The organism is Solidesulfovibrio carbinolicus (assembly GCF_004135975.1).
Classification (GTDB): domain Bacteria; phylum Desulfobacterota; class Desulfovibrionia; order Desulfovibrionales; family Desulfovibrionaceae; genus Solidesulfovibrio; species Solidesulfovibrio carbinolicus.
The window spans coordinates 2563400-2674196 of record NZ_CP026538.1 but is presented as its reverse complement, the minus strand read 5'-3'; the positions used below and the strand labels follow the sequence as shown (position 1 = coordinate 2674196).

Genomic DNA, 110797 nt, shown 5'->3' with positions numbered 1-110797 from the left:
GAATCCAACCTGTGGGCCGCGTTTCTGGAGGCGTCATCGACCCGGCGCGAGCTGTGTCCATTTAATATCGTGGACGTTTTCCGCAAGGCCGCAGGCGTGGGCCAGGGGCCGGGACGTTTTGCCCTGCGCCGGCCGGACGCGGCGGCGGCCGAGGAAGCGGCGGCGCTTTTCGCCGGGGCCGGGCCTGGCGACGAGGTGTTGGTCGTGGGGTTCCAGCTCGGGGCCAGCGCGTCGGCCCGGCAGTGGCCGGTGGAGCGTTTTGCCCGGCTGGCGGCACGGCTCCACGAAAAGCGCGGCATTTTGGCCGTGGTCGTGGGCGCGGCCTCGGAAAAACCCCTGGCGGCCCGTTTTCGCGAGATATTCGATGGCCCCTGCCTGGACTTGTCCGGGGCAACCTCGCTGCCGACGCTGGCGGCGGTGGTGGCCCGGCTGGGGCTGCTTGTCACCAACGACACCGGCACGCTCCACCTGGCCGCCGGCCTGGGCGTGCCCAGCGTGACCCTGTTTTTGGCCACGGCCCAGCCCTTCGATACCGGCCCCTATTTGGAGGGCTGTCTGTGTCTGGAGCCGGACATGCCGTGCCATCCCTGCTCGTTTCGTCAGGCTTGCCCCCGCGGCCACGCCTGCCTGGACGCCATTGATCCCGAGGCCGTGGCCGAGGCCGTCCTCGCCTGGGTCCGGGACGGGCGTTTCCCGGCCGGGGTCTATCCCGGCGCCCGGGCCTGGCTGTCCGCGCGGGATGCCGAGGGGTTCATGGACCTCGTTTCGCTCTCCGGCCACGAAACCACTCCCCGGGCCGTGTGGCTGCGTTGTCAGCGGCATGTCCTTCGTCAATTCCTTGACGATGTTCCCCCTGTTCCGCCGGCCAGGCCGCTGCTGCCGCTGCCCGAGGTCGAGCGCCAGGAATTGTCGCGGCTGTTGGCGCAATCCATCGATCTGCTGCGCCTGGTCGAGGGCCAAGCCGGGCTGGCCATGCGCAATCCGGCCATGAAGAAGCGCTTTCTTGCCAGCTACAACCGCCTGGCCGGCCTGTGGTCGGCTTCGCCTTACCTGGCGACCCTGGCCCAGCTGTGGCAACGCCAGGCCCAGGAGGAAGCCGTGGACATCGACGGGCTTGTGGCGCGCATTCGCCGCTACGGAGCCTGCGCGGCGGCTTTTGCGGCCATCCTTCGGGGCTGACTCCTTTTGGCACGGTTGTTGTAAGAAATGGGGCGGGAAGGAAATCCTTACCCTTCGACAACAACTCCAGAGGGAGGCGCGACATGATCAGTGTGGATGGCCGGTCAACCGGCATGGAGATCAAGCAGTTTCACAATCTTGAGGAAATCCTTCTGCGCATCATGGAGACCGACGAGCTTGAAGGCCGGGTCGTCACGGACGTGTTCGTCAACAATGAAAGTTTTTCCGAGATTTACCCGCACCAGGCTGAGGACATCGAGATCGACGAGATCGAATCCGTCGAAGTCCGCAGCATGCCCGTGGCCGACATGGCCCTGGAAATCACCCGGGAGATGAGCAAAGTCGTCCAACTCATGGACCACGGCGCGCGCCGAGTGGCCGAGCTGTTCCGTCAGGCCGACGACGCCGAAGCCCTGGAAGTCTACCAGGACCTCATGGATGTCACCCGCGACTTCCTCAACATGATCGGCGTGCTGCGCGGCGAGGCCCTGAGAACGGCTGATCCCGCCTTCAACGCCGTCGCCGACGAGGTGTCCAACCTGTTTTCCGAAATGCTCGAAGTACTGGAAAACGAAGACTGGATTTTGCTCGCCGACCTGCTGGAATACGAATTCATTCCGGCCATGGCCCGGTTCAAGGGCGTCATCGGCGAACTGCTGACCGGTTTCGAGCGCACCGTGAAGGAATAACGCCATGTCCGACAAGCTTGAATTCCTTGAAGCGGCCCTGGCCACCGGTGAACGCGAACTGCACCATCTTCTGGCCGGCGAAATTGAAGAAGCCGAGCTTTTGGCCAAGGATCGCGGCCGGCTGCTGGAGATGGCCTGGCGCTGCGCCGATCCGGAGAGCATTGGCCTGCTTCGGGACAAGCTGCTCAAGCTTCGCAACCTGCAAGGCCAGCTCACCGTGGAAGCCCGTCGACTCCACGCCGAACTCCAAACCGACCTGCAGCGGGCCAAGCAGGAGAACCAGCGGCTTTCGGGCTACCGCACCACCGTGCGGCCCAATCCCGCCGTGCGACGCTATCTGGACAAAGCCGGCTGAGGCGCCCCTCTGGCATCATGAGCCGGGCCGTCGCGGTCCGGCTTTTTTTTTGCGCGAAGGGCTTGGCCGGCGGACTTGGCCTTTGCACAGGATGCCGAGAGGGGGAGGCGTGTCGAGCAGCCGGGCCTGATGCCGGCCCACCCCAGCCGTGGGGTTGTAAAGCCAGCCGCATTGCCGGTCCCTCGGCAACAGTTCCAGGGCGCGCGCCCCACGATTCAAAAGAACAATTCTGGCGAACAGGCCGCCAAAGGTTTGACGAGCGCGCAAAGTTGTGTTTTATTTCTTTGAAATAATTGAATAAATATCTTGGCAGGCTCTTTGCTAAGAAAAAGCCGGAACAGACAGGAAGGCGGCCGCGAAATGCCCGCCGCAACGTGACGACAAGGAGGACGGCATGCTTTCCCTCTTCACCGGCTCAGACAAGAAAATCCGTGAACGCCATGAAGAACTCAAGAAGGGCGCGCGGCTCAAAAACGCCAAGGAACTCTTTTTCAGCGGCAAGTTTCCGGTGGTAACCACCCCCGGACTTGAAGGCCGCAAGATCCGGCGGGTTCTTGGCCTGGTCAGCGGCCGGGGCTTCGACTCCGAGTGCGCTTTCTATGGCCTCACGGCCAGCGCCCTGGACATCGGGGCCGACGCCATCATCGGCTACCAGGAAAACGTGGCTTTCCATCCCGACGGCTCACGCTATTTTTCCTGCTACGGCACGGCCGTGATCCTCGAAAAGCTGCCCTCGGTCAAAACCGAGGCCAAACCCCAAACCGTCAAGTCGTTCATGCACTGAAATCCGGCAGTCCGCCGGGACGCAAGGAGCCAACCATGAACCGCGCCATCGCCACCCTGCTCGCGGCTTTTGCCGCGCTGGCCCCGCCTGCCCTGGCCGCAGCCCAGGAGTACACCCAGGGGACGAGCTACGTCGAACCCCGGGGCGGCGTCTACGCAACCACCAACCCCAACGTCAACGTGGTCGGCACCTACGGCGGCGCGGCCGGCCATTACGTCGCCGACGGCGTGGCCATTGAGGCCGAGGGCCTGGGCTACGCCGTGGATCAGACCACCAAGACGCCGACGCCGCTCGGCATGGCTTCCAGACAGGAAACCACCAACGCCGCCGGCGTCGCGGCCATGGCCCGCTGGAACTTCGTGCGCACGCCCAAGGGGACGCTTTTCGTCGGCGCGGGCGGCGGCGGCGTTTTCTCCGACAAGGAGCTGCCCTACAACGGGTCCAAGCAGGCCGGAACCGGCCAGGCCGACCTCGGCGCGTCCGTGGCCCTGGGCAAGAACGTCAGCCTCAAGGCTGCCGGACGTTACCAGCACTTGGGCGCGTTTTCCGACAACGGCGTCAACAGCGTCGGCGGCAACATCGGCCTCAAGATCAGCTTTTAGGCCGATCTTCCTTGTCGCCTGGAGCAGAAGAAGGCTTGCCGGGGCGCGGACCGCACCCCGTGTCGATGCCTCAGCCCCGGATGCCGAGCCTGGGAAAGACGAAGCGGACCACCACGAACCAGCCGACGAGCACGGCGCAAAAGATCAGGATATCGTTCATGGCCCGTAGATAACACAGGCCACGCGGCGGCGGAAGGGCCGCCGCGCCTTTTTTGGCCTCCCCACGTTTCTTGCAAGGACGTGCCTATTCTGCTAACAGTTCGGGATAACGAGCAAACAACGGCCGATACAGCCGGAATCCCAACACCTTTCCCAGCGTCAGGACCCAAGCGGAGCCGCCGTGGAATTTGAGCAGCACCTGGCAGCCATCGTGAACACCATGAGTGAGGGGTTGCTCCTTGTCGGGGCCGACGGCGGCATCGTCATGATCAACGAAGCCCTGTCCCGGATGACCGGCTATGCCCGGGACGAGCTCCTGGGCCATGCCTGCAGCGTGCTCGACTGCGACGGCTGCCAGCGCGAGCGCGGCCAGGGCGGCGCGGCCTGGTGCCGCCTTTTTGCCGAAAAAACCACCCGGGCCAAACATTGCACCATCCGGCGCAAGGACGGCTCGTATCTGCCGGTGCTCAAAAACCAGACGCTGCTGCGCGACGCCGCGGGCAAACCGCTTTTTGCCGTGGAGACCCTCACCGACCTTTCCGAGGTCGTGGTTCTGGACCGCAAGGTGGAGGAACTCACCCGCCTGCTTTCGGCCGAGGAGGGCTTTCACGGCCTGATCGGTCAGTCCGAGGCCATGCGCCGGGTGTTTGATCTCCTGGAGCGGGCCGCCGGCAGCGACGCGCCGGTGCTTTTGACCGGCGAATCCGGCACCGGCAAGGAACTGGCCGCCCGGGCCATCCACGAGATCGGCCGGCGGCGGCGGGGGCCTTTCGTGCAGTTCAATTGCGGCGCGCTGGCCGAATCGCTTTTGGAAAGCGAACTCTTCGGCCATGCCAAGGGGGCGTTCACCGGCGCGACGCGCCACCGCCAAGGCCGGTTCGAGGCCGCCGCCGGCGGCGACATCTTCTTGGACGAAATTGGCGACGCCCCGGCTTCCATCCAGGTCAAGCTGTTGCGCGTGCTTGAATCCAAGACCTTCGAGCGGGTGGGCGAGAGCCGGCCGGTGCGGGCCGACGTGCGCGTCATCTCGGCCACTAATCGCGATTTGGCCCGGCTCGTGGCCGAGGGGCGCTTTCGAGAAGATCTGTTTTTCCGGGTCAACGTCATCCCCATCACCTTGCCGCCCCTGCGCGACAGGTTGGACGATCTGGCCCCCCTGGCCGAACATTTCCTGTGCCGTCTGGCCCATCAGGCCGGCCGGCCGGTTCCCTCCATCGCCCCCGAAGCCATGCGCCTCTTGGCCGCCCATCCCTGGCCGGGCAATGTGCGCGAACTCAAAAGCGCCCTGGAATACGCCTTTGTCGTCACCGACGCCGGGCCGGTGGAGCCAAGGCACCTGCCGCCGTCACTCATTGCTGCGGCCGCTCCTGCCGCCCTGCGCGAGGTCTGCCGGGCGGCTGCGCCTGTCGAGACCGGCCGCGACGCGCTGGTGGACGCCCTGCGCCGGGCCGGCGGCAACCGTTCCGAGGCCGCACGACTGCTTGGCGTCAGCCGGGGCACCATCCTCAACCGCATGCGCCGCTACGGCGTGGATTCCAAACATGTCCTGGATTATTAAACGGCTGGCTCCTGGCGGGGCGGCCATATGGGCCTTCCTCATATTCTTGCCGGTCTTGTCCGACGCTGCCCCGGTGCTGCCTGTTGTGGTCAAGGCCCGGCTGCCCCATGATCCGAGCGCCTTCACCCAGGGCCTTGTCTACCGTGACGGCGTGTTTTACGAGAGCACCGGACTCTACGGCCGTTCCAGCCTGCGCCGGGTCGATCCGGCCACGGGACAGGTCCTTGCCCGGCGCGAACTGCCTCGCGAGCTTTTCGGCGAGGGCTTGGCTCTGAGCGGCGGTTCCCTGTACCAACTCACCTGGCGGGAAGGGCGAGTGCTTCTGGCCGATCCCTCCGATCTCTCGCCTCGGGGCGAGCTGGCCCTGCCCACCGAAGGCTGGGGGGCCTGCGCCCTGGACGGCCGGCTCGTGGTCAGCGACGGCTCGGACCAGCTGTTTTTTTACGATCCCAAGACCATGGCCGCCCTGGGATCGGTCGCCGTCACCGACGATGGCCGGCCCGTTTCCCGGCTCAACGAACTGGAAACCGTGGCCGGCCGCATCTGGGCCAACGTCTGGGGCGACAACCGTATCGCCGTCATCGATCCGGCCACGGGGCGGGTCGCGGCCTGGTTGGACTGCTCGGGGCTGCGTCCGGGAACGGTGGCCGTGGATTTCGTGAACGTGCTTAACGGCATTGCCCACGATCCGGCCACGGGCCGGGTCTGGGTCACGGGTAAGCGTTGGCCCGAACTGTATGAAATCGCCGTGCCGGGACTGCCCACGGGCGGGGCTCCCCTGTCGGGGCTTGGCGGCGGAGCAAAACCATGACCATGGCGGAAAAGGCGTATGCCAAGGCAGGCAGGATGAAGCAGAAGTGCAGGATGTGCCGGTACTGGAAGGGACCCATTCCCCCCGAACACCGCTATTGTCCGCCCGAGGAGATGCAGGGCGGAGAGTGGGGCTATTGCAAGCGCCATGCGCCGTCTCCGGCCACGGTGCCGGTGGAGCAGGCCCGGGGCAAGAGCTATGTGGCCATGTGGCCGGAGACCCAGGCCGAGGATCTGTGCGGGGACTTTCTGCTCATCCCGCTGCACAAGGAGTAGGCTTCAAGCCGCCCGGGCGGGAGCCGGACGGGCGAGGAGCCACAACCCGAAAACAATGACCGGAAGGCTCAACAGCTGCCCCATGGTCAGCCAGCCGAAGGCCAGGTAGCCAAGCTGGGGATCGGGTAGGCGCACGAACTCCACGGCGAAGCGGAACAGGCCGTAACACACGCAAAACACGCCGCTGACCGCGCCGGATTGGCGCTTTTTGCCGGAGTAGAACCAGACGATGAGGAACAGGGCCGCGCCTTCCAGCAGCGCTTCGTAGAGCTGGGAGGGATGGCGCGGCACGCCCCCGGCCCGAGGATCGGGGAATACCACACCCCAGGGCAGGTCAGTGGCCTTGCCCCACAGTTCGCCGTTGATGAAATTGCCGATGCGGCCGGCAAAAATGCCGAAAGGGGCCAGGGGTGCGGTGAAGTCGGCCACGCCCCAAAAACCCTTGCCGGTTTTCCGGCCGAAAAACCACACCACCGCCAGCACGCCGAGAAAGCCGCCGTGAAAGGACATTCCCCCTTGCCAGACCTGGACCAGGCTCAGGGGATTGGCTAGGAAAGCCGGCAGATCGTAGAACAGCATGTAGCCCAGCCGACCGCCCACGACCACGCCAAGAACCATGTAGGTGACGAGATCGTCCACTTGAAGCGGCGTCCAGCCCGATCCCGGGCGCGAGGCCCGATAACGCCCGAGCAGCCAGGCCGCGGCGAAGCCGATCAAGTACATGAGGCCGTACCAGCGGACGGATAGGGGGCCGAGGTTGACGGCCACGGGATCGAACTGGGGATGCACGAACATGGGGATGGCTCCGGTTATGCTGGCCGCCGGCCGGGCTTGGGACTGGGCGCGGAGGGGATGTTAGGCTGTTTCGGGGGCGCGATGTTGACGCTTATGGCGTCAAGCGGCGTGGACGTGGCTTTCGGGCGGCAATCTCGCGCAAGGGGCCGCCGGGGGAGACGAAACGGCCGTCTTTAGCGCCCGGCTCCCATTTCCAACAGCAGGGCCTTGGCTTTTTCGTAGCCCGGATTGATTTCCAGGGCTTTTTTCAGATAATCAACGGCCGGGTCTTTCTTGCCGTAGCGACGGTAGACGGTAGCGATGTTGTAGCACACGGCTTCGCCGTTTTTCCAGATTTCCGGATTGAGCGACAAGGCCCGGTCCAGGAACTGGTAGGCTTCGATGTACTGGCGGCCCTCGGTGTAAGCCATCGAGATGTTGTAATAAAGCCCCGGGTCATCGGGGGAAATCTTGAGGGCCTTGCGGTATTCCGTAATGGCTTCCTGCCACTTGCCCTGGCGTCGCAGCATCAGCCCCAGGCGGTTGAAGGTCTCGATGTCCGAACGGTCGAGCATGTTCTTGCGGGTATTAAGCGATTGGCGCAGGTACTGCTCGGACAGTTCGGGAGCGGATTCCATGCAGCGAGCGGCGATGGACTGGGTGACCCGGCTGACGGCGTCCAGGGCTTCCTTGGTGGCGATGCGCACGGCCATGTCAAAGGCCGCCTTGGCTTTTTCGGGTTCGCCGAGCTTGACGTAGCCCGCGCCGATATCGACCTTGCGCTCGACATTGAGCGGCGAGAGCTTGTCCAGACGTTCCAGGAACTTGAGTTCCTCGGTGGTGTTGCCTTCCTCGTGGTGGAGTTCGGCGATCTTCTTGAGGGGATCAAGAAACAGGCGCGCGCCCTTTTCGGCCTGGGTGTAGGCCCGAAGGGCCTCGTCCTTCTTGCCAAGCGCCCGCAACGCGTCGCCCATGAGGAGCAGGCCCGAAGGGCTGTTGGCCTTGGCTTCAAGCACCTGCTTGGCGATCTTGGCCGCTTCCAGGGCGTCGCCCATTTCCAGGCATTGCCGGCCCTGGTCCATGAGTTCGCCGATCTGGCCCCGGGGTTTGACCGTGAAAGCGATTTTTTCAATGAGCGTATCGGCTGAAATGGGCTTGGTGATGATGTTATCCGCGCCAAGTTCATGAAGCAGGACCAGCTTGTCCCGCTCGACCTCGGTGGTCAGGACCACGACGTAGAGGTCGCTGGAGTAATCGTTTTTCAGGTAGCGGATGACGTCGGACGTGTTGCGGCCGTTTAATTCACGTTCGATGAAGACGACGACTTTGTGGTTTTTAGCGCGCAGCTGTTTGATATATTTGGGAATTTGTTCGGTGACGGCAATGTTGTGGACGCACTCGTCTTTGATGGTGAGATGGCGAAGCAGGGTGCTGCGCAGATTTTTGTTGAAGACGGCATCGGTGCTGACAACGAGAAACACGCCATTTTGCAGGGCGATAAATTCACGTACGTCATCGTCATACTGCTTGTTTTTCATGCATTGCTCATAAAAAAGTGGACGCGTCGCGCCACAAAAAAGAAAAGCTGGATCAGGCTCAATGCCCGTCTTTAGCGCCCCCATCCGGCGTGAGAAGTGCCTCGAAAGCGGTCTGGGCTTCGGGCGCCATGGAAAAACTGTGTTCCTCCCCCGGAAAATCCGAATTTCTAACCGCCTCGGCGTAGCCCGTCAACGCCGCTACGGCCTGTTCGCCCAATTCGCCGAATTGCTTGACGAAACGCGGACGGATACGGTCGTAAAGTCCCAGCACGTCATGGAAGACCAGCACTTGTCCGTCGCAGTCCGGCCCGGCGCCGATGCCAATGGTGGGGATGGGCACGACCCGGGTCACGGCGGCGGCCACGGGCGCGGGGATGCACTCCAGCACAACGGCGAAGCAGCCGGCCTCGGCCAGGGCCATGGCGTCGGCGAGCAGTTCGGCTGCGGCCTGGGCCGTCTTGGACTGGACCTTGAATCCGCCAAGGGCGGCCACATGCTGGGGGGTCAGGCCCACATGCCCCAGCACCGGGATGCCAGCGGCGACCATGGCCCGCACCTGGGGCGCAATCGCGCGCCCGCCCTCGACCTTGACTGCGCCGGCCCGGCCTTCCTTGAGAAAGCGCCCGGCATTGGTCACGGCCATCTCCACAGACGCTTGGTACGACATAAAGGGCATGTCCGCCACCACCAGGGCGCTCCCGGCCCCTCGGGCCACGGCCCGGACGTGGTGGAGCATCTCTTCCATGGTGACCGAGAGCGTGTCGTCGTGGCCAAGGACCACCATGGCCAGGGAATCGCCCACAAGAATCACGTCCACGCCGGCCGCTTCGGCCAGCCGGGCCGAGGTGAAATCATAGGCGGCCAGCATGACGATCTTGCGAACGCCCTTGGCGGCGGCGACATCGGGGGCGGTGGTGCGCGGCATGGTGAAACTCCTTGGTTCTTGCGCCGAAACCCGGATTGGCCTATGTGCCTCGGCCATGCGCGACTGCATCACCGAGCGCCGGGTTAGGCGCATTGAGGAAGTCCTGGCCAGGCGTCAGACCGATCTGGCCCTGGTCATCAACAACATTCACGATCCCCACAACGTGTCGGCGATCCTTCGAAGCTGCGACGCGTTTGGCATCCACCGGGTGCATCTGCTCTACACCGACACGGCCTTTCCGGCGTTGGGCAAAAAGTCCTCGGGGTCGGCCAAAAAGTGGGTGGAGACCGTGCGCCACAAGGACGCCGCCTCCCTGGCCGCAGTGCTCAAAGGCCAAGGCTTTCGGCTTGTGGCCACGAGCTTCACCGAGACGGCCGTGCCCTTGCAGAAGTGGGATCTCACCACGAAAACGGCCATCATTTTGGGCAACGAGCACAGCGGGGTGGACGAGGATCTGGCCCCCCACGTGGACGGAGCGCTCTATATCCCCATGATGGGCATGGTGCAAAGCCTAAACGTGTCCGTGGCTGCGGCGGTCATTCTCTACGAGGGCTTCCGGCAGCTCGAAGCCGCCGGCCGCTACGGCGCGCCCTGCATCGAATCCGAGGAAATGGCCCGCCTGGTCAAGCTGTGGTGCAGCAAATAAGCTGACGCCGCCGCCGTCCCCTGAGTCGGTCGAACGCCGGTCTCCGCCATCCAGACCGGTCGGCCGCCATGGCCTTCCCATGTCGTCTGGCGGACTGTCCGGACGTTTTAGTCCGCCGAAAGCTTGGCGCGCATGGCGGCCAGCACCGTCTCCAGGTTCCGGGCCAGGACGTCCAGGGCCTCGGCGGCACGAGGCTGGTCTCCGGCCCTGGCGGCCCGTTCCAGCTCATGGCTGGCGTCGCGCAGGGCCGGGGCGCACATGGTGGCGGCCGCGCCTTTCAGCGAATGGGCCAGGAAGGCCAGATGGGGCAAGTCTTTTTCGTCCAGGGCGCTTTGCATGGCGGCCAAATTGCCGGGCTGTTCGGCCACGAAGGCCCCGAAAAGCTTCATGAGAAAGCCGGTGTTGCCCCGGGCCTTGGCCAGAAGCTCGGTCCAGTCGAGGATCTGGCCGGCCGGTTGGGCCGGGGCGTCCTGGGGCTGTTCGGATGCCGGCGCGGCTCCGGTGACCCGGCCAAGGGCCGCTTCCAGGTCGGCGGGGCTGACGGGCTTGCTTAAGTACTCGTTCATGCCGGCCCGCAGAAACGTCTCCCGGTCGCCCTTGAGGGCATGGGCGGTCAGGGCCACGATGGGGATGGCCGGATCGAAGTCGCCGCTTGCATCGCTCCTGATGGCCCGGGTGGCCTCGATGCCGTCCATTTCGGGCATCTGGATGTCCATGAGCACGGCATCGAAGCGTTTTTTGCGCAGCGCCTCCAACGCCCGCCGGCCGGTGTGGGCCACCACCACCTCGTGGCCGTCCATTTCCAGCAGTTCCTGCACGTAAATCTGATTGATGGGATTGTCCTCGGCCAAAAGGACCGTCAGTGGCCGGGCCGTGGCCGGCGCGGCCGGTTCCCGGGCCGGGCGCAGGGATTCCAGGCTGACGGGCAGGCTGAAATCGGCCTCGATGGTGAAAACGCTCCCTTTGCCTTCCTCGCTGGCGACGTTGTAGGAACCCTGCATCATTTCCACGAGCTGGCGCACGATGGCCAGCCCCAGCCCCGCCCCCTGGTAGCGGCGGGCGGGCGACACGTCGGCCTGGGTGAAGCTGTCGAAAATCGCCTTGATCTTGTCGCCGGGGATGCCGATGCCGGTGTCGCGCACCTCGAAGCGCAGCCGGGCCTGATCATTGGCCTGGCCGCCCCCGATGCGGGCCACGGCCAGGATCACGCTGCCGGCGTCGGTGAATTTGACCGCGTTGCCAACGAGGTTGATGAGCACCTGGCGCAGCCGGCTGGGGTCGCCGACCAGGGTCTGGGGCACGGCCCCGATGCTGCGGTAGGTGAGCGACAAGCCTTTTTTGGCGGCCAGGGGGCGAAAGACGCTGATGACCTCTTCCACGGTCTCGCGCAGGGAAAAAGGCGTGCGGGCCAGTTCGAAGGCCCCGGTCTCAATGCGGGCGTAGTCCACGATATCGTTGAGGACGGTTAAAAGAGACTGGGCCGAATGGCGAGCCATCTCCAGATATTCCCGCTGCTTGGGCGAGAGTTCCGTGGCCATGGCCAACTCGGTCATGCCCAGGATGCCGATCATGGGCGTGCGAATCTCGTGGGTGATGTTGGCCAGGAAATGGCTTTTGGCCCGCTCTCCAGCCTTGGCCGCCTCGCGGGCTTCGTCGAGCTTGACCTTGGCGGTGCGCAGGGGGGTGAGGTCGCGCAGCAACACCCGGCGCAGGCAAAGGCCGTGTTCGGTCAAGTTTTCCCAGCGCACCAGGGCCGGGCGGCCTGTGGCGGGCAGACAGATTTCCCGGGCTGCCTGGTCATTGAGGGCAAGGCCCAGGGGCAGGCCGGTGAGCTGGGGGGCCGGCAGGCCGTAAAAAATCGAAGCCAGGGCCGTGGCGTGCAGGATGATGCCGTCGCGGTCCACCAGCAACAAGGCGTCGCCGGTGAGGGTTTCCAGAGCGTCGGTTTCGTGGATGAGGCTTTCAAGCATGGCGGCGGTCACCCCTTGATGCAGGCCAGGGGACGAAGCCTGGCGGTTTTGACGGCCAGGCCCAGGGCCTGGGCGGCGGCGGCGGCCGCATCGATATCCTTGTAGGCTCCCGGAGCCTCTTCGCCAATCCCCTTGAAGCTTTTGGCCCGAAGGACCACGCCGACGCGCTCAAGTTCGGCCAGCACCTTCCGGGACGGAAAGCTCTTGGCGGCCTGCTTGCGCCCCATGGCCCGGCCGGCCCCGTGGCAGGCCGAGGCGAAGGACAATTCCCCCGCCCTGGCTCCCCCGGCCAGCACGTAGGAGGCCGTGCCCATGCTGCCGCCGATGATGACCGGCTGGCCGACGTTGCGGCAAAAATCGGGCAGGTCCGCTTGTCCCGGGCCGTAGGCCCGGGTCGCGCCCTTGCGGTGGACGTAGAGCGTGCGGGGCCGGCCGCTTACGGCGTGGCGCTCGGCCTTGCAGGTGTTGTGGGAGACGTCGAACAACAGCGGCAGTCGGCAGCCGGGAAACAGTTCGCCAAAGACCTCGCGCACGAGGTGGGTGATGACCTGCCGGCCGGCCAGGGCGCAGTTGACGGCGGCGCGCATGGCTCCGAGATAGGCTTGGCCTTCGGCCGAAGCTATCGGGGCGCAGGCCAGGTCCGGGTCGGGCAGGGCGATGCCGTGGCCGGGCGCGGCCCGGCGCATGGCGGCCATGTGGTCGGTTGCGACCTGATGTCCCAGGCCCCGGGAACCGCAGTGGATCGAGACCACGACCTGGCCCGGGCGCAGGCCATACGCATCGGCCGAGGCCCGGTCGAGGATGTCTTCCACCCACTGCACTTCGAGATAATGGTTGCCCGAACCCAGGCTGCCGAGTTCGTCGCGCTGGCGATCCTTGGCCATGGCCGAGACCTGCCCCGGGTCGGCCCCGGCCATGGTCCCGCCTTCCTCGCAGCGGGTCAAGTCGGCCGCCTCGCCGTAGCCCTGGCCAACGGCCCAGGCCCCGCCGCCGCGCAGCATCCGGTCCATGTCCTTGTCGGAGAGACGCAGCGCGCCGCCCTGGCCCACGCCGCAGGGCACGCGGGCAAAAAGCGCGTCGGCGATCCGGTCGCGCGCCGGGGCGACATCCTCCACCGAGAGATCGGTCAGCAGGGTGCGCACGCCGCAGGCGATGTCGAAGCCCACGCCGCCGGCCGAGACCACGCCGCCGGCCTCGGGATCGAAGGCGGCCACGCAGCCGATGGGAAAGCCGAAGCCGGGATGGGCGTCGGGCAGGGCGACCACCGGTCCGACCACGCCGGGCAGGCTGGCGACGTTGGCGAGCTGCCTGATAACGTCGGCCTCCAGGGCCTTGGCCGCCGCCTTGTCGCCGTAAAAGACGGCCGGAACCCGCATGGTTCCGGTTTGGGGCAGCTCCCAGGTAAAGGTGTTAATGGGGATCAGGCGTGCCATGCAAGTGTCCTTGGCCGGGCCGGTGTCGGCGCGTCGGCCGCAAGTGACCGAGTGTAGGACATGAGCACGGGTTTTTGTCAAGGCGCGTCGGAAGCGGGCAGGGTCCGGGCGGACAGCTTGCCAGGGGGGCGTTGCGGTTCAGGCGAATAAAAAAGCGCCGCTTCCGGCGAGAAGCGGCGCTTTTGTCAGCAATTGCGGCGGTTAGATGCTGTAGAGCTTTTCGCCGGGAATGATGGTGATGTTGTTTTTCTGCAACAGCTCGATGGCCTGATCAGTGCGGTCGAAGCGGAAGATGATGACCGCCGAGCGCTCGCACTGGTGCACGAAGGCGTACATATATTCCACGTTGACCCCGCCCGAGCACAAAAGGCTCAGGATGGCGTGCAGGCCGCCGGGCTTGTCCGAAACCTCCACGGCCACCACGGCGTTTCTGCCCACGGTGAAGCCGTTTTCCTTGAGCGCCGCCTTGGCTTTTTCGTGGTCGCTGACGATGAGGCGCAGGATGCCGAAGTCCGAGGTGTCGGCCAGGGACAGGGCGCGGATGCTGATGCCGGCCTCGGCCAGGACCCGGGTCACTTCTTCCAGGCGGCCGGCCCGGTTCTCCAGGAAAATGGAAATCTGTTCGGCTTTCATGGCGATGGTTCCCTCCGGATGACGGGCCTTTGCCCTTATTCGTGTCGTGTCCTCGACGGGCGGTCAAACCAACTGGCGACGTCCTCGCCTTGGCGGCGAATGGCCCCGCCGATTGCCCGAATGTCGCCGGGCGCTACTTGCCCTCGTTGCGCAGGTCGAGGATGCGCTTGGCCTTGCCTTCGGAGCGCTGGATGCCCCGCGGCTCGACCAGCTTGACCTGGGTGGTCACACCCAGGAATTCCTTGATGTTCTTCTGGATCTTGTTTTCCAGGCGCTGCAGGCCCTTGATCTCGTCGGAGAAGATCTTCTCGTCGACCTCGACCTGTACGGAGAGCGTATCAAGATTGCCCTCACGGCGCACCACCAGCTGGTAATGCGGGGTGAGGCCCTCGGTTTCGAGCAGGATGCTCTCGATCTGGGAGGGGAACACGTTGACCCCGCGAATGATGAGCATGTCGTCGCTGCGGCCCTGGACGCGCTGCATCCGGGCAAAAGTGCGGCCGCACTTGCAGGGGGTCTTGACCAGCCGGGTGATGTCGCGGGTGCGGTAGCGGATGAGCGGCTGGGCTTCCTTGGTCAGCGTGGTGATGACCAGTTCGCCGGCCTCGCCCGGCCCAACCGGCTCCTTGGTCACGGGGTCGATGACCTCGCACAGGAAATGGTCTTCCTGGAGGTGGGCCCCGTTTTGGGCCTCGATGCACTCGATGCCCACGCCCGGTCCCATGATCTCGGACAGGCCGTAGATGTCGATGGCCTTGATGCCCATTTTTTGTTCGATGTCACGGCGCATCTCGTCGGTCCAGGGCTCGGCTCCGAACACGCCCACGCGCAGGGGCAGCTCCTTGAAATCGATGCCGGATTCCAGGGCGGCCTCGTAGAGCACCAGGCTGTAGGAGGGCGTGCAGCACAGGACCGTGGCCCCGAAGTCGCGCAGCAGCATGACCTGGCGGCGGGTGCTGCCGCCGGACATGGGGATGGTGGTGGCGCCCAGGCGTTCGGCTCCGTAGTGGGCGCCGAGTCCACCGGTGAAAAGGCCGTAGCCGTAGGCCACGTGGATGATATCGCGGCGCGATGCCCCGGCGGCCATGAACGAACGGGCCATCATGGTGGCCCAGTTGTTCACGTCGCGCTGGGTGTAGCCGACAACGGTGGCCCGGCCGGTGGTGCCGGAAGAGGCGTGGATGCGCACCACGTTGTCCTTGGGCACGGCAAAAAGCCCGAAGGGATAGTGGTTGCGCATGTCCTGCTTTTCGGTAAACGGCAGGTAGCGCAGGTCGGCCAGGCTTTTCACGTCGCCGGGCTTGATGCCGGCTTCGTCAAAGGCCCGGCGGTAGAAGGCGACGTTGGCGTAGACCCGCTCGCACAGGCTTTGCAGCCGTTTGAGCTGCAGGGCTTCGAGTTCCTCGCGGGGCAGGGTTTCGGTATCCATGTCGAAAATCATGGGCGTCCTCCAAATGGCGTCGTCAGCGCATCCAAAAGGGATTCCTGCCGAAAGCGGCAGGCCGCGTCAAGAGAGGGCCGGGAAAAAGCCGGACGCTCCATTTGCGGGCCGGCGGCAAATCGCATAAGGAGTAGGGGTTGCCCGCCACGGCGGGCTTCAGTCATTTTTCTGGAGAACCAATGTCCGTCAAATCCGCTGATGCCAACATCGCTCCCGCCGCCAAGGCCGCCCAGGTCGCTGCCTGGCTCTACGAAAAGAAAGCCAAGGAAATACAGGCTGTAGACGTTACAGGCCTGAGCCCCATCTGCGAGGCCATGGTCATGGCCTCGGCCGGCAGCGCCCGGCAGGCCCAGGCCCTGGCCGACCACGTCCTGGCCCGTTGCGGCGAGTTCGGCTATTCTTACCTCGGCCAGGAAGGCTACCGCCTCGGCCAGTGGGTGCTGCTCGACCTCAACGACGTGCTGGTCAACATTTTCATGGGCGACCAGCGTTCCTTCTACAATCTCGAAGGCCTGTGGTCCGAGGGCAAGCCCATCGCCCTGCGTCTGGCCCCGGCGGCCAAGGCTGCGGCCCCCGGCACAGCCGACGCCGCGGATACCGCCGCTACCGATGACGCAGACGACGATCCCGAGAACGACGCATGAAGCCAACGCCCACCCTGCTGTTGATCCTCGACGGCTGGGGCATTGCCCCGGCCGGTCCCGGCAATGCCGTGACCGAGGCCGGCACGCCCGCCCTTGACCGTCTGCTGTCCGACAATCCGTCCACGACCCTGGCCTGCTGTGGCCGGGCCGTGGGCCTGCCGTCCGGGTTCATGGGCAACTCCGAGGTCGGCCACATGAACATCGGGGCCGGCCGGGTGGTTTATCAGGACATGACCCGCATCGACATGGCCGTGGAGGACGGGTCGCTGGCCGCCAATCCGGTCCTGGCCGAGCTGGCCCGGGCGTCGCTGGCCGCCGGTGGGCGCGTCCACCTCATGGGGCTTATCTCCGATGGCGGGGTGCACAGCCACATCAGCCACGCCAAGGCCCTGGCCGCCGCCTTCGCGGCGCTCGGGCAGCGCGACATCTTCTTTCATGCCCTGCTCGACGGCCGCGACACGCCGCCCGAAAGCGGGGCCGGCTACGTGGCCGACTTGCAGGCCTCCCTGGAGAGCCTGGGCGCTGGCCGCGTCGCCTCGCTCATCGGCCGCTTCTACGCCATGGACCGCGACAACCGTTGGGAGCGGGTGGCGCAAGCCTACGCCGCCCTGACCGAGGGGGTAGGCGAGCCGTTTACCGACCCGGTTGAGGCCGTCAAGACCGCCTACGCCGCCGGGGAGACCGACGAATTCGTCAAGCCGCGCGTCCTGGCCGGAGGCGAGGGGGTCATCCGCGACGGCGACGCCGTGTTTTTCTTCAATTTCCGGGCCGACCGGGCGCGCGAGATCACCAAGGCCCTGGCCTTCGCCGATTTCGACGCCTTTCCCCGGGGCCGCGTGCCCGCGTTGTCGGGCTATGCCACCATGACCGAGTACGACGGCTCGTTTGGCCTGCCGGCGGCCTTTGCGCCGGTGGCCGTCACCGACGTCCTGGGCGAGGTCTATTCCCGGGCCGGCCTGACCCAGCTGCGGCTGGCCGAGACGGAAAAATACGCCCACGTCACCTATTTCTTCAACTGCGGCCGCGAGGAGCCTTTCCCCGGCGAGGAGCGTGTGCTGGTGCCTTCACCCCGGGACGTGGCCACCTACGACCTCAAGCCCGAGATGAGCGCCGCCGCCGTCACCGACGCCTTTCTGGCCTCCATGGACAAAGGGCACAGCCTGTCGGTGGTCAACCTCGCCAACTGCGACATGGTGGGGCACACCGGCATCCTGGAAGCGGCCAAGACGGCCGTGCGCACGGTGGACGCCTGCGTGGCCCGCATCATCGCGGCCACCACGGCCGCCGGCTGGCGGGTGCTGGTCACCGCCGACCACGGCAACGCCGAGGAAATGATCGCGCCCACAGGCGGCCCCATGACCGCCCATACGCTGAATCCCGTGCGGCTCATTCTGGTTGATCCGGCGCGCAAGGGCGTAACGCTCTCGCCGGGCAAGCTCGGCGACATCGCGCCGACCATTTTGCATCTGGCTGGGCTGCCCGTGCCCGAGGCCATGACCGGACAATGTCTGATCGCCGGGGAGGGGGCATGAGCAGCGAATCGCGCAAGCCGCTGACCCCGGCCAAGCCTGTCGGGGTGGAGCTGGTGTTTCTCTATCCCTGCCCGTTTTGCCGGCGCGAGGTGCCGGTGGTGGCTCCGGTCAAGCCGGCCATGATCGCCTGCGACGCCTGCCGAGGCCGGTTTCCCATCGTGCCCGTGGACGAGCGTTCGGTGCGCTACGTCAAGATCGCCATGGCCGGCGGCAAGGCGGCCATCGACCCGGATTTCATCTGACGCTTGGCGCGTCGGAGGCGTTCCATGACCTATGTCGTTGTCGCGGCGCTTTTGGGCCTGCTCGTTTTCGTTCATGAACTCGGCCATTTCCTGGCCGCCAAAGCGGTCGGCATCCCGGTGGCCCGGTTTTCCCTGGGCATCGGGCCGGTGCTGGTCAGCCGCACCGTGGGCGGGGTGCGCTATTGCCTCAGCGCCGTCCCCTTTGGCGGCTATGTCCTGCCGGACCTGCGCGACGAGGCGGCCTATCTGGCCCTGCCCCTGGGCAAACGGCTGATCTTCTCCCTGGCCGGCCCCCTGGCCAACATCCTTTTTGCCCTGGCCGTCTATGCCGCCCTGACCCTGGCCGCGCCCGGGGCGCTTGGCTGGGCCGCCCTGGCCGTCAAGCCCCTGGCCCTGTGCTGGAAGACCCTGGCCGGCATGGTGGCCGGCCTGGGCGCGCTTTTTTCCCGGCCAGAGCAGTTAAGCGGCGTGGTCGGCATTGTGGCTGAGGGTTCGCGTTTCGCCGGCTCCGACCTCACTCGCCACGCCATCCTTGCCGCCCATCTTTCGCTTTCCCTGGCCGTGTTCAACCTGCTGCCGCTGCCGCCCCTGGACGGCGGCAAGATGGTCTTCGACACCCTGGCCCGTCTGTGGTCTGGGCTTTCGCGCCTGTACATCCCCGTGGCCGTGGGCGGCTGGTTGGCGCTCATCGGCCTTATGGGCTACGCCACGGTCCAGGACGTCTGGAAGTATTGTCTCTAATCGCGCGACGCGCCTCGAACTGCCCCGATTTTCCATCCAATCGTCGCCCGCTGTGGACCAAAACGCCGTCTTCGGGCACGATGCTCGGGCCACGCCCCAAGGAGGACCCCCCATGGCCGTCAGTCCCCTCGCCGGCAAGCCGGCGCCGCGTTCGCTTCTCGTCAACGTGCCGCGTCTGGTCGCCGCCTATTATGCCGTCAAGCCCGATCCGGCCGATCCCTTGTGCCGCGTTGCCTTTGGCACCTCCGGCCATCGGGGCACGTCGTTTAACGGTTCCTTCAACGAAGACCACATCCTGGCCACGACCCAGGCCATCTGCGACCACCGGGCCGCCCAAAAGATCACCGGGCCGCTGTATCTGGGCATGGACACCCACGCCCTGTCCGAGCCGGCCTGGATCAGCGCCCTGGAAGTGCTGGCCGCCAACGGCGTCGCCGTGCGCGTCCAGGCCGGCCGGGGCTACACCCCGACCCCGGTCATCTCCCACGCCATCTTGACCTTCAATCGCCATCACCGGGGCGTGTTGGCCGACGGCATCGTCATCACGCCGTCCCACAATCCTCCCGAGGACGGCGGCTTCAAGTACAATCCGCCCTCGGGCGGCCCGGCCGACACCGACATCACCAAGGCCATGCAGGACGCCGCCAACGCCTACCTGGAAAAAAAGCTGGCCGGCGTGCGGCGCATGACCCTGGCTTCGGCCCTGGCCGCCGAGACCACCGAGCAGTACGACTATATTGCCCCTTACGTGGCCGATTTGGCCAACATCTGCGACATGGGGGCCATCCGCGAGGCCGGGCTGCGCCTGGGCGTCGATCCCTTGGGCGGTTCGGGCGTGGCCTACTGGGAGCCCATGGCCGAGCGCTATGGCCTGAACCTGTCGCTGATCAGCGACGTGGTGGACCCGACCTTTTCGTTTATGACCGTGGACAAGGACGGCAAGATCCGCATGGACTGCTCCTCGCCCTACGCCATGGCCCGGCTCATTGAGCACAAGGGTTCCTACGACATCGCCTTTGGCAACGACCCGGACTACGACCGCCACGGCATCGTGACCAAGGGCGCGGGGTTGTTAAATCCCAACAACTACCTGGCCGTGGCCATCAGCTACCTTTTCGCCACGCGCCCGGGCTGGCGGGCCGACGCGGCCGTGGGCAAGACCGTGGTGTCCAGCGCCATGATCGACCGGGTGGCGGCGGGGCTTGGCCGCAGGCTGTGCGAGGTGCCGGTGGGCTTTAAATGGTTCGTTCCCGGGCTTATTGACGGCTCCTTCGGCTTTGGCGGCGAGGAGAGCGCCGGCGCGGCCTATCTGCGCTTTGACGGCACGGTCTGGACCACGGACAAGGACGGCATCATCATGGATCTGCTTGCCGCCGAGATCACGGCCAAGACCGGCAAGGACCCGGCCGAGCACTATGCCGAGCTGGCCAAACGCTACGGCGAGCCCATCTACGAGCGCATGGACGCTGCGGCCACCAAGGCGCAAAAAGCGGCCCTGTCCAAGCTCTCGCCCGAGCTGGTGGCGGCTTCGTCCCTGGCCGGCGAGGCGATAACGGCCAAGCTGACCAACGCCCCGGGCAACGGCGCGGCCATCGGCGGGCTGAAGGTGGTGACGGAAAACGGCTGGTTCGCGGCCCGGCCCTCGGGCACCGAGGACGTCTATAAAATCTACGCCGAGAGCTTCCGGGGGCGCGACCACCTCAAGGCCCTGCAAGCCGAGGCCAAGGAGATCGTGGACGCGGCCTTTGCCGCCGCCGGCGTATAATGCTCCCCGGCGTCCCCGGCGTTCCTGACGCCCTCGACGCCGACGCCCGCCGGCTTTTGGCCGCCTTGGCGGCCGAACCGGACGCGCCGTTCCCGGACCGGGTGTTGCCCGGCGAAACGGCCCTGGGGCTGGGCTACGGGCCGGGAATGGCCTGGAAGCTGCTGTGCCGGCTCTGTGCAGCCGGATACTACGAATACGACATCTCGGCCTACAGCGGCCGGCTCACCGAAGCCGGCCGGCGGGCTGCCAAAAGGAATGCAATCTTATGAAACTTGCCCAGCATTGTCTTTCCGCCGTTCCCCTGGCCCTGGCCGGCTACGCCGCCTCGGGCGGCCGTTTTTCCGGCGCGATCATGGCCGGCCTGTCGAGCGTGCTCATCGACTGCGACCACGTGCTGGACTACCTGCTCTATAAAAAACGCTGGGGTGGCATGAAGGACTTTTTCGCCAGTTGCGAAGAGGGCCGGCTGCCCAGGCTTTATCTGGTGCTGCACTCCTTCGAGTTCGTCATCTTCCTGTGGCTGCTGGTCGGTTTCGGCATCGCCGCGCCCTGGGGCGTGGGGCTGACCATCGGCGTGACCGGCCATCTGCTGTTGGATTGGGTGGGCAACCGCCATGTCGTCAAGCAGTCGTTTTACTGGATGTCCTTCCGGGCCATGCACCGTTTCGACGGCAACGAACTGTACGTCACGCCGCCGGTTGCGCTGGAAGACCCGGCCGAGGAAAGCGCCCGGGCCTAAGGCGCGAGACATCAACTTTTCTTGGCCCGCCGCACGGCTTGGCACAGCGACTTGGCCGGAGCGTAGACTTCGATGCGGGCGTCGGGGTCGAGGGTCAGCCCCATGGAATCGATGAGATAGTCCCGGGGCGAGACGCCCAGCGGTTCCAGGGCCGTGGTCCGTTCCAGGTGGAAAAACTCCCCCCAGCTCGTGGCGTAGAGGGTGTCGATGCTCACCGTCGCGCGTTCCTCCCGCGGGGCCATCATGTTGACCACCAGCAGGGCGGTCGTGACCTTTTCCGGCGACAGCCCCCAGGACAGGGGCGGGTTGAAGGTCGCCCGGGCCGGGAACAGGTCATGGACGGCGGTCAGGAGCCCCACGCAGTCGGGCAGGGTGAGCGGGGCCGGCAACAGCGTCGCCTGGACATGCAGGCCCGGCCGGTAGAGTTCGTTGGCCACAAGCCAGGCGGCCAGCCGCACCACGGAGAGTTCCTGGCGCAAGGTCTCCTTTTGCCGGGATTTGCGCGTCCCGCCGCGCACGGCCGGCTCTCCCTTAGCCACCAGCCCCGCTTCGCGGCTCTTGCCGTCTTCCAGTCCGATCTCCAGCGAATCGAAAAGATGCCGACCGGGCCGCAAAAACGGCAGCCGCATGACCTTGCCCACCCGCTTGGCGAAGCTGGCCGCGATGCGCCGCGACAGCATGGCCTGGTCGCGCTCGGTCAGTCCGCCGGCCGCGCCGAGTTCGGCGCTGCGGTTTTTGAGGCGTTCGTAGGCTTTGAGGAAATAATTGGAAATGGCGTCGCAAAGAACCATGCCCTGGGCAAAGCCGGTTTCGGCATCGGCCCCGGCCTTTTTGGGCAGCGGCGGGCAGGAGCCGGTCGCCGGCGGGGCGTAGGGAAAGAAGTGATCGAGGATGGCCTCGCCGGTACGGCTGGCGTATTCGTCGCAGGGGTCGAAGCCGGTTTTTTGCAAAAAGGCCTGTCGCAGCAACTCCATGGCTCCGGCCTGGCCGCTTTCTTCGTAGTGGCGGCTGACTTCCTTAAACAGCAGGGCATACGGATCGCAGCGCCACAGGCCTCCCTGGCTGGCCAGGATGGAAGCTTTCAGCGTCTCGCACAGCAGGTTCGGCCGCCCGGGATGGGCGGCGTACTTCTCCAGTAACCCGAACTTGATGATGGATTTGAACGGACTCGTTAGGGATTTGACGATCATCCACAGCGACGCGCCAAAATATTCGTCCCCGGCGATGGCCCGTACGCAGCCGAAGTCCAGGCAGTCGGCGGCCACATCGGCGGCGGTGCGGCCAAGGGCGGCCATGGCCTTGGCGTAGCCTTCCTCGGCGATGTCCGGCGGCAGGCACCACCAAGCCGGCTTCTTGCCAGCCACAACCAGGGCCGTACGGTAGAATTCCTCCTTGAGCAGGCAGCCCTGGGCCGAGCCGTAGCCTTCGTCGGCGGAGTAGCCGAAAATGTTGTCGCGGATGTCGGACACGCTCATGAGGAAAAAGTGGATTTCGAGATGGTGGTCGCGGTCGGCCTGCCGGCTGACGGCGTCGAGCTTGTCCTGGAAAGCGGCCAGATCCGGTCGGGCGGCGTCGGCTTCGGCCAGCACGATCCAGACGTCGAGGTCGGAGTCGTCGGTCTGGGCCACGGTGCCGACGCTGCCGATGGTATAGACGGCCTCGACCCGGATGGCGTCGTTGGGGAGGGTGGTTGCTTCGGCGACGCGGTCGCCGAAATGGGAGGCAGCCAGGCGGGCGGCGGCGAGGGTGGGAAGCTGCCCGGCGATGCGGGCCGCCGGGGCCGGGCGCAGGCCGTTGTCGTCGCGCACCAGCGGTGCCTGGACTAGGGTCGGCAGCACTTCCAGGAAGGCCGCCCCGTCCTCGCCGAGCCGCCGTCTGGCCCAGGCCAGGCGGCGTTTGTTGTTGGCGAGCATGGCCAGGCGGCGGCGGCGGTAGTCGCGGCCGGCCAGCACGATGTCGCACACCGCCGCAATCAGACGCAGCCCCGGGCCGTCGGCCAGGGCCGAAGGAAGCGGCTGGCCGGCCTCGGCCGCTTCGAGGATGGCGGCGGCTTCGTCCCGGGCCACCGCGCCCAGGATGTCGGGTTCGTCGGTGGGGCCTATAAAACGCGATTTGGCGAAATAGCAGCCCTCGGTGCGCACACTTTGAAATCGGATGCGGACAAACGTCGCCATCTCGAACAGGCAGTCGGAAAAAACCACGCCCTGGCAGGCGCAGTCGTGGACCACCGCCCGCACCAGGCTGGCAGCACGCAACCGGCAACGGGTCAGGGTCAACCCGGCCAGGGTCGCGCCGATGAAATCGCAGGCCAGGGCGTCCAGGCCCGTCATGGCCACGTCCTCGCCAGCCAGTCCGCCAAAGGCGCAAAGCCGCATGTCGCAGTCGATAAAGCGCACCTTGCCCAGCACAGCTTCGGAGAAACGGCAGTTGAGGAACCGGCAGCCGGCAAAAGTCACGTTTTCCAGGCGAGCGCCTTCGAAATTGACGTCGGCGAACTGGGTTGCGCTAAAAATGGTTCCGGTCATGACCGCGCCCATGAGGCTGACGGCTTTGAGGGAACATCGGGCCACTTCGACGTCGGCCAGGACCGCGCCGTCCAGGGCGGTCCACATGATCTGGCGTTTTTCCAGGCGCGCGCCCGGCGTGGCCAGTTCCCGACGCAGGTTGTCGGCCGGTTCGCCGGAAGTCCCGGACGGCTGGGCGACCAGGGTCTTGACGCGGCTCCAAAGGCCTTTGCCGGTTTGGCCGGCGGCCGTGGCCGGTCCCGGTAGAGGGGAACGCACGGGGAGAGGGCGGGCGGCGGCCCGGGCGCGGGCGGCCAGATCGGCGGCCAGAACCTCAACAAGCGCCTGGTCGGCCGCGCCGGCCTTGGCCAGCCCCCGGGCGGCGGCCTGGGCCGGCCCGGGCAGGGCGGCGGCCAGCACGGCGTACACGGCGCAGACCATGGCCCGGCGGCTCTGGGGCGGCAGGGCGCGCAGCGCCTGGCCGTAGGCGGCGTGGGATAATCCGGCCAGGCAGGGAGCCAGTTCGGCCACACGCCCGGGTTCGGCGACGGCCAGGGCGGCCAGGGCCTGGGCTGCTTGGGTCTCGTCGCAGCGGGCCAGGGCACACAGGGCGGCGGCGGTGAGCGAGGGTTCCGGAGATTCGACAAGTGCCCGGGCCGGGGCGGCCACGACGGCCTGGTCGAGTCCCGGCGTCTCGGCCAGGGCGCGGCAGATGATCTCGGCCGAGACTTCGTCCAGATCGCCAAGGCGTGCCGCGAGCTTTTCCACCAGCCCCGGCTCACGCAGCCGGCCGGCCACCCGGGCCATGTACCGGATCTGTTCGGCCGAAAGGTCCATTTGCAGCAGCCGGGCCAGCCACATGCCCAGGCGTCCCCGGATGAGCGCGTTTCGCAGGGGCAGGGCCGGGTATTCGTGGCGGTTGGCCAAGAGGTCGAGGAGAATGAGCAGCTCGTCGGGGATGCGCTCCACCACGTCCTCGAGGATTTCCAGGCACAAAGCGGCGGTTTTGGGGCGCTCGGCTCGGGGACGGCGGAAAAAAGCGTTGGCGAAAAGGAGTTTTTCCTCGTCGCGAAGGTTTGCCAGCAGGGAGACGGCCAGTTCCTCGGGCAGGGTTTCCAGGTGGGTGACGGCCAGCACCTCGCCCTCGACGCCCAGGCGAAAGAGCAGGGGAAAGGCCTGTCTGGCGAAATTTTCATCGCCGGCGTCGAGCAGCGCCGCCAGGAGAAAAGCCACCTCGGAGGCTTCGGCGGCCGTGCTCGGATCGTCCACGCCTCCCCGGTCGATAAAGGCCAGGGCTTGCCGGGCCAGGGGCAACAGCGCGCCGAGGTCGGAACCCGGCGGCTGGGACAGGCCCGTGCGCAGGGTCCGCATGATGGCCCGGGCCGGCGAGCCCGGCCGGCTCACGACCGGCTCCGGTGGCGGGAAAAGCGCGGCCTAGGCCCGGGGCGCGGCGTCCACATAGAAGGAAACCTGCTTGCCGGGGTTTAAGTACTGGAGCACATCCGGGGCAAGGTCTTCGGGGCGCAGGGCCTTGGCCACGGTCAGCTCGGTCTCGATGGTCAGATCGATGATGAGGGCTTCGCGCTTGGGAATGTCGGGGTGGTAGACCTTGACGCTTGGGCGCAGCGAATCGCGGATATTGGCCGAAACCACCATGCCCTGCATGGTGTTGGACAGCTCGACCAGGGAACCCGGCGGGTAGACGCCGAGCTTGCGGATGAACATGGTCACGGCCTTGGGGTCCAGGGGGCCGCGTTTTTTGTAGAGAGCCTTCATGGCTTCGTGGGGCGTGCGGACAGGGGCGCCGTCCTTGCTGTTGCACAACCGGTCGTAGACATTGGCCACGGCGGCGATGCGCGCCCCGAGCACCATGGCCGGGCCTTGGATGCGTCCCGGAAAGCCCGTGCCGTCGAGGAGTTCGTGGTGCTGGAGCACCAGCATCTGGGCGGCGGGCGGAAACCCGGGCACGGCGGCCAGCATTTTGGCCCCGATTTTGGGGTGCTCCATGTAGTATTCCTTGAGCACCTTGTTCATGGTGATCATGTTGCCCTTGGAAAACCGCTGAATGGGAATGCGTCCCTTGCCCACGTCGTGGAAGAGCGAACCAATGCCCACTTCCTCGATGGCCGCTTTGTCGAGCCCCATTTCCTTGGCCAGCATCATGGACAGCACGGCCACGTTGAGGGCGTGGTAGTGCTTTGCCTCGTCGCGCATTTTGGCCGTCATGACGTTTATGAGCACGTCAAGGTCCGAGAGAAACGTCTCGGCCATGGGGCCAACCACTTCGCCGGCCGCTTCCAGAACCTCGGCGTTGGGAGAACTGACCTTTTTGAGCGCCTCGACCACCTTGTCCATGGCCTTTTCGTAGCGCTTCTCGCAGGCGGCGAAGCGCTCCAGGCGGTCCTTGTTGCGTTCGATGGTTTCGCGCTTGAGGCTGGAGAGTTCGGCCGAGACCGGGGTGCGGGCGGCGGACCAGGGGCCTTTTTGGCGTTTGCCGGCCAGACCGTCGAGTTCTTCCAGGGAGATGGGCAGGCGGTCGGACTTGTCGGGAATGCAATAGACGTGGGCCAGCCCCAGGGCCATGACCTTGGCCACGTCGGCGTCGGTGCGCAGCTTGAAGCCTTTGGGCGGAAAGGGGTGGGCCAGTCCGGGCTCGTCGATGCGGATGAAAAGCCCGGGGCACAGTTGTTCCACCAGTATGGGGTATTCGTCTATCTGCATGGTTGGTCCCGCCACACGCCGTCGTCAGGGCGGCTCGGCCCTGGCGGCTTCGCGCCGGCATCACAGGCTATACGCGCGGGGAAAAAAAACTGTCAACTCGGCGACTTTGGCTCTCGGGCCGCGACGCTTGCCGAAAGGCCCTCAGGCCGGCTATGGAATGGCGAGAACCAAAGAAAAACCCCATGCAACAGCCCCCTTCTTCACAAGCCAGGCCCCGGTCGGGCCACAAGCCCGTCAAGGGCGTGTTTTCCATTGAATCCCAGAAGTTTTTGGGCATCGGCGGCATCGGCCGGGCCGGGCAGCGCCTGTTTTTCTACGCCGAGCAACCCGCCGATTCGGACCAGGTGTTCATGCAGCGTTTAAGCCGCGATTTCATTCCCACCGGAACCCGGCGGGCCATCAGCCGCGAGCAGCTCTTCACCCAGTATCAGCCCGAACCCTCAATCTATCTCAACAAGGTCGTTCCGGTCATGCGCCGTCTGGAGGAGGCGGTCAGCGCGGCCGACGGCCACCGGGAACGCCAGGAGCTTTTCGCCGCCGAGTTCGAATACAAGGGCGTGCTGCAACTGGACGAAGAACATGTCCGGGCGGCCTTTGGCTTGGGGCTAACCTATCTGGAGCGTCAGGAGAAGCATAATGCCGACGTGGTCTTCCATAAGATCATGCGCATTGATGCGGCCTTTACGCCCGAACACAAACACCTGTTCAACGAATTCGGCATCCAGATGCGCAAGCTTGGCATGTACGACGAGGCCATGCGCTATTACAGCCAGGCCTACCGCCTGTGTGACACCGACGAACATTTGCTCTACAACATGGCCCGTACGCTATTTGAGAAAGGGCGCGTGAAAAGCTGCCGGGCCATGCTGGGACAAGCCCTTCGGCTCAATCCCGAATTCCCGGAGGGGCGGGCCTTTCTGGCCTACCTTGAATCCCTGGCCCGAGGCGAGGCCGCCACGGAACCGCCGCTTTCCGCCGCTACCTTGGAAAAACCTCCCGGCGTCTTGGACGAACCGCCGCCGGCCCAGGGCCATTGACAGGGCGTCGGCGCCTTTGCAAAGACGATGCGTTTGCGCGTTCACCAACGGCTGATCCTGGACGCCATCGCGTCTGATCGTACAAAGGAGCATGGCCATGGGCAACGTCAAGGTCGGCGTCAAGCTGTTTTCATTGGTGTGCGTCACCGCGCTGCTCACCCTGGTCGTCGGGGTTCTCGGCTATCAGGGGCTGGTCGGTCTCGGATCGGCCTTGTCCCAGGTGACGGGCGACGTCCTGCCGTGCGTGGCCGGCCTGGGCATGGTCAAGGAAGGCCTGATCGCCGCCCAGTCGGCCGAGCGCACCATCCTCGTGCCGGAACTGGCCAATTCCAAGGAATTCGAGCGCCAGCGCGAGAATCTTCGGGCCGGCCTGGCCCTGGCCGACGCCGGGCGCGAGATTGTTGATCGAATCCCTCTGAACGAGGAAGAGGCGGCCCAGTGGAAGGCCTTCAACGAGGCCCTGGCTGGCTGGCGCAAGACCAATGCCCAAGTCCTTGAACTGGTCGCCGCAGGCAAGCGCAGCAACGCGCTCACGCTCTCCATCGGCATGTCCCAGCTCTCCCAGAAAAAGGCCATGGAGGCGCTGGGGTTTCTCCTCGAACGCAGCCGCGGCCAGGCCGACGCCCTGGCCGTGTCCTCCCTGGAAGACGTCCACCGGCGCACCATGTTCCTGACGGCGGCCGTGGCCGCCTGCCTGCTGCTTTCCGCCGCCCTGGGCATCGTCATCACGCTGTCCATCACCCGGCCTCTGGGCAAGGGCGTGGCCTTTGCCAAGGCCGTGGCCGACGGCGATCTCGAAGCCGACCTGGACGTGTCCGGCCGCGACGAAATTGCCGCGCTGGCGGCATCCATGCGTCGGATGCTCGCCGCCCTGCGTGATAACATCGCCGCCGCAACGGCTCGGGGCGAGGAGGCGGCCGGCGAGGCAGCCAAGGCTTGCCAAGCCATGGAAGAAGCCGACGGCCTGCGTCTGGCCGCCGAAAACGCCCGCCGCGACGGCATGCACCAGGCCGCCCAGCGCCTGTCCGAGGTGGCAGGAACCCTGTCCGCCGCCGCCGCCTCCTTGTCGGGGCATGTGGACCGGGCCACCCACGGCGCGCGCGAGCAGTCCTCGCGTCTGGCCGAGGCCGCCGCCTCCATGGGCGAGATGAGCGCCACCGTGCTCGACGTGGCCCAAAGCGCGGCCACGGCCGACGTCACCGCCGCCTCGGCCCGGGACAAGGCCAGCGCCGGCTCCGACGTGGTGCGCCGGGCCATGGCCGGCATTGGCACGGCCCGGGACAAGGCCCAAACCCTGGCCCGGGACATGGACGCCCTGGGCGGCCAGGCCGAGGGCATCGGCCGGGTGCTGGGCGTTATTGCCGACATCGCCGACCAGACCAATCTCCTGGCGCTCAATGCCGCCATTGAGGCGGCCCGGGCCGGCGAAGCCGGGCGCGGCTTTGCCGTGGTGGCCGACGAGGTCCGAAAGCTGGCCGAAAAAACCATGGCCGCCACGGCCGAGGTCGGCCAGGCCGTGCGCGACATCCAGGCCGGGGCGCGCCGCAGCGTGTCCGGCGTGGGCGAGGCCGTGGCCGCCATCGAATCGGCCAACCAGTTGGCCGGTGAGTCCGGCCAGGCCCTGTCCGCCATCGTGGGCCTCGTGGAAACGGCTTCGGATCAGGTGCGCTCCATCGCCGCCGCCTCCCAGCAGCAGTCAGCGGCCTCGGATTCCATTGAAGCGGCCGTGGCCGCTGTGGGAACGGTCTCCCAGGATACGGCCGAGGCCATGGAGCAGGCGGCCCAGGCCCTGGCCGATCTGTCCGAGCAGGCCAGGGTCATCGAGGCGCTTATTGAGGAGTTGCGGGGCGAGGCAACCTTGGCGGCCCTGCCGTCCTGATCGGCCGAGCCGCCTTGACCCGGCCGGGCAAAGCGCCTACACATGGGCGTTTCCGTTTCGGGTATGCGGCGCCATCATGACGCCATCCGGGAAGCTCCCCGGGAAACGCTCCAGCACGAGGGTTGGATCATGGGTGTTCGGACTGATTTCATCTGGATGGACGGCGCGATGGTGCCCTGGGACCAGGCCAACGTGCATGTCCTGACCCATACGCTGCATTACGGCGTGGGCGTGTTCGAGGGCATCCGGGCCTACGAATGCACTGACGGCTCGTCGGCCGTTTTTCGCCTGAACGAGCATATCGAGCGTCTGCTCGGCTCGGCCAAGGTCATGGGCATGAAGGTGCCCTTCAGCCACGAACAGCTGGCCGAGGCCTGCGTCGAGACGCTTAGGGCCAATAAAATGACCGCCGGCTACATCCGGCCGCTGATTTTCATCGGCTCCGGCGAGGCCATGGGCGTCAACCCCGGCCCCAACCCGGTGCGCGTGGCCATCGCCGTGTGGCCCTGGGGCGCCTATCTCGGCGCCGAGGCCCTGGAGCGCGGCATCCGTATCTGCACGTCGAGCTACACTCGCCATCACGTTAACGTCATGATGACCAAGGCCAAGGTGGCCGGCAACTACGTCAACTCCGTGCTGGCCAAGACCGAAGCCCTGGCCGACGGCTACGACGAGGCCCTGCTGCTTGATCCCACCGGCTACGTGGCCGAAGGTTCAGGCGAAAACGTCTTCATCGTCAAGAAAGGCGTCATCAAGACCCCGCCCTTGACCTCCATCCTGGCCGGCATCACCCGGGACAGCCTCATCACCCTGGCCAAGGAACTCGGCTATGAGGTGGTGGAGCAGCTTTTCACCCGCGACGAAGTCTACATGGCCGACGAGGCCTTTTTCTCCGGTACCGCCGCCGAGCTGACCCCCATCCGCGAACTCGACCGCCGGGTCATCGGCGAAGGCCATGCCGGACCGGTGGCCAAGGCCCTGCAGGCCGCCTTCTTCAAGGTGGTCAAGGGCGAAACCCCGGCCTACGCCAACTGGCTGCGCCGTTACAGCCTGTAACCGTTACCGGGCGGCTGCGACCGTAGTGCAGCCGCCCGGACCGCCTCGATGAGCACAATAAGCCTTACCGCCAAATACCGGCCCCAGCGTTTCGCCGACGTGGCCGGGCAGGACGCCGTCAAGCGCATCCTGTCCCGGGCCGCGGCCGAGGACCGCATCGCGCCGGCCTATCTTTTCAGCGGCACACGCGGCGTGGGCAAGACCACCCTGGCCCGGGTGCTGGCCAAGGCGCTTAACTGCGAGACCGCGCCCACGGGCGAACCCTGCAACGTCTGCTCCCAATGCCGTCAGATCACGGCCGGGGTCTCGCCCGACGTCATCGAGATCGACGCCGCCACCCACGGCAAGGTTGACGACGCCCGGCGCCTGAAGGAAGACGTGGGCTACGCGCCGCTTAACAGCCGCTACAAGGTCTTCATCATCGACGAAGCCCACATGCTGACCACGGCGGCTTTCAACGCGCTGCTCAAAACCCTGGAAGAGCCGCCCGGACGCGTCACCTTCATCCTGGCCACCACCGAGCCCCACAAGTTTCCGGCCACCATCATCAGCCGTTGCCAGCACTATCTGTTCAAGCGCCTGGCCCAGAGCGAGTTGGAAGCCCACCTGTCCAGCGTGCTCACGCGCGAGGCCGTGCCCTACGAGGCCAAGGCCGTGAGCCTCATTGCCCGGCGCGGGGCCGGCAGCGTGCGCGATTCCATGTCGCTCCTGGCCCAGGTTTTGGCCCTGGGCGGGGCCGAACTCACCGAAGCCGACGCCCGTGGCGTCCTTGGGCTGGCCGGCCAGGAAGTGTTTTTCGGGCTCATCGAAGCCATCCGGGCCGAGGATGGGCCGGTGGTGGTGGAGCTTTTGCGCCAGGTTCTGGACAAGGGCCTGGACATCGGTTTTTTCCTGCGCGAGCTGGCTTCCATGTGGCGCAACCTCTTTCTCCTGCGCCAAGCCGGCGAGCGGGCCTTGCCCGTGGTCGACCTACCGGCCGAGGAGGCCGGCGAATGGCTGGTCTGGTCCGGGCGCATCGAGGCCGCCCACATCCATGCCTGCTGGCAGATGACCCTGGAAGGCCAGCGTCGGGTGCAGACGAGCCTGGAGCCGGCCTTGGCTTTGGAGCTGCTGCTGCTCAACATGGCCTATCTGCCGCGCCTGCTGCCGCTGCAAAATCTCGCTTCCTGCGCCGCGCCGGCGGCCTCTGGTCCCGGTGGTTCGGGCGGCTCGGGCGTCCCGTCCGGTCGCCCCGGCGGGCAGGGCGGCGGATCGGCCCCGCGCCAGCCCCAGGGGCCGCGCTCCGGCGGCTACCGGCCTCAGCCCCTGGCCGACCAGGTCACGCCCTACGGCCAGCCCGAGATCGGCTCTGGTCGGGATCAGGGCGGTTACGGCCGGCCGGCCGCCGGTCCCGGTGACGCGCCGCCCACCCAGTCCGCCGCGCCTCGGGGTTATCCGCCCCAGGCCGCGCCGCCGACATCCCGGCCTGAAGCGCCCACGGCCTATGCCGCCTCCGGTCCGGCCAACGGCTCGGCTCCCTCGGCCCAGGCTCCGACCGCCGTACCGGCCGCCGCCGGCTATTCCCCGTCAGGAGCGGTCCAGGCCCCATCTTTTGCCGCTCCAGGGCAGGCCCCCGGTCCGACCGACCACGGGGCCGCGCCGCGCCCGCCCCAGGCCGCGCCGGCCGGTCCTCGCACCTGGGACGGTTTTTTGCGCCAGGCCGGCCGGGGCAGCGACATGGTGGCCCTCAAGCACGCCCAGGGCGCGTTTTCGCCCGATCCGGCCCCGGGCGAACTGGTCATCAGCTGCGCCAACGCCTTTCACCGCGGCCGTCTGGCCCATCCCGACAAGCTGCGCCAGCTCACCGAAGCCGCCGAAGCCTATTTCGGCCCCGGCGTGACCGTGCGTCTGACCGAGGGCGAGGCGGCCAGCGACCGCATGTCGCCCCATGACCTGCGGGACTACGTCGACAACCACCCGGAAGTGCGCCAGGCCGTCACGGCCTTTGACGCCGAAATCATCGAACGAAAGCCCCGCTAGAGGAGGTAGCCCATGAAAGGAATGAACGAACTGGTGCGCCAAGCCCAGGTCATGCAGAAAAAGATGGCCAAGCTCCAGGAAGACCTGCAGGAGCGCACCGTGGAAGGCACGGCCGGCGGCGGCATGGTCGTGGCCGTGGTGTCCGGTTCCAACGAACTGAAGTCCCTGACCATCGACAAGACGGCCGTGGACCCCAATGACGTGGAAATGCTCCAGGACCTGGTCCTGTCCGCCGTCAACGACGGCATCAAGAAGGCCAAGGCCATGATGGAAGCCGAAATGGGGCAGATCACCGGCGGCATCAAGGTTCCCGGCCTGTTCTAACCGACAGGCGGCGGGAAGGGGCGATGCCTTGTCCCGCCGCCCGCGCCCCTAGGCGGAATCCCGAACATGGCATCCCAGACGACCTTGCCCGTTCCCCTGGCCGAACTGGTGGACCAGCTGGCCAAATTGCCCGGCCTTGGCCCCAAGTCGGCGCTTAAGGTGGCCATGACGCTGCTCGAATGGCCGCGCCCCCGGGCCGACGGCCTGGGCGAGGCCATCCTGCGCCTGCGCGAACGGCTGTGCCTGTGCGTTCACTGCGCCTCGCTGTCCGAGACGCCGGTGTGCCCGGTGTGCGCCGATCCGACCCGAAACGGCGAACAGCTCTGTCTCGTGGCCCAGTGGGACGCCATCATGCAGATGGAAGAGACCGGCCTCTACGCCGGCCGCTATCTGGTCCTGGGCGGTCTGCTGGATCCGCTCGAAGGCGTGTCGCCCGGTCAACTGCGCCTGGACGTGCTGCGGGCCAAGCTGGCCGAGGGCGCGGTCACGGAATGCATCCTGGCTCTTGGTGCAACCCTGGCCGCCGAAACCACCGCTTCCCACATCAAAAATTTGCTGGAGCGGGAGTTTCCGGCCGTGCGCCTGACGCGGCTGGCCCAGGGCATCCCCCTTGGAGCCGAGGTCAAGTACGTGGACAAGGAAACCCTGTCCCAGTCCCTGCGTTACCGGCAGGACCTCTAAACCTCGGACGCCGCCGCAAACGCCATGGCAGTCGAGCTTACGGTCGAAATCGAGACCGTCACCTTTTTCAACGAGGAAAACGGCTACCTCATCGCCCGGGTCGGCTCCAAGGCCGAACCGGGACCGTTTTCCATTGTCGGGCGCATGCAAAAGGTCACGCCCGGGGAACTCTTGCGGGTCACTGGCGAATTCGCCACCCATCCCAAGTATGGCCGCCAGTTCCAGGTGACCACCGCCGTGCGCGAGATGCCGGCTACCTTAAACGGCATCCGCCGCTACCTGGCCTCGGGCCAGATCAAGGGCGTGGGCGGCATTTTGGCCTCGCGCCTGGTGGACGCCTTTGGCGAGAAGGTCCTCGACATCCTGGACAAAGAGCCGGACAAGCTGCTTTCCGTGGAAGGCGTGGGCAAGAAAAAGCTGGCCGAGATCAAGGCCTCCTGGGACGCCCAAAACGAGATCCGCTCGCTGATGCTTTTTCTCCAGACCCACGAGATCGCCACCACCCACGCCGCCAAGATCCAGCGGCTTTACGGCAACGCCGCCGAGGCCCGCATCCGGGCCAATCCCTACGAACTGGCCTATGAAATTCGCGGCATCGCTTTCAAGACCGCCGACGCCATGGCCCTGCGCCTGGGGTTTGCCCCGGACAGCCCCGAACGCGTCCAGGCCGCCCTGGCCTACGTGCTGTTTTCCATGGGCGAGCAGGGACATCTGTTTGCGCCCAAGGACGTGCTGTTCGAGAAAACCGCCGCCCTGGTCGGCGACGTGGCTTCCGAGCGCCTGGAGGAGGGCCTTGGCGGGCTGGAGGAACTCAAGCGCGTCAAGGTCGAGCCCCTGCCCGAGCAGGGCATCGAGGCCGCCGTCTATCTGCGTCATTTCTACGCCTTGGAGACCGAAATCGCCCGGCGCATCCACGATCTGGCCGGGCATCCCGGCGCCCAGCTGCGCGGCAAGGTGGAAAAGCTCCTGCCGGCCCTGGAGTCCGAGGCCCGCATCCAGCTTTCCCCCGAACAACGGCAAGCCGTCATCGACGCCTGCGACAACAAGGTCTTCGTCATCACCGGCGGACCCGGCACCGGCAAGACCACCATCACCCGCATGGTGGTGGCCGCCCTTGACAAGCTGTCGTTAAAAGTCAAACTTGCCGCGCCCACGGGCCGGGCGGCCAAACGGCTTTCCGAAGCGACCGGCCACCCGGCCGCCACGCTTCACCGGCTGCTCCAGTCCACGCCCGACGGCTCGTTTGCCGTGTGCGAGGACAACAAGCTCAAGGCCGACGCGCTTTTGGTCGACGAGGTCAGCATGCTCGACGCCAGGCTTTGCGGGCACATGCTGCGGGCCTTGCCGTTTACCTCGCGGCTTATCCTCGTCGGCGACGCCGACCAGTTGCCGTCGGTGGGGGCGGGCAACGTCCTGGAGGACGTGCTGGGCAGCCAGTCCGTGGGCAGCGCGCGGCTGACGCACATTTTTCGCCAGGCCCGGGAAAGCATGATCGTGGTCAACGCCCACCGGGTCAACAACGGCCAGTTTCCCCAGGCGGCCGAGAAAAAGCCGCCCGAGGCCGATTTTTTTTGGGTCGAGCAGGACGATCCGGCCGCCGTGCGCGATCTGATCGCTACGCTTGTGGCCGAGCGCATCCCCCAGGTCTATGGCCTTGATCCCATGCGCGACGTCCAGGTGCTCTCGCCCATGCACAAGGGCGAGGCCGGCACCCAGGCGCTCAATGAGGCGCTGCGGGCACGGCTTAATCCCTCGGGGCCGACGGTCATTCGGGGCAACGCGATGTTTCGCCTGGGCGACCGGGTGTTGCAGACGAAAAATAATTACGAAAAGGACGTCTTCAACGGCGACCTGGGACACGTCACGGCCGCCGATCCCGAAGAGGGTTCGCTCGTCGTCACCTTCGACGGACGCGACGTCCCCTATGACCGCACTGAGCTGGACGAGCTGGCTCCGGCCTACGCCGTGAGCATCCACAAATCCCAGGGCAGTGAATATCCGGCCGTGGTGGCCCCGTTTTTGACCCAGCATTACGTGATGTTGCGCCGCAACCTGATCTACACCGCGCTGACCCGGGCCAGGAAACTGGCCGTGCTCGTGGGCAGCCGCCGGGCCCTGACCCTGGGCCTCAAAAACGCCGGCGGCGAGCGGCGCTACACGCACCTCAATTACCGCCTGCGAGAGCTTTTCAATGTCTGATCGCCCAAACGCCGGGACGGCCCCGGCTCCATGGAGGAATGGCCCGCGATGCTTGTAAAGAAAGCCGCCAGCTTGATTGTGCGCCTGGCCCTGGTGGGAGGTTGTCTGGTCTACGCCTTCTGGGGACTCAATTTTTCGGAAATCTGGGACGCCATAGTCCGTTTTGACGACGTTGCTCTGTTCTGGACGGTGCTCTTTTCCTTTGTGGGCTACGGCGTCATGGCCTTTCGCCTCAATTTTCTGTCGGGCTTTTGCGCCGGCAACTGGGTGTGTTTCAAAGCCTTTCTCATGTCCATGGCCGTCAACAACATCGTGCCGGCCAAGCTCGGCGAATTGGCCAAGGCCTTTTACCTGCGCCGGGAATGCCGGTTTTCGCTCTCGCGCAGCATCACCATGGTCTTTTGGGAGCGCTTTTTCGATTTAAACGCCATCCTGGCCATGGGCTTGGTCGTTGCCTTCCACTTCAACCTCAAGATGGCTTTCGTGCCCCTGGCCGCGGCCGTGGGCGGCATCTGGGTCGGACTCTGGGTGGTGCGCCAGTATCCGGATTTTGTCGGCCGGATCATTGAAAAAATGCCGTCCAACCGGTTGGCCGAGTTCTTGGCCGAGCTTAAGCTTCAGGTGCTGCATGGCGTGACCCCCAGCTTCATGACCGTGCTGGGGCTTTATACCCTGGTCTGCTGGGTTCTCTACGCCGGTTCCACCTTTTTGGTGCTTTTATGGGTGGCCGACTTGCCCTTGACCGTTGGGCAGGCGGCGGCGGTGTTCGTCATTTCGTCCCTTGGCATGGCCATGCCGTCCTCGCCCGGAGCGCTGGGCGTTTTCGAGGCGGCGGTGGTTTTTTCCCTGGGCCTTTTCGGCGTGGACCGAGCCCAAGGTCTGGCCACCGGATTGGTGCTCCACATGGTGCAGTACATTCCGGTCACTGTGGCCGGTCTGCTTGTGCTGGCCAAAAGCGGGCTGAAGCTCAGCAAGATCCGGGAGAGCGACGAAGCGCTGGACGCTGTGCCCGAGGCCGGGAAATAGCGAGTAAGCCAAGGAGGCGATATGGCCCATCCCTGCGCGCTGACCATCGCCGGTTCCGACTCCGGCGGCGGAGCCGGCATCCAGGCCGACCTCAAGACCTTCATGATGCAGGGTTGTTACGGCCTGTCCGTCATCACCGCCCTGACCGCCCAGAACACGTGCGCCGTTTCGGCCATCGAAGCGCCGACGCCGGGATTTGTGGCCGAGCAACTGCGGGCCGTGCGGGCCGATTTTCCCATTCGGGCGGCCAAGACCGGAATGCTCTTTTCCGAGGCCATTATCGCGGCCGTGGCCGAAGGGTTGGCCGACAAGGATTTTCCTTTGGTGGTCGATCCGGTCTGCGTGGCCCAATCCGGGGCGCGGTTACTCATGCCCGAGGCCGTGGAAGCTATTTTGACCCGCATGTTGCCCCTGGCCGATCTGCTGACGCCCAACCGCCTGGAGGCCGAACTGCTGGCCGGCCTGCCCATCGGCGGCAAGGCCGACGCCGACGAGGTCATCCGGCGTCTTCTGGCCCGGGGGGCCAAGGCGGTGCTGCTCAAGGGCGGCCATTTCGAGATCGGACAGACCTCGGACAGCCTGGTGACGGACCGTCTGGTTCTGGCCGACGGCCGGGAATGGGTGTTGTCGCGGCCCTTTGTCGCCACCCGCAACACCCACGGCACGGGCTGCACGCTTTCGGCGGCCATCGCCGGCCATCTGGCCCTGGGCAAGGCCTTGCCTGAGGCGGTGGAGGCGGCCCGGGACTATTTGCACCTGGCCTTGGAGACGGCCTGGGACTTGGGCGACGGCGACGGGCCGGTCAACCATCTGGCCCCCTACGAGCGTTGTTTGCCGCCATCGGCCCAGAAAGCGTCGTAACCATCCATCGAGACGGAATTTTCTGTTCATGACGCCTGGACGATTGTCTTGAGGCGATCTTTCGCGTAAGGAAAAACGCCCCGCGCGGGCACATGTGCGAGAGTGGCGGAACTGGGAGACGCACCAGACTTAGGATCTGGCGGCTTAGGCTATGGGGGTTCGAGCCCCCCCTCTCGCACCAAACTGATTTTATAGCTTTTATTCTCCGAGCACTCGTCTTTTGGGCGGGTGCTCTTTGTTTACCCCCTCCCTTTTACCCCCCATTTACCCCCCCAAAACAGGTCAGGCGAGGTTCGGCCAGGTGCTGCTTTTCAGGAGCTGTTGTCGTGCGCGGCCTGATTTTCGTCTCCTTTGAGGCCACTGCACAATTCTTTGAGGTCCCTGAATTCCGTCTTTCTGGTCTTTTTCGAGGGTAAGATCGGCAGTTTTACGTGATTTTCCGCCGGACTCAGGCTGTTTTCCACCTTCTTCGGCAGCTTTCGCCGCCAAAGGAGGCACTTATACTCAACAGGCTGCCTTTAGTACGGCTTTTTTCAGGTTGAAAGCCATGGCGTTGAGGAGAAACTCCAGCTCGACCTTGGCTCGTCCGAGGTACCTCGTGCGGTGAAATCCATAGCCGCGCTTGAGGGTGCCGAAAGCTCGCTCAACTTTCGCGCGGACGCTGCTGATTTGACGGTTGGCGTTTTTTTTCGAGGGAGTCAGCTCCCGGTTGCGAGCGGCCTTGTGCATGATGCCGTCGGCAAGGCCTCGAACCTGAAGCACATAGCGATTGAGTTGGCTGCTGTATCCCTTGTCCGCGAAAATACTCTCGCCGGCTTTCGCGTCGACCTCATCCAGGACGGCGACAAATTCTTCTGTGTCGGACCGGTTTGCCGGCGTGGCATGGCCGCCGAGGACAAAACCGTCCCGAGTATCCGTGGCGGCGTGGATTTTGTACCCGTAATACGCGCGATTACCCTTGCGTAGCCAGGCCGCCTCAGCGTCATCGGAGTAGCTGATCGTCACATCGGTCCCGCCCTCGTTGTCTTCCTGGCGATCCTGCGGGAGCACGTCGAGCACCTTGAACGGCCGGCGCGCGGACGAAACGACGCTGGCATCGACGATGGCTCCTTCCCGGACGAGGAGGCCATCATCCGGCTCATCGGGGCCATCTTGCTGGAGCAAAACGACGAGTGGCAGTTGCAAAGCCGCTACATGCAGGTCGAGGCCATGGCCGAACTCAACACCCAACCCAACGAGGCGCAGCCAGCCCAAATCCCACCCAGGGCAGCCTAACCGATTGCCACCTCAAGCACACCGGAATTTACACCACGTTGACGGACGTGACCTGTCGCTGAGGTTGTACCAACGCTGGAGGAGCAGGATTTTGAACATGGGAAGCGGCGGATAGGCCGGATTGCCAACGGCGTTGGCCACCCGTTTGAGCGTTTTGCGCAAAAGCTTTTCCAGCGGGTTCCAGTCGATGAGGCGATCAATCTCGTCGAGAAAGCACTCTTTGCGCTTGCGACGGGCAACAACGTAGTCAGCAATGCCGGGCTTGGAAGAAGTGCGTTCGCTCATGCTCGCCTCCATCGAATTCGATGGGGAAAATATACACTAAATACATATTTTTACAAGACTTTATTGAAACTTGCTGTGCACTGGTCTCTTAGCATGAAAAATAAATGACAAAGCCCCCGCCAAAAGGCGAGGGCTTTGTCAGCAGTCTGACGAGCAAGGGGCGACTCCGTTGGAGTCGCCCCTTGCTCGTGCGTCTGGTGCAGGACAGACATGGAAGCGGCTTTGCCGCCTGGGCGACTGTCGCGTCCACGAAAAGCGCCTATGACGTTCCGTGGAAACAGGCTAAAGCCATGAGTATTTATTCGTCCGTCTTCAGGGTTAAAACCTCCGGCTTTCAGCCGGGCAGCTTTCAGCTAGCGGTTGGATTTTCCTGGACGCAATAGCACTGTAGCTACGACGGTCTTTTACGGCCTTCATCGGAGTTGCAAATAGATCGATTGAATAGCCGCGATGCCGCTGGACTTTCAGTCCGCAGGCCTTAAACCCACCAGCTTCAGCTGGTGGTTGTTTAGTAAAAACTATCGTCATATTAAAGGACGAGACACTAAAAACGCCCCGGTCGCATGACTGAGTGGGAAGAACGCTGCAGGGGCCGATGTCTTGCATTTGCATCATGTCGTGCCCGGGCGTCTTGATAGAGAAAGTCGTTGGCAAACGATTACGAGACTTTCGTAAGTCGAGAAAATGCGTCGAGAGCAATGGGTCAAGTCGCCGTCCACGCTTTTTAGGCAGGTTGTTCGTGATTTCCAAGAGACATTTGGCTAGGCGACCGAGGTTGTTGGCGGGGTGCCGGATCGTCCAGGGAGCGGGTCGAAGCCGACCATGCTCCGCACGTCCTGGGGCGTTTTGCCGGCCTGGCGCAGGGCGCGCAGGGTGAGGGCCTTGTCGCGCTTGGCGTAGCGGCGGCCCGAGGCGTCGCGCATAAGCGTGTGGTGGCGATAGCGGGGCGTGGGCAGGCTGAGCAGTGCCTGGAGCAGGCGGTGGACGTCGGTGGCCGCGAACAGATCCTCGCCGCGTGTGACCAGACTGACGCCTTGCTGAGCGTCGTCCACGACGACGCTCAAGTGGTAGCTCGTGGGCACGTCCTTGCGGGCCAGGACCACGTCGCCGAAGCGGGCCGGATCGGCCCGGACTTCACCCCGTCTGGCGTCGTGCCAGACGAGGTCGCCGGCCTGGGCGCAGGCCCGGGCCATGTCGAGCCGCCAGACGCAGGGACGGTCTGCCGCCAGGGCCGCGCGCGCGGTCTCGGCGAGATGGCGGCAGGCGCCCGGATAGACCGGCCCCTCCACGTCGTTCTCCTGAGGCGCGGCCAGGGCCTGGATTTCGCTGCGGGTGCAAAAGCAGGGATAGACGAGGCCCATGGCCTGCAACCGGCCCAGGGCCGCCGTGTAGTCCGCCATGTGTTGGGACTGGAAACGTACCGGTTCCTCCCAGGTCAGCCCCAACCAGCGGAGGTCTTCCATCAGGGCCAAGGAGAATTCCGGCTTGCAGCGCCCGGGATCGATGTCCTCAATGCGCAGCAAGAACCGTCCGCCGGCCTTGCTGGCCGCTTCATGGGCGGCCAGGGCCGAATAGGCGTGGCCCAGGTGGAGCAGGCCGGTGGGGCTTGGCGCGAAGCGGGTGACGATCATGGATGTGGTTGGTTTGTTGCGGTGGTGTCGGACGCAGCAGGGAGTTGTAGCGGTTTAGGGTTTCGGGAGGGCTACCCAAGCCGGCGGTAGGTGTCAACGGACTCGCCTCGGGAAACCGCCAAAAGCTTCCGAACAGCTAGAGCTGAACAATTCAAGGCATAGCGCGCCGCGTTCCGCGCAGGCGCTCACCCGCTATGGCTGGCGACCGGGCGTTGGCCAAAACTCAGAAAGCCGGCCCTTGGGGACCGGCTTTCTGGCTGAAATTTCTGACTTTTTGAACCGTAACGGACGGTGTCGAGGGGGTGGATGGTGGAGGCGGGGGGAATCGAACCCCCGTCCGAGAATGCTCCACTCCAGGCGTCTACAGGCTTAGACCGAAAAACAATCTCGCCTCGGGCAGGCCTTTCGGCCGGGCCGCCTCCGGCCAGTCCGTCTATTGTCTCGTGCTTACCCCAACGGACGAGGGTTCGCGCCAGCCTGATGGGGTTTGGCGTTCCGGTCCAGCATATCAGGCGTCAACTGATGGAACGCTGACTGTCAATTAAGCAGCCAGAGCGTAGTCGTAATCGTTGGCAGTTAACCAGTTGCCGCGTGTTTTACGAGGCCTCGCGGCACCTCGACCTGCAACCAGGGCTTCACTATCCCCGTCGAAACCAGGGCGCCCCCTTCGAGACATCAAGATAACACATTTTTCCCAAAGCGCAAGGGGGAGAAGTCTCGCTTCCCCGAGCCGCGAACAGCGTTGGGAGTCGTTGGGACAAAACCGAGCCGGACAGCGCCCCGCGACTCCAGGCGCGGCCTGCCGCCGGGAATGCCGTGTTAGTTGAGCCGTATCTTGGGATCGTAGCCGCGTTCCTTCATACAGGCGTCGGCGTCCTGATCCACCACCGTCAGCGGCCGGTCGGGGAAGGGCGGCGTGTTCACGTCCAGCGAGGCCTTGCTGTAGCAGTCGGTATAATCGTCTTCCACGGCGGTCAGCTCGGCTCCCGGCTTGGCATAGGGCGGGCGGGTGCAGCCGGCGGCCAGGGCCAGGGCCAAAAGCAGCAGGGGGATTGTACGGCGCATGGGCAAACTCCTTGGCGTCGTTGTCGGCGGATAAAGCCGCAACGACGATAATGCGTCATGGTATCGCAGCAAACAAGGCCGGATTGCTCCGACGCGTTTTGTCCTTTTATCCCGTGCAGCCGACTGCGAAAAGCTTTTTTTCGCGGGGTGCATGACCAGCGCGCCGCCATGCCGGCGCACGGCGCCCTTTGCGTCTCGGGCTCTGTCCGGGGCCGCGACGACGTGTCCCCCTGAAACGCCTGAAAAGCGCTGTTCCCGGTGTGCGGTCAGTGCAGGCAGACACGTGCGCCAAGAGAAGCCGCAACGTCATGGGGACGCCGGGGCAAGGGCAAGGTGCAAAGGAAAACCGCGCCCTGGCCCGGCTGGCTATCGATGACCAGATCCCCGCCATGTCCACGAGCAATGGTGCGGGCTATGCACAGCCCAAGGCCAATGCTTTTTTCGTCGCCCGTAGGCCTGGCCTGGCCCCGGCCAAAGGGTTCGAAAATCCGCTCGCGATCCTCCGCAGCCACTCCGACTCCCTGGTCGGCCACGGAAATGGCGACATGGCCGTCGCCGCAGGTTCCGGCGATCCGTACCGTCGTGCCCGGCGGGGCGTACTTGACGGCGTTGCTGATGAGGTTGGTCAGCAATTGCTCCATGCGGATGGCGTCAAAAGCCAGTTCGGGCAGATCGGGCGGAAGACTGCAGGCAAGGCGCATGTTCTTGGCGGCGGCCAGGGGCGTGAGGCGCTGGGCTACGGCGCGAATGCCGGCGGCCAAGTCGCTCGGGGCTAGGTTGAGCGAAAACCGGCCGGCTTCGATGTTGGCGATATCAAGCAGATCGTCAAGAATGCGCAGCATGGACTTGCCGGCGTGGTCGATGACCGACAGGGCTTCGGCCTGTTCCGGACTCAGGTTGGCGCCTTCGTCGCGAAGCAGGTCCGCGCTGTAGAGCACATGACCTATGGGCGTGCGCAGATCGTGGGCGGCCATGCCCAGGAAACGGTTCTTTTGGGCGTTGATCGTTTCCAGACGGGCGTTGGACCGCTGCAGTTCCCGGGTGCGCGCGGCAAGCTCCTGGTTGGTTTCGAGCAGGGTGTTGCGCAGCATTTCCGTTTCCTGGGAATCCTGAGCCCCAAGGCACAAGATGTTGTGGCCGAGATCGATGAAGGAGAATCGGAAAGTCTGGGGGGCGCCGTCGCGGGTATGCAGGGTGAGCAGATGGGGACCGGGGCGAAGCAGCAAGTCGTAAAGTCCCGGCACGGCAGTGAAATCCAGCAGCAGATCCTGAAAGGCCTTGCCGACAACGGGGCCGGGCACGATTCGCATGGCGGTTTCGCCGGCTTCCACGACACGACCGTCCCTGTTCAGGACGTAATACAAGGCCGGCCCCGAAAGGAGCAGGCGATGGAAGGCGTGCTCAAAGAAATTATGGTCAGGCGTCGGCATGTTGGCGAAGATAGTTTTCCAGCATTTCGATGTTGCTGATCACCGGTACGCTGGCAAGTTCGCCCAAGTCAAGGCTGTTTCCGGTGACGCCCTGGCCGCCGACCACGCACAGCATGCTTGGACGATGCGCCAGCGCTTCGCGGATAAGCCGCTTGGCCTGGTCGGCATTGCTGGACAGGCTGACGGAAAGCCCGAGCAACTCGGGTTGTAGCGTGAGGAGCAAGTCAAGTAGGGCGTCTTTGGGAGTGTCAGCTCCAAGATAATGGCTGTCCCAACCGCGAAGTTCCAAAATATCGGCGATCATGCGGCTACCTATTTGATGTCTTTCGCCAGTGACGCACGCCACAACGGCGCGCCGGCCATGTTTGGGCAGTGCGGCGGCCCGAGGGTAGGTTTGGGCGAGCAGTGTTTCCGTTATGGCTGTGGCGATATGCTCCACGGCGACGGATATCTTATTTTCTTCCCAGAGCCTTCCAACTTTGTACAAAGAACGCTGAAAGAGATGGGTGTAGATATCCGCAATGGGCATACCTTTGTCAATGAGGATTTCAACAATCGATAGGCAATGACGTTTATTCCCGTTGATTAAGTTGGATACATAGCTGTCAAACGTTGATGATGGGATCAGGCAAAGTGGATCTTGCATAGTTGCGTTACCTACCGGTTGTTTGTTCATAAAATCACGAACAAAACGTCTTTCGATTTTTCAGAAGCCTGGGTCATGTGAGGAATTTCCCGATATCATGTTGTTGCCAAGTCAATGTCGTTTAGTTATAACCCAAAATACACTGTTGCAATATGTTCGTCACAGTGCTTGGCGCTCCGTAAGCGCGCCAGGGCGTCTGTGTTGTTTGCCGATAGCCTGACTTCCGGGAGGAGAGAATGAGCCGCTTAAGCCTAAAGTCCTTGCTGTTGACCCTTGGCGTGGCCAGCGTCATCGGGGCAAGTTTGACCTTGATGCTTCTCTATATGCAGCAAGACAGGATGCTGGGTTATCTTAAAAATGTCAGCACTGTCGATGGCCCCCTGTTGTATCATCTTCAGGACGTTTACGCCCAGGGACTGCAAACCGAGCAGGCTACCCGAAACGTGCTGCTCAATCCCAGCGACAAGACGGCCCGGGACAACTACGCCAATGCCGACAAGCAATTTCGCGAGGCCCTGGCTTCGGCGACGGCCTTGGCCACCGGCCGTATCGCCGAGGACTTGCGTGAGATCGGCCCGCGTTGGGAGATCAGCCATGAACTGAAAAAACGCCTCATGGACATAGCTGCAACCAATCCGGCCGAGGCCGTGCGGTTGCTCAATGCCGAGGAAACGCCGCAGTGGCGGGCGCTGAAAAAGATCATGTTGGACGCCGTCGCCATTCAACGAGAGACCAACAAGGCCAATCTCGACGCCATCCAGGAAGGCGAGGCCACGGTTTTTCGCATGTTCCTTGGCATGGCCGTGCTTTCAGTGGTCCTGTTGTTGGCTCTTATCACCGGACTCATCCGGGGCGTCACCAGCGGCGCGACGGCTCTTGTCGATTATGCCGGGGCCATCGCCCAGGGCCATTTCGGCTCCAACCTGCGCACGGGGCTGCCCAAGGAATTTGAAGCCATCGGCCGGTCGCTGCGCGAGATGGTCCACCACCTGGAGAACTCCCTGGGTTACTATCAAGGCATTGTGGCCGGCATGGCCACTCCGTTTGTGGTGGTGGACGAGGCCGAGGACTTGCGCCTGACCAACGACGACCTCATGCGCCTTATCGAGCACTCCGGGCGTCCCGAGGACTATTACGGCCAGAACGTGGCCGGCTTTTTTTATGGCGATCCCGGCCGCAAGACCGTGCTCGGCCAGTGCATGACCGAAAAGCGTGGCATCCGCAAGGAAGTCGATCTGGTTTCGCGCAAGGGCAATGTCCGCAATGTGCTCATTGACGCCACGCCGCTTTTTAACGCCATCAACGGCAAGATGATGGGTTCGCTTTGCGTCTATTCCGACTATACCGATCTGCGCCGCAGCGAGGCCCTCATGCGGGAACAGACCGAGCGGATGTTGGCTACGGCCCGGGAAGCCAAGGCCATCGCCGACGCCCTGGCCGGGGAAACCGAGGCCCTGGCGCATCAGGTCGATACTGTGGAACACGGGGCCGTGGAGCAAAAGGAGCGCATCGGCGAAACCGCCCTGGCCATGGACGCCATGAACACCGCCGTCATGGAAGTCGCCCGCAACGCCGCCGCTGCCGCCACCCTGGCCGACGACGCCCGGAAAAAAGCCACGGCCGGGGCCGGCATGGTTTCCGACGTGGCCGCGGTCATCGGCAACGTCAATCAGCTGGCCGAGGAACTGCGCCGCGACATGAACGATCTTGGCGACCAGGCCGAAGGCATTGGCAAGATCATGGGCGTTATCGCCGACATCGCCGATCAGACCAACCTGCTGGCGCTCAATGCCGCCATCGAGGCGGCCCGGGCCGGAGACGCCGGACGCGGCTTTGCCGTGGTGGCCGATGAGGTCCGCAAGCTGGCCGAAAAGACCATGACCGCCACCAAGGATGTGGCCGGCTTTATCACAACTATGCAACAAAGTGTGCGCCGCAACAGCGCCAAGACCGACGAGACCACCCGGGCCATCGCCGCCGGCACGGACAAGGCCCATGCCTCCGGGGTCATGCTGGAAGAGATCGTCGGCATCGTTTCGCGCACCTCGGATCAGATCCGCTCCATGGCCGCCGCCGCCGAAGAGCAGTCGGCCACCACCGAGCAGATGCGCCAGACCGCCGAGGAAATCAGCCGCATCTCCCACGGCACATCCGACGCCATGGCCGCCTCGGCCCGGGCTGTCACCGCTCTGGCCGGCCAGGCTCGGGAGCTGGAAATCGTCATCTCGGGCCTGGAGACCGGCCAGGCCGCGCTGCCGGCCTAGGCAGTTGTCCGCCGCCATCTCTGAACGCAAAAGGCGTCTGCTCCCGGTCGGGGCAGACGCCTTTTGCGTTCTTGTCGGCCTTGGGCTGTGAGCGATTCGGTCTTAGGCCAGCAGGCCCACGAAGCGGCCCGTTACCTGGCGCAGCCGGCGGCTCAACACCCGTCCAATGTAGAAGAGCGTCTTGATGGCGAGCTGGGGTTCGATTGCGGCCAGCTCGTCAAAGCTTTCCCGGGTGAGGATGAGCAGGCGCACGTCGGTCTTGGCCACCACCGTGGCCGAGCGGGGTTCGCTGTCGAAAAAGGCGATTTCACCGATGACGGCGTCGCGGGTCAGGTCAATGATGTGGCGTTCACAGCCCCCGGCCTCTTCCTTTTGGATGGTGACCACGCCTTTCTCAATGAACGCCAGGGAAGTGGCCTTGCGGCCTTCCTGAATGATCGTCGTGCCGGCCGGGAAGCTCTTGACCTGCATGTAGCCGGCGATACGGCGCACTTCTTCCCAGCCCAGGGCAGCGCCGAGTTTAAGTCCGTCGAGCAGGGCGGCGATGTCGTCGATATCGCTGTCTTCCATGGCGGGGCCTCCTTGGGGCTTGGCTGGTCTGTCTCCCTTGCCGGACAGGCCTCGAATTTCTTATAGGATTTGTCCCCAAAGGAAAAGGAGGCCGCCATGTTCGTCGTACTGCTGCGCTATTGCCAGCCCCTTGAAGTCATTGACGGGCTACTCAATGCCCACAGGCTCTATCTGGACGAAAACTATGCCCGGGGCGTGTTTCTGGCCTCGGGGCGTCAGTTGCCGCGCACGGGTGGGGTGATCCTGGCCCGGGCAGCCGGCCGGGAAGCCTTGGAGGCGATCCTTGCCGAAGATCCCTTTGCCAAGGCCGGCGCGGCCAGCTACGAGGTCATCGAATTCCTGCCGGGCAAGGTTGCCCCAGGGCTCGAAGGGTTACTGGTTTAGCGCCCGTTTTTTGTTTTGTTTTTATATATTATTTAAAGATGTCCTATTTTTTGCCGATAGGAAGCATGGCATCGGTTTGCATCCTCGTTGCCGCTCGTTTCCCCAAAGGAGCAAATATGGACACTCTGCTCGGTGCAGCAAGCGCAATGGCAAGCGATCCGACAAAAGCCTACCAAGAAGCCAGAAAGCTGTCGCAGACAGCGGTTTCCCTGGGCGCGGTCGCCATGGTGGGAAAAACAGACAGCGAAAAAGCAAAAGACGCAGACACGGTTGAAATTTCCGAAGCAGCTCGTAACAAGCAGCGGCAACAAGTCGAAACGGCCTCTGGCGGCGACCTAGCAAACCAGGTCCAGGCAACAGACGAAGGCGCAAAAGAGGAAGAGACGACGAGCACGCGAGAGATGTTATTGAAACAAATTCAAAAAGTAAAAGAGCAACTCAACGAAGCAAATTCGCGCTTGGCTGCTGCAACGGCAAAGCAGAAAAGCTCAAGCAGCGGCGAGGAGAAAGAGGCTGCGCAGGAAACCAAGACAGACACTGATGGCAAAGACGCCTCCGGGTCTGAGATTGCCGATAGCTCGCAAGATCCTGAAGTAAAAATCATCACGTCTGAAATAAACCAACTCACAGCGACGTTGGTAACGCTCAACGCCCAATTGATGAAAGAAGAACAGAAAGGCGCTGCGGCTGGTACCACGGGGAGCGCCGGCATCAATGAAGGTTCAGGGCTGAGCGGCGGACTTGGCGAACGCCTGCCGGTTGGCGGCTGACCCTTCGGTTCTCGTCGTGTGGGTCTGTTGAGAATCGTGAATTTATAATAATAGATGTCCGAAAATCTTGGCGTTCTCATTGGGGCGGGCGACAGGAGCGGCCGGGGTATGGAGCCCGGCTGAAAAGTGTCTCTGCGCCCGCCGCGAGTTACCAGGAGAGCGTCTGGGTGTTGTCCGCAAACAGCGCCGCGCCGGTCGTGTCCGGGTTGGTGAGTTTTAAGCCGTCCAGGAATTCGTTCTCCGCCACGCCGTACTTCTGGCTGCACATGGGGCAGACCAGCACCGTGCCGCCCTTGGCCACGATTTGCCGGAGCAGCGCCTGCTGTTCGGCGAAGGCCTCGCCTTGCTTCTTGCTGGCGATACGCACCGCCTTGTCGTTGAGGTAAACGGTCAGGGGATGGCCGCGCTGCAACTGGTTTTGGCCAAAGCTGATGGCCATCAGCGAACGGTGGCCGTCGTCGCTGGTCAGGTTGATGAACAGCGGGTCGGAAGCGCCGGCCTGACAGGCGGTCGCCAGGGCCAGCAGGCAAAAGAGCAGGCAGACGGCAATTGGCGTAACGCGTTTCATGGAGTCCCTCCTGGGAGTTTCTCCAGCAATACCCCGGTGCGGTGATTTTGCGCAACGGCTTTGTGTCTTGCCGTCTCCGGGAGCAGGCCAAGGGGCGGGAATATCGCAAAAAGCAAGGCCCCGGACTTTCGCCCGGGGCCTATCAACTATTGGTAGCGAGGGAGGGAATTGAACCCCCGACACTGCGGATATGAGCCGCATGCTCTAACCATCTGAGCTACCTCGCCAAACCGTCATGCAGCGCAGAAGCGGGTATGTAGCGGAACCGGCTTTCCTTGGCAAGCATTTTTTTGCGGTCCGGCTCATTTCGGCCAGAAGAAAAACACCGCCCCGGCCAGGGCCAGCCGGTACCAGGCAAAAGGGCGCAGCGTAATCCGCTGGACCAGCACGATAAACGCCTTCACCGCAATAAGGGCCGAAACAAAGGACACCACGAAGCCGATGCCGAGCACGCCCAGGTCGTCGGCGGAAAAGAGATGGGCGCTCTTGTAGAAATCATACAGCGTGGCCGCGAACATGAGCGGCACCGCGCCGATAAACGAATACTCCGCCGCCAGGCTGCGCTTGGCCCCAAGGAGCATCCCACCCATGATGGTGGCCGCCGAGCGCGAAAATCCCGGCCATAGCGACAGGCACTGGAAGCAGCCGATGCCAAGGGCCAGGCCCGGCGTCATCTCGTCCAGGCTGTAGTAGCGGTCGCGGGTCTTTCGCCGCTCCACCCAGAAGATCATGAGCGCGCCAACGGCCAAGGCCAAGGCGACGCTCGTAGGGTTGAAAAGATGCGCCTTGACGGTCTTGCGGGCGATGAGCCCGAGCAGTCCCATGGGCAGCGACGTCAGAAAAAGCAGCCAAAGGCCGCGAATCCCGGAAAAAGCGTGCAGGGGTTTGGGCGACACCAGCCACCAGAAGCGCCGCCAATAGAGGCATACCACGGCCAAAATGGCCCCGAGCTGGATGATGACATCGAAACTGTCGGCTTTTTCCCCCGTAAACCCAATCAGGTGGCCGACCAGGATCAGGTGGCCGGTGGAGGATACGGGCAAAAATTCGGTAACGCCCTCGACAATGCCGAGGATCACGGCGGCCAGGGATTCGGTCATGGGAAGGGTGTCTCCTCAAGGCGGGATATGGGGCCGGGTCTATCCAAAGGCCGGGCAAGTTGCAAGCCGGCCCAGGCTCGTGTATGCACTGGACCCGAGCAAGGAGGCGAGATGGCCACGATCATGCCCCAGGGCGAACTGCTGCGGCGCGCCGTCACATGGATCGACGAGCAGCGCGAACTGACCGGCAAGCCGGTTGGCGCGCTCATTGACGCGGCGGCCATGCAGTTCAACCTGAGCCCCAAGGACGCCACGTTTTTAAGCGGTTTTTTCAAGGAGCGGGAGGAGCCCCGGCCGTAAGCGCGGCCTCGGCGAACACCCGGCAAAGCGCCTCCCGGCCAAGACCGGTTTTGCCGGAGAACACCACGGGCGGGAAGGCGGGTTGCGCAAGCTCCCGCCACTCTTTTTTCCGGGCTTCCCGGTCGCGCTGGGGCACTTTTTCCGCCTTGGTCAGGGCCACCAGCACCGGAATGCGCCGGGAGCGCAGCCAGGAAACCAGTTCCATGTCCAGGCGCTGGGGCGGCAGGCGGCAGTCAATAAGCGCCGTCACGGCCCGTAGGGTTTTAGTGGTGGCCAGATAGGCCTCGATGAGTTTGGCCCATTTGTCCCGCTCCTCTTTGGAGCAGCGGGCGTAGCCGTAGCCGGGCAGGTCCACCAGGCAATAGCCCTGGGTTTCGGCCATGTAGAAATTGAGGCTTCGGGTCTTGCCCGGGGTGGCGCTGGTCTTGGCCAGGGATTTTCGCCCGGCCAGACAGTTGATCAGCGTGGATTTGCCGACGTTGGACCGGCCGGCCAGAGCGATCTGGGGCGCGTCCAGGGTCGGCAGCTGGTTGGAAAGGTAGGCCGTGGACAAAAGCGTCAGGCCCAGGTCCGTCTGTATGCGATCATTGGCGTTCATGGCTGGGTTGTGACCGGCCAGGAAGCGTCCGTCAAGGCCAGGAGTCCGGGCAAGCCAAAGGAAGAAGCCATGCGCAAGGTCAAAATACTGGTTTTAAACGGCCCCAACCTCGGTTTTATCGGCGTACGCCAGCCGGAAATCTACGGCAGCCGCACTATCGAGGATCTGTCGCAGCTGGTGGCCGATATCCTTGGTCCCCAGGCCGAGCGGCTGGAGCTGCAATTCCATCAGGCCAACAGCGAAGGGCATTGCATCGACCGGCTGGAGCAGGCCTGGAAGGACGGCCTGGATGGCATTGTGCTCAACGCCGGAGCCTACACCCACACCAGCCTGGCCCTGGCCGACTGCCTGGCCTGGATCGGCATCCCCTGCGTCGAGGTGCATATATCCAACATTTTTGCCCGCACCGACGAGCCGCTGCGGCACAAAAGCCTCATCGGCAAGAATTGCATCGGCTGCATCGCCGGCTTTGGCGTCACCAGCTACGCCCTGGCCGTGGTCGCCCTGTGGCGGCAAATAACCGAGAATCCCAATTATATCTAAGGAGATACAATGCTTTCCACGACCGACTTCCGTCGCGGCCTCAAGATCGAAATGGACGGCGTGCCCTACGAAATCGTGGACTTCCTCCACGTCAAGCCCGGCAAGGGCGGCGCGTTCATCCGCACCAAGCTTAAGAATATGATCAACGGCCGCGTGGTGGAAAACACCTTCCGTTCGGGCGAAAAGATGGTCAAGCCCGATCTCGAATCCAAGGATATGCAGTACCTCTACCGCGAGGCCGAGGACTTCGTCTTCATGGACATGGAGAGCTACGAGCAGATGCACGCCGGCGCGGCCCAGCTTGGCGAGAAGGGCGGCTACCTCAAAGACGGCATGGAACTGAAGATGCTGCTCTACAAGGGCCAGCCCCTGGACATCGACCTGCCGGCCTCGGTGGTGCTCCAGGTTGCCGAGACCGAACCCGGGGTCAAGGGCGACACCGTCAGCGGCGCCACCAAGCCGGCCCAACTCGAAACCGGCATCACCGTCAACGTGCCGCTTTTTGTGAACATCGGCGATAAAATCAAAGTGGACACCCGTTCGGGCGACTACATTGGCCGGGAATAAAGACGTCAAGGCCGGGGACGGCAGCTTTCGCCTCACCAGGGAACTGGCGGGGCTGGGGGCACTGTTCCTGGCCGCCTTCACGGCGGTTGCCCTGTATTCTTACAATGCGGGCGACCCGGGCTTCAACCAGTCCGTCTCGGCCCGCCACGGCGTGGCCAACAAGGCCGGGCTGGTCGGGGCCTATTGGGGCGGACTGCTTGCCGAGACGTTGGGCGTCTGGGGCTTTCTGGTCCCCATCGGCATGGTTTGGCTCGGCGCGCGTGGCTTGGCCCCGCGCCTGGCTCTGCCCCTGCGCCGCCGCTTCGGACTCGCCATCTTCGCCGGAGTCCTGTTGATCTTTTTCGCCTCTCCCGTCGGCAGCCCGACGGTTGGCCAAGTCCATGGCTCGGGCCAGCTGGGGGCCTTGCTCTACGGATTCCTCGACCGCTACTTGAGCGTTTTCGGCGTTGTCTCGCTGCTCCTTTTTGGCTGCATCGCCGGGGCGCAGCTGACCTTTGGCCTGACCCTCGACAATTTTTGGCGGCCCCTGGCCGCCGCCCTTGGCGAACAGTTCGGCCGCCTGGGCGAGGCCTGGGATGCCTGGCGCGTGCGCCGGGCCATGGCCCGCGAGGCCGCCGCCGAGGCTGCTGTTGAAGCCGCCCCGGCCGACAAGCCCGCCCGCCCGGCCAAGCCGGCCAAGGCCGAAAAACCGGCAAAGCCCAAGCCCGCCGCCGAGCCGGCTCCCGATGACGCGTCCGAGGAGGCCGTGGACCGGTTCCTGGACGCCGTGGTGGAGCAGGTGACCGGCGCGCCGCCCGCCAAGGAGCCGGCCAAAGCGGTCGCCGAACCGGCCCCGGTCGTGCCGCCTGTCCCGTCTCCGGCCAAGGCTTCCGAGCCGGCCGAGCCGCTTTTCGCGCCCACGACCCCGCCGCCGGCCATGACCGCCAAGCAGGCCAAGAGCGCCGGCCGGGCCGCCGCTTCGGCCGCCCACGAGCTGCCGCCTTTGGCCCTGCTCTCCACGCCCTCGGCCGTGGAGGCCATGCCGGTCGATCCGGAAATTTGCCGCGCCCAGGCGGCCAGCCTCATCAGCTGCTTAAACGACTTCGGCATCCAGGGCGAGGTCATGCGGGTGGCGCCAGGCCCCGTGGTCACCATGTTCGAGGTCAAGCCCGCTCCGGGCGTCAAAATCAGCCGCATTGTCGGGCTGTCCGTGGACCTCGCCCTGGCCATGAAGGCCCTGGCCGTGCGCATTGATCCGATACCCGGCAAGGACACCGTGGGCGTGGAGATTCCCAACGCCAAGCGCCAGACCGTCTACTTTCGCGACGTCCTGGACGCCGACGCCTTCCGGGCCTCGGAATCGCGCCTGACCCTGGCCATCGGCAAGGACATCCAGGGCCGGCCCCATGTGGCCGATCTGGCCCGGATGCCGCATCTGCTCGTGGCCGGCGCCACCGGCAGCGGCAAGAGCGTGTGCATCAACGGCATCCTGCTCTCCATCCTCTATAAGGCCACGCCCGACGAGGTGAAACTGCTGCTCGTCGATCCCAAGCGCATCGAGCTTTCGGTCTACAACGATCTGCCCCATCTGGTGCATCCGGTGGTCACCGAGACGGCCATGGCCAAGTCGGCCCTGGACTGGGCCGTGGCCGAGATGGACCGGCGCTACGAGGCCATGGCGCTGCTCGGCGTTCGCAACATCGCCGGCTACAACGAAAAGCTCGCCAAACTCGGCGACGCCCGCGACCCGGAGCTCATTGACCTGGAACCGCTGCCCTATCTCGTCATCGTTATCGACGAGCTGGCCGATCTCATGATGACGGCGGCCAAGGAAGTGGAAGTGAGCATCGTGCGCCTGGCCCAGCTGGCCCGGGCCGCCGGCATCCACCTCATCCTGGCCACCCAGCGGCCCAGCGTCGACGTGGTCACGGGGCTTATCAAGGCCAACTTCCCCACCCGCATCTCGTTTCAGGTGACCAGCAAGCACGACTCGCGCACCATCCTCGACGCCGTGGGCGCGGAGTATTTGCTTGGCCGGGGCGACATGCTGTTTAAGCCCAGCGGCGGCAAGACCGTGCGCATGCACGGAGCCTTTGTCTCGGACGAGGAGACGGCTGCGGTGGTGGAGTTCTGGAAGAGCCGGGCCAAGCCCAGCTACAAGCTCGATTTCGCCGAATGGCAAAAGGGCGGCGACGGCGGCGGGGGCGGCGACTTCATCGGCGAAGGCGGCGACGAGGTCACTTCCGATGCCGTCTATCCGCAAGCCGTGGACTTTGTCATGGAGCAGGGCAAGGCTTCCATTTCGCTTATTCAGCGGCGCTTCCGCATCGGCTTCAACCGGGCCGCCCGGTTCATCGAGCAGATGGAGCGCGACGGGCTGCTCGGCCCCCAGGAAGGCAGCAAGCCCCGTTCGGTCATCAAAACCAAGGAATAACAGGCGCTCCCGTCGGCCGTGCGCCGGCGGGCCGCCAGGCAGCGTTCCCCACGTCCAACCTGTTCCACGCCCGGTCCGTCAGACGCGGTAAAAGACCGTTTCACGCGCCGGCATCCGCCGCCAAGGCCCGTCCGGGCGGCAAAGCGAGCAACGCCATGCGGCATATTCTCCTTATCCTCACCTTGATCCTGGGCCTGGCCCAGACGGCCCAGGCCGCCCAGACCGCCGACCCGGCCCAGCTGGCCGGGCGTATCCAGAAGAAATACGCGGCCCTGACCGCCTTTTCCGCCGAGTTCAGCCAGGCCATCCGCAATGCGGCCAGCGGCGAAACCGAGCAACGCTCGGGGTCTTTTGTCTTTAAAAAGCCGACGCTGGTGCGCTGGGAGACGGTGAAGCCCGAAAAGGAGTTGCTCATTGTCGGCAAGGACGCCGTGTGGGACTATTTCGAGGAAGACAAGGAAGCCTACCGCTACGCCGTGGAGGAGATCATCAACTCCAAGACCATGCTGCGGTTTCTGACCGGCAAGGCCAATCTGACCGAGGATTTCGTGGTCTCGGCGGCCAAGGACGAAGCCGGCCCCAATGAGGCGGCGCTGCTGCTTGTCCCCCGCGAACCCGAGCCCGGGCTGGTCATGGCCAAGGTCTGGGTGGACACCACCACCGACATGATCGTGCGGATCTATATTCAGGATTTCTACGCCAACACCAACGATTTGAAGCTGGACAGGATCGTGGCTGATCCCAAATTGTCGGACAGCCTGTTCGCCTTCACCCCGCCCAAGGACGCCAAGGTGCATGACAACGCGCCGCTCAAGGGGCGGGAGTTAAAGCCCTAGCCCTGGCGCGTCAAAATCAATTCCACTTCATCCAGCGACAGCCCCGTGGCCTTGGCCAGGGCCTGGGGCGACTGGCCCCGGCGCGCGCCGTTGACGATGACTTGGCGCAGGAAATCCGGGGAGCGGGTGAATTCCTCGGCCTTGCGCACGAGCTTTTCCAGCTGTCGGCTGCGCTCTTCCAGCTTCTGGTCCAGATCGGTCAGCTCGGCTTGCCGCCGCTGGAAACTCCCCACCAGCTCCTGTTCGAGCTTGGCGTTGAAGTCGAGCTTTTTGAGCAGCGCGTCCTGGTTTTTTTGCAGCCGGGCCAGCAACTCTTCGGACCGGCGCAGGCGCGAGAAAAAGAGCACGACTAAAAGCAGCAAGGCCAGTTCGCTGACCGTGAGAAAGATGACCAGGGTGGAAAAGCCGTTCATGGGTGGTGGGGTCCGGGGCAAAACGTTAGGAAAAAGACTTTCTCGCAGTGGGTTGTCCGGTTGGGGCGTCGGCCTCACGCTGGCCGGTCAGCCTGTCGGCCGGCGCCCGGGACCAGTACGCCATGTCGTGACCAGGCATCGCCCCTAGGCGCGCCTTACACCTTCATATTGATGATGTGGCCGGCAAAGGGCGTGGGGTTGCTGGCCTGGGTCGCTTTCTCGTCCGGCTCGGGCTGGGCCGCCTTGGCCCGGCGCTGGCGCGGCTGGCCGGCCCCCCGCCGCTTATCCTCGTCGCGCACGGAATCCATTTCGTCCTGCTTCTCAATGCGCTGGGTCTGCTTGCTCTGCTCGGCCAGGGCTTGCTGAGTCAGGGCCTGGGAAGCCGCGAGCTGGGCCTCGGGGCTCACCAGTTCGGCGTGGGCCACGTTTTGCACATAGGGCATGGCTTGAATGACGTTGGTCAGATCGATGGGCATCTCATTTCACCAGATAGTCCTCGATAATCAGGTTATCCAGGGCTTGGGGGCCGATGAACTGGTTGATGACCGACAGCACGTCCTTTTTGAGGGCCTCGGTGCTGTTCTTGTCCGTCAAGAACTCCAGGCTCTTGTTTTTGAGATAATAATACACGGCGTCGCGCACCACAATGCGGTTGCGCTTGAATTCGAGCTCGGCGGCGTGTTCGGTGGTGGCCGCCGAGAAACGGATGGACAGAAAACGGCTGCGGCCGGCCTTGTCCGGCAGTTCGACCAGGAAAGGGTCCATGGTCAGGACGATTTCCGGCTTGGGCGCGGGCGGTTCCGGCGGCGGGGGCGGCGGAGGCGGTGGGGGCAGTTCTTCCTCGTGGGGCGCTTCCACAGGCGGCGGGGGAGGCGGCGCGGCCGGTTTTTTGAGCAACAGGAAATAGGCCGCCGCGCCGCCGCCCAGGAGCAACACAATAAGCCCGATAAGGATAAAGAGTTTTTTCTTGCTTTTGGGTTTGGACGGCTCTTCCGAGACTGCGGCATCGCCCGGACCGGCTTCTTCGGCGGGCGGCGGCGTCTCTTCGGGTTCGTCTTCGAGGAATGGGGCGTCGTCAAGGTCGAGATCGACCTTTTGCAACGCCTTGGGGAGATCGTCGGAGAGTTCCGAGTCGTCCAGTTTGGCTTTTATGGGCGCGTCGAGGCTGTCGTCGTCAACCATGGTCGGGCCTCGTCAACCGAACGGCGGGAAGGGGACGCCGCATGGCGTCGTCACGGCCCTGACGGGCACGGGCGCGGGCGGCACGCCGGGGAGCAGGCGTGGCGGCGGCCGTCTGCCCGGAGCAAACGGCCGCCCTGATGGCCGGAAAGGCTATTTGTCGAATATCTTGTCGATCTTCTGGCCGAGGGTCTCGGCGGTGAAGGGCTTGACGATGTAGTTGGACACCTTGGCCTGGACAGCCTCGATGATGTTCTCCTGCTGGGCTTCGGCCGTGACCATGAGGAAGGGGAGGTTGGCGAACTCTTCGCTGCCCCGCACCTTGCGCAACAGTTCGATGCCGGGCATCTTGGGCATGTTCCAGTCGGAGATGATGAAGTCGATCTTGTCCTTGTTGAGCGTTTCCCAGGCCGTGCTGCCGTCGTCGGCCTCCAGGATGTTGTTGAAGCCCAACTGGCGCAGGATGTTTTTGATGATTCGGCGCATGGTGGAGAAGTCGTCTACGACCAGAATGCGCATTTCCTTATTGGCGGCCATGGCTCGTCTCCTTGTCTCGCTCGCTTCACTCGTCGCCTTGGAGCATCCGCTTGCTCCGGCCCTTGGCCGGTTGGACGCGGCCGCCTCGGCGTGCCCAGGGTGTCGTCAATGCTGCTCAATGTTGTACTGGGACTTGAACTTCTGCCGCAGTCGGGCCAGGGCCTGGGAATGCAGCTGGGAGACGCGGCCTTCGGTGATGCCCATGACTTCCGAAGTCTCCCGCATGTTCAATTCCTCACCGTAATAGAGTGATAATACCAGCTTTTCCCGGGGAGTCAAATCATCGATGAGCGATGCAAGCTTGTCGACGAGTTCCTTGAATTCCGCCGATTTATACGGTTCGTTTTCAAGCTGGTTCTTCTGGTATGAGGAGATGTTCTCGGTGATGGCGTCAAGGCTCAGGCACAGCTGGTTTTGCAGCGCTTCCAGGCCCATGGACACTTCGCGCTCGGTCAGCCCCGTGGCCTCGGCTAGTTGTTCCAGGCTGGCCGGCCCGCCGGAATCGTTTTCGATGCGCCGGCTGGCTTCTTCCAGGGTGCGCACCCGCTGGCGCTGGCCCCTTGAGAACCAGTCCATGCGCCGCAGATCGTCGAGCATGGCCCCTTTGATGCGCGACTCGGCATAGGTCTCGAACTTGATGCCGAGTTCGGGCCGAAACCGGCCCAGCGCTTCCAGCAGGCCCATGGCCCCGGCGCTGATGAGTTCGTTGAGCTCCACCGACGGCGGCAGCTTGGCCCGCAGGCGGCTGGCCACGATTTTGATCTTGGGCGAGTAATGGCGCACGATCTCCTGCCGATCGCGCGCATCAAAATCATCCCATCGAAACGCCCCGGACTCGAGCTTAAGCCAGGGGCTGTTCCTGGAAGAGGAGCTTTTTCCAGAAGAATTTGATGTTTCCATCGAGCTTGGCATCCACTTCCCAGGAGTCGATCACATGAGCCAGATCCATAACCTTTTTGGCGGCCGGCGAGTCCGGGGTCAAGTGGCAAAATGGTTTTTGCCGGATGACCGCGTTTTTGACGGCCGCATCGACGGGCACATACCCCGTGAAGTCCAGGGAGATGCCCGAAAGAAAATGGTCGCAGGCGGCGTAGAGCTTGGCAAAAACCGCCTTGGCCGCCTTGACGCTCGGGGCCATGTTCACCACGACCCGGAAGCGGTGCACGTCGTGGTTTAAGTGCATGACCTTGATAAGGGCGTAAGCGTCGGTCAGCGAGGTCGGCTCGGTGGTCAGCACCAGCAGACGCTCGCGGGCGGCCAGATTGAAATATATGACATTATCATTGATTCCCGCGCCCGTGTCCACAATCAAATAATTGATCTTGCCTTCAAGGTAGTCCATGGCCTCCAGCAGGTCGAGCTTTTGCCCGGTGGACAGGGCCAGCATGTCGCTTACCCCCGAGGACGCCGGCAGGATGGAAAAGCCAAAGGGCGTCTCCACAAGCACTTGGCGCAGTTCCACGCCTTCGTGGAAAAGGTGGAACAGGTTCATCTTGGGGGCCAGCCCCAAAAGAATGTCCACGTTGGCCAGCCCCAGATCGGCGTCGAGCAGCACCACCTTGCGGCCCATCTTGGACAGACAGTAGGCCAGATTGACGGACAGGTTGGTTTTGCCCACGCCGCCCTTGCCCGAGGTCACGGATAGGACAAGGGGCAGTTCCGGGCCGGGGCCGGCGGGCGGGCGGGCGGAGGATATGCGGTCAGACATGGGTCGTCCTCAGGCTGCGGCGTCGGCGTCCGGGTATTGGCCGGGCAGCTGGCGTTTGAACAGCAGTTTCCAGAGCGCCTTGCCCGAGGCCGCCGCCATGCCGCTGGTCAGTTCCGGCCCATAGGTCAGGGCCGAGACCGGCAGGCCGGAGGCGTGGGCCATATTGACAAGGCTTCCGTAGTTACAGGCTTCGTCGAGCTTCGTCCAGATGATGCTGGCAAGATGCTCGCAGCGCGCCAGGCGAAGATAGTGCTCGGACTGGGCGCTGGAATAGGTGGGAGACAGCACCAGATGGGCGGCCAGCTGGTCGCGTCCGGCCAGACCCCACTGGGCCAGCCAGGTTTCGGGGCCGCCGCCGTGAGTGAGGCTTGGCGTGTCGATAAAGACCGCCTCGCCCTTGGCCGCGCCGTCCAGGAACCGGCCAAAGGCTTCCGGGCCGTCGGCTTCGGCGTAGGTCAGGCCGGACAGCTCGGCGTAGTGGCGCAGCATCAGCCGGCCCTTGCCGCGTCCGGCGTCGGCGTTGACCACGGTCACCGGGCCGTCCTTGGCCCGCCGTTTGGCGTCCAGGGCCAGACGCAGCAGGATGGTGGTCTTGCCCACGCCGCTTGGGCCAATGAACATATGGGCGGTGGCCGGCCACAGCGCCGGCGTCAGCGGTTTGACGGCGACCAGGCGCGACAGGGCCGGAATAACGGCGTCTTCGCCGCGTTCCACGATGGAGCGGTACAGCGCCAAAATGGTGGCTTCGTCCACGCCTTCGCGCTCCAGGTATTCCAGGGCCAGGCGCTGGCGCGGGGTCAGGGAGGACAGGTCCAGGCGGGGGCGCATAAGCGCCAGCAGGTGGCCCTTGATCTCAGTCCATTCCCGGTTCCAGTCGGCCGGCTGCGGGGAGGTCGGCATGGTGGCGGCTGCGGTTTTGAACGCGGCCTTGGCGCCGGGCTTGGGGGCGACGCCGTTGCCGGGACGTCCCTTGGGCGCGGCAGCTTTGGCCGGCACGGCCGGAGCCTTGCGCGGCGGCGTTTCCTTGTCCGGATATTCCAGGGCGGCCATGACCTCGCACAGGGACTTGCCGTCCTCGCGTACGCTCTGGGTGCCAAGGATCACGGCGTCCTTGCCGAGTTCCTGGCGGATCATGGCGAGGGCGGCCGCCATGTTTTCGCCGCGAAAGGTCTTAACCCGCATTGGTCAGTCCTATGTTGGCAATGGATTGCAGCTTGATCTCGGCCGGAATCTCGGCCTGGGAGATGACCGGCAGATTGGGGATGAAGCGGGACAGCAGCTGGGCCAGATGCGGCCGCACCAGGGGCGAGGTGAGAAGCACCGGCTGACCGTCGCCAAGCATGGCCTTGTCCATGGCCTTCTGGATGGCCTGGATGATGCGCTGGGCCAAGCCCGGCTCCATGGCCAGGTAGGCCCCGTGGTCGGTCTGGCGCACGCTTTCCTGCACCGCGCCTTCGACCTTGGGGGCCAGCGTCATGATGGGCAAGGCCCCTTCGCCGGTGAGATAGGGCTTCACGATGGTGCGGCCCATGCGGGAGCGGACGTATTCCGTGAGCTGGTCCGGGTCTTTGACCGAGCCGGCGTAGTCGGCCATGGTTTCGGCCACGGTCAGCAGGTCGCGGATGGACACGCCTTCGCGTACGAGGTTTTGCAGCACCTTTTGCACGCCGCCAAGGTTCATGGCTCCGGGCACCAGTTCTTCCACGACTTTCGGCGCGCGCTTGGACAGGGTTTCGAGCAGGGTTTGCACTTCCTGGCGGCCCAGGAACTCGTGCAGGTGGCGCTTGAAGACCTCCGTCAAATGGGTGGCGATGACCGTGGCCGGATCGACCACGGTGTAGCCGGCCAGCATGGCTTCTTCCTTGTGGAGTTCGGGCACCCACAGGGCCGGCAGGTTGAAGGCCGGTTCCCGTGTTTCCACGCCCTGGATGCGGTGCTTGGCGTCGCCCGGGTCCATGGCCAGGTAGTGGTCGATGAGGATCTCGGCCGAGGCCACCTCGTTGCCCTTGATGAGCACCACGTACTGGCCGGGGCGCAGCTGGAGATTGTCGCGCAGGTGCAGCGAGGGGATGACCACGCCCATATCCAGGGCGAACTGGCGGCGGATGGAGCGGATGCGGGCCAGCAGATTGCCGTTTTGCTCCTCGTCGACCAGGGGGATGAGCCCGTACCCGACTTCGAGTTCCAGGGCGTCCAGCGGCAGCAGGGTCTGTACTTCTTCCGGAGTTTCGAGTTCCGGGGCCGGCTTTTTCTCCTGTTCGGCGGCCTGTCCCTGGAGCATCTCCTGCTGCTGGCCGGACAGCCGGGCCACCACGAAGAGCAGGACGGCCATGGCCAAGAAGGGGAAGGTCGGCAACCCGGGCACGATGGCGAACAGGAACAGCATCCCTGAAACCAGCCGCAGGGCGCGCGGGTGGAAGGTCAGCTGGGCCATGAATTCTTCGCCCATCTTGGCTTCGGCGGCGGCCCGGGAGACGATGAGGCCGGCCGAGGTGGAGATGATGATGGACGGGATGATGGAGACCAGACCGTCGCCGATGGTTAAAAGGGTGTAGGTCTGGGCGGCGTCCTTCCAGTTCATGCCCTTTTGCATCACGCCGATGAAAAAGCCGCCGAAGATGTTGATGGCCGTAATGATGATGGTGGCGGTGACGTCTCCGGAGACGAACTTGCCCGCGCCGTCCATGGCGCCATAGAAGTCGGCCTCCTTGCGGATGGCGTCGCGGCGTTCGGTGGCCTGCTTTTCGTTGATAAGGCCAGCGTTGAGGTCGGCTTCAATGGCCATCTGCTTGCCGGGCATGGCGTCGAGGGTGAACCGGGCGGCCACCTCGGCGATGCGGGTGGTGCCGGCCACGATGACCTTTTTATTGATGGCGAAAAGGACCAAAAAGATGACGCAGCCGACCACGTAGTTGCCGCCGACCACGAACTGGCCAAAGGCCTGGATGACGTGTCCGGCCGCCGAGGGACCTTCGTCGCCGTGCAGCAGGATGAGGCGGGTTGAGGCCACGTTCATGGACAGGCGCAGCAGGGTGGTGACCAGGAGCAGGGTCGGGTAGATGGAAAATTCCAGCGGCGAGCCCATGAACATGCTCGTGACCAGAACCACCAGGCTTATGGAGATGGAGAAGGTGAGCATGAGGTCGATAAAGGCCGGCGGGATAGGGACCAGCATGACGAACAAAATGACCACCACGCCGGCGGCCAACATGATGTCGCCTTGCTTGGTGAACCGTTCGTAATTGAACTGGACCGGTGTTTGGGCAGCTTTCGCCATGATTTTGACACCCTTTTCGGCCCGCCGCCGCCTCAGCGAGGACGGTTGAAACGCCGGAACTTGTCGAGTTGGGCCAGGATCGAGGCGACCGCCTGGTAGAGATCCTCGGGGATGACCTGGCCGATTTCCACGTTCTTATACAAGGCCTGTGCCAAGGGCTTGTTCTCGCGGATGGGCACCTTGTGCTCCTTGGCGATGTCCTTGATCTTCTCGGCCATGAAGTCGGCCCCCTTGGCCAGGAGCATGGGGGCGGGCGATTCCATGGGGTTGTAGCGCAGGGCGCAAGCAATATGGGTCGGGTTGGTGATGACAACGTCAGCCTTTGGCACGTCCTGAAGCATTCGACGCTGCATGACTTCCATCATCTTGCGCTTTTGTTGCTGTTTGACATGAGGGTCGCCAAAAGATTGCTTGTACTCGTCCTTGACTTCATCTTTGGTCATTTTCAGGTTTTCGGCATAATCCCAGCGCGTGTACCAGACATCCAGAATGGCGATGACAAACATGGGCAACAAGGTGTAAAGCACCATGTCAAAGCCATTATCCAAAAGAAACAGCGCAATGTTGTCTACGCTCTGATAGAACAGCGGCAGGAATTCGTTGAACCGCTTGCGAAGGATCAGATACGGCACCAAGGAAATGGCGAAGGCCATGGCCGTTTGTTTGGCCAGATTCACGATGGTTTGGGTGCTGATGAGCATCCGTTGGAGACCTTGCAGGGGATTAAGGATGTTGCTGAAGTCTGGTTCGAATATCTTGGGTCGCCAAACCTCGCCGACCTGGAGGCGCTGGGTGACGAAGGCGACCACGGCCATGACCAGGAGCAGGGGCAGGAGCATGATGGCCAGCTTGGCCGAAAGGCTCCACATCAGCGCCGCTACGTCGTCGGTCGTGCCGCCAAAGTCCAGGCGGCCGCCCAGAAAGGTGCGGTAGATCTCCTGCATCTGTTCGTTGATGGTTCCTATGGTGAAGCGCACGGTGAGAAGGCCGGCCACGAGGACGGTGAGCTTGGGCAGTTCCTGACTGCGCGGCACCGACCCCTTTTCACGGGCTTTGCTTTCCCGTTTTGGGGTGGCTTTTTCTGTTTTACTGGGATCTCTGGCCATGGCGGCCCCTTTGCGGCGTCAGCTTGAGGCCTTGAGCACCAGCCGGAACATGGGTTCGAGGTCGAGCAGGAAATTCTCGATGACAACGGTCATGGCCGCGAAGACCATGGTCATGAACAAAAAACCCACGCTGACTTTGAGGGGAAAGCCGATAAAAAGCACGTTCATCTGGGGCGCGGCCCGGGCCACCAGGGCCAGGGCCAGATCGACGAGAAAGATGGAGGCCAGGATGGGCGCGGCAATCTTGATGGCCATGACGAACAGCTGACCAGTGAAGACAATGAGGTGTTCGCCCACGGCGGCGTTGATGAGCAGCCCTCCCGGCGGCACCATTTCGAAGCTCTGGGCCAGGGCGGAGAGCAGAAAGAGATGACCGTTCAAGCACAAAAAGAGCATGGTGGCCACCTGGCTCATGAGGTGCCCCAGACCCGATTCCGATGCGCCGGTCATGGGATCGACGCTGTTCATGAGGGAAAAACCCATGGAGAAGCCCATGATGGCGCCGGCGGCCTGGGCGGCGGAAAACAGCAGGCGCACCAGAATGTCGAGTATAAGCCCGATGAGCACTTCGCCGAGAAACATGAGCCCGATGGTCCAGGGGCTGGCTGGCAAAGCCGTGCCGACAAAAGCCAGGCGCGGCCACAGGGCCATGGACAACACCAGGCAAAACGAGGCCTTGACGACGTTGGGAATGAGCGTGGCCCCGTAAAAGGGCAGCATGAAGACCACGACGCTTAAGCGCATGAAGGTCAGCAGAAAACTGAAGACCGTGGCCGGGTTGAAATGGAACAGGTCCATGGCGGGGGGTTAGCAAAAGCCGGACCAAGTTCCGGCCGCTACTCCAGGATGTAGCGCATGGGGTTGACCGGCACGCCGTAGAGACGGGTTTCGTAGTGCAGATGCGGCCCGCTGGCCTGGCCGGAGTCGCCCACATGGCCGATGATTTGCCCCTTGGCCACGGCCTGGCCCTTGGTCACGAGCACGTCGCGCATATGGCCGAAAGAGGCGGACAGGCCGCCTTGATGGTCGATGACCACGGTAAAGCCGCCATCGTCGGTCTCGCCGGCGAAGGCGACCGTGCCCTCGCCCGGGGCCTTTACTTCCGTGCCCACGGGAGCGGCGATGTCCATGCCTTTGTGGAATTCCTTCTTGCCGGTAAAGGGCGACACCCGTTCGCCAAAAGGGGCGGCGATCCAGCCGGCCACGGGCCAACTGGTCGGCAGGGCGGTCAGGCGCACGCCAGCGGTTTCGACCAGGGTCGCCAGTTCCTGCTGCCGGGCCAGTTCCAGGGCGGTCTGATCGCGCAGCTCGCCCAGGAACTGGTGGAGTTTTCGGCCAAGCATTTCCTGGCGGTACAGTGGCAGGTACTTCTTGTCGAAGTCCTTTACCTCGCCCTCCGGCGACACGTCCCGGGGCTCCTGATCGAGGTTGACCATGCGCCGCAGTTTGGCGTCGAACCCGCGGATGCGGGCCAGGTCGGTCTCCAGGGCCTTGACCTTGTCGGACAGGCTGACGAGCTGGGCGTTCTGGTCCTGGCCCCGGGCCTCCCATTCGGCCAGCTCGCGCTCCATCCGTTTATAATTATAATAATATTTCACAAGATAAACGTCGCCGGCCACCAACGCCGCCAGGGCCAGGAGCATCAGCGCGAAAAGCCAGCCCCGAAAGCGCAGCTTGCGATATGCGCCGTGGTGGTCACGGAAGATGACGAGCTGGTAATGGCGAAACATGCTGCCTGCTACGCCTCGCCGGCCGCGTCCGGGGCCGTTTCAGGGTCGGGCAGGGCGTCCTTGCCGAGTTGCCAACGGCCCAGAGCATGATGGAGGTTAACCCCGCGCTTCTTGCCGCCGGCGCAGATGGTGCGGACCCAGGTCTCGGCCTCGTGGCGCATGGATTTGCCGGCCATGGGGCAGGGGTTGGCAAAAACCGGCAGTTCCCAGGCCTTGGCCGCCCGGACGATGGTGGGCTTGTCCACGAGGAGCAGCGGCCGGATGACCGTCAGGCGGCCGCCGAAAAACGATTCCCGGCCGGACAGGCCGTCCACCCGGCCGTTCTGGAAGAGATTGAGGAAAAACGTTGCGGCCAGGTCGTCGGCGTTGTGGCCGAAAGCCAGATGGCTCAGGTTGTAGCGGGCGCACAGATCGAACAGCCGTTTGCGGCGCAGCCAGGCGCAGTAGAAACACGGTGAATTCTTCTTGTTTTCCTCGGAAAAGGCGCGCGGGCCAAAGTCCGTGACTTCAATGTGGGCGGGAACGCCCAGGTCGGCGCACAATTCGGCAAGGGGGGCATGGTTGTGCGGGTCGAAGCCGGGGTTTACGTGCAGCAGCAGCAGTTCCACGGGAAAAGGGACGATGCGCCGGCGGATGGCCATGACGGCCAGCATGACCAGGCTGTCGACGCCGCCGGACACGGCCAGACCCACCCGGGCTCGGGGAGCAAGCTGGCCGGTCTGCATCATGAGCTTGCCGGCTTTGGCCACGCAGACGCGCTGGGCGTAGCCAAGATCGCGGGTGCGCAGGGAATGGGCGGATCGAGTCATGCAACTCCTGCTTACAACGTGTTTTCCATGAGGATGTCGCGGACCTCGGCGATCTGCTCAAGGATGGCGACCATGACGTTTTCCATCTGTTGCGGCGAGACATCCAGGCGGGCGAAGGCGGCTTCGGACGGCGCGTATTGCAAGCCGTCGATGCCCATGCCGATGCCGGTCATTTTGGCGATGACGTCGCCCACATGCACAAGATCCAGGGCGAGATCGGGTTCGGGACTCTCGTCGGGGCGCAGGCGATAGCGCACCACATTGACGATGGGCGTGGGGATGCCCCACTTTTCGAGCAACAGCGCGCCGAGTTCGGCATGGTTGATGCCAAGGATGAGCTCCTCGGCCTGCTCGAAGGAAATTTGCTGTTCGTGGGCCAGGGTCAGGATGGGCGCGGCATCGACTTCCAGAAAAGAACCCATGATGGTCTTGCCGATATTGACGAGCAGGCCGGCGGTAAACGTATAGGGCGGGGCACCTACGCCCAGTTCGCGGGCCAGGGTCTCGGAGGCCACGGCCACGGCCACGGAATGTTCCAGGAGTTCCCCGGGACGCAGACCGTAGCCCTTGATGGCGTAGCGGGCCATGGGAGCCACGCCCGAGGCGATGACAAGTTGGTAGAGACGCCCAAGGCCCAGGCGCATGAGCGCTTCCTTGACCGTGGAGACCTTGGCGCCGCCGCCGAAAAATGAGGAATTGGCCATGCGCAGGACATTGACCGTCAGCCCCGGGTCGAATTCGATGATCTTGGCCAACTGGCGCAGGTCGGCGTCGGGGTTGCCGATGTAGGCCAAGACCTTTTGCACCGGCATGGGCATGTTGGGGATGGCCATGGCCTTTTGAAGGATTTCCTCGCGACGGCTCATAATTCCCAGGACCTCCCGCACGATGAGATCACGATCCGGCCCGTGTCCGCGAAAAGGCGCATGGTTCGCGGAATGGTGCCGCCCACGTCCTCGGCCGAAAGGCGCATGTCGTTGACCTGCAACAGCTTTTTAAGCGCCGCTACATTGCTGGCCCCGGTGTCGAACTGGTTGGAGATGTGCATCATGCGGCCGCAGCCGGCGGCTTTGAGCACCAGGTTGTCCCGGGTCGCGCCGCGCCCGTACATGGCCCGTATCATCTGGGGTACGCCGGTGTTGACGTACATGAAGGGATTTTTGATCGGCGCCTTGACGTCCCTGGCCAAGGGCAGCAGGCAATGGATGAGCCCGGCCACGCCGGCGACGGGATCGTAGGCGGCAAGGCCCAGGCACGACCCAAGGGCATGGGTGACGAGGACGTCCCTGGCGCGGTTGGTGACCTTCATGTCGGAGATGTTGACGACAATCTCCATAAATGCTGTTCGGCGACGGTTCCTGAAGGAAGTTTGGGTGTCGGGGCAGGGCGCTGTCGTCAACTAGCCGGAATCGACGCCAAGGACAAGGCCGGGGGAGATCAGGCGCCCGAGGCCGCTGGTTCCGGTTCTTCCAGGCGGGACATGAGGTGGCTGGGAAAGCGCGGAATGGTCAAGACGAACCTGGCTCCGCCGACATGGCCGGAGTCCAGGACCAGGCTACCGTTGTGTTCAAGCACGATCTCCTGGGCCAGGGTCAGGCCCATGCCGGCCTTGTCGGGCCGGCCGGAATAGAACGGGTCGAAAACATGGGGCGCGTCGGCCGGCCTGATCCCGGGGCCGTCGTCGGTGACGGCCAGCTCCAGGCGTTCGCCCTCGGCGGCGGCCGTCAGATCGATGGTCACGGGACCGGGGGCGGCGCATTCCAGGCTGTTGCGGAAGAGTTCGGCCAGGGCGCCGGCGATCTGGTCCCGGTCGACCACGAGCTGGACTTCCGGCAGGTCGAAACGCCAGACGGCGCCGGCCGCCTGGCCGGACGCAAGGGTCTGGGCCAGCTTCATGGCCTGGTCCGCCACCTCGGCCAGCCGGACCGGCTGGGGCCGCGCCGGACCCAGGGCGGCAAACCGGCCCACGGTGCGCACCAGGGTCTCCAGGCGTTTGGCCTCGTCGAGAATGATGCCCGGGTAGGATGAGTCTATGCCCAGGCTTGCGAGCTGGCGGGCCAGGCGCGAGGCGAAGCCGCCGATGGCGAAGGCCGGGTTGCGGATTTGATGGGCCACCGAGGCGGCCAGCTTGTTGAGTCCCCGGATTTTTTCCTGCTGGATCCGGTTGACCTCCTTGAGCATGTCGGTTTCGCGGCGCTGCATTCGGGAGAGTTCCGTGAGGTCGTGCAAAATGACCACCACGCCGGCAGTGTTGCTGCCTCCGGACAGATAGGAACTGGTGATGGAGAGTTCAAGCAGTCTGCCGTCCGGAGCGGCGTAAGGCACCACCCGGCACAGGCCCACCAGCTCATTTTGAATGACGTCCATGACGATTTGATTGAATCGGGCGTTGGCCTCGTTTTCAAAAAACAAATCGCCCCAGCCGCGTCCGAGCAACTGTTGCCTGGAGTATCCCAAAATGGTTGCCGCAGCCGGATTGACCGTGGTGAAAGCCCCGGCATGGTCCACGATGAGCAGGCCCACCGGCAGGCTTTCGACAACGTTTTGGGCAATGATGTCGCTAAAGTGCGTCATAATCTTTGGTAAAGGTTGATCGTGGCCCATGATGGCAGAGGATGCTGCCCATTTCAAGTGATTCCACGGATGATGCGCAACGTCGTGATTTCCCCGGGGCAACCGGTGGACACAGACGCGGGAAGCGCATACTTCTCACGAGTCAAAACCACGCTCCCGCCAAGTGGGGAGCCATGACGGGGGCGCTATTTCATGTCCATAGAATTCATGAAGGAATTGATTGCCCAGTACGGGTATTTGGCGCTTTTCATAGGCACCTTTTTGGAGGGCGAAACCATCCTCCTTCTGGCCGGGTTCGCTGCCCAATCCCCGGAATTCAATCTTGATTTGCGCCTGGTGATCTTGTGCGCCTTTTGCGGCAGCTTGGCCGGCGACCAGACCGCCTTTTTCATCGGCCGTCACTACGGGCGAAAACTCGTTGCTCGCAGTGAGAAATGGCGCGCCAGGGCCGACCGGGTCCATGCCATGCTCAATAAATACCATGAAGTGCTTATCCTGACCTTCCGCTTTTTTTATGGCCTGCGCAACCTTACGCCCTTCGTCCTCGGCACGGCCGAGATTTCCGTACTCAAGTTCTTCTTGCTCAATACCATCGGCGCGGCCATTTGGGCCGTCGCCTTCGCGCTCATCGGCTACGGCTTCGGCAGTTTGTTGGAAAATGTCCTGACCCGGGTGCTTGACAACGTGCATCACGCTCAATTGGCCATACTGGGCGTTGTCGCTTTGGTCGCCTGCGGCATTTGGCTGCGCAAGGCCTTGCGTCGTCGTCGCGGCGGCGTGTGACAAGAACGCTTTGCTCTTTCCCGAAAAACGTGGCAGTTTTCTCCTAGATGAGGACTCCCCGCACGGGAGAGGCTGCCGGTCCGGCGGCGCCGCATAGGCGCTGGCGGGTCAGGGCGTCGTAAAAAACCGGGACAAGGGTAGGCACATGGCCGATACGATCCAGCTCGCCGACGCCAAGGGCATGTTGCGGCAGTGCCGTGTCAGCTTGGACAGAGCCGGTCATGGCTTAAGCAGCGCCGTCAAGGCCCGGGAACAGGATTTTCTGGATCTCGGCGAGGCCTTGTACGGGCTGCAGGGCAGTTGCGAGAGCATTGCCCAAAACGCCCAGGAACTGGTGTCGTGCAGCTCGGCCCAGGACATGCACGACCGGCTGCGCGCTCTGTCCGCCGAACTGGAGAGCTTGACCAACGAGGCCGCCCGGGCCGCCGGCCGCCAGAGCCTGGACGAGATTGATGCCGTGGTGGTCATCGTCGATGAACTCTCCGCCATTTTGTCGGAATTCTCCAAGATAGTTAAACACTTGAGTATGCTTGGCATCGCCACGCGCATTGAGAGCGCCCGGCTTGGAGCCGATGGCCGGGGGTTCACCACCCTGGCCGACGACGTGGAAAAGCTTGCCAACCAGATCGTCAGCCACTGCGCCGGCATCGCCGGGCGCATCGAAACCCTGCGCGGACACGTCGGCTCGGCCCGGCAGCGCAACATGACCATCCTCGGCACCCAGGAACAGTGCCACGAGGTCATCGTGCGGGAGCTTGGGGCTAACATCAAGGCTCTGGCCGAGATGGCCTCCTGTTCCGTTGACATTTCCCAGGAGCTCACGCGCAGCGCCGGCGACATTGCCGCCGACCTCGGTCAGGCCGTGCGTTCCATGCAATTTCACGACATCGTGCGTCAGCAGGTCGAGCATGCCGAGCAGGCCATCGGGGAAACCGCGGCCATGCTCGCCGCCGAGGTCGATACGACGGCCGACTCGTCGACCCTGGAGGAACTGGCCGCTTTCACCGCCGATGTCCTGACCTTGCAGTCCTCCCAGATCCAAAGCGCCGACAACCATTTTATCCGGGCCGCCGACACCCTGCGCGGTTCGCTGGAGTCCATCGCCGGACGCATCCGGGCCATGGGCGATTCCATCACCGGCCTGGCCGGCGGCGAGATCGACGACACGCCGCTTTCCCGTCTGGAGGCCGGAGTGGCCACGGTCAAGACCGAACTGGGTGATTTCGCCGCTGAAGGCGAGGCTCTGGGCAACAACATGGACGCCGTGGCCGAGACGGTCTCGGGCATGAGCGGGGCCATCGAGGCCATCGAAGAAGTGGGGGCGGAGATCGAACTCATCGCCATAAACGCCAGCATCAAGGCCGCCCATACCGGCACGGCCGGCGCGGCCCTGGGCGTGTTGGCCCTGGCCATCCAACGCCTGTCCGCCGACGCCCGCCGACAAACCGACGCCGTGGCCCGTATTCTGGGAAATATTGCCAGTGCTTCGAAGGGCTTGCAGGAAAACGCCAGCCGGTATAACGATCAGTCCGAAGCGTGGCGGGTGGTGGGAGAACTCGACGCCGTGCTGGCTGAAACCACGAGGTCCGCCGCGCGTTGCCAGGAGCTTTTCACGGTGCTGCGCAATTCCAGCCGGGATTGGGGCGGCCGGGCCGACGAACTCTCGCGGCGCATCGTCTTCGACCGGGAGATCGGCCGTTCCTTGTCCGAGGTCCGGCGCGCTCTGGATGGCCAGATCGCCGTCGCCAGAAAGATTGCCCCGGGCGGCGGCAAGGGGCGTAGCGCCCGGCTGCGCCAGCTCTATGACCGCTATACCATGGAAGCCGAACGCGACGTGCATGAGGCCGCTTTCGGCGCATCGTCAAAAGCCAAGGCCTTGTCAGGCCGGGCAGCCGTCGCTGCCGCGCCGGCGCACGAGGCTGCCTCGGATTTCGGCGACAATGTGGAGTTGTTTTAAGGGGCCGGCTGGAGCAAGAGTCAGGAGCCGCCAGGCCGACGGCCTGCCGCGCGCGGCGAGGCATGCCCCGGCCTGTCGGGGAACAGGAGAGACGAGCACGCCATGATGTCCCAGGACGACGTCCACCGTCTGGCCTATCTTGAGGAGGCCAAGGAACTCCTGGCCGACCTGGAGGCGTCGCTTTTGGAGTTGGAGCGCACGCCCGGCGACACCGACCTGCTCCACAAAATTTTCCGGGCCATGCACACCATCAAGGGTTCCGGCGCGATGTTCGGTTTCGATGACATCGCCACCTTCACCCATGATGTGGAAACCGTTTTCGACAAGGTGCGAAACGGCCTGCTCGGCGTCAGCAGGGAACTGCTCGACTTGTCCTTTCACGCCTGCGACCATATTCGGGCGCTGCTTGAACCCGACAATGCCGGCGATGCCGGGCTGACCGCCGCCGGTCGTACGTTGCTGGAAGGCTTTCGCCGCTACGCTGGCGAGGAAGCCGCCCCGGCCGCTGCGGCTTCGGCCGTTTCCCAGGAGGCGTCGCCGGGGGTCGCCCGTATCTACCGTCTGCGTATCCGCCCCCAGGGCGACATTCTGGTGACGGGCAACAATCCCTTGCACCTTCTGGAAGACGTCTGTTCCCTGGGCGAATGCCGGATGTTTGCCCATGTCGAGGCCGTGGGTCCCCTGGACGACCTCGACCCGGAAGCCTGTCTGGTCTGGTGGGACTGCGTGCTGCGTTCGCCGGCCTCTCGCCAGGAGCTGGCCGACGTGTTTCTTTTCGTCGAAGACGAGTGTGACCTGACCATTGATCTCCTGGACGACGGCTGCGCCATGGACGGGGAGGGCATCCACAAACTGCTGGGCCAGATTTTGGTCGAACGCGGCGACATCACCCCGGCCGACCTGGAAAATGCCCTGTCCGCCCAGAAGCGTCTGGGAGACATCCTGGCCGACCAGGGCTTGGTGCAGCCAAGCCAGGTGGCCTCGGCCCTGGCCGAACAGACAGCTGTGCGCGACCTGGGCCAGAAACAGGCCGAGCGCCAGGAAAAGACCTCCAGCATCCGGGTGGCCGCCGACAAACTCGATTTCCTGGTCGATCTGGTGGGCGAGCTGGTCATTGTCCAGGCCCAGATCCGCCAGGCCGTGGACGAGCGCGGCGACCCGCATCTGCGGGGGCTGGCCGAGCACCTGGAACGCTTAAGCGAAAGCCTGCGCGATTCCACCTTGTCCATCCGCATGTTGCCCATCGGGGCTACCTTCGCCAAGTTTCGCCGGCTGGTGCGCGATCTGTCCACAGAACTCGGCAAGGACATCGAACTCGTGACCAGCGGCGAGGAAACCGAACTCGACAAGACCGTCATTGAACGCTTGAGCGATCCGCTGGTGCATCTGCTGCGCAACAGCATTGATCATGGCATCGAATCCCCGGCCCAGCGCCAGGCCGTGGGCAAGCCGGCCGCCGGCCGCATCAGCCTGGCCGCCGCCCATGTCGGCGGCGAGGTCTGCATCACCGTCGGCGACGACGGCGGCGGCCTCGACCCGGCCGCCATCCGGGCCAAGGCCGAACAACGGGGACTCATCAGTCCGGGCGCTGAGTTGACGCTCAAGGAACTCTACCACCTCATTTTTCAGCCCGGTTTTTCCACGGCCAAGGCCGTCACCAGCGTCTCCGGCCGGGGCGTGGGCATGGACGTGGTCAAACGGGCCATCGACGCCCTGCGCGGCAGCGTGGAGATCGACTCCGAGCGCGGCAAGGGCACGTCCATCACCGTGCGTTTGCCGCTGACCCTGGCCATTATCGACGGGCTGCAGGTCCAGGCCGGCGGCGAATACTATGTCGTGCCCCTGGGGCATGTGGAAGAGTGCGTGGAGCTGGCCCGGGACGAAGACGGGCAGCGTCGGCGCATCGTCAATCTGCGCGGCGAGGTCGCCCCGGTCCTGAGCCTTCGCGAGGCCTTCGGCCTGGGCGGGCAGCCGCCGGCCATCGAACCCATCGTGGTTGCCCGGGTGGACGGCGAGCGCATCGGCATCGCCGTGGATCGGGTCGTGGGCGAGCACCAGACCGTCATCAAGACCCTGGGCCGTCTCTACCGCGACGTGGACGCGTTTTCCGGGGCCACCATCCGAGGCGACGGCTCCATGGCGCTTATTATCGACGTGGCCGCCCTGGTACGCCGGGAGGCCCTGTTCGAGGCCGGCCGCACCTGATCCTGGCCTTTCCGGAAAACCGATTGCAACGCGCCGCAAGCGGGCTTGCCCGCCAGCGTCGGCGTACAGGCGACAACGCCGCGAGAGCGGGAGGACGACATGGCCGAGGCCGTCAGCAGCAACGACAACCAGTATCTCACCTTCACCCTGGAACGGGAACTGTTCGCCCTGGACATCGCCTCGGTGCGCGAAGTGCTCGAACTGGTCAACATCACCCGGGTGCCCCGCACTCCGGATGCTATTCGCGGCGTCATCAATCTGCGAGGCCGGGCCGTGCCGGTGGTGGACCTCAAGCAAAAGTTCGGCATGGGCAGCACGGCCCGCACGGTCAACACCTGCATCATCATCGTCGAGGTGGACATCGAAGGCGAACCCACGGTGCTCGGGGCCCTGGCCGATTCCGTCCAGGAGGTCTACGAGATGGAGTCCTCCCAGATCGAGCCGCCGCCCCGCATGGGCACGCCCATCCGGGCCGACTACATCCGTGGCATGGGCAAGTCCGGTGAACAGTTCATCATCATCCTCGACATCAACAAGGTCTTCAGCTCCATGGAGCTGGCCGGACTGGCCCAGGCCCTGGGCGAGGCCGGAGCCGAGGCAGGGGAGGACTGATTTTCATGGTTTTGGATGTCGCACCCGGACGCGCCTCTGGTCTGGTCTCCATGTCCGATAAGGAGTTCAAGCGGTTAAGCGACTTCATCCATGCCGAAGTCGGCATCAAACTGCCCTTGTCCAAGAAAGTGATGGTGGAGGCCCGACTACAAAAGCGGCTGCGTATGCTCGGCAAGGCCGGCTACCGCGACTACTTCGAATTTCTTTTCAGCGCCGAGGGCCTCGACGAGGAACTCGTCCACCTCATCGACGTCATCACCACCAACACCACGGAATTTTTCCGCGAACCGCGCCATTTCGAGATCATGACCGAGCAGACCCTACCCATGTGGCGCAGCCAGCACGGCACGGGGCGACCGTTTCGGCTCTGGAGCGCCGGTTGTTCCACCGGCGAGGAACCCTATACCCTGTGCATCGTGCTGTCGGAATTCGCCAGCCGCTTTGCCGGGTTCCGCTTCAGCGTCATGGCCACGGACATTTCTACCCGGGTGCTGGCCATGGCCCAAAGCGGCATCTATCCCGAGGAGCGTCTGGCCAAGATGTCCATGGATCTCAAACGCCGGTATTTTCTGCGGAGCAAGGACAAAGCCAAACGGCTTGTGCGCGTGGCCCCGGAACTGCGGCGCATCGTGGACTACCGGCGGCTCAACTTCATGGATTCCTTTGCCTTCCCCGAGCTCATGGACACGATCTTTTGCCGCAACGTCATGATCTATTTCGACCGGGCCACTCAGGAGCGTCTGCTCCAGAAGTTTTGCACCCAACTATTGCCCGGCGGCTTTTTGTTCATTGGCCATTCCGAGAGCCTCACCGGCATGGACTTGCCCTTGCGCCAGCACGCTCCTACGGTATACAAAAAGATATAAGGTTACCTGATCGGAATACGAGGTTTTTGTGAGTAAGACCATCAAGGTCCTGGTGGTGGACGATTCCGCCCTGGTGCGCCAGACCCTGACCGATATCCTGGCTTCGGACCCCGACATCGAGGTCATCGGCTCGGCCAGCGATCCCTATGCCGCGGTTAAACGCATGGAGACGCAAGCCCCGGACGTCATCACCCTGGACATCGAAATGCCGCGCATGGACGGGCTGACCTTCCTGCGAAAGATCATGACCCAGCACCCCATTCCGGTGGTCATCTGTTCGACGCTCACCGAATCCGGCTCGGAAACCACGCTGCGGGCCATGGAATACGGGGCCGTGGACATCATTCTCAAACCCAAGCTCGGCACCCGGCAGTTCCTGGAGGAGTCGCGCATCCGGGTCATCGACGCGGTCAAGGCCGCTGCTCGGGCCAAGATCAAGAAAATGGCCGCCGCAGGGCCCATGAAGGTCACGCCCAAGCTGTCCGCCGACGCCGTGCTGCCCGGGCCTACCGGCAAGGCCATGTTCCAGACCACCGAACGGGTGGTGGCCGTGGGCGCGTCCACCGGCGGCACCGAGGCCCTGCGCGAATTTCTCGAAGCCATGCCCCAGGACTGCCCGGGCATCGTCATTGTCCAGCACATGCCCGAACAGTTCACCGCCGCCTTTGCCAAGCGCCTGGACGGCATCTGCCGCATCACCGTCAAGGAAGCCGCCGATGGCGACACCATTTTGCGCGGCCAGGCGCTTATCGCTCCGGGCAACCGCCATATGCTGCTTAAGCGCAGCGGCGCGCGCTACTATGTCGAGGTCAAGGACGGCCCGCTGGTGCGCCGCCACCGGCCAAGCGTGGACGTGCTTTTCCGTTCCGCCGCCCGCTATGCCGGAAAGAACGCTGTGGGCGTCATCATGACCGGCATGGGCGACGACGGCGCGGCCGGAATGCTGGAGATGCACGAAACCGGGGCCTACACCATCGCCCAGGACGAAGCCTCCTGCGTGGTCTTCGGCATGCCCCAGGAAGCCATCAAGCTCGGCGGCGCGGACAAAATCATGCCCCTTGGGGCCATCGCCTTTGAAGTGGTGCGCTACTGCTCCCATTAGGAGCCGGTCCGCAAGCTGTTTGCCGACGCCCGACCCGGCCACGAATTTGTCGTTGGGACTGTGCCGTGCGCCCGGGAAGAGTCGCTCTGTAGAGCGCTGTAAGGAAGGTCGCTGTATGTCCATGGGCGACGAGATCGAAACCAAGTTCGCCGTCAAATCCTTCGAACCCGTGCGCGCGGTCCTGGCCGAAGCCGGGGGGGTACTCTTGTCGCGCCGCTTCGAGGAGAACGTGGTCCTGGACGACGCGGCCGGTTCCCTGCGCTCTCGCGACGTGTTGCTGCGTATCCGCCGCGACGCCGCCAACAAGGTCACCGTCAAGACGCCTGTCGAGGCCCCGGGCCGGCCCGGACTCAAGGTGCGCCGGGAGATCGAGACCGAGGTGGCCGATCCGGCCGCCCTGGAAGCCGCCTTTGCCGTCCTGGGCTATCTGCCCTTTTTGCGCTACGAAAAGGTCCGCGAAACTTGGCAGGCCGGGGCCTGCCTCGTGTGCCTCGACGAACTGCCCTTTGGCCTTTACCTGGAGATCGAAGGCCCGGCCGAGTCCATCGCCCCCCTGGCCGGCCGGCTGGGGCTGTCCATGGAGCTGGCGCTCACCGAAACCTACCACGAACTCCACCAGCAATATCGCCGCCGCCGCAATCTGCCGCCGGAAACGAGTTTTGTCTTCGCCCCCGACGCCCGCCGCCGCCTGCTGGCCGAACTCGCCGCCGCCACCTAAAAGCCCCAACGATTTCAATTTGATGCAAACGCGGTTGTCAGTGGCCGCGTTTTTCCCTAGATTCTATCATGGAGAAAGGGCCGGCAATCGCTGGCTCCGTGCCCCTCGACAGCCGCCGTTGGCGACTTATCTATCGCCGAGGTGGGAAATTCGGGGAAGTGTTCCCGACGGTCCAACCACTTGGAAGAGGTACCGGCAAGCTCATGAGCCATCCCATGGAAGACGAACAGTCCGGCGTTGGCCTCAGCGTCGAGGACGAGGTCCGCGAACCCAGGCAGTTCAAAGTCATGCTGCACAACGACGATTACACCACCATGGAGTTCGTGGTGCTGGTGCTCGTCAGCGTGTTTCGCAAGAACGAAAACGAAGCCACGCAGATCATGCTCAATGTCCACAACAATGGCGTAGGGGTGTGCGGCATCTATACGGCCGAGGTGGCCGAACTCAAGGTTTCTTTGGTCCACCGGTTGGCCAAGGAGAACGGCTACCCCCTGCGTTGCAGCATGGAAGAGGTCTGAATGCTCAGCAAAAAGCTCGAACAGGTGTTGACCAGCGCCGTCAAAGAGGTCAAGCGTCGCCACCATGAATACCTCACCCTGGAGCATTTGCTCTATGCCATGCTCCTGGAAGAGACCGGCCGGAACATCCTGGTCCATTGCGGCGCCAACGTCGTCCGTCTCAAGCACCAGCTTGAACGTTTTTTCACCGATCACATGGAAACCCTGCCCCAGGAGACCAACGCCGAGGTAGTGCAGACCCTTGGCGTCCAGCGTGTCCTGCAGCGGGCCATCATGCAGATGCAGTCCTCGGGCAAGACGCAAGTCGAAGTCGGCGACGTCCTGGCCGCCACCTTTGACGAGGAAGACTCCTATGCCGTGTACTACTTGAAGTCCCACGGCATCTCGCGGCTCGACGTGCTGGAGTACATCTCCCACGGCGGCGGCAAGGAGGCGGCTCCCGAAGGCGCCGGCTCGGGCGAGGAGCGCGACGGCAAGGCCGGCGGCTCGGCCCTGGAGCAGTACACCGTCGATCTCGTGGCCAAGGCCCGCAAGGGCGAGATCGATCCGCTCATCGGCCGCGACAACGAGCTGACCCGCACCATCCACGTGCTGCTGCGCCGGCGCAAGAACAACCCCATCTTCGTGGGCGATCCCGGCGTGGGAAAGACCGCCCTGGCCGAGGGCCTGGCCCTGCGCATCGTGGGGGGCGACGTGCCCGAAGGCTTCCAGGACACGCTCATCTACGCCCTGGACATGGGCGCGCTCCTGGCCGGCACCAAGTACCGGGGCGATTTCGAACAGCGCCTCAAGAGCGTCCTGGCCGAGTTGGAGCAAAAGCCCGGGGCCATCCTGTTCGTGGACGAGATCCACACCATCGTCGGCGCGGGAGCCACCAGCGGCGGCACCTTGGACGCGTCCAACATCCTGAAGCCCGTCCTGGGGTCCGGGAAGCTGCGTTGCATCGGCTCCACCACCTATGAGGAATACAAGAACCATTTCGAAAAGGACCGGGCCCTGTCCCGCCGGTTCCAGAAGATCGACGTGGGCGAACCCACCGTGGAAGAAGCCGTCGAAATCCTGAAGGGACTTCGCACCTACTACGAAGCCCATCACGGCGTGCGCTATACCCCGGCGGCCATCCGCTCGGCCGTGGAACTGTCCTCGCGCCACATCAACGACCGCTTTCTGCCGGACAAGGCCATTGACGTCATCGACGAAGCCGGAGCCGTGCGCAAGCTGGCCGGCACCACCGCCAAGGGAGCCATCGGCGTGGCCGAGGTGGAGCGCGTCGTGGCCGCCATGGCCAAGATTCCGGCCGCCCGGGTCACGTCCTCGGACAAGGTGCGCCTGGAAAACCTCGAAGGCGAACTCAAAAACCTGGTCTTCGGCCAAAACGACGCCGTGGACGCCATCGCCAAGGCCATTCTGCGCTCGCGGGCGGGCCTGGCCAACGCCGGCAAGCCCACCGGCTCGTTCCTGCTGGCCGGTCCCACCGGCGTGGGCAAGACCGAGCTGGCCAAGCAGCTGGCCGCCGTGCTCGGCGTCCATTTCCTGCGCTTCGACATGAGCGAATACATGGAAAAGCACGCCGTGGCCCGGCTCATCGGCGCGCCTCCGGGCTACGTCGGCTTCGAGCAGGGTGGGATGCTCACCGACGCCATCCGCAAGCACCCCTACGCCGTGCTGCTCCTCGACGAAATCGAGAAAGCGCACCCCGACATGTTCAACATCCTGCTCCAGGTCATGGACTACGCCACGCTTACCGACAACAACGGCCGCAAGGCGGACTTCGGCCACGTGATCCTGCTCATGACCACCAACGCCGGAGCGCGCGAGATGTCGTCGAAAAACATCGGCTTCGGCGGTTCCAAGGCCAGCGACGCGGCGGACAAGGGCAAAAAGGCCATCGAACGGCTGTTCAGCCCCGAATTCCGCAACCGCCTCGACGGCATCATCGGCTTCAAGTCCCTGACCCCCGACGTCATGGACCGCATCGTGAGCAAGTACATCCGCGAACTGAACACGCAGATGGCCGAAAAGCGCGTGTTCGTGCGCCTGACCCCCCTGGCCGTGGCCAAGCTGGCCGAAAAGGGCTTCGACGCCGACTACGGCGCGCGGCCCCTGGCCCGGGTCATCCAGGTCGAGATCAAGGATACCCTGGCCCAGGAAATGCTCTTCGGCAAACTGCAAAAGGGCGGCGAGGCCACCATCGACGCCGCCCCCGAAGGCGCGCCGGAACTGTTCAGCTTCACCTTCACCAGCCGCGCCCCGAAAAAGCCCATCGCCGAAGCGGCGGATGCGGAATAGGGGCGAGGTGAGGAAGAGAAGTGAAGAGCTGAAGAGGGAAGAGGGAGAAGAGAAGAGGAAGATGCCTCCGGCGTCCGGGGGCCTGAGGCCCCCGGACCCCCCGAAAGGGTTAGTGGGGGGCGAGAGGTGAAGCGGCTTCGTTGGAAAGGCGAAGCTTGAGTAAGAAAGCTGATGCCGGGACCGTCCATGGGCGGTCCCGGTTTTTTTATGGAGGGGGGAGGGGGCCGGGCGCGCGGCGTTGGGGAGTGCTGGGTAGGCGGCGTTGTCCCGCTCGGCGTCAAATGGGTAGCGCTGCCGGGGCGTCGAGCGCGCTAAACCTGCTGGCTTGTCGAGCGCCAAATGCCTGGGCAATCGGCCCGACGCGGCTTCAGGACGCCGCCCGGCCTTGCCCCGGTCCGGGTTGCGGCATATGGAAACCCATGCCTGTTTTTGCCCTCATCGACGAACCGGTGTTCCCCAGCCCCCACTTGGCCGAACCGGGCGGGCTTTTGGCCGTCGGCGGCGACCTGAGCGTGTCGCGGCTGCTGGCCGCCTACCGGCGCGGCATCTTCCCCTGGTACGACGACGAAAGCCCCATCCTGTGGTGGTCGCCGGACCCGCGCCCCATCCTCGTGCCCGGCCATGTGCGGGTGTCCAAACGCCTGGAGCGCACCATCCGTTCGGGCAAGTTCACCGTCACCCTGGACACGGATTTCGCCGGCGTCATTCGCGGCTGTGCCGCCGTCCCCCGCGACGCCGACAACGGCACCTGGATCGTGCCGGACATGATCGAAGGCTACGAACGCCTCCACGCCGCCGGCCACGCCCACAGCGTGGAAGCCTGGCAAAACGGCGAATTCGTGGGCGGGGCTTACGGCGTGGCCATCGGCAAGGCCTTTTTCGGCGAATCCATGTTTCACCGTGTCACCGACGCCTCGAAAGTGGCCTTCGTGACGCTGTGCCGCTTCCTGGATCGCCACGAATTCCGCTTCATCGACTGCCAGCAAGCCACCGGCCATCTGCTGCGCTTCGGCGCGGTGCAAGTACGCAGGAACGAGTTTTTGCGGCGGCTGGAAGCCGCCCGGGAAGAGGAGGGTATGGTGGGGAAGTGGGAGTTGCCTGGGGCGACTAGGTGTGCGTCTCCCCAACCAACTTCCGAATCTTCCCCTTCTGCAAAGCAATAATCGCCTTCAACCGCGCATATTCGGCCTTGTAGTAGGCCAAGGCCTCTTCGGTGCTGGCGAAATCGCCCGGACCGTCGAAGTCCTGGCGCGTGGAGCGGACTTGTTTGACCGGCTGTTGACTTGATGCGTCTGTCGTGAGCGTTCCCATCCTGTGCGCGTTGCGGCCATTGATGGCGCGCCCGCACGGATGACAGTATCCGCTTCTCGCAGCATGAGGCAATATTATGTTATTATAAACCGGAAGCGATCTGCTCAAGAGCTTCGCTGGCCAGGGCGTTGAGGCTTTTGCCTTGGGCGGCAGCGATCATGGCCGCTTTGGCGTGCAACTCCGGCGAGACTCGCAGCATGATCTTGCCTGAGTAGGGCTTTTTCGGCTCAAGCCCGGCCTTGGCGCAGTTCGCAAGATAGTCATCCACGGCTTCGCGGAAGCCGTCGCGCATCTGCTGCACGGTTTCGCCGTGAAACCCGACGATGGCGCTGATGCCGGCGATGTGTCCGACAAAGCAGTCGTCCTCGTCGCTGTATTCAATGCGCGCGGCGTAGCCCTTGTAGGTCATGGGCTTCATATCTTGACTCCTTGGCGGTAACGTACCCCCTACGCCCGTTCCTTCCGATCCACCCACTTGGGCACGATCACCGGCTCAAACCCCCGCATGGCGGTGAGCGCCTCTTCGGGCGTGGGGGCCGAGAGCACCAGCCCTTTTTGCTGCTCCTTGAGGAAGCCTTCGCCGGCCATGCGGTCGACGAAACGCAGCAGCGGCTCGTAGTACTCCTGGACGTTGAGCAGGCAGCACGGCTTTTGGTGCAGCCCGAGCTGGGCCCAGGTGATGATCTCGCAGAACTCTTCCAGGGTGCCCATGCCGCCGGGCAGGGCGATGAAGCCGTCGGCCAGCTCGGCCATGCGCGCCTTGCGCTCGTGCATGGACGACACCACGAACAGTTCGGTCAGGCGCGGATAGGCCAGCTCCTTGCGGCGCAGGAAATCCGGCAACACGCCAATGGCCTTGCCGCCGGCGGCGAGCGTCGCGTCGGCCACCGCGCCCATAAGCCCCACGCAGGCCCCGCCGTAGACCAGGGTGATGCCCTCGGCCGCCAGGAGCTTGCCCAGACGGTCGGCGACATCGACATAGATGGGGTCGGCCCCGGACGACGAACCGCAAAAAACGCATACGCTTTGCATCGAAAAACTCCAGGAAAAGGGGCCGCCCGGGCGGCCCCTTGAAACGACTTCAGGAAGTCGAAACCGTTGAAAGAACTAGTCCAAGCCTTCGATGATGGGCTTGTGCTGGCTCAGGTCATAGAAGCCGCGCACGGGGAAGGGCAGCGAATAGTTGGGGATCTTGTCGAAGTGGATAAACCCGATGTCCTTGCCTTCGGCCAGTTCGGACAGGGCGACCAGGCCCAGGGGGATGGGGATGTTCAGCGCGCAGCCATGCACTTCCGACACCTTGTCCTGGTAGCGGGTCTTGATATACTCGATGAGCGCGTCGCGCTCTTCCTCGGTGAAGGCTTCAAGCAGCACCCGGCGGCTGCTCTCGAAGCTGACGGGCAGGTCCGGATCGACCGGATCGCCGAGGAGCACGTTCCAGTCGTAGATTTCAACCTCTTCCGCGTCCCACTCGGGGCGGAACAGATGGACGGTGACGTCCTTGCGGCCCTTGAAGGTTTTGATGACAATGGACACGGTCCAGGCCCGGTCCACGGGCAGATGGAAGTCCGCCGGAACGACATCGATTTCCATGAGGCGTCTCCTTGCAGGGATGGGCTGTCCCCGGACCGGCGGACGGCCGCCGACCCGGACGCCGCGAGGGTTTTCGCTTGGATTGGGTCGACAGGGGATATAAAAGAAAACGCCATGCATTTCCAGCTTGAATCCGAATACCTCCCGCGCGGCGACCAGCCCCAGGCCATCGACGAACTGGCCCGCAACCTTGACCAAGGCGTGCCGAGCCAGACGTTGCTTGGGGCCACCGGCACGGGCAAGACCTTCACCATGGCCCAGGTGGTGGCCAGGCTCAACCGCCCGGCCCTGGTCATGGCCCCCAACAAGACCCTGGCCGCCCAGCTCTACAGCGAATTCAAGGGGCTTTTTCCCCATAACGCCGTGGAATACTTCGTCAGCTACTACGACTATTACCAGCCCGAAGCCTATCTGCCGCGCACGGACACCTACATCGAGAAAGACTCGTCGATAAACGACGACATCGACAAGCTGCGCCACGCCGCCACCCATTCGCTGCTGACCCGCCGCGACGTGCTCATCGTCGCCTCCGTGTCCTGCATCTACGGCCTGGGTTCGCGCGACTACTACGAGCGCATGGTGTTGACCCTGACGGTGGGTGAAAAGATCGGCATGGAGAAGGTGCTGGCCCGGCTGGTGGAGATCCAGTACGAGCGCAACGACTACGATTTTCACCGGGGCGTGTTCCGGGTGCGCGGCGACGTCATCGAGATCATCCCGGCTTATGCCCGGGAACGGGCGTTGCGCCTGGAATTTTTCGACGACGAGTTGGAAGCCATCCAGGAGACCGATCCGCTCACCGGTGAAGTGCTCGGGACCATGGACAAGGCCATCATCTTCCCGGCCAGCCACTACGTGTCCGACCGCGACAACCTGAACCGCGCCGTGTCCGACATCCGCGAGGAACTGCGCCTGCGCCTGACCGAACTGCGCGGGCGAAACGACCTGCTCGCCGCCCAGCGACTGGAAATGCGCACCATGCAGGACCTCGAAATGATCGAGGAGCTGGGCTACTGCAACGGCATCGAAAACTATTCGCGCCACCTCGACGGCCGGCAGGCCGGCGATCCACCGTATACGCTGCTGGACTACTTCCCCAGGGATTTCATCCTCTTCGTGGACGAATCCCACATCACCGTGCCGCAAATCGGCGGCATGTACGCCGGCGACCGTTCGCGCAAGCAGACGCTGGTGGACTACGGCTTCCGCCTGCCCTCGGCTCTGGACAACCGGCCGCTCAATTTCGAGGAGTTCCTGGGCCGCATCGGCCAGGCCGTCTATGTCTCGGCCACGCCCGGCGATTGGGAGTTGACCCGCTCCGAAGGTGTTGTCGTGGAGCAGATCATCCGTCCCACGGGCCTGCTCGATCCGGTGGTGGAGGTGCGGCCCACCAAGGGGCAGATGGACGATCTCATGGCCGAATGCCGGACCCGCATGGCGGCTGGCGAGCGGGTGCTGGTCACCACCCTGACCAAGCGCATGGCCGAAGAGCTCAACGAATACTTTAACTCCATGGGCGTCACCTCGCGCTATCTCCACTCCGACATCGACACCCTGGAGCGGGTGGCCATCATCAAGGCCCTGCGCCAGGGCGAATTCTCGGTGCTTGTCGGCATCAACCTGCTGCGCGAGGGCCTGGACATCCCGGAAGTGTCCCTGGTCGCCATCCTCGACGCCGACAAGGAAGGCTTTTTGCGCTCCGCGCGGTCGCTCATCCAGACCTTTGGCCGGGCGGCCCGCAACGTCGGCGGCCGGGTCATCCTCTATGCCGACAACATGACCCGCTCCATGAGCACGGCCATGGACGAGACCGCCCGCCGCCGCGAGAAGCAGGAGGCCTCCAACCGCGAAACGGGGCAGACGCCCCGCAGCGTGGTCAAGGCCATGGACAGCGTGCTGGACTCCCTGTACGCCAAGGGCGACGCAAAAACCGGGTCCTGGAGTGCTTCCGGCGGCGGCTACGCCACGGCCGGCGGGGGGCTTGGGGCCGGCGCGGCCGTACATGAGGAAGCCGAGGCCTACGGCGGCATGTCGAAAAAAGCCATGGAACGAAAACTCAAGCAGGTGGAGCGCGAGATGCGCGAGGCGGCCAAGGCCCTGGAATTCGAAAAAGCGGCCCAGTTCCGCGACCAGGCCGCGACCCTGCGCCAGCGCCTGCTGGAAATGGGCTAGCTCGTGGCCGTCCGCAAGACCTTGCGGCTGCGTAGCCGCGTTGCCCGCCTAAATAACCGCCTGGGGCATTGGGGACCGCTTATCGGCGGTTTCGTGGCCCTGGCCCTGGTCTTCGTCTTTGGCGTTGTCGGCTACATGCGGGTGGAGGACTGGAGCTTATTCGACAGCCTCTACCAAGTGGTCATCACCCTTTCCACGGTGGGTTTCCAGGAAGTCTATCCCCTGTCGCGAAACGGGCGCATCCTGACCATGGTGCTCATCGTCTCCGGCGTGGGCGCGTTCGCCTATCTGGTCGGCTCCTTCACCCAGGTGCTGGTGGAAGGCCGCTTGCAACAGTATCTCGGGAGACGGCGTATGCAGAAAATCATCGACGGCTACAGGGACCACGTCATCATCTGCGGTTACGGCCGCATCGGCTCCATCGTGGCCCGGGAGATCCTGGCCGAGGACGTGCCCGTGGTCATCGTGGAGAGCAATCCCGAGGTCATCCGGCTCCTCGACGAACACGGCGTGCCCTATGTGGCCGGCGACGCCACCGCCGACGAGGTGCTGCTGGCTGCCGGTCTGGAGCGGGCCAAGACCCTGGTGGCCGCCCTGACCCAGGAGGCGGCCAACGTGTACGTGACACTGACCGCCCGCCAGCTCAACCCGAATATCCGCATCGTGGCCCGGGCCGACGCCCAGGGCCATACCCAGCGCCTGCAACGGGCCGGGGCCGATCAGGTGCTGGTGCCCCACCTCTACGGCGGCGTGCGCATGGCCCAGTCCGTGCTGCGCCCGACCGTGGTCAACTTCCTGGAACTCACTGGCCGCACAGGCCCCGCCGGCCTGCAAATGGAAGAGCTGCAAGTCACCGACCATTCCGAGGTCGTGGGCAAAAATCTCATCGACTCCCTGATCCGCCAGCGCTTCAACCTCATCATCGTGGCCATCAAGAAGGCCGGCGGCGAGATGATCTTCAATCCCCAGCCTCAAGCCGTGCTGGAGTCCGGGGACACCATGATTCTGGTTGGCCGTAGCGACGGCCTGGACGGGCTGCGGGCCATCCTTTGAGCGCGCCCGACTTCGAAGTCGTGGTGGCCCGCTATCGGGAAGACGTGGCCTGGACGGCCGGCCTGGGTCTGGCCGTGACGATCTACGACAAGTCCGGAGTGCCGGGCGAGCTGTCCCTGCCCAACATCGGCCGGGAGAGCCACACGTATCTCAGCCACATCGTCGGGCGCTATGACAGCCTGGCCGGCCATACGGCCTTTGTCCAGGCCGCGCCTTTCGAGCACATGCCGCCCGGCGCGACGCCCGAGAGCTTTGCCGACCGGGTGCGCCAAAACGCCCGCCTGGGCCTGCACTTTTCGGGATTTGCCGCCTTCAAGCTCAAGTGTGACCGGCTGGGCCGGCCCCACGATCTGGCCGATCCGGCCCGCCACGGCCATCGGCCAGGCTTCGGCCGGGACATCCCGGTGGGCGAGGTCTATGCCAAGCTGTTTTCCGGCCCGGTCCCGGAGCAATTTCTGGTTCCGGCCCCAGCCGGCATGTTTTTCGTGTCCCGGCAGCGCATTCTGGCCCGGCCGTTGGCCTTTTACCGCCGCGCCCTGGACATCGTCGCCGCCGACCCCGACGACGCCGGAAACACCGGCCATGCCTTCGAACGGCTGTGGCAGGTTATTTTCAACGGCGACGCCGGGCTTAACCGATTGGAAGATTGTGACCGATAAGGGTGATTGCCGTGAGCACCATTGATCCCGCCGTGCGTCTGCGCGAACTGCGCGACCTGATCCACGAATACGACTACCGCTACTACGTCCTGGACGACCCCACGGTGGAGGACGCGGCCTACGACGCCCTGTATAGGGAACTGAAGGCGTTGGAAGAAGCCCATCCCGAGCTGGCGGATCCCAATTCGCCCACGCGCCGGGTGGGCGGGGCGGTGCTGGACGGCTTCGCCTCCCGGCCCCATCGGCTGCGCATGTACAGCCTGGACAATGCCATGGTGGAGGAGGAATGGCGGGACTTCGTGACCCGGGCGGCCAACAAGCTGGAGCGCGACGGCGTGGCCTTCGACGCCCCGACGTTTTGGGTTGATCCCAAGTTTGACGGGCTGGCCCTGGAGATCATTTACGAAAACGGCGTCTATGCCGGGGCGCTCACACGCGGCGACGGCGAGGTGGGCGAGGATGTGACGGAAAACGTGCGCACGGTGCGCAACGTCCCCCTGGACCTGCGTCCCCATGCCGCTCGGGCCGGGCTGCCCGTGCCGCGCTTGCTGGAGGTGCGCGGCGAGGTGGTCATGACCCGGCAGGATTTCTACGAACTCAACGAACGCCAGCGGGAGCAGGGGGGCAAGGTCTTTGCCAATCCCCGCAACGCCGCCGCCGGCTCGGTGCGCCAGCTTGATTCGCGCATCTCGGCCACCCGGCCCCTGACGTTTTTCACCTACGCCGTGGGCAGCCAGGACTGGGGCGACGGTCTGGCCGGACCGGGCTGGGCCACACACGGCGCGGTCATGGCCGGACTTAAGGCCCTGGGCCTGCCCTTGGCCGGCCAGGGCAAGGTGGTGGCGGCCGACGAGGTCTATCCCTATTTCGAGGCCATGGGCCGACAGCGCCAGGAGTTGCCCTTCGAGATCGACGGGGTGGTGGTCAAGGTGGACAGCCTGGCCTTGCAGGAGGCCTTGGGCTTTACCGACCGCGCTCCGCGCTTTGCCGTGGCGCTCAAATTTCCGGCCCACGAGGCCGAGACCGTGCTCAAACATATTGACGTTCAGGTGGGCCGCACCGGCGTGCTGACGCCTGTCGCCATCCTGGAGCCGGTCAGTCTGGCCGGGGTGACGGTGGCCCGGGCCACGCTGCACAACGAGGACGAGATCAAGGCCAAGGACCTGCGGCCGGGCGATACGGTGGTGGTGCGCCGGGCCGGCGACGTCATCCCGGAAGTGGTGCGGGTGGTGGAGGACAAGCGTCCGGCCGAGGCCGCGCCTTACGACTTCCCCCATGTCTGCCCGTCGTGCGGATCGGACGCCGTTCGGGGCGAGGGCGAGGCGGCCTGGCGCTGCGTCAACCTGGCTTGCCCGGCCATGCTGCGCCGGGGCATCAGCTATTTCGTGTCCAAGTCCGGCCTGGACATCGAGGGCCTGGGGGCCAAGTGGGTGTCGGCGCTCATCGACAAGGGCATGGTCAAAAGCCCGGCCGATCTGTTCGACCTGACCGAGGCGGACCTGCTCCCCTTAGAGCGCATGGCCGAGAAGTCGGCCGCCAATTTCGTGGCCGCCGTGGCCGCAGCCAGGCAATCGGCCAGCCTGGTCAGGCTCATCGCGGCCCTGGGCATCCGGCAGGTGGGCACGCGCACGGCCCGGACCCTGGCCGGGCATTTCCACGACCTGGACGCCCTGGGCGCGGCCACGGCCGAGGAACTCACGGCCCTGCCCGACATCGGCCCGGAAGTGGCCGGCTCCATTCGGGAATTTTTTGCCAACGAAGCCAACCGGGAACTGCTGGCCCGGTTCAAGGGGATCGGCTTGTGGCCGGTGGGCGAGGCCAAGCCGGACAGGCCGGCCGTCCAGACGGCGCTGACCGGCAAGCGGTTTCTTTTTACCGGCGCGCTGCCGGACCTGACCCGCGAGGCGGCCCAAAAGCTGGTGGAGGCGGCCGGCGGCGTCGTGGTCGGCTCGGTGTCCAAGAAACTCGACTATCTGGTGGCCGGGGCCGATCCCGGCTCCAAGCTGGCCAAAGCGCAAGCCCTGGGCATCACGATCCTGTCGCCCGAGGCCTTTGCCGCCCTGCTCGGCGGCCTGACCCGGGAGACCGCCACCCGCAAATCCCTCCTCGACGTCTAACCCCCGGCCCTCTTTCGTTCCCCAGATGGGGTTTCCAAAGGGGCTCAGCCCCTTTGGCCGCCGGAGGCACTCTTCTCCATGTCCATGTCCACGATCACCTTCATGGCCCCAGGCCGACTCGCGTGGTCCAGGGCGGCCTGGAACGCGGCCAGGGGGTAGGTGGCTTCGGCCAGGGGCGTCACATCCACCAACCCGTCGCGGAGATAGGCCAGGGCCAGGGCCGTGTCGCCGCAGCGCGAGCCGACCAGACTGATTTCGTCCACCACCACCCGGGCCATGTTAAGGCTTGTGGGCGCGAAGGTGGTGGTCTTGAGCACGACGGTTCCTTCGGGGCGCGTGAGGTCCAGGGCGGTTTCCAGCCCTTGCGGCCGGCCGGTGGCCTCGATGACCACGTCGAAGCGGCCGTATTCCTGGAGTAAATCTTGGACTAGCGCCTCGGCCGTGCCGCCCTGGCGCGTGGTCACGCCCTGGGTGGCGGCGATGGCAAGTTTTGCGGCGTGTTTGCCGCCAAGGACGAGGCCGGGCACGAGATGGCGTAGGGCGCAAGCGGTGAGGATGCCGAGCTTGCCGTCGCCAAGGACCAGCGCCTTGGTCCGGGCCGTCAGATGCAGCTGCTGGCCGGGTTCCAGGGCGGCGGCCAGGGGTTCGGCGAAAACGGCCTCCAGGTCGCCGACAGTGTCGGGCACGACATGGATGGCCCGGGTCGGCACGGTCAGGTATTCGGCGAAGGCGCCGTCCTTGCCGGCGATGCCGAGGGTCGTACGGTCCGGGCAGTGGCGGGGATCGCCCCTGCGGCAGCGGGGACAGACGCCGCAGCCGAGGTTGATGTCGGCCACGACCCGCCGGCCGACCAGTTCCGGCCGGCCCGGCGCGGCCGCCACCTCGCCCACGAACTCATGTCCGGGCACGCCGGCAAAGCCCATGTAGCCGCGCAAGAGTTCAAGGTCGGTGTTGCATACTCCGGCCAGCCGCACCCGGATAAGCGCCTCGTCCGGACCTGGTTCGGGTCGGGGACGCTCCGTCAGCCGCGCCGCGCCGTTTTCGAAAATAACCGCTTGCATGAACGCTCCTTGCCGAGGTTGTTTGCCGGCAGGCTACCCCAGGCCGGTCCCGGCTGCAAATCCCGGCGCGTCGCCGCCCCCGGTCCTGTTCGACTTTTCGCCGGACCGCCTGTATCAGGGAACCATGACCGAAAACGAAGCCATACTGATCGAGGAAGGGGCCTATACGGCCGTTGTGGATGCCGCCGGAACCCGTTTGGACGCTTTCTGGAGCGCCAGGCTGGCGGTCGAAGACATTTCCCGGGCCAAGGTCCGGGCCGCCATCGAGGCCGGGCTGGCCCTGGTCGATGGGGAAATCTGCCGCAAACCGGGCCTCAAGCTGCGGGGCGGCGAGGCGTTGACCCTGCGCCTGCCCGAGACGCCAAGCGAAGCCAAGGCCGAGGACGGCGACCTCAAGTTGCTCTATCTGGACGGGGACGTGCTGGTGCTCAACAAACCGGCCGGGCTGACCATCCATCCGGCCCCGAGCCAGCCGGAAGGCACCCTGGTCAACCGGCTGCTGCACCATTTCCCGGACATGCGGGCCATGGCCGGCGACCGGCCGGGCATCGTCCACCGCCTGGACAAGGACACCTCCGGTTTGCTCCTGGTCGCCTTGACCGAATCGGCCCGGTTGGCCCTGGCCGCTGATTTCGCCGAGCGGCGCGTGGCCAAGACCTATCTGGCCCTGGTCCATGGCCGTCCGGAGCGGTCCGACGGGGTCATCGAATTGCCCATCGGCCGCGATCCCAAGCATCCCACCAAAATGGCCGTGGTGGCCAAGGGCGGGCGCGAGGCCAAGAGTATCTGGAAACTGACCTGGACCGCGCCCGACGGTACGGCCAGCCTGCTTGAAGTGGCCATCGCCACCGGCCGCACCCATCAGATCCGCGTCCATCTGGCCGCCATGGGCCATCCCATTGTCGGCGACGCGGTGTACGGCGCGCGCCAGCACTCGGACTGGACCCGGCGCGGCGGGGCCATGGCCCGGCTGGCCAAACGCCAGATGCTCCACGCCTGGAAGCTGTCCTTCAGCCATCCGGGCACGGACGAGGAATTGTCTTTTTGCCAGCCGCCGCCGGCCGATTTCTGGCGACTCCTGCTCATGCTCGGCCGGCGCTGCCAGCGGGTGGGGCTGGTCGGGATGCCGGGCTGCGGCAAGTCGTCGCTTTTGGCCCATTTCGCCGAGGCCGGCCATCCGACCTTTTCCGCCGACGCAGCCGTGACCGCCCTGTACGCTCCCGGCGGCCACGGCGCGGACATGCTGGCCCGGCGCTTCGGCCCCGAGGCCCAGGCGGCCGACGGGGCCGTGGACAAGGCCTGGCTGCTGTCGCGCATGGAAGCCAGCGATCGTTTCCGGCGCGAGGTGTGCGATCTGGTGCATCCCCTGGTCAAGGGCGAGCTGGTGGGCTTTTTGGCCGCCCATGCCGCCGCCCGGGCGGTCTTCGCCGAAGTGCCGCTGTTGTTTGAAGCCGGCTGGCTGCCGGGCGAGGTCGTGGACTTGGTCGTTGGGGTGCGCTGCGACCCGGCCGTGCGTCTGGCCCGGCTGGCCGAGAAGCGGGGCTGGTCCGAGGAGCTTGTGGCCCGCATGGATGGCTGGCAGTGGCCGCAGGATCGCAAGCTGGCCAAGTGCCGGTTCGTGGTGGACAACGCCGGCACGCCCGAGGACTTAGCCGGGGCCGCCCGGAGGCTTTTGGTCGGATTGGCGGGCCTGCGCCGCCAGGACGCCCGGAACCGGCTGGCTACGCTCGTGGCCGCCGGCTACGCTCCGTCCCGGGCGGAGGACGAGGACGCGCCGTGATTCCCCTTCGAGACAACGTGCCGAGCACCAAGCCGCCCCTGGTCACCTGGACGCTCATTGGCCTGTGTACGGTGGTGTTTCTCTACCAGCAGCTCCTGGCTGATCGCGTGCTGTTTGAATTCGTGCACATCCACGGTGTGGTCCCGGCCCGCTTCACCCATCCGAGCTACGCCGCCCACGTGGGCTATCCCGAGGGCGGCTGGCTGTCGTTTCTCACCTACATGTTTCTGCACGGAGGGTGGCTGCATTACCTGCTCAACATGTGGGTGCTGTGGATATTTGCCGACAACGTGGAGGAAGCGCTGGGATCGCTGCGTTTTCTGCTCTTCTATATCCTGTGCGGCGTGGCGGCGGCGGCGGTGCACGTGGCCTTCAACTGGAGCGCGCCCGTGCCGGTCATTGGCGCGTCCGGGGCCATCGCCGGGGTCATGGGCGGGTATTTCCGGCTGTTTCCCAAGGCGCGTGTGACGACGCTTATTCCCATCATCGTCATACCCTGGATCGTGGACCTGCCGGCGGTGGTGTTTCTGGGCGTATGGTTTCTCGTGCAGCTCTTGTCGGGGTTGGCCGGCACGGCGGTTGAAGGGCAGGCGGCGGCGGTGGCCTTCTGGGCCCATGTGGGCGGCTTTGCCGCCGGACTGGCTCTGGTGCGGTGGCTTTTGCCGCCGGGCTGCCAGTTCTGCTTCGATCCCTCGGCCAAGCGCTATGATCGGGAGTAGCCGGGCGGGTAGTCGGGCCGCTAAAGGTCCTGGATGACCCAGACGACCCGGCCGATGACCAGGTAGTCGGGGCCGCCCTGGGCCAAAAACCGCTCGGCATGGCGGGACGACGCGGAAACAAGCCGCAGCCGCTTTCCGGCAATATCCGGTTCCAGCCGTTTGATGACCAAACCTTCCCCAGAAATATCCAAGGCGTAAATCTCGCCGCTTCGCGCCGTGACGTCGTCGCGGTCCAGGCCGACATAGGCCTGTCGCCGGATCACGGGTTCCATGCCGTCGTCCTCCATTTGCACGACCAGCAGGTGCGGCCGGAAGAGCGTCTCAGCAATTTCTATGGAAGCGATGGCGGTTGGCGTCCAGGCCCCGGTCTTGGGGTCCAGGCTGTTCATGGCGTAGACCGCAATGTGGCGGGAGAGATTGGTCCGGGGCGATAGGCGGTCTGGCAACGACTTAGGCATTGGGCTTTTTCCTGCATGACTCTTGCCGGTACGAACCCGGCACGGATCATTGAGGGATACGACGTCTATACCTGTTTGTAAATTAATATATTGGCAAATAATTGAAATTGGTCGCCCGAAAGTGCGCGCGGCATAGGCGCGCACAAGGGGTGTTGGAGGGGCTAGAGTTCCTGAATGACCCAGGCGGCCTTGCCGATGGAGGTCAGGCCGGGGTTGTCCAGGGGGAGGCTTAAGGACTTGTGGAGCGGGTTGTCCGCGCTAAGCTCCAGGCGCTGGTTTTCCAGATCGCGGTTGACGCGTTTGATGACCAGGCCTTCGCCCGGGATGTCCAGGGCGTAGATTTCCCCGCTGCGCAGACGCAAATCGTCGCAGTCGATGCCGATGTAGGCGCCGCGGCGCACAGTCGGCTCCATGCTGGCGTTGTCCATGCGCACCACGAGAAGATTTGGCCGGCGCAAGGCTTCAAACAAGGGAAGGGTTTCCAGAGGTTCGCGAATCCAGGCCTGGGTCTGGGTATCGGTGGGACTCATGGCGTAGACCGTGACGCGGCTTGGGGGCGCAACATAGGCCACGGCGGTTTCCCTGACGCAATCGGCGGCCCCGCCGCTTTCCCGGCGCACGGCCGGGAGCTGCCCGTACAGTATCCAGTCCGGTTCGAGAAAGAACATCCTGTAAAGGGTGACCAGCCAGCCGTCCGGAATGGTGTTCTTTTTTTTGGCGTCGGAGATGCTGGACTGCTTGATGCCCAAAATAGCGGCAATCTCCGTTTGTGTTTTGGCCTTGGTGGCGGCCTGAATTCTGGCGTAGGCGTCCTCGAAATTGTCCGGCTTCACGCAACCTCCTAAAGGGTTGGCGTAAACATTAATCTATAATAAAAAGTAGTTCATAAGTTGCCGGGAAATTTACATGTCCGTGGGGCGGCCGTCAATGGCTGGTCGCAGGGGCTTGCGGCGCACTGGAAAAGCGGGGATGTAAAAAAGGCGCTACGCCTGAAGCGGCGTGCGCCTTTTCTTGTAACAGTCGGCAAGCGTGCCGGGCCGCGTTTGAGCGATTTTACATCGCTGCTGCGGCACCAACGCTACCCTGGCATGCGGCCTCTCGGCAAGCCACGATGAACTGCTTGGCTTGGCTTCGTATGGAGATCGGACTGGCGTCTTGTTCCATTCAGAGACATCTGCATGTCCTCAGCAAACGACTTGGCGACAAAGCTGTTGTCACCCGTTCTCGCAGCCTTTTACAAGGGAGGGTCAGACGGCCTGCATTACCCAGATGACCCGACCAACGATACGTTCGGCGGCGTTATCAGCCGGCAACATCTGGTCGGTGAATTTGGGGTTTTCGGAACGCAACACAAGGCGGGCATTTTCTGCGTCATGAAGCACTTTCTTGATGATCAAGCCTTCAACGGGCATGTCCAGGGCGTAAAGCGCGCCGGAGCGCACGGTTTTTTTGTCCTTATCGATACCGACATACGCGCCGCGCTGAATGACAGGTTCCATGTCGTTTTCATCCATGCGGACAACCAGCAAGCCCTGGCGATGCAGCTGTTCAGGGACACTTAAGAATTCCACGGGTCGTTCTTGCCAGACGCCGGGTTGATCCGTGTTGTCCGGGGCCATGGAATAGACCGGCATCTGATGATGCTTGGCTTTGCGGCCATAGGCTTCGGCAGGTTCCTTGACGGGGAAAGCCCCGCCACGCTGTTCACCCAGGAACTGCGGCATTTCGCCGTCCAATATCCAGTTTGGATTGAGATTGTATATCTGGTACAGCTTTATCAACCAGCTGTCTGGAATGGATTGACGTCTTTTCGCATCGGAAATGCTGGATTGGCGGATGTCCAGCATCTTGGCGATTTCCACCTGAGTGCGCATGCCTGTCGCTTTCTTAATGCGATCAAAGGCCTCGTCAAAGCGATTTATCATGTCCTGAAGCGTTTTCTCGTTATCCATCTCGCCTCCATTGCGATAGAGTAAAAAGAGGCACCCTTTATGAACTGCACGGGGATACCCAAATTGCAAGATTCGAACGCTGATCTTGCCTTAAAGTGTTTTTGTAAAGTTTAAAACCGAAAACAGTTCGATAGAAACGGTAATACTCTTATGTTGTTTCAAAGTTTGTATGCAATGCGAACTATTTTGACAGAGGTTAATGTAATATGCTATTTGCTTTTCATAATGCGCAGGTGTTTTTTAAAAAAATAGGCTTATTGCAAGAGGCTGTCAAGGACTTGGCGGCAACGTAGCAGAATCGTACTGAATACTGACTGACGTTATTCGCTGTTGTATATTTTTGAGAGTGTGGCCTGTGGTGACGCTGTTTCCCTGGCTGTTGCCCGTCAGTCATGACAAGAGTATACTGCACCTTCTATCTTTATATTTTTTTTAACCTTTTTGGGCAGTCAGCGCGTCTTGCGGGCTCGCGGCAATACCCCGGCTGCAGTCTTGACGGGACAACCCCCTGAATGGAGGTAAGAGGAATCTCGGCCATTCAGGCACGCGGCTGTGCCTACCCGGCAAGACTCTTGTTGTCAATTATTTATACCAAAATGATCTATAATTTAATCTGATGAAAGGATGTAAAATTATTTATTTTGCTAATTGTTAGCCCGCAACTGCCTTAAGCCAAAGGCCGCTTGGCCCAGACTGACGCAACCGTCATTGGCCGGCATACGTCGATGCACCAGAGGTTGCAGACCGACGTCCCGAAGCGCCTCGGGAAGACGCAAGGCCAGGGTTCGGTTCTGCATGACGCCGCCGCCCAGGGCCACGGCGCGAATGCCCGTCTCCCGGGCCATGGCCGTCGCCAGCCGCGTCAGCCCGGCCACAAGTCCCAGGTGAAAACGCCGGGCGATGCCTCCGGCCGCCACGCCTTGGGCCGCGTCGGTCGCGGCCTGGGCAAAAAGGGTGAGCGTGTCGAGGACGGCCGGCGTCCGGTCGGCCAGGAGCGGGCAATGGTAGGGCCTGTTCTCGGCCATGTCCTGGGCGCGCTCCAGCAGGATCGCCGCCTGACCCTCATAGGTCGTTTCCAGGCACAGGCCGGATACAGCGGCCACGGCGTCAAAGAGCCGGCCGCAGCTGGTGGTCATTGGACAGTTGAGGTTTTTGGCCAGCATCTGCCCGACCAGGCGCGAAGCCGGGCCATGGTCCGCCATCCAGGGCCGGATCAGGCCGTCTTCGGCGGTTTCCCCCAGAGCGTGCAGGCATGCCTGGGCAATGCGCCAGGGCTGGCGCACGGCCGCGTCGCCACCGGGCAGGGCCATGGGCGCGAAGTGGCCCAGGCGCTGGTGGGTCAGGCTCGTTGGATCGACGAGCAGGCATTCGCCGCCCCACAGCGTGCCGTCCTCGCCCAGGCCCACGCCGTCCAGGGCCAGACCAAGGACTGGTTCGTCCCATTGATGCTCGGCCAGCACGGCGTGGATGTGGGCCACGTGGTGCTGCAGCCGAAGGATCGGCCAGCGGCCCTGTTCCAGGGCCAGGGCCGTGCTCGGATAGTCAGGGTGGAGATCGGCCACGCACAGCCTGGGCGTCACACCGAGCACACCGAGAAGATGCTCCAGGGTTTCCTCGTAAAACCGCAGGGCGGCCAGATTTTCCAGATCGCCGATGTGCTGGCTGACAAAGGCCTGGTCGCCCTTGGTCAGGCAGACCGTGGCCTTGAGCATGGGGCCAAGGCCTACCACCTCCGGGCCGCCGCGGGAAAGCCGGATGGGCGAAGGGACATAGCCCCTGGCCCGGCGCAAAAACAGGGTCGGCGCGCCGGCCGCCTCGGCCTCGGCCGCTTCCAGGGGGCGGACCACGGAATCGTCGGTGCGAATGAGGATATCGCGGTTGTGGAGCAGCCAGATGTCGGCCAGGGGGGCAAGGCGGGCAAGGGCCTCGCGGTTGCCCAGGCAAATGGGATCGCCCCCGGCGTTGCCCGAGGTCATGACCAGGGCGGCCGGTCGGTCGGAGCCGACAACGGCGGCGAAATCGGCCAGCAGAATATGATGGAGCGGCGTGTAGGGGAGCATGACGCCGATTTCGGCCACGTCCGGGGCGACGTTCGGGGCCAGCGCGCTGCCGGCTCGGGCCGGCAGCAGGCAGATGGGCCGGGCCGTGCCGCCAAGGAGTTCGGCGGCGGTCGGGCCGACCTCGCCGAGAAGGGCGGCGGTTTCCAGGTCCGGGACCATGACGGCCAGGGCCTTGCTCGGCCGGCCTTTGCGTCGGCGCAACTCGGCCACGGCGTCAACGTTGGCGGCGTCGCAAACCAGATGGAAGCCGCCCAGGCCCTTGACCGCCGCAATCTGGCCGGCGGCCAGCCGGGCGGCCAGCTCGGCGACGGCGGCCGTTGCGCGTTCAAGGACCACGCCTGTCCCGTCGGCCAGCCACAGGGACGGGCCGCAGATCGGGCAGGCGTTGGGCTGGGCGTGGAAGCGCCGGTCGCCCGGGTGGGCGTACTCGACGGTGCAGTCCGGGCACAGGGGAAAGCAGGCCATGGAGGTGGTTTCCCGGTCGTAGGGCACGCGCCGGGTGATGGTGTAACGGGGGCCGCAGTTGGTGCAGTTGGTGAAGGGATAGCGGTGGCGACGGTTGCCGGGGTCGGCCATGTCGGCCAGGCAATCGGGGCAGGTGGCGACGTCGGGGCTTATGAGCACGTCGTGGCCGCTGCCCGGGGCGCTGGCAAGGATACGGAAGCCGGCCTCGCCGGTGGGCGTGGCAGGGGTCGCCGAAAAGGCCAGCAGCCGGGCCAGGGGCGGCAGCTCGGCCGGCAGGCGGCGTCCGAAAGCCGCCACCGCCGCCGCCGGGCCTTCTGTCTCGATGACCACGCCTTCTGGAGTGTTTTGCACCCAGCCCGAGAGCCCCAGTTCCTGGGCCAGACGGTAGACAAAGGGGCGAAAGCCCACCCCCTGGACCTGCCCGGCCGCCACATGGCGGCAACGCCTGACCTCCGCCATGGCCGCCATAGGTCAACGACCGCCCCGCAGGGTGATCATCAGGCTTTTGAGCCGGCCGCGCACGAAGCGTTTGGCCTCGAAGGCCAGGGGGGCCAGTTCGGGCTTCACCACAAAGCCCTCGAAGCGAAAATCGTTGGGTGACAGCACAGGGAAATGGAGTTCGGCCGGATCGGTTCCGGGAAGCCCTCGCGCCATGGCCGCGCGCCACAGCGGGATGCGCTGGGGTGAAAGCCCCAGGGCGGCATAGATGGCCGTGTCCAGGGCCACGGGATTGGCGCTCGCGCCAAGAAGGCCCAGGTCGAAGGGTTCGCCGCCCACCGGCCCGGCCTTGTGCATGGCCGTGACGCCGTCAAGGATCGAGGTGGACGGCGGCAGGGCGGCGACAACATCCAGAATCATGGCGGCGAAGCGGTCATAGTCCTTGCCCAGGGTCTGATGGGCCAAGGATTTGCGAAATCCGCAGACGCAGCCGAAGAAATTTTTGACGCAAAGGGTCATGCCCATCTGGTCGTGGCACTTGAGCCGGGCCAGATTGACGATGTGGTCGGCCTGCTCGGCCACGCGCGACAGGCCGATGTGGCCGCCGCCGGAAAGAGCCAGCCGCCGAGGCCGATCCAGACTGCGGATGGTCACGGGCAGCCCGGCCAGGGCTTCCTCGAAGCCGGCCAGCCTGGCCACGATGCGCCCGGTGCCGAAAGCCGGGGAGTCGGCCACGACCACGCGCGCGCCGCGTTCGACAAGGGCCAGGCACACGGCCCGGACCACGGCCGGATGCGAGCAGGACAGGGCCGGGTTTCGCGGCGCGACCAGATTGGGCTTGACCAGCGCCGTATGCCCCGGTCCGACCGGACAACCGGCGGCCGCAAGCAGGGCGGCCGCCTTGGCCGGCAGTTCAGGGTCGCCGTACCCGGCGACGCGGTCGAGATAAACGCTTTGGGTCATGGTTTGCGGCCTCCGGCTCGGGGAACACGGCAGCCATTACCGCGCCGGCCGGCCGGAGGCAACCCGGAGGCGGCAAGCCGACGCGGCGCGCCTTGCAAAAACGCAGGCCGATGCTATTTTGCCGGCACGGGAGGAGATGTATCATGGAAAATCGCGCCCCCAACCGGCTGAGCCGAGAGAAAAGCCCTTACCTCTTGCAACATGCCCACAACCCCGTGGACTGGTTCCCCTGGGGCGAGGAAGCCTTTGCCAAGGCCCGGGCCGAGGACAAGCCCGTGCTGTTGTCCATCGGCTATTCCACCTGCCATTGGTGCCATGTCATGGAGCGCGAATCCTTCGAGGACGAGGACATCGCGGCCCTCATGAACGCCGTGGTGGTGTCGGTCAAGGTGGACCGCGAGGAACGGCCGGACCTCGACGCCCTCTACATGAGCGTGTGCCATGCCCTGACTGGTCGGGGCGGCTGGCCGCTGACCGTGTTTCTCACCCCGGACAAGGAACCCTTTTTCGCCGGCACCTATTTCCCCAAGGAATCCGCCTACGGCCGAACCGGCCTGCGCGAACTGCTCCAGCGCGTGCACATGTCCTGGAAGGGCAACCGGCAGGCCGTGGTCAATAACGCCGGCCAGATCATGGACGCCGTGCGCGAACAGCTGGCGGCCGCAGCCGGCGCGGCCTCGGCCGAACCCGGCGAGGCTGTTCTCGATGCTGCCCGAACGCAGTTGGCCGGCATCTTCGATGCCCGAAACGGCGGCTTCGGCGGCGCGCCCAAATTCCCTTCGCCCCACAATCTGCTTTTTTTGCTGCGCGAATACCGCCGCACCGGCGACGCTTCGTGCCGGGACATGGCTTGCCGCACCCTGGCCGCCATGCGCCGGGGCGGCGTCTACGATCAGGTGGGCTTTGGCCTGCACCGCTACGCCACCGACGCGCACTGGTTTTTGCCCCATTTCGAGAAGATGCTCTACGACCAAGCCCTGACCGTCATGGCTTGTGTGGAGGCCTATCAGGCGTCGGGCGACGCCGCGCACAAAACCATGGCCCTGGAGATTCTCGAATACGTCCGGCGCGACCTGACCAGCCCGGATGGCCTGTTCTACAGCGCCGAGGACGCCGACAGCGAAGGCGTCGAGGGCAAATTCTACGTCTGGTCGGCGGCCGAGCTGCGCCGACTGCTTGGCGGCGAGGCCGCCCTGGCCATGGCGGCCATGGGCGCGACCGAGGAGGGCAACGCCCACGACGAAGCGACCGGCGAAACCACCGGCGCCAACATCCTCCATCTGCCCCGGCCCCTGGACGAGACGGCCGCCAAACTTGGCATCACGGCCGAAATCCTGGCCGAGCGTCTGGAAGCCTGCCGGCACGTTCTTCTGGCCGAGCGGGAAAAACGCGTGCGTCCCCTTTGCGACGACAAGGTGCTCACCGACAACAACGGGCTCATGCTGGCCGCCCTGGCCAAGGCCGCCCGGGCCTTTGACGACGAGGAACTGGCCGAGCGGGCCGTGACCGCCGCCGAGGCCTTGCTTGCCCGGCTGGCGTTGCAAAACGGCCGGCTGCTCCACCGCCTGCGAGACGGCGAGGCGGCCATCGACGGCCTTCTCGACGACTACGTCTTTGTGGCCTGGGGACTGGTGGAACTCTACCAAACCGTTTTTGACACGGCCTATCTGCGCCGGGCCGTGGAACTCATGAAAGCCGTGGCTAAGCATTTCGCCGATCCGAACGAGGGCGGCTATTTTCTCGCCCCGGACGATGGCGAACAGTTGCTTGTGCGTCAGAAGATCTTTTTCGACGCGGCCGTGCCCTCCGGCAACAGCGTGGCCTATTTCGTGCTGACGACCCTTTTCCGCCTGACCGGCGATCCGGCTTTCAAGGAACAGGCCACGGCCCTGGCCCGGGCCATGGCCCCGCGTCTGGCCGATCATGCCGCCGGGTACGCCTTTTTCCTGTGCGGCCTGTCCCAGGTGCTCGGCCAGGCCTCGGAAGTGACCCTGGCCGGCGATCCGGCCGGCCCCGACACCCAGGCCCTGGCCCGGGCCATCTTTCAGCGCTACCTGCCCGAGGTGGCGGTGGTGCTGCGCCCCGACGGCGACGAGCCGGACATTGCCGCCCTGGCCCCGTTCACCCGTTACCAGCTCCCCTTGGACGGCCGGGCCGCCGCCCATGTCTGCCGGGCCGGTTCCTGCCAACCGCCCACGGCGGAGGTGGAAACCATGCTCAAGCTCCTTGGAGCGTAGCCAGATGGGGAATGGCCAGGGAGGCCTTCGACCTTGGCCCCGCCTACGCAATCGGCCCTGACGGACAGGTGAAGTCGTGAAAGTCGCGTGTTGCAGCTGGTTTTTACTTGAGGGCTTTCGCGGTATGGGCTGCGAAGTGATCCCGTTTGCCCTGGATGCCGCCAGGACGCTTGACGAACAGATGGAGTCGCTAGGCGTTGATCCGGACGTCGTTTTGATCGAGTTTTTCGGCCGGTCGGAGCTGCCCAGGGATTTGCATAAGTGCCGCCACAGGCTGGCGGCCTACTGTATCGACAGTCCGCTCAACGAGTTCTGGTTTTTGCCCCTGTCCAAGCTGTTTGACCATGTCTACGTCGACCAACTGTCGTCGGTGGCCAAGTTCCGTCGCCATGGCGTGGAGGCCGCCTGGCTGCCCTTGTGCGTCTTTGACGGTGATTTCCGGGAGCCGCCGGTAGCCAAGGAGCATTTTCTGACCTTTGTCGGACGGCTGACGCCCGAGCGCGTCAAGCGAAACAACTTGATCCGCCACGTTGGGGAACAGTACCCCTTGCATCTGGTCCAGGATGTGCCGCGCCCGGCCATGTTGGACCTCTTCGCGGCTTCCCGGGCGGTCCTAAACGAAAACTTTTTTTCCGGTCTCAATCTGCGATTCCTGCAGGCCCTGGCCTCGGGTTCCCTGCTTCTGACCGAGCGGGGCGGCTGCGGCGTGGGCCGCTTTTTCCGGGAAGGCGAGCACTATCTTGGCTACTCTCCAGACGATTTGCTGCCGACCCTGGAAAAAATTCAACAGGCCCCTGAGGCCTTTGCCGACGTGGCCGCGCACGGGCAGGAGGTGTGCCGCCGCAAGCACACCAGCCGCCAACGGGCCGCCGCCGTGCTGGATGATTTGGCCCGAGACCACGTCATGGTCAACCTCCCGGACCGCGTTGCCCAAACCGGCGAGGCCTTGGCCCGATACAACCTGACCCGGCGCTTTGGCGGCTCCCTCGCTCCCAGCCGCCATCTTCTCGAAGAGGTTAGTTCGGGCAATGACGAGGCGGCCTTGGAGGCCTGCCGCCTTCTTGGCGTCATGCATCTGCGCCTGGGGCAACGGGAGGCCGGCGTCCATTATCTGGAAAAGGGGGCGGCCTCGGATTCCCTTGCAGGACTGCGGGCCACCTTGCATCTCTTGCTGGCCTTTGTGGAGCAGGAGCGGTTTTTCATCCATCTTGCCGCGCTGACGGCCAAACTCGTGCGCCTGGGATTGGGCAAGACGGCTTATCTCAAGCGAATCAAGGAATTGCGCCAGTCCACGGACCGGTTGCACGACTGCTGCCTGCTCGGCTATGAACTGCTCTTTGACGCCAGGGAGTACTGCGCCCTGGGCTTTGCCAAAAAACGCCCGGAACAATTTCCGGATTATGCCATGGAGTATGCCGTGTTGGCTTTTGGCACGAAGCTGACGTCGCAATCCCTGGCAGCTGTCATCCGTTGTTTAAATAAGGCCGGCGTCGGCCCTGAGGCTCTGCCGGCCCTGCGTCAGGCCATCGCCGCCGGGATCGCCACGGACGAGCAGATCGCCCTGTCCGCTGCGTTGGCCGTGGAGTATTACGACTTTTCCTATGCCCGCACGGCCTTGGCTGCCCTGAAACGGGCGCTGCGCAACCCAGGCGGCTGAACTACATCCACTTGGTCTTGTCGAACACCCCGCGCTGCACGATCTCGCGGGTCTTGTAGCCGTCGAAGTCGAAATCGCCGGGCAGATGGCCCGGATGGCGACGCGATCCCCGGCCAAGGCCGCTTAGAATGACCAAGGCCGCCACGGCCAGCAGACACCAGGCCAGCACGGTCATGGCTGTCCTCCTTGCGCCCCGAGGCTGGCGCGACCCTTGGCCGCGCCCCGGTCAAAGGCCTGGCGCATGGCCGCGCAACCCTGTCCCGGCCCGTTGACGGCGATTTCCGGCCGGCCTTCGAGTCGGGCCGTGACCCGGCCGAAGCTTTCCAGCACGGCCGCGACGCCAAGAGAGGCTTCGGCCACCGTGGGGCCGATGACCACGTCCAGGCGCGCCGGGCCGCGTTCCAGGGCTTCCAGCAGACAGTCGCCGAGATTGGCCGCTCCGGCCTCACCCAGCGTTCCCTCCACGCTCACGCGGCACACGTCGTCGTCTGGGGCCAGCAGACGTACGGCGCTGCCCTCGGACGGAGCCAGGTAGATGTCGAGATCCTCCTGCCCGGCCTCGGGCAAACGGGCCGAAATGCGCCAGCGGCCAGGGCCAAGCCGGGTCACGGACAGCCCCGGCGCAGCGTTGGCGCGCCTTGGAGCGCAGGTGCGCTCCCGATGTTGGTCAAGGGGCTTGTCGGACTCCATTTCGGGCAATGGGGCGCACGGACGCGGCGAGAGCGCCGCGTCGTTTGTCAGGGCGGGATACGCCATGCCTACCTCCTTCCGGCAAACCGGCTTGGCGGCATCCTATGTCGGCCGGCTCTCGGCGAAATCGGATGTTGTCCCGATTTTTGGCAGGACTTTGACTCGGTTTTTTGGGAAAACATCCCGAAAAACCGGGAGAGGCTCCCGAGAGGGCGGGGGCTGGGCTGACAAGGCCGAGGGAAAGGGCTATGCCGGGCAGGGTGCACTTGCCCGCGACAGGTCCTGCCAGACAAGTTCGCCACATCGCTCATCAGAAATAGCCATGCACGCCAACGCCACGTCTCCCCCTGACGCCGCCGAACACGCCAAGACCTTGGCCGCCCTGCGGGAACGGGTCAAGGAACTCGACTGCCTCTACGAGATCACCCGCCTGTCCCAGCGCCAGGAACTGGCCCTTTCCGGCATCCTGGCCGGGGCGTGTTTCGTGGCCGCCCGGGCTTGGCAGTATCCCGAGACGGCTTGCGTGCGCCTAAGCCTTGGCGGCCAGACTTTTGCCACGCCCAACTGGCGGCGTCCGGCGGCCCGGCAGGAAAGCGCCATCGTTATCGGCGGCGAGACCGTGGGGCGCATCGAGGTCGGCTATCTGGACAAGCGCCCGCCGGCCGATGAGGGGCCCTTTTTGCGCGAGGAACGCCATCTCCTTGACGCCCTGGCCGAACATCTCGGCCGCATCATCGCCTCGCGCCGGGCCGAGGAACGGCTGCGCCGGCTCTCCCGGGAGCTCATCAAAGCTCAGGAAACCGAGCGCCAGCGCATCGCCCGGGAACTCCACGACGACGTGGGCCAGCATCTGTCCCTGGCCCGCATGGGGCTGGAGCGGCTGCTTGCCGCCAAGGAGCCGCAGCCCGACGCCGCCTCCGGGGATGTCCTGCGCGACAGCTCGGCCCGGTTGGGCGCGGCCATCGCCAGCCTGCGCAACCTGGCCGGCGACCTGCTGCCGCCGGTCCTGGACCGGCTGGGGCTGGCCGAGGCCGCCGCCGCGCTGTGCCGCGACACCGCCGCCCGCACGGGACTTGCCGTGGATTTTTCCGCTGACGGCCTGGAGCGCCTGACCGTGGGCTTCGACACCTCCCTGGCCATCTACCGGGTGCTCCAGGAAGCCCTGGCCAACGCCTGCCGTCATGGACGGGGAACGCGAATCGTGGCCCGTCTGGTCGCCTCCCACCCGCTGCTGCTGCTGCGGGTCGCCGACGACGGCCAGGGCTTTGATCCCGAGGCCCGGTTGCCCGAGGCGCTGGGCGAAAAGCGCATGGGCCTTTGGAGCATGGGCGAGCGGGTGCGCCTGCTCGGCGGTCGGTTGACCATCCGCTCCCGGCCGGGCCACGGCACCCGCATCAAGGCCGAGATTCCCTTGGCCGAGGAAAGCTCATGAGCACGAAGCGGACGCGCATCGCCATTGCCGACGACCACGGCCTGATGCGCCAGGGGTTGGCCGCCATTTTGGCCGCCGACCCCCGGTTCGAGGTGGTCGGCGAGGCGTCCGACGCAGCCGGCGCGGTTGCCCTGGCCCGCGATCTCGCCCCGGACGTGCTGCTCCTGGACGTGGGCCTGGCCGGCGGCAGCGGGGTGGACGTGGCCGGGCGCGTGGCCGGACTGGCCCCGGAATGCCGGGTGGTGATGGTCACCATGCACGCCCGCCTGGATCTGGTGGCCGCCTGTTTCCGGGCCGGGGCCGTGGGCTATGTGGTCAAGGATTCCGCCGCCACGAGCCTGGTCGCGGCCATTGAGGCCGTGCTTCGCGGCGAGCGCTACCTCGACGCGGCCATCACGCCGCAAGTACTTCTGCGCCTGGACGAATACGCCGCACGCAAGACTGGTCCCCGCGATCCTGCCTATGACAACCTCACCCGCCGGGAACAGCAGATCCTGCGGCTTTTAGCCGAAGGCCGGGCCGTGGCCGCCATCGCGGCCGAGCTGTTTATTTCCAAAAAGACCGTGGAAAACCACCGGGCCAACATCTGCGGCAAGCTGGGGCTGGCCAATCTGGCCGAACTCGTGCGCTACGCCGCCCGCTTGGGGATTATTGATCTTGACGACGATTTGTCGTGACCTTGTCGCAAGGTCCGAAGTCCGGCCGGAAAAGCCCTTGGTTCTTTCAGAGCGATGCGGTAGGGTATGGGAAACCCGGGGGAGAGGCCATGTCTGACAATGCACGCGCCATGGTTTGGGCATCGTTTATGGGCGACGCGTTGGCCCTGGGGCCGCACTGGGAATACGACACCATGGCCCTGGCCGACCGGTTCGGCCAAGTTGCCGGCTATCTCGATCCCCCGGCCGATGGCTATCACGACGGCAAAAAGGCCGGCGAACTGACCCATTACGGTGACCAGACCCTGGCGCTGCTCGACTCCCTGGCCGCTTGCGGCGGGTTTGATCTGGACGATTTTGCCGTTCGCTGGCGAAAGCTCTTTGACGGCTACGCCGGCTATATCGACGGCGCCACCCGTATGACGCTCAAGATTTTCGACTTTGGCGAAGGTCCGGCCAATTCCGGGTCCAATTCCAACGACCTGGCCGGGGCGGCCCGCATCGCCCCCCTGGTCTTCGCCCTGGCCCACGATCTGCCCGCCTTGGTGGACGCCGCCCGCAGCCAGGCCAAGATGACCCACAACCACGCCCGGGTCATCGAGGCGGCCGAGTTTTTTGCCCGGGCCGCCAGGGCCGTGCTGGGCGGCAAGACCCCGGTGGACGCCCTGCGCCTGGCTGCCGAGGCCGGCTACGCCAGCGCTCCCATCGGCCAATGGCTGGCCGCCGGCCTTGATACCGCCGAGGACGACACCGTGGACGCCATCGCCGCCCTGGGCCAGACCTGCCATATCGACGAGGCCATGCCCGCCGTCATCCATCTCGTGGCCCGCTACCCTTATGATCTCTCCGGCTGCCTGCGTCAAAACGTCATGGCCGGCGGTGACAGCGCGGCCCGGGGGCTGCTCGCCGGGATGCTCGTCGGCGCGGCAACGGGCCTGGACGGGCTGCCCGAGCCCTGGCTGGCCGGTTTGGCCGCCAGGGAGCGCATCGAAGCCGATCTTCAGGCACTGGACGTCCGAACCTAGTCCAGCGGCCGCTTGCGTGGCCGGCTTGGCTCCCGATCCGCGGGATATGCCCTGTGCTTCGCCAGCCGCCAGACATGCCCGGTTTTTTGTACGGCCGGCACGGACCGTCAGGGACCGTCCTGGAACGCCGGCCGGCATTTTACACCGCCTCGGCTTTGCGCTATAGGCCATGCCATCGTGCCAAACCCGCCCAGCCATCCACGGGCGCAACCGGCGGCTACCCTGCCGTCAGGGGGGAGGACATGGACACCTGCAAGGCGTATTTGCCGGAACTGGTGCAGTCGCGCATCGACGATCTGGTCAACGTCCAGGGACTGGAAGGCGAACTGGCTATTCATCTCAAGGAACTCCAGGACAGCTTGGCTGCCCTGGAGGCCCTGGCCCGCGAGGACGCCAGCGAGGCGGCGCGCGGCCTGGTCGAGGATATGGAGCGGCTCATTGACCGCGTCCGCCGGGAGTATGTTTCCCTGGCCTACCGCCAGGGGTTGGTGGACGGCGCGGGTTTTCGCCGCATGGTAGCCGGCCAGGGTGTTGTTCCCGAAATTTGACGCCAGTTTCCTGCTGCTGCCGGGGCCGGTCCCTGGCGGCCGGGGACTCCCATCGGCAAAGCCCCGTAATCTCTTGCGGCCTTTTCCTTCCGTGCATCGGCTTGTTGCCGATCCTTCAGTCGCCGCCTTGCGCATGGCTTTCCAGGCTCCTTCTGCTTGAGGCTGGGAAAGGGCGAAAGACGGATTTGCGCTTGATCGTCGGCCTGCCGAGCTGGATGGTCTCATGGTTGCCATCACGGTGGAAAAAGGCAATGATGCCTTGGCGGTTAGGCTTTCGGCGGAGTTTTTGCCGGTGCCGAGGCCTGATTCCCAAGGCCGCACTCGCCTGTGAGATGGTATGCCGGACAAGGATATCAAGGAAATCGCCCACTGCGTCTACATGATTGATCTCGTGCTGCGGGAGATCATGCATTCCCAAAGCATCACGAAGAAAGACTTTGCCACGCAGTGCATCATCGACAGCTTCGTGCGCATCCTGCGTGAAGAGGGCTATTCCGTGACCCCGGCCCGACTGCGTAAGATGCTCGCCTACGCCCATTGATCCACGCCGCGTCCCGCGGCGCACGACCAGGAGTTCACCCCCGTGATCGAATCCGCCAAGCCGGCCTGGAGGCTCGGGCCGGTCCATGACCCCATTGACCGCGACGTTTCCAAGCGCATCGAGGTGCTGCGCATCATTCTCATCGGCCTTATTGTCCTGGCCCACGGCGCGCGCGGCATCACCGTGCGCATTGCCGGCGAGACTGGCCCCTTGGCCACGCTGATGCTCGAAGTCCTTAACGGCCATGTGGATTTCGTGGCCGTGCCGCTGTTTTTCGCCATCTCCGGCTTTTTGTTTCTGCGCAAGTTCGACCTGTCCCTGGCCGCCTACGGCGACATGTTGCGCAAGAAATTCGTTTCGGTGCTCGTGCCCTATATCCTGTTTAACGCCGGCCTGGCCGCCTGGTTCTATTTTGTCGGCAGCATCGAGATGATGGGCTCGTGGAATTTCCTGGTCGGCGAAGGACTTTTCACCAAGACTTTTGGCCTTGGCACCACGCCCATCAACTATCCGTTGTGGTTTTTGCGCGACTTGCTTGTCGTCTTCCTGGTCTCGCCGGTCTTTCTGGTCTTTTTCAAGGAAGCTCCCGGCGTGGGCCTCATCGCCTTTTTTCTCCTCTGGACCGGCCTGTCCGAAGGGCCGTATTCCTATGCCGGCGACATGTTCGCCTTCTATCTCGGCGGGTTGGCTGCCCGCATCCGGTTGCCCCTTGCCGGCGTCTCCTGGTGGCAGCGGACGGCGAGTTGGGCTTTTGGCCTGCTGACCGTTGTGCTGGTTTGCTGGACGCCCCTGGGCTTTACCGACGAGGGCGTGCGCCAATTTTGCTTCAAGGCCAACCTGGTCCTGGGCATCGCCGCGTTTTGGCGGGCCTCGGCCTTTTCCCTGATCCGCGACAGCAAGCTGCTGTCCCGCATGGGCCGGCACAGCTTTTTCGTCTATCTGGCCCATGAGCCGACCATGTCCGTGCTGCAAACGAAGCTTCTGGCCGTCTGGCGGCCGGTCGGCGACGCGCAGCAGGTGGTCTTCTATTTCGGCAGCGGGTTTGTCGTCATTTTCGGACTGTGGCTTGTGGCCGAGGCGCTCTCCAAGCTTGTTCCCCGTTTCTACGGCTTCGCCGTGGGCGCTCGGGCGGTCACTCCACGTCGAGCCTGAGCGGCTGCCTTGACGGCTTTGGCCGGCGTAGAGGAAACGCCGGGCTGCGTGCGCGGCAGAGCGGCATGGTGGCGCGTTTAGGGACGGGGCTTGCCTGGGGCACGGGAAATCTGATAAAAAGGATTAAATGCTTTTCCTGTTTTGTCGTAAAACAGGATTATTTTCTCCTCAAAACGATCGTGCCTGGCATAAATATTCATGAATTCAGCTGATTGTTGTATGGTCGAAAACGGCATGTTTCCTGCTTCGACTAAGCAGGGAGGAACGGCAATTTATGTTGCGTATTTTGCTTGCCGAAGACGACGTCAATCACGCCACCCTGGCCTGCCAGACCCTTGAAGACGAAGGCCACCGCATCACCCTGGCCGACAACGGCAAAAGCGCCCTGGAAGCGGTCATCCGGGAACGCTTCGATCTGGTGCTTCTCGACATGCGCCTGCCCGAAATCGACGGCCGTGAGTTCATCGGCCGGGTGCGCATGGCCGACGAATCTGTCAATGCCATTCCCATCGTGGTGTTGACGGGCTACGGTGTGCGCCAGCACATCGATTTCTTCAAACGCCACGGCGTGCGCCATTATCTGGCCAAGCCCTACGACTGCGACGAGCTGGCGGCCATCATCCGCGCCTACGACGCCCACTGATCCCCGCTCGGTCCACCGGCTGGACCCTTTCCGACTCCATGAGTGGACTTTGCCGGGGTTTTTCCGTAGACCCCAGGCGGAGCAACGCCAAATAAGGCGCAAAAAGCGAGGGAATCATGCTTCGCATCGAAGACTTGCACGTCAAAATCGGCGAGCGCGAGGTGCTTTCCGGCATCAACCTGCACATTGCCGACAACGAAACCTTCATCCTGTTTGGCCCCAACGGCTCGGGCAAGACCACCTTGCTCATGACGCTCATGGGCTTTGGCAACTACGAAATCACCAAAGGGCGCATCCTCTTTCGCGGCCACGACATCACCCACGCCCCCATCTACGAGCGGGCGCGGTTGGGCGTGGGCATGTCGTTTCAGCGTCCGCCCACCATCCACGGTTTAAAGACCCGCCATCTGGTGCGCATGTGCTCGCGCCAGGGCGAGATCGACGTGGACGCCTTGGCCCGCAAGGTCAACATGGACGAGTTCCTGGAGCGCGACGTCAACGCCGGTTTCTCCGGCGGCGAGATCAAACGCTCGGAACTGCTCCAGCTCATGGCCCAGAAGCCCTATCTGCTCCTGTTCGACGAGCCGGAATCCGGCGTCGACCTGGAGAACATGAAGCTCATCGGCCATACCGTGCGCGAAGTCCTGACCGCCGGTCTGGAACCTCGGGCCGGGGCCAGCATGAAGCAGCAGCGGGCGCTGCGGCGTCCGGTCTCGGGGCTGATCATCACCCATACCGGCTACATCCTCGAATATTTGAACGCCGACAGAGGGCAGGTGCTGTATAACGGCCACCTGTGCTGCGAGGCCAACCCCCGCGACATCCTGGACCACATCAGCCAGCACGGCTACCAGGAATGCGTCCGCTGCCTCAACTAGTGTCGCGTCCCTTAAAAAATACGCCAGTATTTTTTAAGAAAAATTAAGGGTTTTAGTTTGTTGGCCGCGAAGCGCCCGAGGCGCGTTTCGTGGCCGCGACACGAGCCCAAGGAAGCCATGCCATGGAAAAGATCGAACTCAAGGATTTCCGGTTTTCCGGCTCGACCCTTGGCGAAATCGCTGATCTGCGCACTCTCGACGCCGCCGACAAGGCCGAGATGCTCATGTCCGGCATCGACGTGGAAGAGCGCGAGCGCGCCGGCTCCTATCTTCAGGTGGACCACGGCCGGGTGCATTGCAAAAGCCTGCAAAAGGGCGTGGAAGTCCTGGACATCAAGGACGCTCTGGCCAAGTACGACGGCCTGCCGCAATATTACTGGACCCAGGTGGACAAGGACAAGGACGAGTTCACCCGGTCGGCGGCCGAGAATCTCCACGGAGGCTACTTCGTGCGCACCGAAAAGGGCGCCAAGGTGGCCGAGCCGGTGCAGTCGTGCCTGTTCCTCAAAGGCGACATGATCGGCCAGAACGTCCACAACGTCATCATCGTCGAGGACGATTCCGAACTGCACATCATCACCGGCTGCTCGGTGGCCCACGGCTCCAAGGGCGCGGCCCACCTGGGCATTACCGAGATTTTCGTCGGCAAGAACGCCAAGCTCACCTTCACCATGATCCACAACTGGGCCGAGTCCACGGTGGTGCGGCCACGCACCGGCGGCACGGTGGAAGAGGGGGGCGTTTTCATCAACAACTACGTGCTGCTTAAGCCCGTCAAGGATCTCCAGTCCTACCCGGTCATCCGTTTGAATGGCCAAGGGGCGGTGGCGCGGTTTAATTCCGTCATCGTCGCGCCCAAGGGCTCCCATGTGGACACCGGCAGCCGCATCGAACTCAACGCCCCGGACACCAAGGGCGAGATCATCTCCCGCACCATCGCTTCGGGCGGCACCATCATCGCCCGCGGATTTATCGGCGGCAATTCCGTGCCGGCCAAGGGCCATCTGGAGTGCAAGGGGCTTATTCTCGGCGGCGGCGTCATCCACGCCATCCCGGAACTGCTCGGCTCGGTGGACGGCGTGGAGTTGTCCCATGAGGCGGCGGTGGGCAAGATCGCCCAGGAAGAGATCGAATACCTGATGGCCCGGGGACTCGACGAGGAGGAGG

General features: G+C 64.4%; 107 protein-coding genes, 2 tRNA genes, 1 other RNA gene and 1 pseudogene (2 of these 111 cut by a window edge). 63 read left to right on the top strand and 48 right to left on the bottom strand.

Features of this window, described 5'->3' with window-relative positions; all coding sequences use genetic code 11:
- From C3Y92_RS12040 to C3Y92_RS12005, 8 genes are all read left to right on the top strand, one after another.
- Window positions 1–1179 carry the 3' portion of a glycosyltransferase family 9 protein gene (locus tag C3Y92_RS12040; protein ID WP_129352840.1) on the top strand. Its footprint begins 372 nt before the window's first position, so the window shows 1179 of its 1551 coding nt (coding positions 373–1551); its start codon lies off the left edge, out of view; its stop codon occupies window positions 1177–1179.
- Window positions 1180–1262: 83 nt separating this feature from the next.
- Complete coding sequence (locus C3Y92_RS12035; protein ID WP_129352838.1) at window positions 1263–1868, top strand: hypothetical protein; 606 nt, start codon at window positions 1263–1265, stop codon at window positions 1866–1868.
- 4 nt (window positions 1869–1872) lie between these two features.
- Window positions 1873–2223: a hypothetical protein gene (locus C3Y92_RS12030; protein WP_015861227.1), complete on the top strand. Its 351-nt coding sequence runs from the start codon at window positions 1873–1875 to the stop codon at window positions 2221–2223.
- A 394-nt stretch (window positions 2224–2617) separates the two neighbouring features.
- On the top strand, window positions 2618–3007 hold the full coding sequence (locus tag C3Y92_RS12025) for a YbjQ family protein (protein ID WP_006919486.1): 390 nt from the start codon (window positions 2618–2620) through the stop codon (window positions 3005–3007).
- Between the two features lie 35 nt (window positions 3008–3042).
- Window positions 3043–3609, top strand: coding sequence for an outer membrane beta-barrel protein (locus C3Y92_RS12020; protein ID WP_015861225.1), 567 nt, complete (start codon window positions 3043–3045; stop codon window positions 3607–3609).
- A 340-nt stretch (window positions 3610–3949) separates the two neighbouring features.
- Window positions 3950–5326, top strand: a complete 1377-nt coding sequence (locus C3Y92_RS12015) for a sigma-54 interaction domain-containing protein (protein ID WP_129352836.1) — start codon at window positions 3950–3952, stop codon at window positions 5324–5326.
- Entirely contained in the window at window positions 5310–6137 is an 828-nt protein-coding gene (locus C3Y92_RS12010) for a glutaminyl-peptide cyclotransferase (RefSeq protein ID WP_129352834.1), read from the top strand. Before C3Y92_RS12015 ends, C3Y92_RS12010 begins: the two co-directional genes overlap by 17 nt.
- 35 nt (window positions 6138–6172) lie before the next feature.
- Window positions 6173–6412 (top strand): hypothetical protein, encoded by a 240-nt coding sequence (locus C3Y92_RS12005; RefSeq protein ID WP_043601713.1) that lies wholly within the window; start codon window positions 6173–6175, stop codon window positions 6410–6412.
- Between the two features lie 3 nt (window positions 6413–6415).
- On the opposite strand, the gene lgt is transcribed toward C3Y92_RS12005, so the two are convergent.
- The 3 genes from lgt to panB all read right to left on the bottom strand — a co-directional run bounded on the left by lgt (window position 6416) and on the right by panB (window position 9649).
- Window positions 6416–7207 (bottom strand): prolipoprotein diacylglyceryl transferase, encoded by a 792-nt coding sequence (lgt, locus tag C3Y92_RS12000; RefSeq protein ID WP_129352832.1) that lies wholly within the window; start codon window positions 7205–7207, stop codon window positions 6416–6418.
- Window positions 7208–7380: 173 nt separating this feature from the next.
- Window positions 7381–8724 carry a response regulator gene (locus tag C3Y92_RS11995; protein ID WP_129352830.1) on the bottom strand — a complete coding sequence of 448 codons (1344 nt, stop codon included), beginning with the start codon at window positions 8722–8724 and terminating at the stop codon, window positions 7381–7383.
- A gap of 58 nt (window positions 8725–8782) precedes the next feature.
- The gene (gene panB / locus C3Y92_RS11990; RefSeq protein ID WP_129352828.1) at window positions 8783–9649 is read right to left on the bottom strand and encodes a 3-methyl-2-oxobutanoate hydroxymethyltransferase; all 867 of its coding nucleotides are present in this window, start codon (window positions 9647–9649) and stop codon (window positions 8783–8785) included.
- Between the two features lie 55 nt (window positions 9650–9704).
- Between panB and C3Y92_RS11985 the strand changes: the two genes are divergently transcribed.
- Entirely contained in the window at window positions 9705–10295 is a 591-nt protein-coding gene (locus C3Y92_RS11985) for a TrmH family RNA methyltransferase (protein ID WP_129355872.1), read from the top strand.
- A gap of 107 nt (window positions 10296–10402) precedes the next feature.
- On the opposite strand, the gene C3Y92_RS11980 is transcribed toward C3Y92_RS11985, so the two are convergent.
- The 4 genes from C3Y92_RS11980 to C3Y92_RS11965 form a co-directional block, all read right to left on the bottom strand.
- On the bottom strand, window positions 10403–12265 hold the full coding sequence (locus C3Y92_RS11980; RefSeq protein ID WP_129352826.1) for a response regulator: 1863 nt from the start codon (window positions 12263–12265) through the stop codon (window positions 10403–10405).
- 8 nt (window positions 12266–12273) lie between these two features.
- A complete protein-coding gene (locus C3Y92_RS11975) occupies window positions 12274–13698 on the bottom strand; it encodes an RtcB family protein (RefSeq protein ID WP_129352824.1) in 1425 nt (474 codons plus the stop codon).
- Between the two features lie 201 nt (window positions 13699–13899).
- Entirely contained in the window at window positions 13900–14331 is a 432-nt protein-coding gene (locus C3Y92_RS11970; RefSeq protein ID WP_129352822.1) for an ACT domain-containing protein, read from the bottom strand.
- Window positions 14332–14464: 133 nt separating this feature from the next.
- The gene (locus tag C3Y92_RS11965; protein ID WP_015861213.1) at window positions 14465–15772 is read right to left on the bottom strand and encodes a phenylacetate--CoA ligase family protein; all 1308 of its coding nucleotides are present in this window, start codon (window positions 15770–15772) and stop codon (window positions 14465–14467) included.
- Window positions 15773–15951: 179 nt separating this feature from the next.
- Between C3Y92_RS11965 and rsfS the strand changes: the two genes are divergently transcribed.
- The 7 genes from rsfS (at window position 15952) to C3Y92_RS11930 (ending at window position 21435) form a co-directional block, all read left to right on the top strand.
- Window positions 15952–16416 (top strand): ribosome silencing factor, encoded by a 465-nt coding sequence (gene rsfS, locus C3Y92_RS11960; protein WP_129352820.1) that lies wholly within the window; start codon window positions 15952–15954, stop codon window positions 16414–16416.
- A complete protein-coding gene (gpmI, locus tag C3Y92_RS11955; protein WP_129352818.1) occupies window positions 16413–17948 on the top strand; it encodes a 2,3-bisphosphoglycerate-independent phosphoglycerate mutase in 1536 nt (511 codons plus the stop codon). Before rsfS ends, gpmI begins: the two co-directional genes overlap by 4 nt.
- On the top strand, window positions 17945–18190 hold the full coding sequence (locus tag C3Y92_RS11950; protein ID WP_006919501.1) for a hypothetical protein: 246 nt from the start codon (window positions 17945–17947) through the stop codon (window positions 18188–18190). The genes gpmI and C3Y92_RS11950 overlap by 4 nt, the downstream gene beginning before the upstream one ends.
- Window positions 18191–18214: 24 nt before the next feature.
- On the top strand, window positions 18215–18931 hold the full coding sequence (locus tag C3Y92_RS11945; RefSeq protein ID WP_129352816.1) for a site-2 protease family protein: 717 nt from the start codon (window positions 18215–18217) through the stop codon (window positions 18929–18931).
- Between the two features lie 112 nt (window positions 18932–19043).
- A complete protein-coding gene (pgm, locus tag C3Y92_RS11940; RefSeq protein WP_129352814.1) occupies window positions 19044–20696 on the top strand; it encodes a phosphoglucomutase (alpha-D-glucose-1,6-bisphosphate-dependent) in 1653 nt (550 codons plus the stop codon).
- Window positions 20696–20965 carry a hypothetical protein gene (locus tag C3Y92_RS11935; RefSeq protein ID WP_129352812.1) on the top strand — a complete coding sequence of 90 codons (270 nt, stop codon included), beginning with the start codon at window positions 20696–20698 and terminating at the stop codon, window positions 20963–20965. Before pgm ends, C3Y92_RS11935 begins: the two co-directional genes overlap by 1 nt.
- Window positions 20962–21435: a hypothetical protein gene (locus C3Y92_RS11930; protein ID WP_129352810.1), complete on the top strand. Its 474-nt coding sequence runs from the start codon at window positions 20962–20964 to the stop codon at window positions 21433–21435. Before C3Y92_RS11935 ends, C3Y92_RS11930 begins: the two co-directional genes overlap by 4 nt.
- Window positions 21436–21446: 11 nt before the next feature.
- Here C3Y92_RS11930 and C3Y92_RS11925 read toward each other — a convergent pair whose 3' ends face one another.
- Both C3Y92_RS11925 and C3Y92_RS11920 read right to left on the bottom strand, forming a co-directional pair.
- The gene (locus C3Y92_RS11925) at window positions 21447–25343 is read right to left on the bottom strand and encodes a class I adenylate cyclase (RefSeq protein ID WP_129352808.1); all 3897 of its coding nucleotides are present in this window, start codon (window positions 25341–25343) and stop codon (window positions 21447–21449) included.
- A gap of 30 nt (window positions 25344–25373) precedes the next feature.
- Window positions 25374–26660: an HD-GYP domain-containing protein gene (locus C3Y92_RS11920; protein ID WP_129352806.1), complete on the bottom strand. Its 1287-nt coding sequence runs from the start codon at window positions 26658–26660 to the stop codon at window positions 25374–25376.
- Window positions 26661–26842: 182 nt separating this feature from the next.
- Between C3Y92_RS11920 and C3Y92_RS11915 the strand changes: the two genes are divergently transcribed.
- The 10 genes from C3Y92_RS11915 (at window position 26843) to C3Y92_RS11870 (ending at window position 37923) form a co-directional block, all read left to right on the top strand.
- On the top strand, window positions 26843–27697 hold the full coding sequence (locus C3Y92_RS11915; protein ID WP_129352804.1) for a tetratricopeptide repeat protein: 855 nt from the start codon (window positions 26843–26845) through the stop codon (window positions 27695–27697).
- Window positions 27698–27794: 97 nt separating this feature from the next.
- The gene (locus C3Y92_RS11910; RefSeq protein ID WP_129352802.1) at window positions 27795–29576 is read left to right on the top strand and encodes a methyl-accepting chemotaxis protein; all 1782 of its coding nucleotides are present in this window, start codon (window positions 27795–27797) and stop codon (window positions 29574–29576) included.
- A 129-nt stretch (window positions 29577–29705) separates the two neighbouring features.
- The gene (locus tag C3Y92_RS11905) at window positions 29706–30632 is read left to right on the top strand and encodes a branched-chain amino acid transaminase (protein WP_129352800.1); all 927 of its coding nucleotides are present in this window, start codon (window positions 29706–29708) and stop codon (window positions 30630–30632) included.
- A gap of 48 nt (window positions 30633–30680) precedes the next feature.
- Complete coding sequence (dnaX, locus tag C3Y92_RS11900) at window positions 30681–32651, top strand: DNA polymerase III subunit gamma/tau (protein WP_129352798.1); 1971 nt, start codon at window positions 30681–30683, stop codon at window positions 32649–32651.
- Window positions 32652–32663: 12 nt separating this feature from the next.
- A complete protein-coding gene (locus C3Y92_RS11895; RefSeq protein WP_129352796.1) occupies window positions 32664–32975 on the top strand; it encodes a YbaB/EbfC family nucleoid-associated protein in 312 nt (103 codons plus the stop codon).
- Between the two features lie 66 nt (window positions 32976–33041).
- Complete coding sequence (gene recR, locus C3Y92_RS11890) at window positions 33042–33656, top strand: recombination mediator RecR (protein WP_129352794.1); 615 nt, start codon at window positions 33042–33044, stop codon at window positions 33654–33656.
- Window positions 33657–33680: 24 nt separating this feature from the next.
- A complete protein-coding gene (gene recD2, locus C3Y92_RS11885; RefSeq protein WP_129352792.1) occupies window positions 33681–35855 on the top strand; it encodes an SF1B family DNA helicase RecD2 in 2175 nt (724 codons plus the stop codon).
- Between the two features lie 48 nt (window positions 35856–35903).
- Complete coding sequence (locus tag C3Y92_RS11880; RefSeq protein ID WP_129352790.1) at window positions 35904–36881, top strand: lysylphosphatidylglycerol synthase transmembrane domain-containing protein; 978 nt, start codon at window positions 35904–35906, stop codon at window positions 36879–36881.
- Between the two features lie 21 nt (window positions 36882–36902).
- Complete coding sequence (gene thiD, locus C3Y92_RS11875) at window positions 36903–37742, top strand: bifunctional hydroxymethylpyrimidine kinase/phosphomethylpyrimidine kinase (RefSeq protein ID WP_129352788.1); 840 nt, start codon at window positions 36903–36905, stop codon at window positions 37740–37742.
- Window positions 37743–37838: 96 nt separating this feature from the next.
- A tRNA-Leu gene (locus C3Y92_RS11870) sits at window positions 37839–37923 on the top strand.
- 323 nt (window positions 37924–38246) lie between these two features.
- Here the strand turns inward: C3Y92_RS11870 and C3Y92_RS11865 are convergent.
- Entirely contained in the window at window positions 38247–38906 is a 660-nt protein-coding gene (locus tag C3Y92_RS11865) for an IS5 family transposase (protein ID WP_235669702.1), read from the bottom strand.
- On the opposite strand from C3Y92_RS11865, the pseudogene C3Y92_RS21485 reads away from it, so the two are divergent.
- Window positions 38847–39017, top strand: a pseudogene (locus tag C3Y92_RS21485) (IS256 family transposase); the annotation flags it as partial. The gene C3Y92_RS11865 and the pseudogene C3Y92_RS21485 overlap by 60 nt on opposite strands.
- A gap of 12 nt (window positions 39018–39029) precedes the next feature.
- Here C3Y92_RS21485 and C3Y92_RS11860 read toward each other — a convergent pair.
- Window positions 39030–39302, bottom strand: coding sequence for a transposase (locus tag C3Y92_RS11860; protein WP_165352109.1), 273 nt, complete (start codon window positions 39300–39302; stop codon window positions 39030–39032).
- A gap of 182 nt (window positions 39303–39484) precedes the next feature.
- Here C3Y92_RS11860 and C3Y92_RS11855 point away from each other — a divergent pair, with 182 nt between their 5' ends.
- A complete protein-coding gene (locus C3Y92_RS11855) occupies window positions 39485–39685 on the top strand; it encodes a hypothetical protein (RefSeq protein ID WP_129352782.1) in 201 nt (66 codons plus the stop codon).
- Between the two features lie 378 nt (window positions 39686–40063).
- Here C3Y92_RS11855 and gluQRS read toward each other — a convergent pair whose 3' ends face one another.
- From gluQRS to C3Y92_RS11830, 5 genes are all read right to left on the bottom strand, one after another.
- Window positions 40064–40933: a tRNA glutamyl-Q(34) synthetase GluQRS gene (gluQRS, locus tag C3Y92_RS11850; protein ID WP_129352780.1), complete on the bottom strand. Its 870-nt coding sequence runs from the start codon at window positions 40931–40933 to the stop codon at window positions 40064–40066.
- Window positions 40934–41240: 307 nt separating this feature from the next.
- Window positions 41241–41599: a transfer-messenger RNA gene (ssrA, locus tag C3Y92_RS11845) on the bottom strand.
- A gap of 153 nt (window positions 41600–41752) precedes the next feature.
- A complete protein-coding gene (locus tag C3Y92_RS11840) occupies window positions 41753–41998 on the bottom strand; it encodes a hypothetical protein (RefSeq protein WP_129352778.1) in 246 nt (81 codons plus the stop codon).
- 266 nt (window positions 41999–42264) lie between these two features.
- A complete protein-coding gene (locus C3Y92_RS11835) occupies window positions 42265–43329 on the bottom strand; it encodes a sensor histidine kinase (RefSeq protein ID WP_165352108.1) in 1065 nt (354 codons plus the stop codon).
- An 85-nt stretch (window positions 43330–43414) separates the two neighbouring features.
- Window positions 43415–44104: a cobalamin-dependent protein gene (locus tag C3Y92_RS11830; protein ID WP_129352774.1), complete on the bottom strand. Its 690-nt coding sequence runs from the start codon at window positions 44102–44104 to the stop codon at window positions 43415–43417.
- Between the two features lie 206 nt (window positions 44105–44310).
- Between C3Y92_RS11830 and C3Y92_RS11825 the strand changes: the two genes are divergently transcribed.
- On the top strand, window positions 44311–46338 hold the full coding sequence (locus tag C3Y92_RS11825; protein WP_129352772.1) for a methyl-accepting chemotaxis protein: 2028 nt from the start codon (window positions 44311–44313) through the stop codon (window positions 46336–46338).
- 102 nt (window positions 46339–46440) lie between these two features.
- Here C3Y92_RS11825 and C3Y92_RS11820 read toward each other — a convergent pair whose 3' ends face one another.
- Window positions 46441–46908 carry a cyclic nucleotide-binding domain-containing protein gene (locus C3Y92_RS11820; RefSeq protein ID WP_129352770.1) on the bottom strand — a complete coding sequence of 156 codons (468 nt, stop codon included), beginning with the start codon at window positions 46906–46908 and terminating at the stop codon, window positions 46441–46443.
- 96 nt (window positions 46909–47004) lie between these two features.
- On the opposite strand from C3Y92_RS11820, the gene C3Y92_RS11815 reads away from it, so the two are divergent.
- Together C3Y92_RS11815 and C3Y92_RS11810 are read left to right on the top strand one after the other, a co-directional pair.
- Window positions 47005–47292 carry a YciI family protein gene (locus tag C3Y92_RS11815; RefSeq protein WP_129352768.1) on the top strand — a complete coding sequence of 96 codons (288 nt, stop codon included), beginning with the start codon at window positions 47005–47007 and terminating at the stop codon, window positions 47290–47292.
- A 116-nt stretch (window positions 47293–47408) separates the two neighbouring features.
- On the top strand, window positions 47409–48062 hold the full coding sequence (locus C3Y92_RS11810; protein WP_129352766.1) for a hypothetical protein: 654 nt from the start codon (window positions 47409–47411) through the stop codon (window positions 48060–48062).
- A gap of 148 nt (window positions 48063–48210) precedes the next feature.
- Here C3Y92_RS11810 and C3Y92_RS11805 read toward each other — a convergent pair whose 3' ends face one another.
- The 3 genes from C3Y92_RS11805 to C3Y92_RS11795 form a co-directional block, all read right to left on the bottom strand.
- Window positions 48211–48630 (bottom strand): DsrE family protein, encoded by a 420-nt coding sequence (locus C3Y92_RS11805; protein WP_129352764.1) that lies wholly within the window; start codon window positions 48628–48630, stop codon window positions 48211–48213.
- Between the two features lie 150 nt (window positions 48631–48780).
- A tRNA-Met gene (locus tag C3Y92_RS11800) sits at window positions 48781–48857 on the bottom strand.
- 75 nt (window positions 48858–48932) lie between these two features.
- Window positions 48933–49730 (bottom strand): undecaprenyl-diphosphate phosphatase, encoded by a 798-nt coding sequence (locus tag C3Y92_RS11795; RefSeq protein WP_129352762.1) that lies wholly within the window; start codon window positions 49728–49730, stop codon window positions 48933–48935.
- Window positions 49731–49841: 111 nt separating this feature from the next.
- Here C3Y92_RS11795 and C3Y92_RS11790 point away from each other — a divergent pair, with 111 nt between their 5' ends.
- On the top strand, window positions 49842–50030 hold the full coding sequence (locus tag C3Y92_RS11790) for a hypothetical protein (RefSeq protein WP_129352760.1): 189 nt from the start codon (window positions 49842–49844) through the stop codon (window positions 50028–50030).
- On the opposite strand, the gene yihA is transcribed toward C3Y92_RS11790, so the two are convergent.
- Window positions 50002–50628: a ribosome biogenesis GTP-binding protein YihA/YsxC gene (yihA, locus tag C3Y92_RS11785; protein WP_015861071.1), complete on the bottom strand. Its 627-nt coding sequence runs from the start codon at window positions 50626–50628 to the stop codon at window positions 50002–50004. The two genes, C3Y92_RS11790 and yihA, sit on opposite strands and share 29 nt — an antisense overlap.
- Window positions 50629–50697: 69 nt before the next feature.
- Between yihA and C3Y92_RS11780 the strand changes: the two genes are divergently transcribed.
- From C3Y92_RS11780 to C3Y92_RS11765, 4 genes are all read left to right on the top strand, one after another.
- Window positions 50698–51171, top strand: coding sequence for a type II 3-dehydroquinate dehydratase (locus tag C3Y92_RS11780; protein ID WP_129352758.1), 474 nt, complete (start codon window positions 50698–50700; stop codon window positions 51169–51171).
- A 9-nt stretch (window positions 51172–51180) separates the two neighbouring features.
- Window positions 51181–51738 carry an elongation factor P gene (gene efp / locus C3Y92_RS11775; protein WP_129352756.1) on the top strand — a complete coding sequence of 186 codons (558 nt, stop codon included), beginning with the start codon at window positions 51181–51183 and terminating at the stop codon, window positions 51736–51738.
- Window positions 51725–54151 carry a DNA translocase FtsK gene (locus tag C3Y92_RS11770; RefSeq protein ID WP_129352754.1) on the top strand — a complete coding sequence of 809 codons (2427 nt, stop codon included), beginning with the start codon at window positions 51725–51727 and terminating at the stop codon, window positions 54149–54151. Before efp ends, C3Y92_RS11770 begins: the two co-directional genes overlap by 14 nt.
- Before the next feature lie 155 nt (window positions 54152–54306).
- A complete protein-coding gene (locus tag C3Y92_RS11765) occupies window positions 54307–54987 on the top strand; it encodes a LolA family protein (RefSeq protein ID WP_129352752.1) in 681 nt (226 codons plus the stop codon).
- Here C3Y92_RS11765 and C3Y92_RS11760 read toward each other — a convergent pair.
- From C3Y92_RS11760 to C3Y92_RS11690, 15 genes are all read right to left on the bottom strand, one after another.
- Window positions 54984–55400, bottom strand: a complete 417-nt coding sequence (locus tag C3Y92_RS11760) for a hypothetical protein (RefSeq protein WP_129352750.1) — start codon at window positions 55398–55400, stop codon at window positions 54984–54986. The two genes, C3Y92_RS11765 and C3Y92_RS11760, sit on opposite strands and share 4 nt — an antisense overlap.
- 155 nt (window positions 55401–55555) lie before the next feature.
- The gene (locus C3Y92_RS11755; RefSeq protein ID WP_129352748.1) at window positions 55556–55876 is read right to left on the bottom strand and encodes a hypothetical protein; all 321 of its coding nucleotides are present in this window, start codon (window positions 55874–55876) and stop codon (window positions 55556–55558) included.
- A 1-nt stretch (window position 55877) separates the two neighbouring features.
- Window positions 55878–56582, bottom strand: coding sequence for a flagellar basal body-associated FliL family protein (locus C3Y92_RS11750; RefSeq protein WP_129352746.1), 705 nt, complete (start codon window positions 56580–56582; stop codon window positions 55878–55880).
- A 150-nt stretch (window positions 56583–56732) separates the two neighbouring features.
- Window positions 56733–57116, bottom strand: coding sequence for a chemotaxis response regulator CheY (locus tag C3Y92_RS11745; protein ID WP_006920023.1), 384 nt, complete (start codon window positions 57114–57116; stop codon window positions 56733–56735).
- Between the two features lie 105 nt (window positions 57117–57221).
- Entirely contained in the window at window positions 57222–58016 is a 795-nt protein-coding gene (locus tag C3Y92_RS11740; protein WP_015861063.1) for a FliA/WhiG family RNA polymerase sigma factor, read from the bottom strand.
- Complete coding sequence (locus C3Y92_RS11735) at window positions 57958–58824, bottom strand: MinD/ParA family protein (protein ID WP_129352744.1); 867 nt, start codon at window positions 58822–58824, stop codon at window positions 57958–57960. The genes C3Y92_RS11740 and C3Y92_RS11735 overlap by 59 nt, the downstream gene beginning before the upstream one ends.
- 9 nt (window positions 58825–58833) lie before the next feature.
- Complete coding sequence (locus C3Y92_RS11730; RefSeq protein WP_129352742.1) at window positions 58834–60006, bottom strand: flagellar biosynthesis protein FlhF; 1173 nt, start codon at window positions 60004–60006, stop codon at window positions 58834–58836.
- Complete coding sequence (gene flhA, locus C3Y92_RS11725; protein ID WP_129352740.1) at window positions 59996–62101, bottom strand: flagellar biosynthesis protein FlhA; 2106 nt, start codon at window positions 62099–62101, stop codon at window positions 59996–59998. The genes C3Y92_RS11730 and flhA overlap by 11 nt, the downstream gene beginning before the upstream one ends.
- Before the next feature lie 32 nt (window positions 62102–62133).
- Window positions 62134–63207 (bottom strand): flagellar biosynthesis protein FlhB, encoded by a 1074-nt coding sequence (flhB, locus tag C3Y92_RS11720; protein WP_129352738.1) that lies wholly within the window; start codon window positions 63205–63207, stop codon window positions 62134–62136.
- Between the two features lie 18 nt (window positions 63208–63225).
- Window positions 63226–64005, bottom strand: a complete 780-nt coding sequence (gene fliR / locus C3Y92_RS11715) for a flagellar biosynthetic protein FliR (RefSeq protein WP_129352736.1) — start codon at window positions 64003–64005, stop codon at window positions 63226–63228.
- A 38-nt stretch (window positions 64006–64043) separates the two neighbouring features.
- Entirely contained in the window at window positions 64044–64937 is an 894-nt protein-coding gene (locus tag C3Y92_RS11710; RefSeq protein WP_129352734.1) for a M23 family metallopeptidase, read from the bottom strand.
- A gap of 8 nt (window positions 64938–64945) precedes the next feature.
- On the bottom strand, window positions 64946–65746 hold the full coding sequence (locus C3Y92_RS11705; protein WP_129352732.1) for a tRNA lysidine(34) synthetase: 801 nt from the start codon (window positions 65744–65746) through the stop codon (window positions 64946–64948).
- Window positions 65747–65757: 11 nt separating this feature from the next.
- On the bottom strand, window positions 65758–66612 hold the full coding sequence (locus C3Y92_RS11700; RefSeq protein ID WP_129352730.1) for an HDOD domain-containing protein: 855 nt from the start codon (window positions 66610–66612) through the stop codon (window positions 65758–65760).
- Window positions 66609–67082 (bottom strand): chemotaxis protein CheD, encoded by a 474-nt coding sequence (locus C3Y92_RS11695; RefSeq protein WP_129352728.1) that lies wholly within the window; start codon window positions 67080–67082, stop codon window positions 66609–66611. The genes C3Y92_RS11700 and C3Y92_RS11695 overlap by 4 nt, the downstream gene beginning before the upstream one ends.
- 101 nt (window positions 67083–67183) lie before the next feature.
- Window positions 67184–68320 (bottom strand): two-component system sensor histidine kinase NtrB, encoded by a 1137-nt coding sequence (locus C3Y92_RS11690; protein ID WP_129352726.1) that lies wholly within the window; start codon window positions 68318–68320, stop codon window positions 67184–67186.
- Window positions 68321–68512: 192 nt separating this feature from the next.
- On the opposite strand from C3Y92_RS11690, the gene C3Y92_RS11685 reads away from it, so the two are divergent.
- The 10 genes from C3Y92_RS11685 to aat all read left to right on the top strand — a co-directional run bounded on the left by C3Y92_RS11685 (window position 68513) and on the right by aat (window position 80533).
- Complete coding sequence (locus tag C3Y92_RS11685; RefSeq protein ID WP_129352724.1) at window positions 68513–69103, top strand: DedA family protein; 591 nt, start codon at window positions 68513–68515, stop codon at window positions 69101–69103.
- A 145-nt stretch (window positions 69104–69248) separates the two neighbouring features.
- Window positions 69249–71060 carry a methyl-accepting chemotaxis domain-containing protein gene (locus C3Y92_RS11680; RefSeq protein WP_129352722.1) on the top strand — a complete coding sequence of 604 codons (1812 nt, stop codon included), beginning with the start codon at window positions 69249–69251 and terminating at the stop codon, window positions 71058–71060.
- Window positions 71061–71162: 102 nt separating this feature from the next.
- The gene (locus C3Y92_RS11675) at window positions 71163–73265 is read left to right on the top strand and encodes a chemotaxis protein CheA (RefSeq protein ID WP_129352720.1); all 2103 of its coding nucleotides are present in this window, start codon (window positions 71163–71165) and stop codon (window positions 73263–73265) included.
- Window positions 73266–73364: 99 nt separating this feature from the next.
- Window positions 73365–73877 (top strand): chemotaxis protein CheW, encoded by a 513-nt coding sequence (locus C3Y92_RS11670; protein WP_129352718.1) that lies wholly within the window; start codon window positions 73365–73367, stop codon window positions 73875–73877.
- A gap of 5 nt (window positions 73878–73882) precedes the next feature.
- On the top strand, window positions 73883–74743 hold the full coding sequence (locus C3Y92_RS11665; protein ID WP_129352716.1) for a CheR family methyltransferase: 861 nt from the start codon (window positions 73883–73885) through the stop codon (window positions 74741–74743).
- A gap of 28 nt (window positions 74744–74771) precedes the next feature.
- Window positions 74772–75845, top strand: a complete 1074-nt coding sequence (locus C3Y92_RS11660) for a protein-glutamate methylesterase/protein-glutamine glutaminase (RefSeq protein WP_129352714.1) — start codon at window positions 74772–74774, stop codon at window positions 75843–75845.
- A gap of 115 nt (window positions 75846–75960) precedes the next feature.
- Window positions 75961–76563 (top strand): class IV adenylate cyclase, encoded by a 603-nt coding sequence (locus C3Y92_RS11655; protein WP_129352712.1) that lies wholly within the window; start codon window positions 75961–75963, stop codon window positions 76561–76563.
- A gap of 215 nt (window positions 76564–76778) precedes the next feature.
- Window positions 76779–77081, top strand: coding sequence for an ATP-dependent Clp protease adapter ClpS (gene clpS, locus C3Y92_RS11650; RefSeq protein ID WP_129355870.1), 303 nt, complete (start codon window positions 76779–76781; stop codon window positions 77079–77081).
- Entirely contained in the window at window positions 77082–79370 is a 2289-nt protein-coding gene (clpA, locus tag C3Y92_RS11645; RefSeq protein WP_129352710.1) for an ATP-dependent Clp protease ATP-binding subunit ClpA, read from the top strand.
- A 419-nt stretch (window positions 79371–79789) separates the two neighbouring features.
- Window positions 79790–80533 carry a leucyl/phenylalanyl-tRNA--protein transferase gene (gene aat / locus C3Y92_RS11640; protein WP_129352708.1) on the top strand — a complete coding sequence of 248 codons (744 nt, stop codon included), beginning with the start codon at window positions 79790–79792 and terminating at the stop codon, window positions 80531–80533.
- A 230-nt stretch (window positions 80534–80763) separates the two neighbouring features.
- On the opposite strand, the gene C3Y92_RS11630 is transcribed toward aat, so the two are convergent.
- The 3 genes from C3Y92_RS11630 to C3Y92_RS11620 all read right to left on the bottom strand — a co-directional run bounded on the left by C3Y92_RS11630 (window position 80764) and on the right by C3Y92_RS11620 (window position 82274).
- Entirely contained in the window at window positions 80764–81099 is a 336-nt protein-coding gene (locus C3Y92_RS11630; protein WP_129352704.1) for a type II toxin-antitoxin system HicB family antitoxin, read from the bottom strand.
- A gap of 29 nt (window positions 81100–81128) precedes the next feature.
- On the bottom strand, window positions 81129–81713 hold the full coding sequence (locus C3Y92_RS11625) for an LOG family protein (RefSeq protein ID WP_129352702.1): 585 nt from the start codon (window positions 81711–81713) through the stop codon (window positions 81129–81131).
- A gap of 75 nt (window positions 81714–81788) precedes the next feature.
- Window positions 81789–82274, bottom strand: a complete 486-nt coding sequence (locus C3Y92_RS11620; RefSeq protein WP_129352700.1) for a hypothetical protein — start codon at window positions 82272–82274, stop codon at window positions 81789–81791.
- A gap of 114 nt (window positions 82275–82388) precedes the next feature.
- Here C3Y92_RS11620 and uvrB point away from each other — a divergent pair, with 114 nt between their 5' ends.
- From uvrB to ligA, 4 genes are read left to right on the top strand one after another with little or no spacing between them, the layout of a single operon-like run.
- Complete coding sequence (uvrB, locus tag C3Y92_RS11615; RefSeq protein ID WP_129352698.1) at window positions 82389–84446, top strand: excinuclease ABC subunit UvrB; 2058 nt, start codon at window positions 82389–82391, stop codon at window positions 84444–84446.
- Between the two features lie 3 nt (window positions 84447–84449).
- Window positions 84450–85499, top strand: coding sequence for a potassium channel family protein (locus tag C3Y92_RS11610; protein ID WP_129352696.1), 1050 nt, complete (start codon window positions 84450–84452; stop codon window positions 85497–85499).
- Window positions 85496–86158: a DUF3431 domain-containing protein gene (locus C3Y92_RS11605; RefSeq protein ID WP_129352694.1), complete on the top strand. Its 663-nt coding sequence runs from the start codon at window positions 85496–85498 to the stop codon at window positions 86156–86158. Before C3Y92_RS11610 ends, C3Y92_RS11605 begins: the two co-directional genes overlap by 4 nt.
- 11 nt (window positions 86159–86169) lie before the next feature.
- Window positions 86170–88275, top strand: a complete 2106-nt coding sequence (gene ligA / locus C3Y92_RS11600; protein ID WP_129352692.1) for an NAD-dependent DNA ligase LigA — start codon at window positions 86170–86172, stop codon at window positions 88273–88275.
- 44 nt (window positions 88276–88319) lie between these two features.
- On the opposite strand, the gene C3Y92_RS11595 is transcribed toward ligA, so the two are convergent.
- The gene (locus C3Y92_RS11595; RefSeq protein WP_129352690.1) at window positions 88320–89336 is read right to left on the bottom strand and encodes an MDR/zinc-dependent alcohol dehydrogenase-like family protein; all 1017 of its coding nucleotides are present in this window, start codon (window positions 89334–89336) and stop codon (window positions 88320–88322) included.
- 124 nt (window positions 89337–89460) lie between these two features.
- Here C3Y92_RS11595 and coaE point away from each other — a divergent pair, with 124 nt between their 5' ends.
- The gene (gene coaE / locus C3Y92_RS11590) at window positions 89461–91116 is read left to right on the top strand and encodes a dephospho-CoA kinase (protein WP_129352688.1); all 1656 of its coding nucleotides are present in this window, start codon (window positions 89461–89463) and stop codon (window positions 91114–91116) included.
- A complete protein-coding gene (locus C3Y92_RS11585) occupies window positions 91113–91835 on the top strand; it encodes a rhomboid family intramembrane serine protease (RefSeq protein ID WP_129352686.1) in 723 nt (240 codons plus the stop codon). Before coaE ends, C3Y92_RS11585 begins: the two co-directional genes overlap by 4 nt.
- Before the next feature lie 20 nt (window positions 91836–91855).
- Here C3Y92_RS11585 and C3Y92_RS11580 read toward each other — a convergent pair whose 3' ends face one another.
- From C3Y92_RS11580 to C3Y92_RS11560, 5 genes are all read right to left on the bottom strand, one after another.
- The gene (locus C3Y92_RS11580) at window positions 91856–92293 is read right to left on the bottom strand and encodes a S24 family peptidase (protein ID WP_129352684.1); all 438 of its coding nucleotides are present in this window, start codon (window positions 92291–92293) and stop codon (window positions 91856–91858) included.
- A 161-nt stretch (window positions 92294–92454) separates the two neighbouring features.
- Complete coding sequence (locus C3Y92_RS11575) at window positions 92455–93126, bottom strand: LexA family transcriptional regulator (RefSeq protein ID WP_129352682.1); 672 nt, start codon at window positions 93124–93126, stop codon at window positions 92455–92457.
- Window positions 93127–93540: 414 nt separating this feature from the next.
- On the bottom strand, window positions 93541–94245 hold the full coding sequence (locus C3Y92_RS11570; protein ID WP_129352680.1) for a LexA family transcriptional regulator: 705 nt from the start codon (window positions 94243–94245) through the stop codon (window positions 93541–93543).
- A gap of 644 nt (window positions 94246–94889) precedes the next feature.
- Complete coding sequence (gene hypF / locus C3Y92_RS11565) at window positions 94890–97229, bottom strand: carbamoyltransferase HypF (RefSeq protein WP_129352678.1); 2340 nt, start codon at window positions 97227–97229, stop codon at window positions 94890–94892.
- A 12-nt stretch (window positions 97230–97241) separates the two neighbouring features.
- Complete coding sequence (locus C3Y92_RS11560; protein WP_129352676.1) at window positions 97242–98171, bottom strand: DUF362 domain-containing protein; 930 nt, start codon at window positions 98169–98171, stop codon at window positions 97242–97244.
- A 143-nt stretch (window positions 98172–98314) separates the two neighbouring features.
- On the opposite strand from C3Y92_RS11560, the gene C3Y92_RS11555 reads away from it, so the two are divergent.
- A complete protein-coding gene (locus C3Y92_RS11555) occupies window positions 98315–100408 on the top strand; it encodes a thioredoxin domain-containing protein (RefSeq protein WP_129352674.1) in 2094 nt (697 codons plus the stop codon).
- Window positions 100409–100484: 76 nt separating this feature from the next.
- Window positions 100485–102065 (top strand): glycosyltransferase family protein, encoded by a 1581-nt coding sequence (locus C3Y92_RS11550; protein WP_235669469.1) that lies wholly within the window; start codon window positions 100485–100487, stop codon window positions 102063–102065.
- A 1-nt stretch (window position 102066) separates the two neighbouring features.
- Here the strand turns inward: C3Y92_RS11550 and C3Y92_RS21160 are convergent, their stop codons facing one another.
- Both C3Y92_RS21160 and C3Y92_RS11545 read right to left on the bottom strand, forming a co-directional pair.
- A complete protein-coding gene (locus tag C3Y92_RS21160; protein WP_015861024.1) occupies window positions 102067–102240 on the bottom strand; it encodes a hypothetical protein in 174 nt (57 codons plus the stop codon).
- Complete coding sequence (locus C3Y92_RS11545) at window positions 102237–102821, bottom strand: hypothetical protein (protein WP_129352672.1); 585 nt, start codon at window positions 102819–102821, stop codon at window positions 102237–102239. Before C3Y92_RS11545 ends, C3Y92_RS21160 begins: the two co-directional genes overlap by 4 nt.
- A gap of 256 nt (window positions 102822–103077) precedes the next feature.
- Between C3Y92_RS11545 and C3Y92_RS11540 the strand changes: the two genes are divergently transcribed.
- The 6 genes from C3Y92_RS11540 to C3Y92_RS11515 all read left to right on the top strand — a co-directional run bounded on the left by C3Y92_RS11540 (window position 103078) and on the right by C3Y92_RS11515 (window position 108109).
- A complete protein-coding gene (locus C3Y92_RS11540) occupies window positions 103078–104187 on the top strand; it encodes a sensor histidine kinase (RefSeq protein ID WP_129352670.1) in 1110 nt (369 codons plus the stop codon).
- Complete coding sequence (locus tag C3Y92_RS11535) at window positions 104184–104864, top strand: response regulator (protein ID WP_129352668.1); 681 nt, start codon at window positions 104184–104186, stop codon at window positions 104862–104864. The genes C3Y92_RS11540 and C3Y92_RS11535 overlap by 4 nt, the downstream gene beginning before the upstream one ends.
- Before the next feature lie 89 nt (window positions 104865–104953).
- Window positions 104954–105868: an ADP-ribosylglycohydrolase family protein gene (locus tag C3Y92_RS11530; RefSeq protein ID WP_129352666.1), complete on the top strand. Its 915-nt coding sequence runs from the start codon at window positions 104954–104956 to the stop codon at window positions 105866–105868.
- Between the two features lie 242 nt (window positions 105869–106110).
- Complete coding sequence (locus tag C3Y92_RS11525; RefSeq protein ID WP_129352664.1) at window positions 106111–106416, top strand: hypothetical protein; 306 nt, start codon at window positions 106111–106113, stop codon at window positions 106414–106416.
- Between the two features lie 337 nt (window positions 106417–106753).
- Window positions 106754–106957 carry a hypothetical protein gene (locus C3Y92_RS11520; protein ID WP_015861018.1) on the top strand — a complete coding sequence of 68 codons (204 nt, stop codon included), beginning with the start codon at window positions 106754–106756 and terminating at the stop codon, window positions 106955–106957.
- A 42-nt stretch (window positions 106958–106999) separates the two neighbouring features.
- On the top strand, window positions 107000–108109 hold the full coding sequence (locus C3Y92_RS11515) for an acyltransferase family protein (RefSeq protein WP_129352662.1): 1110 nt from the start codon (window positions 107000–107002) through the stop codon (window positions 108107–108109).
- Between the two features lie 77 nt (window positions 108110–108186).
- On the opposite strand, the gene C3Y92_RS21155 is transcribed toward C3Y92_RS11515, so the two are convergent.
- Window positions 108187–108345 (bottom strand): hypothetical protein, encoded by a 159-nt coding sequence (locus C3Y92_RS21155; protein ID WP_165352107.1) that lies wholly within the window; start codon window positions 108343–108345, stop codon window positions 108187–108189.
- Between the two features lie 38 nt (window positions 108346–108383).
- Between C3Y92_RS21155 and C3Y92_RS11510 the strand changes: the two genes are divergently transcribed.
- The 3 genes from C3Y92_RS11510 to C3Y92_RS11500 form a co-directional block, all read left to right on the top strand.
- Window positions 108384–108752 (top strand): response regulator, encoded by a 369-nt coding sequence (locus C3Y92_RS11510; RefSeq protein WP_129352660.1) that lies wholly within the window; start codon window positions 108384–108386, stop codon window positions 108750–108752.
- Window positions 108753–108868: 116 nt separating this feature from the next.
- On the top strand, window positions 108869–109630 hold the full coding sequence (locus tag C3Y92_RS11505; RefSeq protein WP_129352658.1) for an ABC transporter ATP-binding protein: 762 nt from the start codon (window positions 108869–108871) through the stop codon (window positions 109628–109630).
- A 122-nt stretch (window positions 109631–109752) separates the two neighbouring features.
- A protein-coding gene (locus tag C3Y92_RS11500) for a SufB/SufD family protein (protein ID WP_043600540.1) crosses the window boundary here: on the top strand, window positions 109753–110797 show its 5' portion. It continues 113 nt past the right edge of the window; 1045 of the gene's 1158 nt are visible here — the first part of the coding sequence; the start codon lies at window positions 109753–109755; its stop codon lies beyond the right edge, outside the window.

What these genes read in the sequence shown, in the direction of transcription:
- C3Y92_RS12035 (WP_129352838.1), top strand. Translation starts at nt 1,263, where the DNA reads ATGATCAGTGTGGATGGCCGGTCAACCGGCATGGAGATCAAGCAGTTT.
- C3Y92_RS12030 (WP_015861227.1), top strand. Translation starts at nt 1,873, where the DNA reads ATGTCCGACAAGCTTGAATTCCTTGAAGCGGCCCTGGCCACCGGTGAA.
- C3Y92_RS12025 (WP_006919486.1), top strand. Translation starts at nt 2,618, where the DNA reads ATGCTTTCCCTCTTCACCGGCTCAGACAAGAAAATCCGTGAACGCCAT.
- C3Y92_RS12020 (WP_015861225.1), top strand. Translation starts at nt 3,043, where the DNA reads ATGAACCGCGCCATCGCCACCCTGCTCGCGGCTTTTGCCGCGCTGGCC.
- C3Y92_RS12010 (WP_129352834.1), top strand. Translation starts at nt 5,310, where the DNA reads ATGTCCTGGATTATTAAACGGCTGGCTCCTGGCGGGGCGGCCATATGG.
- C3Y92_RS12005 (WP_043601713.1), top strand. Translation starts at nt 6,173, where the DNA reads ATGAAGCAGAAGTGCAGGATGTGCCGGTACTGGAAGGGACCCATTCCC.
- lgt (WP_129352832.1), bottom strand. Translation starts at nt 7,207, where the DNA reads ATGTTCGTGCATCCCCAGTTCGATCCCGTGGCCGTCAACCTCGGCCCC.
- C3Y92_RS11995 (WP_129352830.1), bottom strand. Translation starts at nt 8,724, where the DNA reads ATGAAAAACAAGCAGTATGACGATGACGTACGTGAATTTATCGCCCTG.
- panB (WP_129352828.1), bottom strand. Translation starts at nt 9,649, where the DNA reads ATGCCGCGCACCACCGCCCCCGATGTCGCCGCCGCCAAGGGCGTTCGC.
- C3Y92_RS11985 (WP_129355872.1), top strand. Translation starts at nt 9,705, where the DNA reads ATGCGCGACTGCATCACCGAGCGCCGGGTTAGGCGCATTGAGGAAGTC.
- C3Y92_RS11980 (WP_129352826.1), bottom strand. Translation starts at nt 12,265, where the DNA reads ATGCTTGAAAGCCTCATCCACGAAACCGACGCTCTGGAAACCCTCACC.
- C3Y92_RS11975 (WP_129352824.1), bottom strand. Translation starts at nt 13,698, where the DNA reads ATGGCACGCCTGATCCCCATTAACACCTTTACCTGGGAGCTGCCCCAA.
- C3Y92_RS11970 (WP_129352822.1), bottom strand. Translation starts at nt 14,331, where the DNA reads ATGAAAGCCGAACAGATTTCCATTTTCCTGGAGAACCGGGCCGGCCGC.
- C3Y92_RS11965 (WP_015861213.1), bottom strand. Translation starts at nt 15,772, where the DNA reads ATGATTTTCGACATGGATACCGAAACCCTGCCCCGCGAGGAACTCGAA.
- rsfS (WP_129352820.1), top strand. Translation starts at nt 15,952, where the DNA reads ATGTCCGTCAAATCCGCTGATGCCAACATCGCTCCCGCCGCCAAGGCC.
- gpmI (WP_129352818.1), top strand. Translation starts at nt 16,413, where the DNA reads ATGAAGCCAACGCCCACCCTGCTGTTGATCCTCGACGGCTGGGGCATT.
- C3Y92_RS11950 (WP_006919501.1), top strand. Translation starts at nt 17,945, where the DNA reads ATGAGCAGCGAATCGCGCAAGCCGCTGACCCCGGCCAAGCCTGTCGGG.
- C3Y92_RS11945 (WP_129352816.1), top strand. Translation starts at nt 18,215, where the DNA reads ATGACCTATGTCGTTGTCGCGGCGCTTTTGGGCCTGCTCGTTTTCGTT.
- pgm (WP_129352814.1), top strand. Translation starts at nt 19,044, where the DNA reads ATGGCCGTCAGTCCCCTCGCCGGCAAGCCGGCGCCGCGTTCGCTTCTC.
- C3Y92_RS11935 (WP_129352812.1), top strand. Translation starts at nt 20,696, where the DNA reads ATGCTCCCCGGCGTCCCCGGCGTTCCTGACGCCCTCGACGCCGACGCC.
- C3Y92_RS11930 (WP_129352810.1), top strand. Translation starts at nt 20,962, where the DNA reads ATGAAACTTGCCCAGCATTGTCTTTCCGCCGTTCCCCTGGCCCTGGCC.
- C3Y92_RS11920 (WP_129352806.1), bottom strand. Translation starts at nt 26,660, where the DNA reads ATGCAGATAGACGAATACCCCATACTGGTGGAACAACTGTGCCCCGGG.
- C3Y92_RS11915 (WP_129352804.1), top strand. Translation starts at nt 26,843, where the DNA reads ATGCAACAGCCCCCTTCTTCACAAGCCAGGCCCCGGTCGGGCCACAAG.
- C3Y92_RS11910 (WP_129352802.1), top strand. Translation starts at nt 27,795, where the DNA reads ATGGGCAACGTCAAGGTCGGCGTCAAGCTGTTTTCATTGGTGTGCGTC.
- C3Y92_RS11905 (WP_129352800.1), top strand. Translation starts at nt 29,706, where the DNA reads ATGGGTGTTCGGACTGATTTCATCTGGATGGACGGCGCGATGGTGCCC.
- dnaX (WP_129352798.1), top strand. Translation starts at nt 30,681, where the DNA reads ATGAGCACAATAAGCCTTACCGCCAAATACCGGCCCCAGCGTTTCGCC.
- C3Y92_RS11895 (WP_129352796.1), top strand. Translation starts at nt 32,664, where the DNA reads ATGAAAGGAATGAACGAACTGGTGCGCCAAGCCCAGGTCATGCAGAAA.
- recR (WP_129352794.1), top strand. Translation starts at nt 33,042, where the DNA reads ATGGCATCCCAGACGACCTTGCCCGTTCCCCTGGCCGAACTGGTGGAC.
- recD2 (WP_129352792.1), top strand. Translation starts at nt 33,681, where the DNA reads ATGGCAGTCGAGCTTACGGTCGAAATCGAGACCGTCACCTTTTTCAAC.
- C3Y92_RS11880 (WP_129352790.1), top strand. Translation starts at nt 35,904, where the DNA reads ATGCTTGTAAAGAAAGCCGCCAGCTTGATTGTGCGCCTGGCCCTGGTG.
- thiD (WP_129352788.1), top strand. Translation starts at nt 36,903, where the DNA reads ATGGCCCATCCCTGCGCGCTGACCATCGCCGGTTCCGACTCCGGCGGC.
- C3Y92_RS11860 (WP_165352109.1), bottom strand. Translation starts at nt 39,302, where the DNA reads ATGAGCGAACGCACTTCTTCCAAGCCCGGCATTGCTGACTACGTTGTT.
- gluQRS (WP_129352780.1), bottom strand. Translation starts at nt 40,933, where the DNA reads ATGATCGTCACCCGCTTCGCGCCAAGCCCCACCGGCCTGCTCCACCTG.
- C3Y92_RS11840 (WP_129352778.1), bottom strand. Translation starts at nt 41,998, where the DNA reads ATGCGCCGTACAATCCCCCTGCTGCTTTTGGCCCTGGCCCTGGCCGCC.
- C3Y92_RS11830 (WP_129352774.1), bottom strand. Translation starts at nt 44,104, where the DNA reads ATGAACAAACAACCGGTAGGTAACGCAACTATGCAAGATCCACTTTGC.
- C3Y92_RS11825 (WP_129352772.1), top strand. Translation starts at nt 44,311, where the DNA reads ATGAGCCGCTTAAGCCTAAAGTCCTTGCTGTTGACCCTTGGCGTGGCC.
- C3Y92_RS11820 (WP_129352770.1), bottom strand. Translation starts at nt 46,908, where the DNA reads ATGGAAGACAGCGATATCGACGACATCGCCGCCCTGCTCGACGGACTT.
- C3Y92_RS11815 (WP_129352768.1), top strand. Translation starts at nt 47,005, where the DNA reads ATGTTCGTCGTACTGCTGCGCTATTGCCAGCCCCTTGAAGTCATTGAC.
- C3Y92_RS11810 (WP_129352766.1), top strand. Translation starts at nt 47,409, where the DNA reads ATGGACACTCTGCTCGGTGCAGCAAGCGCAATGGCAAGCGATCCGACA.
- C3Y92_RS11805 (WP_129352764.1), bottom strand. Translation starts at nt 48,630, where the DNA reads ATGAAACGCGTTACGCCAATTGCCGTCTGCCTGCTCTTTTGCCTGCTG.
- C3Y92_RS11795 (WP_129352762.1), bottom strand. Translation starts at nt 49,730, where the DNA reads ATGACCGAATCCCTGGCCGCCGTGATCCTCGGCATTGTCGAGGGCGTT.
- C3Y92_RS11790 (WP_129352760.1), top strand. Translation starts at nt 49,842, where the DNA reads ATGGCCACGATCATGCCCCAGGGCGAACTGCTGCGGCGCGCCGTCACA.
- yihA (WP_015861071.1), bottom strand. Translation starts at nt 50,628, where the DNA reads ATGAACGCCAATGATCGCATACAGACGGACCTGGGCCTGACGCTTTTG.
- C3Y92_RS11780 (WP_129352758.1), top strand. Translation starts at nt 50,698, where the DNA reads ATGCGCAAGGTCAAAATACTGGTTTTAAACGGCCCCAACCTCGGTTTT.
- efp (WP_129352756.1), top strand. Translation starts at nt 51,181, where the DNA reads ATGCTTTCCACGACCGACTTCCGTCGCGGCCTCAAGATCGAAATGGAC.
- C3Y92_RS11765 (WP_129352752.1), top strand. Translation starts at nt 54,307, where the DNA reads ATGCGGCATATTCTCCTTATCCTCACCTTGATCCTGGGCCTGGCCCAG.
- C3Y92_RS11760 (WP_129352750.1), bottom strand. Translation starts at nt 55,400, where the DNA reads ATGAACGGCTTTTCCACCCTGGTCATCTTTCTCACGGTCAGCGAACTG.
- C3Y92_RS11755 (WP_129352748.1), bottom strand. Translation starts at nt 55,876, where the DNA reads ATGCCCATCGATCTGACCAACGTCATTCAAGCCATGCCCTATGTGCAA.
- C3Y92_RS11750 (WP_129352746.1), bottom strand. Translation starts at nt 56,582, where the DNA reads ATGGTTGACGACGACAGCCTCGACGCGCCCATAAAAGCCAAACTGGAC.
- C3Y92_RS11745 (WP_006920023.1), bottom strand. Translation starts at nt 57,116, where the DNA reads ATGGCCGCCAATAAGGAAATGCGCATTCTGGTCGTAGACGACTTCTCC.
- C3Y92_RS11740 (WP_015861063.1), bottom strand. Translation starts at nt 58,016, where the DNA reads ATGGAAACATCAAATTCTTCTGGAAAAAGCTCCTCTTCCAGGAACAGC.
- C3Y92_RS11735 (WP_129352744.1), bottom strand. Translation starts at nt 58,824, where the DNA reads ATGTCTGACCGCATATCCTCCGCCCGCCCGCCCGCCGGCCCCGGCCCG.
- C3Y92_RS11730 (WP_129352742.1), bottom strand. Translation starts at nt 60,006, where the DNA reads ATGCGGGTTAAGACCTTTCGCGGCGAAAACATGGCGGCCGCCCTCGCC.
- flhA (WP_129352740.1), bottom strand. Translation starts at nt 62,101, where the DNA reads ATGGCGAAAGCTGCCCAAACACCGGTCCAGTTCAATTACGAACGGTTC.
- flhB (WP_129352738.1), bottom strand. Translation starts at nt 63,207, where the DNA reads ATGGCCAGAGATCCCAGTAAAACAGAAAAAGCCACCCCAAAACGGGAA.
- fliR (WP_129352736.1), bottom strand. Translation starts at nt 64,005, where the DNA reads ATGGACCTGTTCCATTTCAACCCGGCCACGGTCTTCAGTTTTCTGCTG.
- C3Y92_RS11710 (WP_129352734.1), bottom strand. Translation starts at nt 64,937, where the DNA reads ATGTTTCGCCATTACCAGCTCGTCATCTTCCGTGACCACCACGGCGCA.
- C3Y92_RS11705 (WP_129352732.1), bottom strand. Translation starts at nt 65,746, where the DNA reads ATGACTCGATCCGCCCATTCCCTGCGCACCCGCGATCTTGGCTACGCC.
- C3Y92_RS11700 (WP_129352730.1), bottom strand. Translation starts at nt 66,612, where the DNA reads ATGAGCCGTCGCGAGGAAATCCTTCAAAAGGCCATGGCCATCCCCAAC.
- C3Y92_RS11695 (WP_129352728.1), bottom strand. Translation starts at nt 67,082, where the DNA reads ATGGAGATTGTCGTCAACATCTCCGACATGAAGGTCACCAACCGCGCC.
- C3Y92_RS11690 (WP_129352726.1), bottom strand. Translation starts at nt 68,320, where the DNA reads ATGACGCACTTTAGCGACATCATTGCCCAAAACGTTGTCGAAAGCCTG.
- C3Y92_RS11685 (WP_129352724.1), top strand. Translation starts at nt 68,513, where the DNA reads ATGTCCATAGAATTCATGAAGGAATTGATTGCCCAGTACGGGTATTTG.
- C3Y92_RS11680 (WP_129352722.1), top strand. Translation starts at nt 69,249, where the DNA reads ATGGCCGATACGATCCAGCTCGCCGACGCCAAGGGCATGTTGCGGCAG.
- C3Y92_RS11675 (WP_129352720.1), top strand. Translation starts at nt 71,163, where the DNA reads ATGATGTCCCAGGACGACGTCCACCGTCTGGCCTATCTTGAGGAGGCC.
- C3Y92_RS11670 (WP_129352718.1), top strand. Translation starts at nt 73,365, where the DNA reads ATGGCCGAGGCCGTCAGCAGCAACGACAACCAGTATCTCACCTTCACC.
- C3Y92_RS11665 (WP_129352716.1), top strand. Translation starts at nt 73,883, where the DNA reads ATGGTTTTGGATGTCGCACCCGGACGCGCCTCTGGTCTGGTCTCCATG.
- C3Y92_RS11655 (WP_129352712.1), top strand. Translation starts at nt 75,961, where the DNA reads ATGTCCATGGGCGACGAGATCGAAACCAAGTTCGCCGTCAAATCCTTC.
- clpS (WP_129355870.1), top strand. Translation starts at nt 76,779, where the DNA reads ATGGAAGACGAACAGTCCGGCGTTGGCCTCAGCGTCGAGGACGAGGTC.
- clpA (WP_129352710.1), top strand. Translation starts at nt 77,082, where the DNA reads ATGCTCAGCAAAAAGCTCGAACAGGTGTTGACCAGCGCCGTCAAAGAG.
- aat (WP_129352708.1), top strand. Translation starts at nt 79,790, where the DNA reads ATGCCTGTTTTTGCCCTCATCGACGAACCGGTGTTCCCCAGCCCCCAC.
- C3Y92_RS11630 (WP_129352704.1), bottom strand. Translation starts at nt 81,099, where the DNA reads ATGAAGCCCATGACCTACAAGGGCTACGCCGCGCGCATTGAATACAGC.
- C3Y92_RS11625 (WP_129352702.1), bottom strand. Translation starts at nt 81,713, where the DNA reads ATGCAAAGCGTATGCGTTTTTTGCGGTTCGTCGTCCGGGGCCGACCCC.
- C3Y92_RS11620 (WP_129352700.1), bottom strand. Translation starts at nt 82,274, where the DNA reads ATGGAAATCGATGTCGTTCCGGCGGACTTCCATCTGCCCGTGGACCGG.
- uvrB (WP_129352698.1), top strand. Translation starts at nt 82,389, where the DNA reads ATGCATTTCCAGCTTGAATCCGAATACCTCCCGCGCGGCGACCAGCCC.
- C3Y92_RS11595 (WP_129352690.1), bottom strand. Translation starts at nt 89,336, where the DNA reads ATGCAAGCGGTTATTTTCGAAAACGGCGCGGCGCGGCTGACGGAGCGT.
- coaE (WP_129352688.1), top strand. Translation starts at nt 89,461, where the DNA reads ATGACCGAAAACGAAGCCATACTGATCGAGGAAGGGGCCTATACGGCC.
- C3Y92_RS11580 (WP_129352684.1), bottom strand. Translation starts at nt 92,293, where the DNA reads ATGCCTAAGTCGTTGCCAGACCGCCTATCGCCCCGGACCAATCTCTCC.
- C3Y92_RS11570 (WP_129352680.1), bottom strand. Translation starts at nt 94,245, where the DNA reads ATGGATAACGAGAAAACGCTTCAGGACATGATAAATCGCTTTGACGAG.
- hypF (WP_129352678.1), bottom strand. Translation starts at nt 97,229, where the DNA reads ATGGCGGAGGTCAGGCGTTGCCGCCATGTGGCGGCCGGGCAGGTCCAG.
- C3Y92_RS11560 (WP_129352676.1), bottom strand. Translation starts at nt 98,171, where the DNA reads ATGACCCAAAGCGTTTATCTCGACCGCGTCGCCGGGTACGGCGACCCT.
- C3Y92_RS11555 (WP_129352674.1), top strand. Translation starts at nt 98,315, where the DNA reads ATGGAAAATCGCGCCCCCAACCGGCTGAGCCGAGAGAAAAGCCCTTAC.
- C3Y92_RS21160 (WP_015861024.1), bottom strand. Translation starts at nt 102,240, where the DNA reads ATGACCGTGCTGGCCTGGTGTCTGCTGGCCGTGGCGGCCTTGGTCATT.
- C3Y92_RS11545 (WP_129352672.1), bottom strand. Translation starts at nt 102,821, where the DNA reads ATGGCGTATCCCGCCCTGACAAACGACGCGGCGCTCTCGCCGCGTCCG.
- C3Y92_RS11540 (WP_129352670.1), top strand. Translation starts at nt 103,078, where the DNA reads ATGCACGCCAACGCCACGTCTCCCCCTGACGCCGCCGAACACGCCAAG.
- C3Y92_RS11535 (WP_129352668.1), top strand. Translation starts at nt 104,184, where the DNA reads ATGAGCACGAAGCGGACGCGCATCGCCATTGCCGACGACCACGGCCTG.
- C3Y92_RS11530 (WP_129352666.1), top strand. Translation starts at nt 104,954, where the DNA reads ATGTCTGACAATGCACGCGCCATGGTTTGGGCATCGTTTATGGGCGAC.
- C3Y92_RS11525 (WP_129352664.1), top strand. Translation starts at nt 106,111, where the DNA reads ATGGACACCTGCAAGGCGTATTTGCCGGAACTGGTGCAGTCGCGCATC.
- C3Y92_RS11520 (WP_015861018.1), top strand. Translation starts at nt 106,754, where the DNA reads ATGCCGGACAAGGATATCAAGGAAATCGCCCACTGCGTCTACATGATT.
- C3Y92_RS21155 (WP_165352107.1), bottom strand. Translation starts at nt 108,345, where the DNA reads ATGCCGTTTTCGACCATACAACAATCAGCTGAATTCATGAATATTTAT.
- C3Y92_RS11510 (WP_129352660.1), top strand. Translation starts at nt 108,384, where the DNA reads ATGTTGCGTATTTTGCTTGCCGAAGACGACGTCAATCACGCCACCCTG.
- C3Y92_RS11505 (WP_129352658.1), top strand. Translation starts at nt 108,869, where the DNA reads ATGCTTCGCATCGAAGACTTGCACGTCAAAATCGGCGAGCGCGAGGTG.